The sequence below is a fragment of the Thalassospira sp. MBR-102 genome, assembly GCF_040549275.1.
In the GTDB taxonomy this organism is placed as follows: Bacteria; Pseudomonadota; Alphaproteobacteria; order Rhodospirillales; family Thalassospiraceae; genus Thalassospira; species Thalassospira xiamenensis.
Window position 1 is genome coordinate 1 of the sequence record NZ_JBEPTC010000011.1, and the last position, 113,425, is coordinate 113,425.

The window sequence follows — 113,425 nt, forward strand, 5'->3', positions numbered from 1 at the left end:
GATCAAACTCTCATGTTCAATCCAAGCTTGTCTCATAGACAAACTCTTAAAAACCGACGTCTGCACATTTTGGTGGTTACCACAAACCAATCTGGTCTAAACCAAACCGGTCCGTCGTCTCCAGGATGCACAGACTAAACGCCATAACGCTGCCCGCGCATCCCTTCCTACTGATCAACAATGTCAAAGAACTCTAGAGCCGTAGCCCTCTACCTTCCAGTCCGCGTCGCCGTCTCCTTGGCGCCGCACCCCGTCGGTGGAGGCGGGTTATAGGGCCCCTAACCAAACCTGTAAACACCTTTTTCGAGAAAAAATGCATTTCGACGTCTTTTTTATCGAAATCCATTAAATTCAATGACTTAGTATTTTACGCTTTACCAACCGTGGCAACAAGTCCACGGCGGGCTTCGGACTTTAAGTTGAATAATCGCAAATCCGTCTGGCAAAATACGGCGCAAGTCGGCCATTCAGACCGCAAGAAAAACCCGAAACCCGAATAATGATTCGCCGTCTGGTGCGCTTTTTATCCGGGTTCGACCAAATTACCCCCTGTCCCGATCCACTTTCTTGATACGGATCAGATGATCGATGGCAATTTTGATGCTTTATATATGGTGTTTGCGGTGCAATGATCGCTTGCAGGAAAACCGGACGGGACACGCAATATTGCCAATTGGTCTTTGAAAAGATGGACAAAAGGCAATATGTGAACCTTTCCTTTACATAATGACCTGATTATGGGGCGAGATAACAGTGCCTGAACGGCATTAGGGGACCGAAGGAAGATGATGAGACTGCGACATTCATTTATTTGTGCAGCCGCACTGGCAAGCCTTGCGCTTGCGGGGTGCTCCGGTTCGAACCTTGTTCCGAATACTTCGTCAAACAACGGGTCGGATAGCAAGGGTGGTGGTCAACCGATCCCGTCCTTTACCCAGTTCACCGACATTCCGATGCCGTCCAATTCCTCGCTGGATATGGATCGCAGCATCATTTTCGGGGCATCCGATGCGTGGCACGGGCGTCTTGTGATCAATGCCGGTGGCACACCCGCCCAGATGTATGATTTCTATGAACGTGAAATGCCCAATTTCGGCTGGAGCAAGGTCACCGTGGTCCGCGCCGATATATCGGTGATGGTTTATGACCGCGAAAGCCGCGTTGCAACGATCAAGCTGCAAGGCGGATCGTTTGCCGGATCAACGGTTGATATCACGGTATCGCCAAAAGGCTGATCACGGCACCGACGAAATCCGAATAGACCACACGAAAGGGCGCCGACGGCGCCCTTTCGTGTTACTGTATCATGCGATCAGATCAGCGGGTGCCAAACAGACGGTCACCGGCATCGCCAAGGCCCGGCACGATATAGGCCTTTTCATTCAGCTTCTCGTCAAGGCCCGCAGTATAGACCGGTACATTCGGATGCGCGTCATGGAAGACCTTGACCCCTTCGGGGGCCGCGACCAGCGCCATGAAGCGAATGTCTTCATCCTTCACGCCATATTTGTTCAGCGTATCAACTGCCGCCACCGCCGAATTCCCGGTTGCCAGCATCGGATCGACCAGAATGAAGGTCCGGCCTTCGACTTCGGGCAGCTTCACCAGATATTCGACCGGCATGTGGGTTTCGGGATCACGATACAGGCCAATATGGCCGATGCGCGCGGACGGCATCAGTTCGATCAGACCATCGGCCATACCAAGACCGGCACGCAGGATCGGCACGACGGCCAGTTTGCGGCCCTGGATCATCGGTGCCTTCATCGGGCAGATCGGGGTGACGATATCCTCATAACTGACCGGCAATTCGCGGGTGATCTCGTAGCCCATCAGCAGCGCAATTTCCTTCAGCAGCTGGCGGAAGGTCTTGGTCGAGGTATCAACCTTGCGCATATGCGTCAGTTTGTGCTGGATCAGCGGGTGATCGAGAATATGAAGATTGGGAAAATCGTTTTGCGTGGTCATGTTTCTGCCAACCATCCTGATGTGCAAAGCTGCCCGCGTGGCACGTCACGGCTTTGCTTTCCGAAAAACTCTGGCGTACCGCCTAAAGCCTTTGCCCTGTGAAGGCAAGTAGAATGCCGCAAAGATGGCGCAAAAACAAACCCGTTCATCAGAAAACAGAAAGGGCCGATGCAGCATCTGCACCGGCCCCGGTATCATATTGATCGACACTATATATATGTGTCAGTTGACTTCGCGGTCATTGGGCTCGGCCCGGACCGGGAAACCGTCAAGATTCTGGTCCTTCTTGACCGCACTTGCCTTGTCGCGCGCTTCCTTCATGGTCGTAAATCTGCCAACCCGGACATAATACCAGGTGGCATCCCCTTCGGGGCCACGGGCGACAACCGCGACCTCAAGGCCAAGCTTGCGCAATTCTTCGGCGCGCTGGCTGGCATTTTCATGCACCTTGAAGGCCCCCACCTGAACCGAGAACGGGGCGGCCGCCCCGGACGCGGTTGCTTTGGGCGCAGACGTCGCTGCCGGTTCGGTTTTCTTGGCAACCGTCGTGTTTTCCGCCGCGGCCGCCGGGGCTTCGGGGACTGCGGGTGCCGCCGATGCGGATGTGGATGTGGATGTGGTTTCTGATGACTTGGCTGCGGCATCATCGGATGATTTGATTTCCGGTGCCTGAAGCTTGCGCGGGGCATTCGCGCCCTGATCGGCCTGTTCCGCACGGGCCGCCGCCTTTTCGGCGTCGCTCATTTCCGGGGCGACCGGGGCATCATTTCCGTCGGTCGTACCTTCATTGGCCGCCTCACCGTTTTCTGCGGTATTGCCCGCATCCTCGCCCTCGATCACGGCACTGCGTTCGGCAATCAGATCCCCCACCGGATCATCGGTCACAGCCGGTGCCGCCGGGGTTGAGGATGACGTTTCAGTCCCCGACAGAGTACCGGCATCGGGCATTTCGGCTGTCGGTGCCGGGTTTGATGTCGGACTTTCGGGCAGGGTTGCCAGAATTTCGGCCTGCCCTGCCGGTTTTTCGTTGGCTGCCATCTGTTCGTCAGGGTCCATGAACAGCCCAGCGCCGACCAGCATGCCGACAAAGAACAAGACCAGACCGAGCATGCCGGCACCGGTTGCGAGACCCAGTAAGGTTTTGCGATCCATTTCTGCTATCCGCCCATTTTGTGACTGTCGATGACGCCCGCCGTCCTCACCATGGCCATTGCGGCCATAAATAAACGCCGGTAAGGGCGCGTCTTTCTGCGGTTCCGGTTTCGGGTCCGCATGCAGGTCGGTGCGGTTGTTTTCGTCTTCGCCAGCCATTTTCTGCCGGTCCTTTACGACTGATTATCTGTAAATATCGCGCGTATCCGTCATGGCGATTGACCCCCGCCACAGGCTACCCTGCTTCTTTTAGGGCACAGGCCGTTTATAAAACGCTAAAAACGCAGGCCCGGTCGCCCCCAAAATCGCGCGCCGATATGCAGATTGCAGATGTCATGAAACTTTGGCGATTTCAAAGCACGGATGTCGCAAAACCGGCCAGCAGGACAAAAAAAGGGAGGCTGGTATATAGCCCGGAATTGTCCCGCACAATTTCCGGATACCAGCCCCCTCGAGTGAGAGAGATCGACCTTCGGGGAGAGAGAGTCCCGAAGAACAGTGACCATCAGGTACGCCATGTCAGCCTGATGGCCCGTCGCAAACGACGTTGCCGTCTGCATTTGACAAACACAGTCATAGATCATCAGAAATCTAATTGCAAACGATTATCACACTCGTTCGCAAGTTTTTTTGTGTTTTTTCAATAGCCATCCGAAATTCACGGGATTCCCGGCCCGGATTTCGCGCCCGTCACGAATATATAGAATACTGTATACCGCGAAAAACATGGGGTTTGGGGCAATAGCGCTATTGTGTTTGCCGCCAAGCTCTGTTTGGATCAAACCAATTACCCCCCAAGAGGTAGACCGGGAACGAAGCACCAAAAGAACCATAAAAAACTGGCTCTGGAGTGTAATGAATGACGGGAGACAAAGCCGCGAAGACGGCTATTGCAGGGGGCGCTACGGGCCTCCTGACGTTACGACGCATCCTGCTTGTAACAGGTTTGCTTTTATCGGGTGCAGTCACATGGATGTTGCTGTGGACCGGTGACACCTATCGAAACTTTGCCGTTGATACGCTGAACAATTCGGTCGGCGGCACAGTCAATTTCTTTGTCCGTTCACGCGTGGCACAGGATTACGCAGACAAGGTCACACCGATTGTCAATGAATGGTCGCGCCTTGGCAGTCTGGTCAAAAGCTATCAGGATAACGATCAGGCCCGCATGAAGGCCGAACTTAACATCCTTTCCAATGCCAGCCAGGTCGTTCAGGGCGAACTGGTTCTGGTCGAAACCATCGCCTATGACACCGATTTCAACCAGCTTGCAACCTCGGATGCCAATCTGGGGGCCAGTGTCACCGATGATGCGGCGGTGATGGATTACCTTAAAACACGCGACAAGGCCGATGCCCGCAAACCGGTGACCTATATGTGGGCAACCCCAACCGGCAAACCGGTTTTCAGCACCATCGTTCCGGTTGGCGGTTTTCGTGCTGTCGGCTTTATGGAAGTCATCACCGATCCCCTGCCTACCCTTACAGGTATCGGCAAGGTGCTTGGCGGTAATTTCCGCATTCTTGGCGATGATGGCACCGTTCTGTTTGAAAGCCTTGAAGACGGTAAAACGACGGAAGGCGGCGAGGTCCTGCCCGGAGCCACCAGCACCGAGGCCCCTACCCCAGAAGATAAAGCAGAAGATACAAACGCAGCAGCCGTGACACCGGCCGACGGCACCCGGCGTGCCACGGTCGATATCGAAATCGGCAATGACCGTGGTGGGGTTTGGGCCACCGCCACGTTTGATCGCGATATTACCGACTTCTATTCCCAGACCGACGATCTTCGAACGCTCTCGATCGAAATTCTGGTCGCCGTCCTTCTGGTTGGCTGGATTGCGGGCTGGATATTGCTCAGAACCACGGTATTTCGCAATCTGCGCGCCTTTGCCGGGGCAATGACATCGATCTCAAACGGGGATACCAATGTCCGCCTGCCCCGGGTCGGGTCCGATGAAATCGGCGAAATGCGCAAGGCACTGGTTGGCCTGCGCGAAGCCGTGCGTCAGGCGATGATCCTGCAAAACATGGTCGAAAACACCCCGACCATGACCGCCCTGATCACGCCTGAAGGCGAACTGACATATCTGAATGCCAGTGCGCAAACCTATGTCGGTGGTGATGCGGCTTCGGTTTCGGGCGACTTCCTCAAGGTCGGTGCGGAATTCCAGAAACGGCTTTCCAACCCGGCCAACCTGCCCTTTACCGAAGTGGTCAAAACCGAACGCGATCACCTTGAACTTCTGGCAGCCCCCGTGCGCGACAAGGACAATGCCCTTGTGGGCACCATGCTGGCCTGGAACGTGGTGACCGAACGCGAAGAAAGCCGCATCGCGGTCAGCGAAATGATGGCCGAGGTCGCCCGGGTTGCGCAATCGGTCACCGAACAGTCCGAAGGGCTTCTTGGCCTTGCCCGTGATCTGACCAGCCAGTCGGAAAACACGGTCGATCAGTCAGGCAGCGCGCTTGACGTCTCACGCGAGGCGGCAAGCAACACCCAGAACGTCGCCACCGCGGTCGAGGAACTTTCATCCTCGATTGCCGAAATCAACCGTCAGGCATCCGAGGCCGCAAACGTGACCAACCGGGCACGCACCGAGGCAGAGGAAAGCCAGCGCAATATCGTATCGCTTGAAAAGGCAAGCTCGGAAATCGGATCGATCATTGATCTGATCAACGATATCGCGCATCGCACCAAGCTTCTGTCGCTTAATGCGACCATCGAAGCCGAGCGGGCGGGCGAACTGGGGCGTGGTTTTGCCGTTGTCGCAAACGAAGTCAAATCGCTTGCCGATCAGACCGCAAATGCCACCGGCCAGATCGGCGATCTGACCACCGCGATCCAGCAGGAAGTCCAGAAAGCCGCCCATTCCATCAGCACGGTGGGCGACGTTATTCATCAGGTCAACGACATCCAGTCGACGATCACCCATTCGGTGGATGAACAGCGACGCGCGACCAGCGAGATTTCGGAAAACGTACAGCGCATTGCATCAGGCGCCGGATCGATGGACCAGATGATCCGGTTCGTGAATGACGGTGCACAAAGCACGGGCCGCTCGGCCCATGACCTCAACACTGCCAGCCGCGAACTTTCCGACATGGCACGCAATCTTTCCGAACGCATGAAGGAATTCAGCGAACGGATGAAACTGACCTGATCGTACCTGCCTGAAACAGGCCACGACACAAAAAGGCGGCACATATCGCGTGCCGCCTTTTCATTTGCCACCATCAGACAATTGCATTCCCTTTGAATTCTTCCACCCGGCCAATGCCAGCAAAGATCATATTGCTTTGCATTTCTTCGACAAGCATCGCAAGGACATCAATCGCGCCCAGCTCTCCGCCGGCGGCCAAGCCATAAAGCGGCAATCGGCCAATCAGAACCGAACGGCTGCCCAGTGCCAGATATTTAAGAATATCGCTTCCACGACGAACGCCACTATCGGCCATAATTTCAAGCTTGCCACCGACTGCGGCTGCAATTTCCGGCAGGACCGTCGCCGGCGCAGGCGCAAGGTCAAAGTTCCGCCCGCCATGTGCGGACACCACAATACCATCGGCACCGATCTGGGCGGCGCGCTCGGCATCAACCGTCGACAATATGCCTTTAAGGATAAGCCGCCCCTGCCAGCGATCCCGAATTTCCGCAATGTCCCCCCAACTGAGCGTCTTTTCGATTTTGACATCGTCCGCCGCCGTTTGGCGGGTAATCGCAGTTCTGTATTCAGGTGGATAATGCGCATAGCTCGGCATGCCCGTCGTCATCAGATACCGCAACATGACCGAACATAACCAGCCCGGATGACGCAGCACATCGGAAATGCCACGCACGGTTGGGACAAAGGGAATGGCAAATCCGTTGCGCTGGTTATAGTCGCGCTTGGGCCCCTGCGGCGTATCAACCGTCACAATCAGGGTTTCCGCATTACAGCCCTGTGCCCGATCCAGCAAATTCCACGTCAAAGCCCGGTTCTGCCAGACATAAAGCTGAAGCCACAATTCCGCATCGGGCGCCCCTTTTCGAATGTCTTCGATCGTCATCACGGACTGGGTCGAAACACAGAAAGGTATGCCAAACGTTCCGGCAGCCCGGGCAAGCTTCGCCTCCCCGTCATGCGACACCAGACCGGCCAAAGCCGTCGGCGCAATGATCAGCGGGCAGGAATACTTGCGATCAAACAGCGAAACCGACAGGTCGACATTGTCATGCCCCGCCAGAACAGCCTGCTGCAATTTAATACGGTCAAGGGATTGGCGGATATCGGCCAAGGCCAGCTCGGCCTCGGTCCCGCGATCAATATATTCAAACAGCCCTTTGGGAAGCCGTTTGCGTGCTACCGCACGATAATCGTCGCCATTCAATAGCCCTGCTGCCATGCGCTCAACTCGTCAGAACCCAAAGGACAACCGCTTCTTCTGGGCCGCTTCGGGTCCAGACATGCTCTGCACTGGCGTCGTAATACATCGAATCGCCTTCATGAAGCTCCAGCGGTTCATAGATTTTGCTATGCACGATGACCGTTCCGCTCAGCACGGTCATGAAAATCTCGGCATCCGTCTTGGGCCAGACATCGTATTCCTCGACATCCCTGGCAACGACACGGGTTTTGATCGGCGTCATGCGCTTGTTTTTCAGATCAGAACACAGAAGCTTGTTATCGCAGCTTCCCGAAAGATGCGGTTTACCTTCGTTCGCACGTGTAACACTTCGACGTCCCAACAGGGATGGCTGTTCATCCGGATCAGCCAGAAGACTGATGACATCCATATCAAAGCCCCTCGCGATCCGCTGGATCGTCGAGATGGTCGGCGACAGTTCGCTACGTTCAATCTTTGAGAAAGCGGATGCCGAAATCCCCGAAGCCTTGCTGGCATCCTGTAATGTCCAGTTGCGCGCCTTGCGCAATTGATGCAATCGCGGACCAAACGCATCAGGCCGGTTACCCGAAGAACTCGTTTGTCGGCGGTTGGACTGGAAATCTTCCAGATCGACGTTCATGCCTTGATATTCCCCTTGTTCATAATCAATGCCCTTTCGTGTCAGAAGCAGCTGCCTGTTGAACAACCGAAGCCTGAACACCCCCTTCGCTTTTTACAGCATCAGTAGCATATACCATATCAGAAAATATGCCATATTTGACAAAAAATATACTATAGGAAATTTTTTATCGTATTTTATTGACTTCGATTGTATCGGATATATTCTGAATTCACCGGATGCATTTCGAACCTTGCGAAAACTTCTCGCCCAATCTTCGCAGCACAACCTTTCGCGATGCGTCCGGCACCAAACCGACTTTGCGGCCAATAAGAAACTCAACCAAACGCAAGTGTCTGAAAATTTATCAGGGAAATACCAGGCAGACATCAAAGCACCATTGCTCTGTGCGCTGCCCGGTATAAGGAGAAAATATGAACATCACTCGAAAGCTTCGGCATGTCACCCTCGCCGCCACCGTTGGCCTGAGTGCATTATTTTCTATATCTGCGCATGCTCAAACGATCGTCAAATTTGCCCATGTCGATGGCGAAGGCGACCTTCTTGATAACCCGTACTGGACCTTTACCGAGGTTTTTGACAACGTCCTTCAGACCCAGTCGGGCGGCCGTTTCAAGCTCGAAGTTTATCCAAACGGCCAGCTTGGGGACCTTGAATCCCTTGCCGAACAGAACTCCATCGGCCTTGTTGACATGGTTGGCGGTCTGAATGCCGGGCACCTTGCCGCATACTACCCGCCCGCCCAGATCCTCGAAATGCCCTACACCTTCCCGACCACCGAAGTCGCGCGCAAGGTGCTGAACGAAGGGCCATTTGGTAAAAAACTGTCCGACATGATTGCCGAAGGCAGCGGCGTGCGCGTGCTCAGCTATCTGACCGGCGCGTTCCGCAACTTCTCGAACTCGGTCCGCCCGATCCGCACCCCCGAAGACATGAAGGGTCTGAAAATCCGAACCCAGACCGTCCCGCTGCATATGGAAATGGTCAAGGCCCTTGGCGCATCCCCGACCCCGATTGCATGGGCCGAACTTTACAGCGCCTTGCAGACCGGCGTGGTCGACGGCCAGGAAAATGCGCCCTACACCATGCTTCTGACCAATCTGCAAGAAGTCCAAAAGTACTACACACTTGATCATCACCTGATCAACATGCCGCTCATCACCATTAATGATGACTTCTATCAAGGCCTGAATGCCGAGGATAAAGTCATCTTTGACACCGCGACGGCCAAGGCGACTTTCGCGATGCTCGGCATCATCGCCGCCAAGGAATCACAGGACCTCAAGGTCATTCGTGACGCTGGCGTCGAGATTTATCAGCCGACCCCGGCAGAATTCCAGAAATTCGTCGACGCCACCAAGGAACCGATTCGTGCCTTCATGGAAGAAAAGGTTGGTGCCCAGTTGATCGATGAACTCGAAGCTGCTGTCAAAGAAGCACAGAAATAAGATTACGGGCCCGGCTGGCTTCCGCCGGGCCTTTCTTTTCCTGCTTGTTCTGCGAATGCCATCTGGTCCATTCGCGTGACGTTCCGCGATCCGTGTCTCCCTTCCGAACACGATCCGAGAGAGGATTCTTCATGCTTCAGACCCTCGATAAACTCTCATCGACTGTCGCCCATACAACCTCGGTCCTGGCCCGATTGATGCTTGCATCCGTTGCGGTCATCCTGTTCGTACAGGTCGTTTTGCGATTTGGCTTCAACTTCTCCCTGCCGTGGCCCGAAGAAGCCGCACGCTTCCTGATGGTCTGGGTGGTGATGCTGGGCGGCAGCCTGCTTGTTCGTGATGAACAGCTCGTTTGTGTCGACTTCTTTGACAGCTTCTGGCCACGCCGCTGGCTGGGCTATCGCAATGCTTTCTTCCGTTTGCTGCTTGCTCTGCTGCTTGGCGTTCTTCTGGTCAAAGGCATTGATTCCGCCATCTTCGGTCTGCGACGCACATCTGCGGCACTGAACCTGTCATGGTTCTGGATCTATCTCTCGGTCCCGGTCGGCGCCGCCCTGATGCTGTTCCACATGGTCGTCCTTGCCATTCGCGACCTGTTCAGAGGCCCCGACACCGAACAGGAAGCCTCACTTCTGCGTGCCGAGCTCTAGGGGTTATTATGGATTACGCACTTCTTACCATGATCGGTCTGCTGCTGTTGCTGATGTTCCTTGGCAGCCCCGTGATCTTTGCGATTGGCTTTGCCGGCCTTTCCTATTTCTTCGTCAAGCCCGGCATGACCGACATGCTGCACATGTATTCCCACAAATTCTTCACCGGGATGGATGTGTTTATCTGGCTTTCGATCCCGCTATTTATCATTGCCGGTGAAATCATGACATCGGTGGGCATGACAGAACGGCTGGTGCAATTTTCCCGCCTTCTGGTCGGTCGCTGGCGCGGCGGGCTGGCCTATGTCAACGTTGTCGGGTCGATGATGTTTTCCGGCGTGTCCGGTTCGGCGCTGGCCGATATCTCCGCCCTTGGCCCTGTCGAAATCGACATGATGAAAAAGGACGGATACCGTGCGGACTTTGCCGCCGCTGTCACCGTCAGCTCAGCCATTCAGGGGCCGATCATTCCGCCCTCGATCCCGCTGATCATTTTCTCAAGCCTGACCAACACATCGGTTGCCGCTCTGTTCCTTGGCGGTGCCGTGCCCGGTGCGATGATGGGAATTGCGCAGATCATCGTGATCTATTTCATCGCACGCAAAAACAACTTTCCGGCAAACCCGATCAAGGCCCTGACGCTCGGCCTGGCATTCAGGATTTTCTACAACGCCTTCTGGGCGCTGTTCATGCCGCTGATCATTATCGGCGGGATCATTTCGGGCATCTTCACCGCAACAGAAGCAGCATCAATCGCCGTTGCCTACGCCATTCTGGTCGGCATCTGTGCCTATCGCACCCTGTCGCTCAAACAGATATGGGGCATTCTTGATCGTGCGGTCCGCACATCGGCGTCGGTTTATCTGATTGTCGGTTTTGCCAGCGTGATCAGTTGGATTCTGGCTACCGAACGTGTGCCGTCCGAACTGACCATGCTGGTTGAAACGCTTGATATGCAGCCCTGGATGCTGCTGCTGTGCCTGAACATTTTCTTCCTGATCAACGGTCTTTGGATCGGCGATTCCGTTCAGCTTCTTCTGTTTGCGCCGCTTTTCACCCCGATTGTGGCTGCCATGGGTGTCGACCCGGTACAATTCGGTGTCATCATGGTGGTTAACGTGATGATCGGGCTCATGACACCGCCTTACGGGCTGGGGCTTTACCTTGGCTCGGCCATAAGCGGCCAACCGCTTGCCGCGATTGTCCGCAAAAGCTTCCCGTTCCTGATTTCCAATATCGTCGTTCTGTTGATCGTAACCTACGTGCCTGCTGTCTCCCTGACACTGCCGCGCATGTTCGGTTTCCTGAACTGATCGCCACCACCCAAAAGACACGAGACTGAAATGACTCTTACAAAAAACCACATTACCGGCCTTTACACCGCGATTGTCACCCCGTTTAACAGCGACAAATCCATTGATCACAAGGCCCTTGCCGATCTCGTCACCTGGCAGCTTGCTGCTGGTGCAACCGGCATCGTTCCGATTGGCGGTACGGGTGAATATCCGGCCCTCTCGCGCGAAGAACGCAAGGACATCGTAAAAACCTGCGTCGATGCCGCCGGAACCGCCCCGGTCATTCCGGGCGTTCTTTCCACCGGCTTCCCCGACGCCGTCGAAGCTGGCAGGGACTTCGCAAAAGTCGGGGCTGCCGGGGTCATGACCGTGACCCCCTATTACGCGGCCGGTACCCAGGACGGCATGCGCAAATATTTTGCCAATTATCGCAACGAAGTTGGCGTCCCGGTTCTGCTTTATGAAATCCCCCGCCGCACAACCGTCTCAACCAAGGCCGAAACCATTCAGGCAATGGCCGAAGACGGTTCGATCATCGGCATGAAATGTTCAAACTATGACATGCCGGAATTCATCAAGACGATGAAACTGGCCGGTGATAAAATGGCTATTCTCAGCGGCGAAGAACCGCTGTTTGCCACCCATGTAACCCTTGGTGCCAAGGGCGGCGTTCTGGCGTCCGCAAACGTCTATCCGAAAATCTGGATCGAGATTTTCAACCTTGCGCGTAACGGCAAACTGCACGAGGCGCTTAACCTTCAGAAGCAGCTCGATAACGCCATCGATGCCATTTTCCGCGAAACCAACCCCGGCCCCTTGAAAAAATACATGGAAATGGCCGGACACCCGGTTGGTGGTGTGCGCCTGCCCCTTGAAGACCCGTCAGAAGTAACCATCAACGCGCTGAAATCCGCCTTTGATAGCGCTTCTCTTGCCAACGTAGCCTGATCTCTTCTTTCCAAGGACCTGCCATGATTAATCGTCTCCACCAAATCCTCGGCGATAAAGGTTTGATCACCGATCCACAGGATATGCACCCTTATCTGATAGATTGGCGTGATCGAAGGAAAGGCAAAGCCCTGTGCGTTGCCCTTCCAGCCAATGTCGAGGAGGTCTCCCGGACGATGAAAGTGGCGGCCGAGGAAGGACAGCCTGTATTCCCCCTCGGGGGGAATACAGGCCTCTGCTACGGCGGTGTCCCCGAAAGCCCCGCGGATGACAAACCGGGCATCGTCATCAGCCTGCAACGCATGAAGCAAATACGCGAATTTGACGAGGCGGCAAATATCGTCACCGTCGATGCCGGCATCATCCTTGCCGACCTTCATGAAAAGAGCAAACCCTACAAACGCCAGTTCCCGCTCTATCTCGGCAGCGAAGGCAGTGCGCAGATCGGTGGCCTGATCTCGACCAATGCCGGGGGTACCGGCGTTGTCAAATATGGCCCGATGCGCGATCTCGTCTGCGGGATCGAGGTTGTTCTGGCCGATGGCCGAATTCTAAGCGACCTCGAAGGGCTCAAGAAAAACAATACTGGCTATGACCTCAAACATCTGTTCATCGGGGCCGAGGGCACGCTTGGCATTGTTACCGGTGCGGCATTGCGCCTGCATCCGGAAAACACCAATGATGCGCATGCCTGGGTGTCAGTTGATTCTCCCGAAACCGCCGTCCGCCTGTTTACCGAATTTCAGGATAAATGCGGCCCCTATATCGAAGCCTTCGAACTCGTTTCCGGCACCGAAATTGACGCGGTTGTCCGCCACATTGACCGCATCCGCGTGCCTTTCGATACCGTTCCCGACTGGTCCTTGATGATCGAACTGACTGCAACCGATGCATCGGTCGATCTGAACGGCATCTTTGAAGAGGTTCTTGGCGAAAACCTTGAAAACGGATCGGTCCTTGATGCCTTCATCGCCAGCAACGCCCAGCAGGCCGAACAAATCTGGCATGTCCGCCATTCCGTGACCGAAGCCAACAAACTCGAAGGCATGGGACTTGTTCACGATGTTGCCGTTCGCGTCTCAAAAGTCCCGGCTTTCATCGCCAAAGCCAAGGAAGTCACCGCCGAAAAATTCCCAATGGCAACACCGCTTCTGGTCAACCATCTGGGCGATGGCAATGTGCATTACATCCTGATGTTCCCGCACGATTACTGGAACCAGCTTTCCGATCCCGAACAGGTCACACATGACGTCCAATGCTGCGTCCACGACATCGCAGCAAGCTTCGGCGGAACTTTCAGCGCCGAACACGGCGTTGGCCGAAAACTGACCGACGAACTAGAACGCCTCTGCGATCCGCTGCGCTACGAACTGATGATCGGCATCAAGAAAAGCCTCGATCCGGAAAACAGAATGAATCCCGGCGTTCTTTTCAGGAACCTGACCACAGGCTGCTAAATACCAGTCCGAAACAAAAAAAGGCGGCACATATCGCGTGCCGCCTTTCGCGTTTTCCATTGGTCGGCTGTTTAAGCCAGCGGTTCAGGATCAAGCAATATGAACGATCCGCGGCAACCGGGCAAAATGCTGTGCCGGACCCCGCGTGGGATCAGGTGAAAATCACCAGCCTTAAGGTGCATCGGCACCTGATCAAGCTCCAGCACCAGTTCACCCTCCAGCATCAGGATCGCTTCATCCCAATCCGAATGCATTTCCTCGGCAAGGCCGACGGCATCTGCCTTGAAAAGTTTCATCCGGACACAGCCAAAATCGGCAAGAACCCGGCCCTTCCATCCGTCGGAAAGCTGTGCTGCAACGGCGGCCAAATTCATATTCTATCCCTTTCCATTCGCAACAACCCCCATCGCAAATCATGCATATCGGGCGCATGGGCCTTATGAAGAAAGGCATTCACGCAATGACCCACGGCCTCATACCGCCCGCGATTTCGATGCGATTTCATACAGATCGCGCGAAATGTCCGGTTTCGCGAGGATACGGTCAAGCTCTGCCTTCATCAGGCCGGCCCGCGCCTCGTCATATTTCGCCCATTTGCCAAGCGGCGCGCAAAGCCGTGCCGCGACCTGCGGGTTGATATCGTCAAGCTCGATCAGGCGGTCGGTATAAAACGCATATCCACTGCCGTCCGCTGCGTGGAAGTGACGCGGGTTGGCCATGGCGAACGATCCGATAAGCGACCTGACCTTGTTCGGGTTGCGCATGGTGAATAACGGATGGCTCATAAGGTCCTTCACGCGCGACAGCGTATCATCGCGTGATGACATCGCCTGCAGGCCAAACCATTTATCCATCACCACAGTGTCTTTGCCAAAGCGTGCCTCGAAATCGGCAAGTGCTTCGGCCCGGCCCGGATGATCCAGATGGTTCAGCACCGAAAGGGCCGCCATCCGATCCGTCATGTTATCGGCGCTGCGATATTGCTCGGCTGCCAGATCGGCAAATTCGCCCTCTCCGCTTGCCACCAGATAGGCCAATGCGGTTGCGCGCAAGGCCCGCTGCCCGGCCGATTCCGCGTCCGGAGTAAAGGCCGCGTTTGACGCATTCTGATTATAGGCATTGCCAAATTCGGCCCGAAGGTCCGATCCGATCCGCTTGCGCAACGCATTGCGCACCTGATGGATCGCGTCCGGGTTGGCGGGTTTGCGCTGCTCCGAAAGGAACTCTTCCCCCGGCAGGACAAGCGCATCGGCGCGAAACGCCTTATCAAGATCGTCATTGATCAGGGTCGCACGCATCGCCGCCACAAATTCGGTCACATCGCCCAATGCCTCGTCCGCATCGCCGCCATTCTTTTCAAATTCGGCAATGGCCGAAAGCATCAGCGCGGTCGCATATTTCTGCCCCGCTTCCCAGCGATTGAACGCATCGCTGTCATGCCCCATCAGGAACACAAGCTCCTCATGCGGCTGTTCGGTCGCGATATTCACCGGGGCCGAAAAACCACGGTTGAACGACACCACCGGCACCTGATCGATATTATCAAACACGAATTCCTGTTCGGCCTCGGTCAGTTGCACGGTGCGCGAAACCAACTCCCGGCCATCCCGGCCCAGAAGGCCAATCGCAATCGGCATATGAAGTGCGACCTTGTCCGGCTGCCCCGGTGTCGGTGCGGTTTTCTGGGAAACCGTCAGGCGGAACTGCTTGGACTCCGCATCATGTTCACCCTGCCAGCTCAGGCTCGGCGTCCCCGCCTGCGAATACCAGATTTTAAGCTGCCCAAGGTCAACATCATTGGCATCTTCCATCGCCCTGGCAAAATCATCGCAGGTCACCGCCTGCCCGTCATGCCGATCGAAATAAAGGTCAATCCCCTTGCGATAGCCCTCTGCCCCCAACAGGGTATGCATCATGCGGATAAGCTCCGCGCCCTTTTCATAGACCGTCGCGGTATAGAAATTGTTGATTTCCATATAGCTGTCCGGGCGTACCGGGTGGGCCAACGGCCCGCCATCCTCGGGGAACTGGCGCGCACGAAGTTGGGCTACATCCTTGATGCGCTGCACCGGGCGGGACCGCTGATCGGCCGAAAATTCCTGATCGCGGAAAACCGTCAGGCCTTCTTTGAGGGACAACTGGAACCAGTCCCGGCACGTCACCCGGTTGCCCGACCAGTTGTGGAAATATTCATGCGCAACAATCGATTCGATCAATTCATAATCCGTATCGGTCGCGGTATCGGGCTTAGCCAGGATGTATTTGGCGTTAAACACATTCAGGCTCTTGTTTTCCATCGCCCCCATATTGAAATCAGAAACCGCGACGATATTAAACAGGTCCAGATCATATTCGAGGCCATAGACCTCCTCATCCCACTTCATCGACCGTTTCAGGCTGTCCATCGCATAATCGCAACGGTCTTCATTGCCATGTTCGACAAAAATCCGCAGCGCCACATCACGCCCCGACATGGTCTTGAAGCTGTCCTCGACACAGGCCAAATCGCCTGCCACGAGCGCAAAAAGGTAACTCGGCTTCGGGAACGGATCTTCCCACACCGCGTAATGCCGGTTGCCGTCAAGATCACCGCTATCAATCAGATTGCCGTTGGATAACAAAACCGGGCACGCCGCCTTGTCCGCGTTGATGGTGACTTTATAGGTCGCCATCACATCCGGGCGATCCGGGAAATAGGTAATGCGCCGGAACCCTTCCGCCTCGCACTGCGTACAGAACGCGCTTTGCGACACATAAAGCCCTTCAAGCCGCGTATTGGCCGCAGGCGATATCTGGGTTTCGATATCAACAACAAAGGTTTCGCCCGGTGCGCTAAAGCTGAGCCCCGATGGATCGACATTATATTCATCAACACCAAGCTTGCGATCATCAACCGAAACCGAAACCAGCTTCATGTCTTCGCCGTCAAGATGGACCATGTCGCCACCGCCGGTCCCACGCACAGGATTCGCATGCACGAACAGCCGCGATTTCACATTTGTAACATCCCGATCAAGCTCGAACACCAGTTCGACCTTCTCGACCAGAAAGGCCGGTGCGGTGTAATCTTCGCGGCGGATGACTTGCGGTTGATCAGACATCAGACAGTCCTTTTTCCCTTGGTCTGCGCGGCGTTTCCGGTGATTGTATAAAATCGCCAATGTTGCAGCGCGGCGCAGTTCTTCAAAACTGAATTTCGTTCATTGACCCAACAGATAAGGTAAATTTCACTTTCCGACAAATGCAGAGTTTACGAGCCGGATTTTAGTCGTCATAATCATCAGTGGTGGCGCGAGGGGGGCCGAAGTTTCACATTTCGTGGGGCGAGAGTGATCTTTGGTTTCCCTCACTCCTTTCTGCCAGCGCAGCAAGGACGCATCAGGGTCGCACCACACCAGACAAACAATGTCATCCCGGTTTATCGTCCCCTCACCTTAATATTATCGTGAGACGCCGTTAAAAGATAACGGGATGGAATAATCGCGACCTTTTAAGGGAAATGACTTCCGGGGAAATCGCCAATGGCTGACAGCTTCCAGATTCTGATCGCAGACGACCACCCGCTTGTGCGCGGTGCCCTCAAACAGGCCCTGTCATCAGAATTGGAAAACGTCACACTGTACGAGGCCGGAAGCCTGTCTGAAGCCATCGAACAGATCGAAGCCCATAGCGGCGATATCGACCTTGTCCTGCTGGACCTGCACATGCCCGGCATGAACGGCTTTACCGGCCTGTTCACCCTGCGCGCTTCCTATCCCGACATTCCGGTTTCCATCGTCTCGGCCAGTCAGGAACTGCCGGTTGTCAGACGTTCGATTGAATATGGCGCATCGGCCTTCGTTCCGAAATCCGCCCCCGTTGATCAGATCGGGACGGCCATCCGCACCGTTCTGAACGGTGATATGTGGATGCCCGACTGGGCGCGTGACGCGATTGAAAACGGCCCCGCTGATGACGAGGCCACCGGCCTTGCCGAAAAAATCGGCCAGCTGACGCCACAGCAATTGCGCGTGCTCAACATGCTGACCGAAGGCAAACTGAACAAGCAGATCGCCTACGAGCTTGACGTGACAGAGGCCACCGTAAAGGCCCATGTCTCCGCCATCCTGCGCAAACTTTCGGTCCATAGCCGCACACAGGCCGTCATCATGGCCCGTGAACTGCAATTGCAGGAACCGGCCATCGATGCCTGACGGGTCGCTGCGGCAATCTCCTGACCAATTATTTCTATTTCGCGTTGAATCTGGCTATGCTATTGAATAATCATTCATTATTCACCTCGTCGCCCGGTCGACAGACTGCGATAGCAAACAGAGCCACAAAATCATGCGCTTTCCTCTAAAATCACGTATTTCGTGTGCCGGTATCGCAGCCGTCATCCTGTGTGCCGCTGCCTCCCACGCCTCTGCTGAAACAGACTGGTCGGGCTTTTATGGCGGCCTGGCACTTGGTGGCGCATATAGTGCGGCAAAGCCGGACACCGACGTGCTGTATACCGGTTATTTCCAGGACAGTGCCTTGGGCAGTGACAGAAACCAACTCACCCCGATCCTCAATGAAACGATCGAGGGTTTTGACGTCACCGGCTCTGCCCTTTTCGGATACGACCATCAGGACCGTAATATGATTTACGGGGTGGAAGGCGATCTGACATTCATGCCGTTTTCTGAATCAGAAAGCCATGGCCGGACCCCGTATGATACATCTCCGGCCAACAGCTTCACGTCCCAAACCACCGTTGAATCGGATTTCACCTTTAGCATCCGCCCCAAAATCGGCTATGCGACCGGGGGATGGCAGGTCTATTTCGCGGCGGGTCCATCGATCAGCCGGTTCAAAACCACACATAAATTCACCGATACTTTTGGTACAGGCACAAATCATACATTTACCGATACGAAAACGGCATTCGGCGTGTCGGGCAGCATCGGGGCCGGGTACCTGATCGGCAATGGCTGGTCGCTTCGCGGGGACTATGTCCTGACCTATTTCCCGTCCATTGTAGACGGCGACAGAGACATTGGCCAAGGCGGTGCTGCCTCAGACCTTTCTTATGATGGCGACTTCCAGTCGCACAATGTCCGCTTTGCATTGATCAAGCGCTTCTGATCTTCTGACATATGTCTGGCTCAAAACGGCGTCCAATTCGGGCGCCGTTTTGCTTTACTAGCCACTTACATTCATCCCGGCGGAACATCACCCTGTCACAAGACGTTAAAGGCAGGTCACCCTCCTGCCGCCTGCATCATGCCCGGCAGAATTCCGCCCGGAGCGTATTGCATGACCGATCCGATCAAGGCATCCGACACCCCCGCCATTGAAACCGGTGCTGCGGATGCCCCTACCGAAATCGATGAAGCCGAACAAAGAATGTTAAGCGCGCGTGCACGCGCCTATCGCCGGGCGCGCACGGTATCGGTGATCGGCACCTTCGTCATTCTGGCCTTTGGCTGTTTTTACGTCGCCCAAAGCCTGATCCTGCCGGTGATACTGGCCTTCCTGCTGGCACTGGTGTTTTCCCCGGTCGTCCGCACACTGGCGCGCTATCGCATCCCGCAAAGCCTGACCGCGCTTGCGATTGTCCTGACCCTGACCGCATCGGTGCTTGCCGGGATTTATGGCCTGAGCGAACCGGTATCAAAGTGGATCGATGACGCCCCCAGAATCGAACGTCAGTTGCGCCTGCGTCTGGCCGATCTTGGCGGGCCGCTTGAAAAACTGCGCGATGTGCAAAAGCAGGTCGAAGAAGCCACCAACCAGAATGATCAGGCCGACACGCAAAAGGTCGTGGTCCAGGAACCCACCATGATCAGCCAGGCCGCCCGGGGCGCACCGGAAATTGTTGCCGGTATTGCGCTCATGCTCGTGCTGCTGCTGTTCATTCTCTCGTCGGGGGATATGGTCTATGAAAAAATGGTCCGTGCCCTGCCAACCTTTGGCGACCGGCGAAAGGGTCTACGCATCGCGCACGATATCGAACGCGAAGTCTCGCGCTATCTGCTGACCATATCGGCAATCAATATCGGGCTTGGCATCATCATCGGAAGCCTCCTTGCCATTGTTGGCATGCCCAATCCGGTTTTATGGGGCATTGTTGCGGCGATCCTGAATTTCGTGCCGCTTCTGGGGGCGGTTGTCGGCATCGGCATTGTCGGCATGGTCGCACTGGTTTCCATGCCGACCACAACCGCGGCCCTGCTGCCACCCGCGATCTATCTCGCCTGCACCGCCCTTGAAGGCCAGTTTCTCACCCCGGCCCTTGTCGGCAACCGGCTGCGCATCAATTCGGTCGCGATCATTCTCGCCATTGCGTTCTGGGGCTGGATATGGGGCTTCATCGGTGTGCTTGTCGCCGTCCCGCTTCTGATCGTCATGAGCGTCTTTGCCAAACATGTCGAAGGATTGGGGGGCTTGCGCGAAATGCTCGGCCCCAACAACAATAACGGCAACTGATTTCGACCCGATGGCAACCCGATTGCGAAACAACGCAAAAACTGCCAGTCTTCTGGCATGTCAGACGCATCAAACGAACCGTTTCACATCCTGTCTCATGACTGCACCGGGGTCGAGGCTATCATGGCCAGGACACGCCACAGCTTTGCCAGACACAGCCATGAACAGTTCGGCATCGGCTTCATGTTTGAGGGCGCACAAAAATCGCTTTCGGGGCGCGGGATGGTCGAAGCAGGGGCGGGCAACATCATCACGGTCAATCCGCGCGAAGTCCATGACGGCACCCCGATTGGCCAAAGCCCGCGAGGCTGGAACATGCTGTATTTCGATCCGGACCTGATCAGTTACGCCGCCCACGACATGTCCGATGGCAAATCAGGCGAATACGAATTCACCAACCCGGTCATGACATCCCCCGATGTCGCAAAATGCTTCGCCGCCCTTTTTAACGCCATCACTCAGGGCAACAGCCAGACCGCAGCCCTCCGGCGCGAAGAAATGCTGTTTCTTCTGCTCCATCACGCCATCATTGTACCCGGCATCAAACCGGGCCAATTCGACCCTGCCCGCAATCAGGCCTCCAACCGTGCCGATCAAAACATCGCGCGCGCCAAGGCCATGATTGATGATGCCCCGGACGAAAATCTCTCGCTTGCCGATCTCGCCAATGCCGCCGGGCTAAGCCGCTTTCAGACCGTCCGCCATTTCACCCGCGCAACGGGCCTCACTCCGCATGCCTATATCATCCAGCGCCGCCTTGACTTCGCCCGCCGCCTGATCACAACCGGCACCCCACTGGCCGAGGTCGCCGCCACCGCAGGCTTTGCCGATCAAAGCCACCTGAACCGGCATTTCATCCGCGCCTATGGCCTCTCGCCGGGGCGGTTCAAAAGGGCAGTTTCGTCGGGATCATAAACTCTGCGTGCTCTAAGACGCGTAACCGTGGCGCTCTTTCCAGCCGCCAAGAAGGTTGTTGACCGCATCCTCAATCTCCGGATTTTCATCCGCACGGCCGATATTGGCCGCCTCGCTGCTGACGAAACTATGATTGAACCGGTTTTCAACCCCAATAAACGCGGCAACCTTTGCAACTGTCGCCTCGGTCTCGCCAACCAGATCTTCCATCCGAACCGTCATGGAGCTTCCGGCCGGAAGCGACTTTTCAAGCGCCTCGGTCTTCAGCAGCATCGATGAAATCTGCTTGGCGGCCAATCCGACATCGCTTGGGAACCAGACCTGTTTGACATAGGAACTGACAACATCGGCCGGATTGCGGACCATATGGATGAATTTCATCTTGGGGAAAAGTTCATGCAGGAAATCGATATGCAATGCATTTGTCGGCGTATCATCGACCCAGCGCACCGGGCCGGATTTGGCATAAAGCGCAAAAAGAAACTCGCGGCACATCGCCAGAACTTCCACCCGCTCCAAATCCTTGCCAAGGAAGAACGGCTTCAAAAGACCATCGGTATCGACAATCCCGTCCTGATCCACATGGGCGACAAGCTGATTGAGAAATACTTTTACGCATTTCTCGAAATACTCGGCACCAAAAGCCTGTCCGATAGAATGAATGGCCCCGTTTGCCTGAGGATTTTCCCGTTGGACCAGCTCGAACGCCTGCTGAAAGCCCATACCCTTGTTTTTGCAAAGATCGGAGAGCTTCTGGTTAAGCGTGGCATCGCGAAACCCGAAACGGGTCATGGATGCGGCACGGCCAAAGAAATTGACGATAGCAAAATGGCGACGAATGATATCGGATTTATGGGAAAACACATCGGCAACATCGCGCAGGCCATTATATTCCGAAATCAGCTTGTTCTCGTGGCAGGCAAAGTAAAGCGAGTTATGCGTTCCCAGAATGCCGGCAAGAATGGATGTCCCGCTACGACCCGTTCCACCGATAAAAACCGGCGCATTGAATTTCACATCGTTTTGCGCATCCGACACGTTCACATTCTCCCCGAAATCACTGATCATCCTGAACTTTATGCCCTAAACTATTTCCTGCGACGACGCTTTGACAAGTCTCTTGCAATTCCGTTCAAGAATACCCGATCAAAACACGCTTAACTGCGCGGATCATGTCAAACCACAAAACGGAACCGCGCTATCATGATCAGCCCCGACTATCTCCTGACCTCGCTTGTTGTCGTCCTGCTGCCCGGCACGGGGGTGATCTATACCCTTGCCATCGGGCTTGGGCGCGGCATGCGTGCGAGCATCTGGGCAGCCTTTGGCTGCACGCTCGGCATCCTGCCCGCCATGTGCGCAAGCATCCTTGGCCTTGCGGCCCTGCTGCATACCAGTGCGCTTGCCTTTGAAATCCTGCGCTACCTTGGCGTGGCGTGGCTGCTTTACATGGCGTGGGGCATGTGGCGTGGCACGGGTGCGATGAAAGTCACCGCCAAATCCGATCCGATCCATGCCACCAAAATTATCCGCGACGGCATCCTGCTCAACGCGCTCAACCCGAAACTGTCCCTGTTCTTCCTGGCCTTCCTGCCGCAATTCGTCGCCCCGGATGCCGCCGGAACCACCGCCCAGATGACCCTCCTCGGCCTGACCTTCATGGCGATCACCTTCGCGGTGTTCATTATTTACGGCTTCTTCGCCAGCACCCTTCGCCGCCACGTCATCGAACGGCCAAGGATCATGAACTGGCTGGGGAAAAGCTTTGCAGGGGTGTTTGTTCTGTTGGGGGCAAAGCTCATGGTCGCAAACCGGTAGCATAGTAAGTAGTGAAAGCACGCCATTCTGTGATTCACTTGCGCCTTAAGCTTCTTCCAAGCAAGTGAGGAATAAGTTCGCAAGAACGGCAATTGTTTTGATGTCCGCAACTAGGTTTGCATGGAAAACAGCAGGCTCAGCTTCTTCCTCAAACGAGTGCATAATGCAGGGTACAAAATAGTGCATTTCTTCATACTGCTGCTTCAAGCGCACATGCAATTCTAAGTCGCCATTTCGAAGCGCTTCATTTGCTTGCTTAACAAGCTGATTATATTGTTCGGTATCCCGAACACAGTAAGGCGGAATGTACAAAGGGATTCGGTGTACTAACGCGTCACGCCACTCAGTAATGTGAGTAAACCAATCTCTAAATTCGACAATCTTGTCTCGAAATCTTTGTGGCAAGTCACGCCATAGATCACGACAATCTCTGGAGAGCTTTACTTCCCTCGTTCTAAATGTGCTACCATCTCGATGTTTTAAGTTACGCTCATTAATCCAAATCCAAGCTAAATTATCCAGACAACCGATGATATTGGAAATACTTGCTTGGATGTGGATAGTTGCTTCCTTGACATCACCCCTTGGGGGTATGTCGTCAATATCGGGAGGAAGCAATTCATAAACGCGGTCCACAGCATGATCTAGGGTTTCCAGCCGCCGACAAAGTCCATGATGAGCGTGTTCACGGGCCTCGCGAGTTGCAAACTCGTGCACAATAAAACGTTCTTTGCATGCATTTAGATGCTCTCTGGCTTCAACAAACCCTTCAATCAACTGATCAATATGCTCTTGCGTAAAATACATTTTAAAGACCACCCTACTCCATCACGTCCCACCTCAGCCAACAAAGAGCCGGTGTTACTATGACACGCAGAATAACATTGGACACAAACCCAATTTAGGTACTGTTGTGATCTAGTGAAAACTTATTCTGCCACATCGGTTGGGAGAACAATGCGAAAGCCTGAGCCCGTATCACATCCGCCGTTTCGGTGCTTCAGTAATTCGGACCACAGCATCGCGAATGTCGAAGCAATTTTGACAAGACGGGCTAAAGAGCACGACGGCGCCTTGTCCGGCAACAATGGTCGCCACCAATTCACCTGCCGATGACACAGGATGGTCGCACCAGTGGCGGTCAATGAACGCAAGGCAGGCGCATTTCGCGCCGTCGGTGACTGGCCTTCCGGCATTTCCAAACGCAGCCATCTATCCCGTCGCCAAGCCAAGCCAGATGATCCCCGGCTTCGCCTCACCCCGAACGGCTCGCCCTCACCCAAAGGGCACATCTCTCCCGTCATGATTCACACCAATTTTCCGCAAATTCTCCACGGGCTCATCACCCGGACGCAATACCGCCGTAATGACTTTTCCACGCGCCATTGATGCCCCTTTGGCGCTGTCGCCGTCTTCCTTTCTGCCTGTCAGGTCGCGGCCCTGTCATCGTCGTTACCAGCATCATCTTGCTCCTGTCTTTCCGGCCCGAATACGCAAAAACCCGCGAAAGCGAATCACGCTTTGCGGGTTTTGGGTCCGGGTGCATTTCCCCCGTTGACTTTTCTTTTATGCCACAAACAAAAGAACAAATCAAGAACAATTTTCAGGAAATTTGCAAAAAATCCTAATCCCTTGAAAAGATGTTATCTTTCAAAACCATATGCCCCTATTCCGCCGCATCGGAACTTTGCCGGGTCACTGCCCGCGTCATAAGCGCCCGCAATTTGGCCGGGCGCAGCGGCTTGTTCAGCAACGCGAATCGCTGTGCCTTGATCAGTTCCGCCGTCTCGGTACTGCGGTCCGCCGTGATCACCACACCGGGAATATCAAGCCCGCGTTGATCCCGCAGCCGGATCAGCACATCCAGCCCGGTCTCCCCGGAACTGAGGTGATAATCGGCCAGAATGATGTCGGGGACAAAACCGATGTTATCATTGTTATCATCCTCATCTCCAAGCAGGATTTTCTCGGCTTCCACGCCCGAGCGTGCGGTCGCCACCACACAATCCCAGTTTTCCAGCATGGCCCGCATGCCATCAAGGATATCGGGTTCGTTATCAAGGCACAGCACACGCAAACCGCCCAGTTCGCCGGCCATCCGGCGGCGCGGTTTGGGCAATGCGGTTTCGCCCATCTGGCCAATCGGCACATCGACCGAAAAAACCGTTCCCCGCCCCGGGCGCGAACGCACCGAAACCGTGTGATCAAGCGACCGGCCAAGCCGCTCGACAATCGCAAGACCAAGGCCAAGGCCCTTCACATCGGTGGTTTCCGGCCCCTCAAGGCGATGGAATTCGCGGAAGATGATTTTAAGCTTGTCCTCGGGGATGCCCGGCCCGCTATCCCAGACCTCGATCCTGATCTTGTCACCGCGCATCCGGCAACCGACCACCGCCCCGCCATGGCGGGTATAGCGCAGCGCGTTGGAGATGAAGTTTTGCAGGATACGGCGCAAAAGCCTGCTATCGCTTTTGACCCAGACATCACGCGGATGCACCGCAAAACGAAGCCCGGCCTTTTCGGCCACCGGCGTAAATTCGGTCTTAAGGGCATTGAGCACATCCGAAACCCGGAAATCGCGAATGGTGGGTTGCATGGCGCCCGCATCAAGCTTGCAGATATCCAAAAGCTCGTTAAGCAGTTCCTCAACACCCTTAAGCGACAGATCAACCTTGTTGACCAGATCATGGATATCGTCGCGAAGCTCCTTGCCCCCCAGTGCTACGGTAAACAGGCGCGCGGCATTTAACGGCTGCAACAAATCATGGCTGGCCGCGGCAAAGAACCGGGTCTTGGTATCGTTCGCCGTTTCGGCCTGCTCCTTGGCGACCGACAGCTCCGAGTTCAGTTCCTCAAGCGCGTGCGTGCGCTCCGTCACGCGCGCTTCCAGCCCCTCGTTGGCATCCTTAAGCGCCCGTTCGGCATTCCGCCGTTCGGTAATGTCGTGATAGATACAGAAATAGCCAAGCACCTCGCCGGTTTCGTCAAAGTGCGGGATATATGTCCCCTCGGCATAGCGGTCCTCGCGTTCACTGCGCTGATCCCGTTCGCTGCCATCACTCGCCCCCCAGCCTTCCTTGGGGGCGGGGAAATCGATCTCGAAACTCTGGCGGTAGCCTTCAAGCACCGCGCGGATCATCGGCTCCAGCCGGACATAGCGTTCCTCGCCCACCGCTTCGCGCACCGCCATGCCATGCGCCTCGATCCGGCGGATGCCAAACATCCGCTCATACGGGCGGTTGGTAAAACGCAGCCGCTGATTTTTGTCGGCATAGGCGATCATGACCGGGATGTTATCGGTATAAATACGAATATTGCGCTCGCTTTCGCGAAGCGCCTCCTCGGTCCGGACACGTGCGGTAATGTCGGCAATGGTCGCGACAAACCCGCCATCGGGCATCGGGTTGGTCCGCATTTCAAGCACCATGCCGTCCGTTCTCTTGCGCTCGTAAGTATGCGGAAGCCTGCGCATTTGCGGGGCGGCATTGCGGCCCAGAAGGATATCGATATCGACCGCACGCGCCCCATTGTCGCGGCAGATATCGACCAGTTCCGCAAGCGGCATCGTGACCTGAATATCGCTTGCGGTAATGCCCAAAAGATCGATAAAGCGATGGTTCCAGGTTGCCAGCCGCAAATTCTGGTCAAACACCCCGACCCCTTGCGAAATGTTTTCCAGCGTATTGAGCAAAAGATCCCGGTTGAATTTGATCGCCTCGGACGCTTCATCCAGAAGCTCCATCGCATCGCGCCGCGATACCGCCTTGTCGGGCAGCAAAAGCGCCATCACCACGCGCGATGACGCCGCCCCGACAGCGCCTGAAAGCAGATGTTCGGTAAAATTCGCCGCATCAAAATCGGCAATATCGGATCGTTTGCAATCATCGCCGCGCTGGCTAAGGTAGGTGCGAAACGCCCGCTCTGCCCAATGTTTGCCAAGGAACCGCGCGGCAAGGTCTTCAAGGTCGCCAATCGTCACGCGCCCCGGCCATGTATCGTTTCTGGCCTTGGTATCCTTGCGATAGATATCGACAAAAAGCTGGGCCTGGCGGCGCTGGGTCACGCCTTGCACGCCAATCGCCGATCCGACAAACATCAGAACGAAATTAACCCCAAGCGACCAGACAACCCCGTGCGTCAGATGGTCCTCGATCCCCACACCCAGCAACGCCTGCGGCCGCAGAATCCCGATGCCAAGCGGCCCGTCCGTCAGGATCGACATCGGCAAAAGCCCGCTTTGGATAAAGCTTGGCAGCAACAGGGTATAGCTCCACAGCACAAACCCGGAAATCAGGCCAAGCCGCACGCCCGTCCGGTTGATCGATTTAAGGTAAATCGCCGCCAGAACCGCCGGGCCGAACTGCGCCACCGCGGCAAAGGACAAAAGCCCGATATCAGCCAGCGCGTATTTTTCCGACAGGAACCGGTAAAAGCCATAGGCCAGAAACAGGATGGCAATGATTGCCGCACGCCGGATTTTCAGAAGAACCTGGCTGACATCGCCTGCGAACCGCCCCTGCAATTTCTGCGACCTCAGCAAAAGCGGCATGACCAGATCGTTACACACCATCGTCGATACCGCGACGCACGATACGATCACCATGCCGGTACTGGCCGAAAGCCCCCCGACAAAGGCAAACACCGCCAGCCAGTTTTCCCCGCCCAGCAACGGCAGCGTCAGAACAAACGTATCGGGATTGACCGCCGGGTCCCCCCCAAACAGCAGAATGCCCGCAATCGCAATCGGCACGACGAAAATATTGATCGCAATCAGATAGCCCGGAAACAGCCAGCGTGCGGATTTCAAATTCCGGCTGTCATCATTTTCAACGAATGTCACATGAAACTGACGCGGCAGACAGAAAATCGCAAACAGCGCCAACAGGGTCGAGATGAAGAAATGCGATGACAGCCACGCATCGGGCTTGAACATCTCGGTAATATCGGGATTGGCTGCGGCCCGGATGCGCATGTCGCCAAAGCCATCAAACAGCCCGTAAACCACAAACAGCCCGACGAACAAAAGCGCCACCAGCTTGACCATGCTTTCGAATGCCACCGCAAGGATCAGCCCGTCATGATGTTCCGACGCATGGATATAGCGCACCCCGAAAAGGATCGCGAAAACCGCCATCAGGATCGTGACGTAAAACGCGGTATCCTTGGAAAAATCGGTCGCACTGTGGCGCACGATCTGTTCGCCGACCTCGCCGATCAGAACATCAAACGACAGCGACACGGCCTTAAGCTGAAGCGCGATATAGGCCAGAACCCCGATCACGGCAATGATCGCCACAAGGGCGGCCAGGCTTTGGCTTTTGCCATAGCGCGAGCCAAGAAAATCGGCAATCGAGGTAATGTTCTGTTCGCGGCAAACGGTCGCGATTTTGGTCATGATACCAAAACCGACAATCATCATGATGATCGGGCCGATATAGATCGGCAAAAACGCCCAGCCGCGCGTCGCCGCCGTCCCGACCGAGCCGAAAAACGTCCAGCTCGTGCAATAGACCGCCATCGACAGCGCATAGATGCTGGGCTTCAGCCGCGACGCCCGCCATTTTTCGGCATATTTGTCGCCATAATGCGCAATCGCAAACAGAAGCCCGATATAGGCCATGGCAACAATGAAAATAAGTCCGCCCTGAAGCATCCGGCTTATGGCTCCGCGTATCGATCATGCCGCCAGATCAGGCGGTTGGTGTTTGGACTATACCACGACGCGCTTATGGACTAAAACGGCGCAAATCCAAACCCGACCAAAGACCAAGAACGATCAGGATTGTCATGTCTTCCGATTACGGCTTTTACGCAGGAATCCTGCGCTTTGTGGCAAAGAAAACCGAAACCGACGACCGCGAGATAAAGGTCATGATGGGCCATCTTTCCGGCATCGCCACCGCCATCGAACAGTCCGGACGCTTTGTTGTCGAACGCGCCAATTGCGAAAGTGCCGCCCGTGCCTTCGCCGGGGTCGCCAAGTTCCTTCAGGAACGCATCCTGCCCGAGGCCTTGGCAGCGGGCAATGAAGGTGCGGTAAATCAGCTCAAATGGGCGATTGAAACTTCGCTCGCACTGGGCTCGGAACTGGTCAAACGCATCGCGCTTGAAGAATATGAAGGCCAGGAAAAATTCACCTTCGACCTGCCCCTGCCCCCCCGGCGCGCCGACCATGCATTGAAAATGCTGCCGGACCGGACACCATTCACATAAAAAAAGCGGCACCCGAAGATGCCGCTTTTTCCTTATCCGGTCATATCACCGGGAAATTCTTATGCCTCTGCCCAGACATTGGCACGCTGCAGAAGGCCGGTTGCCTCGAACTCTTTGCCATACGGTGCGGCCTTTTTCACGAAATCCATATAGGACGCATAGATACGGCCGTTCAGTTCGTTCTGATCGGCGATTTCCTTGACCGCTGCCTTGACCTCGGTGGCAAGGGCTGCAATCACATCGTCGCTGAAATGACGGATTTCCGCCCCCTTGGCCAAGACGGCCTGATAGGACTGAATGTTGTGGAAGGTGAAATCTGCCAGTGTCTGTTCAAGATTGGCCTGCGCGGCGACGGCAAAGATTTCCTGAAGGTCCTCGGGCAACTCCGCGAATTTGTCCTTGTTGACAAACACTTCAATCCCCGTCCCCGGCTCGGCAAATGCCGGAGTGTAATAATATTTGCCAACCTGGGTCAGACCAAACGCATAATCGTTCCACGGGCCAACCCATTCGGCGGCATCAATCGCGCCGGACTGCATTGCCGGCAGGATTTCGGCTGCGGGCAACATCGTCACATTGGCACCCAGACGGCGCATCGCTTCGCCACCGATCCCGGCATAGCGCATCTTGATGCCCTTGATGTCCTCGACGGTGTTGATTTCCTTGTTGAACCAACCACCGGCCTGCAAACCGGTATTCCCGGCCGCGAACGGCTTGACGTTGAACTGAGCATAAAGCTCGTCCCAAAGTTCCTGCCCGCCGCCAAAACGCAGCCAGCCCGACAGTTCCCAGCCCATCAGACCGAACGGAATGGTCGAGAAGAAGTTTACACCCGCATCCTTGCCAGCCCAGTAATAAGGGGTGCCATGCGCCAGTTCGGCCACGCCCTGCTCGACCGCATCCATGCATTCGAATGCCGGAACAAGTTCGCCTGCGCCGTAAACGGTGATTTTAAGACGACCGCCCGACATTTTGGTCACGCGCTCGGCGAATTTTTCACCATTGGCACCAAGGCCCGGCGTGCCCTTCGGCCATGGCATGACCATGCGCCAGTGGATCTGTTCATCGGCTTTGGCAATTGAAGGTGCGGCACTGCTGGCGACAAAGGCACCTGCTGCCATGCTGGCACCCGTCAGGAACTGACGACGTTTCATTGTGGGGCTCCCAAATTCATATTGGCAATTTTTTGCGCAAATCTGCTTCTAAAATAGCATTCGTAACTTTGCAAGGGATTGAAGTTGCGGCTTTTGCTGTCTTTGACACGTCATATTCAAAGTTCCCAACATCCCGTAACGTCGATGACATCGCGCAAAGTTTGCTTGAACTTTGCCAGAAAACAAAAAAACGGGGCCGCCCGAAAGCAGCCCCGAATTTCCAGCATGTCGCTTTCCGGATTTCGCGGGACTTAGTATCCCCACACTTTCGCACGATGCAAAAGTCCGGTTGCCTCGAATTCCTTGCCATAGCGCGCCGCCTTCTTGACCAGAGCAAGATAGCTATCCGCGATCCTGCCGCTCAGGTCGTTCTTCGCAGCAATTTCCTGAACCGCAGCATTCGACTGTTCGGCCAGCGCCAGAATAACATCATCCGAGAACTGGCGCACTTCAACACCCTTGTCGATCAGCGGCTGGTAGGATTGCAGGTTGTTGAAGGTAAAATCAGCCAGTGTATTTTCGGCAATCGCCTGCGCTGCATAACGAATGATCGCCTGCATATCCTTGCCAAGCGCGTCGAACTTTTCCTTGGAAATAAAGATTTCAAGGCCCGGTCCGGGCTCATGGAATGCCGGGGTATAATAGAATTTGGCAACCTGATAGAGACCAAATGCAAGGTCATTCCAAGGACCGACCCATTCGGCGGCATCAATCGCACCGGACTGCATCGCAGGCAGGATTTCGCCCGGCGGCAACATGGTGATGTTGGCACCAAGGCGACGCATGGCTTCGCCACCAAGACCGGCATAACGGGCTTTCAGGCCCTTAAGGTCCTCAACCGAATTGATTTCCTTGTTGAACCAGCCTCCAGCCTGCATGCCCGAGTTACCGGCATAAAACGGCACAACGTTAAATTCGGCATAGGCTTCTTCCCAAAGCTCCTGCCCGCCGCCAAAGCGAAGCCAGGCGGAAAGCTCCCACGCGGTCAAACCAAACGGAATGGTCGAAAAGAAGTTCAGCGCCGGGTTCTTGCCCTGCCAGTAATAAGGGGTACCGTGCGCCATTTCGACCACGCCCTGTTCGACCGCATCCATGCATTCAAACGGCGGAACGATTTCACCGGCACCAAAAACCGAAATATTCAGGCGGCCATTGGACATTTCCTTGACCATGGCAGCGAACTTTTCGGCATTGGTGCCAAGGCCCGGCGTTCCTTTGGGCCACGGCATGACCATCCGCCAATTCAGGCTTTCCTGCGCGGATACGATGGCCGGTGCGGCAACCGTAGCCGCAACCGCAGCACCGGCACCAATACCGGCCCCTTTAAGGAACTGACGACGTTTCATTGTAACCCCCTAAACTCTTTTACTTTGGTGATTTTTTGCGCAATCACCAGCATGCGTTGGGGGATTTTGGCGAAAAGATCGCGCATATGCCACAATTTTTGCGCATGGCGATGCGGATTTTTTCGCCGACGCTACGGCAGCTTAGCTATTGCCAACATATCGATTGTAATTGGCAACGAATTCATCCGTTTCCCCCTTGCCCCCGGCGGTATTGTAATATTGCTTCCAATAGGCCGCGAGCCCCGCGATATCGCTGGCATCTGGCAACGGGGCACTGACCCGCATATATCGCACACGGCACATGGCAGCCGCATAGGCATTATTGGTTGCAAGCTGGGTGGCCTTGTCAGGCTGCGGCGCGAGATAGGCATCAATCTTGGCTTTCAGATCCGCGCGGTAATCCAGAAAATTGACATAGCAATCATTCAGAGTTGCCGGTTCCATCTGAAAAATACCGCGGGCCGGGCCGCCGCCAAGTTGTTCCACATAGGTCCCCAACCCGCTTTCCTGGGCGGCGGTCCCCATAAGCAGGTTTTCAGCGGCCTGCGACCACAGACCAAGGTTTTGCAAAACCGGTCGAATGATGGACAGGCGCAATTGGCTGGCATTGATGGGCATGATGTTTCCTTTGTGTGCATCGAAACTGAGTTGATCAGCCTGACGACGCACGAGGACCACATTCGTGATCACGGTCACATCCAACACCTCCTATACGTGTACAACACCCATCTATCCGTTTGATAAAAGGAACAAGTATCTGGCAGAGAACGGTATATCTTGATATCTGTCCAACGGACGGCAGACGTTCCTACCCTTAAGGATAGTTAACATCATAATATCTTTAACCAACCTAAGGTAATGCCCCGCCAAACAACCTTTAATGACAGACATCGACGAGGGACCCGCATGCATCAGGAAATTAAACGCCGTCTTGAATTCATTGATTTCAATGAAAAGAAGGCAGCCAACCTTAAAAAGGCGTGGCCGATAATCGAGAAAAACCTCGCCCCGATACTGGATGAATTTTATCGAAAAGTGATGGCGCGTGACGATTTGGCCAAAATCATTGGCGATCCGTCCGGTATCGAGCGTTTGAAAAATGCCCAACGCAAACACTGGGCAAAGCTGTTCGACGGTACATTTGACCAGGCATATTACGACGATGTCCGCCGGATCGGTAAAGCGCACGAAATCATCGGCCTAACCCCGGAAGCCTATGTTTCTGCCTACAACTTTATCATGGCCAAGCTTTGCGATATTCTTTTTGCCCATTTCCGCAAGGACTCATCGGTTTCGCAAATTGTAACCGCCGCGACCAATGCCATTCTGATCGATATGGAAATGGCGATAACGGTTTATTACGAAGAAACTCAAAAAACATACAGCAACCGACTGGCGAAAATGTCGGGTGAGTTCGAAGCAACCGTTTCAAAAGTTGTCGACGCACTGGCAAGTTCCGCAGAAGACATGTCGAGCGCCTCGGAAACACTGATCAGCAGCATGAGCCAAACCACCGAACAGGTGGAAAGTGCGAAATCCGCTGCCGAGATTTCGGCGGAAAACGCGTCAACCGTGGCAGGGTCTGCCGAGGAGCTCGATAGCTCGATCCGCGAAATTTCAAGCCAGATTTCACGCGCGTCAAGCGTCTCAAACGAAGTTGAAAGTTCCGTACAATCGACATCGGATGTTATTGCATCGCTGAATGTTTCCGCCGAAGAAATCGGCACAGTCGTTGACCTGATCGACAAGATCGCCAACCAAACCAACCTTCTGGCACTGAACGCAACCATCGAGGCAGCACGTGCAGGTGACGCGGGCAAGGGCTTTGCGGTTGTCGCAAGCGAGGTCAAAAACCTTGCCAATCAAACGGCCAAGGCCACCGGCGACATCACAGCCCAGATCAACAATGTCCAGCAAAACACCTCCGCCGCCGTGACGGCCATCCGCGAGGTTGCTGGTCAGATCAGTTCGATTGTTGATTCCATCACCGCCATTTCAGCCGCCGTTGAACAACAGGCCGCGGCAACCACGGAAATCAGCTCCAACATCACGGCTGTTTCATCGGCCAACAGCAACGTGAACAGCAATCTGGAATCAGTTAGCGGCACCGCGCATCGCACCGGTTCGGTCGCAGAAGAGGTTTATAAGGTTTCAAAGGTCTTAAAAGAGCATTCCCGTCAGCTTAAGACGGATGTGAATGCCTTTGTATCACGCCTGACCGAACCCAATTGATCCTGAGCCCCTAACGCCCCCGTGCTTCAGAGGGCGAAATGCCAAAGACCCGCTTGAACGCGGTTGCAAAGTTGGCAGGACTTGAATAACCGGCCATCCAGGCGGCCTGACCAATCGTCAGGCCGTCTTTTTCCATAGCATCACGCGCGGCAATCAGGCGACTTTCGCGGATGAAATCCTTGACCGTCGTGCCATAGGCATTTTTGAAAATACGTTGCAGGCTGGCAATGCTCATCCCGCACTTTTCCGCCAGGCCAGACAATGTCAGGTCATCAAAAATATGTTCCAGAACATAGTTGCGAATTTCCTGCGCCTTCTGATGCTGGTCAAGCGCATCCGGCTCGACACTTGCCTCCCCGACCTTAGGACCAAGTGCCCCAAGCGCCTCGGCGAAAATTTCCAACCCGCGGCTTTCGGCATAAAGATCACGAAATAGCGGATCATCGGTCGGTGGATAGAGCAACTGGTCCGCCAGTGCTATGGCACGACGTGACGGTTGCCACCTCCGAACAGAGATCCCGGCATGAATAAAATCATCAATTGCGACATGACGGCTATCAGTGTGATTGACCCGACTGGCAACCCAATCGAATTTCGCAGAAATCATCACTTTGCTGACATCGTCACCCTGTTTGAGTTGCCGATGCAACATAACCGGTTGCGATAGGGCCCAAATAAACCCCACTGGTTGATCCCGTGCATCCAGATCAAACGGAACATCATCGAATGCCCCGCAAACGCGCCCTCGCAACACAATCGCAACCGTGACGGCGGCTTTGACGGGAAACTTCACGTCCGCATCTTGCATGCTGACAGTATCGGTCGTGTGGATATTCAAAAATGACTGAAGGTTGTCGTTTGACAGTCGCCCGCTCATCACCGGACGACGTCGAATACCCTCGGCTACATTGCGCGGTAGCGCTGTTCCGAAATCTTCAAGCTGCTGACCGGTGATGGTTTCCCGCCGCGTCACATTGCGCCGTAAACGTTGCGGCGCATGCTGCCGATCAAACGCCATATGGGTGCCCTTCCAAGCCTGAATATCCCGTCAAAAGCAAAATTTGCGTTTTCGCAAACATCATTGGCGATCTCGCAAACGGTATTCCGATTGCTCGAACCATTGCGATAATAATATTCAAAATCATTCGCATTTGGCAATTTATTTGATAAGGAAATCAGCATGCCGCAGCCATCAAGACCGGTCTTGCTCGAAAAATACCGCCAACCGTTTCATGGCCTGTGCCGCGCAACCCTGCTTGCCGGCGTCGCCCTAACGGTACTTCCAGTAGCAGCCGTCGCACAAGAAACCAAAGCCAAAGACGAAACCGTTCTGGCACCAATCGAAGTCACAGCAAGCCAGGATAGCGGCCCAACTGCGGCGGGGAGTGTCACGGTTACGCAGGACGAACTTGATCGCATCAATCCGCAAACCATCAAGGATGTGTTTGCGAACGAACCATCGGTTCAGGTTGGCGGCCCGACCGCCATCGCGCAAAAGGTTTATGTGCAGGGCATCGAAAACACCAAGCTGAACGTTCAGGTAGACGGCACCCGGCAGGTTGATTCCACCTATCATCATATAGGCACCGCGATCATTGATCCGGGAATGCTGAAATCGGTAAAGGTTGAGTCCGGCATCGCCCCCGCCGATGCCGGACCAAATGCATTGGGCGGTTCAATGGCTTACGAAACCAAGGATGCCCGCGACATTCTCGACCCGAATGATCCGTTCGGCGGCTTTGCCAAAATCCAGTATAACAGCAATACCAAAGGCCTTACCGAATGGCTGACCTTGGCCGGTCAGCATGACGGCTTCGAAGCTCTTGCCTATATCCAGAACAGCAATCAGGGCAATTACAAGGACGGCGATGACAACGAAGTTGCTGGCACGGCAGATGGCAGCGAAAACGGACTTGGCAAAATAGCCTTCACCGGCACCGAAGGTTCACGGATTGAAGCATTTGCCAGCCATTTTGAAGACGAAGGTGTGCGCCCTGCCCGGCCAAACTTTGGAACCCTTACCAGCGGTGCCTCGCCGCAGTGGATTTCATACAAAGATACCTCGCTTGGCATCAGTTATGTCGATGAACAGCCAACCGATCTTCTGGCACCGGAACTAAGCCTCAATTACAGCAAAACCCATCTTGATGTTCCCAAACTGAACGGCAACACACACCTTGAGGCAGAAATTGAAACCCTGAACGGTAAGGCTGCCAATACTTTTGACGTCGGAATGGGCGGGATAACAACTGGCGTCGATTTCTATCATGATGAAGCAACCGGCGGCGGCGACACGGCACGCCCGGCTGGACGTGCCGGGCGATTTACCGAAGAAACAACCAATATCGGCGTCTTTTCACAGGCACGCCTTTCGCTGACCGATCGCTGGCGCGTCTCGTTCGGCGGGCGCGGCGATCAACAATGGTTCGAAGGCATTGACGGAACCGATTTCAGCGAATTCGGACTTAGCGGTAACGCCAATACCGAATATGACCTGACCGATGACCTGATGATCTATGGCGGATTGGGTACAAGCTTTGGTGGACTGCCACTGGGTGAGTCTGCGATTTACAACTACACCGGAATCTGGACCTATGACGGTTTCAAACCGTCCCGGTCGCATAACTACAAGGCGGGCGCACGCTATCAATTGGCGGAATGGGATTTCGATGGAAACCTGTTCTACAACAAGATCAACGGTTCCCATTCACTTGAATATACAACACGAAATACAACCAGCGATCTTGCAACACGTGGTGTCAATCTGTCCGCCACCTGGACATACGGCCCCGGCTTTGTCCGCGCTGCCTATACCCATACCGATGTAGAAAGAAATGGCAAAGTCCCGCTGAGCAACGATGCGTCCTATCAAGGCGTCATCGTCGGTGACATTGCAAACTTTGAAGTCGCCCACCGGTTTGATGACCTTGGCATTCAGGTCGGCTCAACATCTGAACTGGCCCTGTCGGACGACGATCCCGAAAAGAACGGCAATGCCAAGCTCGACACTTACTTTGTTGCCAACCTGTATGGTGAATGGACGCCAGAGACATTGTCGAATGCGGTAACCCTACGCGTCGATGCGCTGAATATTTTTGATCGTGACTATGTCGCCCGGACCACGCCGGGCTACGACAGCAGTGCAATTGAACCCTATCACGAGCCGGGTCGCACCTTCCTTGTTTCAGCAAAGGTGACGTTCTGATCAGACCATCTTCCAACAGATCCTCTATCCGCGATGGGTGGCATGCCGTGCCACCCATTTCGGCGTTTCTGACTTTCCTGCAATTCTTGCCTATTTCAACAGGACTTTCGCAATGACATTCAAACGCGTTTTAACGCTGGCCGCAGTCGCTTCAATGATCACCTATCAGGCTCATGCTGGCGAAACCATTACCCTGACCGATGTTTCCGGTCGCGAAGTCACGGTCGAAGTACCGGTCAAACATATGATCCTTGGCGAAGGGCGTTTTTTGCCAAGTCTTGGCATCCTTGATCCTGAAAATCCGGTCCGCTGGGTAGCCGGTATGATGGGGGAATTCAAAAAACTTGATCCGGCAACCTTTGCACAATACCAGGCAAAATTCCCCGAGATTGACGACATCCCGCTGGTCGGCCGCAGTGGCGAGGCAACATTCAGCGTCGAAAAGGCGATTACAGTTGAACCCGATGTCGCAATTTTCGGCATTGATGGTGGTCATGGTCCGGGATCAGACAGCCATGAAGTCCTGAGGCAATTTGGCGCAGCTCACATTCCGGTTGTCATGATCGATTTTCGCAGTGACCCATTTGGAAACACCCCAAAAAGCATTCGTATCCTTGGCAAATTGATGGGCAAGGAAGATCAGGCAGAGGCTTTCGTCAAATTCTATGAAGACAATCTGGCGAAGGTCAGAACAGGTCTGGAGGGTTTAACGCATAAACCCAAAGTCTTCCTCGAAAGCCGGGTTGGTCTGCATGGCACCTGCTGCGAGGCGATGGGCAACCAAATGATCGGAAGGTTTGTGGAGCTTGCCGGTGGCGAAAATATCCTTGCCGACCGGATTCCGGGCGTCATCAGCCAGATTTCAGTTGAACAACTGCTCGTCGATCAGCCCGATATTTATATCGCAACCGCAATTGGCGGGGCAACAATGACGGCCGAACAGAATGTCGGCCGCATCATACTTGGAACCTACGCCGATGCCGAAACATCACGCGCGTCTTTGGCCAAAAGCATGGAACGCACCGGCTTGCCCGAGCTCGACGCCATTAAAAACGGCAAAGTCTATTCCGCGTGGCACCACTTCTATAACACGCCCATGAATGTGACGCTGTTACAGGCCATGGCGAAATGGTTCCATCCCGATCATTTTGCCGATCTTGATCCAGACGCAACCCTTGCCGAATTCTTTGACCGGTTCCAACCGGTAGCACTGAATGGTGTTTACTGGATCGGCCTTGGTCGGCCATGACCGGCCCGAACATCCCCCAAGAAACCATCAGAGATCGATAAATCAATGTTCAAAACCACAGGATCGGTTCAGACCGGGCAGGCCAGTAAATACCTGCAACAACTCTGCAAGCACTTTGCCCACAAGGTAGAAGTCGATTTCACGCCCCATGAGGCCCATGTGAGCTTTCCGATGGGCCCATGCATCATTCTGGCCGATGACGTTACCCTGCGCTTTCAGGGACAGTCTGAGAAAGCCGAGGGGATTGAAACCATGAAGGGTGTTATTGTCTCGCATCTCGATAAATTCGCATGGCGCGAGCAGATCGAATATGTCTGGGAAGACAGTTCAGATTAAACCTGCCCACCCCATAAAACAAAGAAGCCAGCCTTTCGGAGCTGGCTTCTTTGTTTAGCGCAAGTCGTAGATCACAGGTATCGTCAGGGTCATCTCTGTGCGCGCCATATCTTCGGGGAATGGCGGGAAACGTTTAACCCGCTCGATCATATCCTGCGTCGCACGATCAAGAATAGACGAACCACTCGGGCTGGTCATTTCAAAGAAGGAAACAGTACCGTCACGCTGGATGACCAGCCGGACCATGTTCTGCCCCTCTATACCGCGACGTTTGGCACGATCCGGATATTCGCGATAACGCATCAACATCTGAACCACAGCTGCTTGATAGTCGGTAAAGGCCGCACTGCTCATTGCCGCACCTCCGCCACTTCCCGATGCGGAACTTGCGGCCTGGCTTTGGGTCGCTTCGCCGACCGTGCCTTCTGATTTTACTGAATCGACGGGGCCGCCGGATGGTTGCACGACCGGTTTGGCTTCAGCCTTTTCAACAGGTTTGGGGGACGTTGCCGGTTCCGGTGTTGCTTTGGGGGGCTCCGGCTTTCTGCGGACCGGCATGACATCGGCCAAAAGCGGACTGATTTCCGGTTCCGGCTCTGGTTCCGGTTCAACCGCTTCCTCAACCACCGGCTCAGGAACAGGTTCCGGCTCAACGATCGGTTCGGGATCGGGTTCAGGCACGGTTTCAACAACCGGTTCAGGATCGGGTTCGGGTTCCGGCTCAACAACCGGTTCTGGTTGGGTTTCGACTTCCTCGACGGGTTTTTCACCCTGCTTACTGTCTTCTGAATCAGCACTTTCTTCGGGTGTTTCGGCCTCGCCCTGGGTCGCCTGACCGCTGCCCAGCGAGATGCTGATACTTTGAACGGCCCCTGCCCCGCCCCAACCGGCAGGTTGCGGTTCAGGCATGGCAAGAACGATCCCACCGGCAAGAACAATACCGGTCAGCCCGGTCGCAATCAGGAAATCAATGCGTTTCGACATATTCTATCCGTCTTGGTCCTGATCTGCTTGCATCGCGGTCATCAGTTGCACCTTTTCGACGCCCAGTTCCTGCAACCGCTTCAAAAGGGCAACAACGCTGGCACCTTCTGTGGTGCGGTCAGCACGAATTTCGACTGGACGGCCGGCATAATCAGCCGGTAGCAACCCCGCAATATCCGCAAGGTCTCCCTGCCGGTCTTCAATCCCGACTTCGGCATTTTTGCCAAACCAAAGGACAATCGTATCTTCTGGCTGGCCTTCGGCCGTGCTGCTTGCGGGCGGATCCACGTCAAATGGGCCCAGCTTTTGCAGACTTCCGGCTATCATGAAGAAAATCAGCAGAAGAAAGACGATGTTGATCAAAGGCAACATCGGTTCCTGGGCTGGGCTGTCATCGGTGATCTGGATGCGGCGCTTCATTCGATCAGATCCACATCAGTCACACCGCCACGTCCCAGCGCATCCATCACAACAATAAGATGCTGCAAATCTGCACCATTGACGGGCCGCAGATGAACACTGGCACCGGCATGGTTACGCAAAATGGTCACGGCAAGATTGGAAACAGCCACGGCTTCACCATTCAGCGACAAACCACCATTGGCATCGACATTGACCGTTACCGGGCGAATATCGCTGCTGGCCCGTGCCTGACCGTCCGTAACAGTCACCGACATTTCAAACCCCTTCCAGTCAAGAAAACTGGAAGCCAGCATGAAAAAGATCAGCAGGATGAAGACAACATCAATCAGCGGCGTCAGGCCGATCATCGGCGAAGCACCACGACTTCGATCACGCAATTGCATAAGGCGTATTCCGACCTTGTTCGGGCTTATTCCGCAGCCTGGCGCAGTTCAGCGACGTTTGACGCGCGAAGCGCACCCTTCCGAGCCAACTCACCACGATTGATCACCATGGTGCAGACATCTTCCATCACGGCCGCAGCACGCGCGATAACGCCCTGCATCCACATATGGAACGCGGTTGCCGGGATCGCGACGACAAGCCCGATTGCCGTCGTCAGAAGTGCTAGCCAGATACCGCCCGAAAGGACAGAAGGATCAATACGGCTTCCGGCACCTTCCATCTTCTGGAAAGCTTCAATCATGCCCATAACGGTTCCAAGCAACCCCAAAAGTGGGCTCAAGACCGCAATTGCCGACATAATCCGCAAACCGCTGTTCAGGCCATCGATTTCCTTGCGTGCATGGGAAGCAATGATATCGGACGCCGCTTCACGGTTTTCCGGGTTAGCAACGGACAAGGTCATGCCAAACAGACCGATGCGAGCAGCCGGATGACGGCGGCGCGACAGAATCTGCGCGACCTGCTTATCATCACCATTGGAAAGATGACGTTCGACATCCTTGGCAAAACCATCCGCGAAAATTCCACGCCGGATAAAGCCGACCAGCTTGTAGAAGAATATCAGCATCCCAACCAATGCAAGCGCGGCTAGAACCCAACCGACAACACCGGCACGATCCACAAGATCAAAAACCGGCAAGCCACTGATGGCATCCGGAACGATTGTGCTTTCGGTGATGGCAGCTGCGTCATCCGCAATCGGCAAGCCGGTTTGCGGATCAAGGGTTACCGCCCCACCTTCTGTTTGCGTGATCGCACCGTTGGCGGCATCCGTGGTTACACCGTCAAGGCCAAGCGGAGTCTGCGCATCTGGCGATGCGGACATCGGATTTACGGGTTCAGGCATGTAACTCTTCCGATCCAAAATTCGATCAGCACCGGACGTCCTGCTCCGGTGCATTTGAAACTGATTTGCATTACTTACAAGAAATCACATTGCGATGCAATCGCAACAGCGAAAAGACGAGCATTTTTCGTGCATGGCCGCATTGCATCGCACGTAAAACAGCGCCCGTCGCAGGCGCTCAAACCAGATGGAATCGGTTTTTGAAAACAGAAAAGATCACGGAAAAGCAAAACCCCCGGAACATCTGGGTTCCGGGGGTTTTGAAATGGTGAGCCCGACAGGATTCGAACCTGTGGCCAACTGATTAAAAGTCAGTTGCTCTACCAACTGAGCTACGGGCCCTCAACGTTGGTGAGCGGCCTTTTAATGTGCTGATCGCAAAGGGTCAACCCCCCTTTTTCGATCAAACTGCATGACAGCCATTCAAATGGTAAAAAATATCAAAAACCGGCCCGTTTCCAATCCACCCCAAATTGACATTCGCATTGGCTGGAAAGCGGTATGACAGTGATCGCAATAAAAATCATAAAAAAGAAAAAGCCCCCGAAACCTATTGGGTTTCAGGGGCTTATTGGTGAGCCCGACAGGATTCGAACCTGTGGCCAACTGATTAAAAGTCAGTTGCTCTACCAACTGAGCTACGGGCCCTCAACGTTGGTGAAGCGCGTTTTAATGGGACTGGCGGCTGCGGTCAACACCTGTTTTCCATATTTTCCGGGTTTTTGCACTTTCAGCCCCCAAAACGCGAAAGCCGCCCTGATCAAGGACGGCTTTCGGTTGCATTATAGGGGTCAAGGCTCTTATTGCGCGTCAGCCGCGACCTGCATTTTTACAATATGGTCCGGGTCTGCAACCCGGCCATTGGCCCAAGGTGCACCCTTTTTCAGGCCATCGACATATTCCATACCCGATACGACCTGCCCCCATATGGTATATTGCCCATCAAGATGCGGCGCATCGGCAAAGACGATGAAGAACTGCGAATCAGCGCTGTTCGGGTTGGACGAACGTGCCATCGAAACCGTACCGCGCACATGATTCTCGTTCGAAAATTCCGCCGGAAGTTTCTGGCCCGAACCACCGGTACCGTCCCCTTTGGGGTCACCGCCCTGCGCCATGAAGCCTTCGATCACACGATGGAAAGTCAGACCATCATAGAAACCTTCACGAGTCAGTTCCTTGATACGCTCGACATGCTTGGGCGCCAGATCCGGACGCAGCTTGATCACAACGCGACCTGCTTCAAGATCCAGATACAGGGTGTTTTCCAGATCCTGCGATGCATCGGCCGACTGGGCCTGAGCACCGCCGCCGATACCACCGTTCGACATGGTCACTATTCCTAATACGAGTACAAAAAGAGATGCGAGACGAATAAGACGCATGGGTGCGCTATTCCTTTTCTTCGGCCAGCTTTTCGTGCAGTCGCTTCAGCACGTTTGCCGGCACAAATTCGGTAACATTACCGCCCAGACGGGCGATTTCCTTCACAAAGCGCGAAGACACGAATTGCTGTTTGTCGGATGCCATCAGAAAGACCGTCTCTACCTTTGGGGCAAGACGGGCATTCATTCCGGCCATCTGGAATTCATATTCAAAGTCAGACACAGCCCTCAGACCACGAATAATGATGCTCGACCCGTTTTCCTGGGCAAACTGCATCAGAAGTGAACCGAACGGCTTTACGATGGTGCGGGCAGCAACTTCGCCGCCCGCAGCCTTAAGAGCCTCTTCGACCAGAGCGCAACGTTCTTCGACCCCAAACATCGGGCCCTTTCCCGCATTGACCGCAACGCCGACAATAAGCTTGTCGACGATGCGGGTCGCGCGACGAATAATGTCCATATGCCCCTGAGTTACCGGGTCAAAAGTGCCCGGATAAATCCCGATACGCGAGGCGTTTGAAGACTGTTCGTTCATTGATCTTCCGTTTTATTCGTCGGTGTCGTCTGAACCGGTTTCCACTGCCTCGCTGCTATCCTCGGCAACGGTCGGTGCATCTTCGCCTGATGCGATTTCGGTGCCTTCTGCACCTTCTTCGCCTTCAAGCTCTTCTTCACCATTGTCACCCAGATTGGACAGACGTTCGACAGCAACAACCTGTTCGTCTTCGGCCGTACGGAACAGGGTAACACCCTGTGTCTTGCGCCCGGCAATGCGGATATCGTGTGTCGGCATACGAATGACCTTGCCACCATTGGTGACCATCATCAGTTCGTCGCCTTCCTCAATCACGAAGGATGCCGCGACATTGCCATTGCGTTCCGACATCTCGATATTGGCAAAGCCCTGCCCGCCACGACCGGTTACGCGGTATTCATAGGCAGACGTACGTTTGCCATAACCATTTTCGGTAACCGAAAGGATCAGCTGATCGCCTGCCAACAGTTCGTCGTAACGTTCCTGAGAAAGGATTTCCAACGGCAGACTATCATCAGCCGAGATTTCCTCGCGACGCAGCTTGCTTGCGATAGACAGATACTCGTCACGTTCTTCCATAGAGGCATGATTGCCAAACAGGACGGACATCGCAATGACCGCATCGTCGTCAGCCAGACGAATACCGCGTACACCGACCGAGTTACGGCCAGTAAAGACACGAACATCTGCAACACGGAAACGAATGCATTTACCCAGACGGGTCGTCAGCAGAATATCGTCATCGTCCGAGCAGGTCTGAACCGCAATCAGCTTGTCACCACGATCTTCTTCAAGTTTCATGGCGATCTTGCCGTTTGATTTCACATTCACGAAATCGGCAAGACTGTTACGGCGGACGTTACCCGTCGAAGTCGCAAACATCACGTGCAGGTTCGGCCATTCTTCCTCGTCGGGAAGCGGCAGAACCGTTGTGATATATTCGCCTTCTGAGAGCGGCAGCAGGTTCACAAGCGCCTTGCCACGCGATTGCGGCGTGCCCAGCGGCAGGCGCCAGACTTTCATCTTGTAGACCATCCCCTCGGAACTGAAGAACAGAACAGGGGTGTGGGTGTTGGCGACGAACAGTTTGGATACGAAATCCTCTTCGCGCGTTGCCATGCCCGAACGGCCTTTGCCGCCACGACGCTGTGCGCGATAGGTCGACAGCGGAACACGCTGGATATAGCCGGTGTGCGATACGGTCACGACCATATCTTCACGGGCAATCAGGTCTTCGATGTCATGTTCGAATTCGGCTTCAAGGATTTCACTGCGACGTTCATTGGCGAACTCGTTCCGCATTTCCGTCAGTTCATCCTTCAGGATGATCATCTTGCGTTCGCGTGAACCAAGGATATCAAGGAAATCTTTGATCTTCTCACCCAATTCGGTCAATTCGGACGCGATTTTATCACGTTCCAGACCGGTCAGGCGATGCAGACGCAGTTCAAGGATTGCGCGCGCCTGCGCTTCGGACAGGCGATAATTGCCATCGTCCGAACCAACCTGGTTCGGGTCGGCGATCAGCTCGATCAACGGAACAATATCGCCCGCCGGCCAGCTACGCTCCATCAGTTGTTCACGTGCAATCTGCGGGTCAGCCGCAGCACGGATCAAGCGGATGACTTCGTCGATATTGGCCACCGCAATGCCAAGGCCGACTACCAGATGGGCGCGCTCACGTGCCTTTTTCAGCAGGTGAATGGTCCGGCGCGTAATGACTTCTTCGCGGAATTCGACAAAGGCCTGAATGATTTCTTTCAGGTTCATCAATTCCGGCTTGCCACGATTAAGCGCCAGCATATTGACGCCAAACGAAGTCTGAAGCGCGGTAAAGCGGAACAACTGGTTCAGAACGACATCGGCAACCGCATCACGTTTGATTTCGATCACCATGCGAACGCCCGAACGGTCGGACTCGTCACGCAGATCGGAAATACCTTCGATCTTCTTGTCACGGACCAGTTCGGCGATCTTTTCCATCAGGGTTGCCTTGTTCACCTGGAAGGGAACTTCGGTAACAATGATGGCTTCACGGTTGGCACGGATTTCCTCGACATGGGTACGTGCTCGCATGACGACAGAACCGCGACCGGTTTTAAAGGCCGAATGAATGCCCGAACGGCCCAGAATCAATGCACCGGTCGGAAAATCCGGACCATGCACGAATTCCATCAGGCCTTCGACGGTAATGGCCGGATTATCGACATAGGCCATGCAGCCATCGATAACTTCGCCAAGGTTATGCGGCGGAATATTGGTGGCCATACCAACAGCAATACCACCTGCACCATTGACCAGCATGTTCGGAAAACGTGCTGGCAGAACCGACGGTTCCTTGGTGGTTTCGTCGTAGTTATCGCGGAAATCGATGGTTTCCTTATCGATATCATCGAGCAGATAATGGGCTGACTTGGCCATGCGGGCTTCGGTGTAACGCATGGCGGCGGCCTTGTCGCCGTCCATCGAGCCGAAGTTGCCCTGCCCGTCAATCAGTGGCAGGCGCATGGAGAATCCCTGCGCCATACGAACCATCGCGTCGTAAATCGCGCTGTCGCCATGCGGGTGGTATTTACCCATCACATCCCCGACCACACGGGCCGATTTACGGAATGGTTTGTTCCATTCAAAGCCGTTTTCATGCATCGCATAAAGGATGCGTCGATGCACGGGCTTCAAACCGTCGCGGACGTCGGGAAGCGCACGGCTGACGATCACGCTCATCGCGTAATCGAGGTAGCTGCGGCGCATTTCTTGTTCGATGGATACCGGGATAATATCGCGGCTATCTGGATTGGTCTCTTTGGTGGACAAAAGCCGTGACCTCTTAAACGCTTGATCAGAAATGCTTCAATCGGCGTGACATATGGACATATGCCTGACCAGTGAGCCGGAAAGTATCAGGTTTGTCCGGCACAAACAATATTGACAAATCTGCCTGTCCCGGCATTCGGCACAAACGGTGGAAATAATCGTAATTTACGCAAAAATGCCCACCCCGAAGAGTTATTTTTTGGTCCCGGGTGCGGTCATGATCGGGGTTACCGGGTCACATTCCATTTCGGCAACATCACCAGCCCTGACAGGCTTTCGTCCGAAACGCAGCTGGGAAACCGCAATCCCGGCCAAAATAACGCCGAGTGCAATCACGCTGGTCGGTTTGGGAACTTCGTGCAGAACAAGAAAACCGATCATTACGCCGACGGCAGGTACAAGGTAATTGTTAAACACCACAAAGCTCGCTCCAGCGCGCGCAATCAGATACAGGATCAGGAACATGGCAATGCCAGTCGGGAAAATCCCCAGATACAGGATCGAAAGCGCCCCGTCGGCGTCCCACCCCATATTCCAGGGCTGATCAACAAACAGCGCAAAGGGTGCAAGCATCACTGCAGCGAAAGTCAGGATCACCGCGGCTGATCCAACACGCGGCTGATCACGCAGATTGCGCGCCACCAGTGATGAAATCGCGTAGCACACGGCCGCGATCAAAACTGCCAGCTGAAAAACAAGCTGCCCGCCAAGCCCGGTTAGGGTTTCCGGCCCCACCAGAACAATCACGCCAATGGTGCCAAGCACCACACCAAGCGCCTTCCCCGTCGAAAGTTTTTCATCATTCGTAACGAAATGTGCCAGCGCCACCGTTGTCAGCGGCACGACAGACATCAGAATTGCCGCCAGCCCGGCATCGATTTCCGTTTCGCCATAGCTGATCAGGAAAAAGGGCACAGAATTCCCCAACAACGCAACAAAGAAGGTCGACCACCACGCGCGCCGTCCCTTGGGAAGGTCACTTTTGCGAATAGAGGCAAAGGCCCATAGCACCAGTGCGGCGACAGCCAATCGCCCGGCTGCGACCACCAGCGGCGAATAGGCATGCACACCAATCTTGATGAAGGTGAACGAGCTGCCCCACATCAGCGCCAGCAAAAACAGCAACGCAAATTCACGAATTCCCGGACGTGTCATCTTCCCAGCCTATTCTTGCCACAGTTTTTGGGCTTTATCGAACATCGAAAGCCAACTGACAGCGTTAGAGCCAGAAAACACGAGAATCAAGCGAATAGCTGAAAATCAGCCGCCCCATAATGCGGCCTGCAATCGGCACCACCTAAGAATAAAGCCCCATCTTGTCTAGCGTGAAATCGCCTGTCGGACTTTGACGCAGCACAACGCTTTTGCAGCGAAAAGATGAAAAAAGACAGTGGATACAACTTAATTGTTGCGAATGATTTTCAATCGCTTTATCTTGGGCGCAACAATATGAATGGGATGCGAGCAATGAAATATGTGGATCAGGAACTGACCATCGACGAAATGCTGGCCGATCCGATCGTCCAGACATTAATGCGCTATGATGGCATCTCGGCCAGTGACGTCCGTCACACGATTGATCAGGTTTTGCAAAATCGCCTGCCATCACCCCCTGTTCGCGCCCGAAGCAGCAGCGCCCCCCACCATAACTGGCGCATGACAGCGGCGTAAACAACACGACCTCAGGGATGGCTATCGTTCAATGACCAGTCATAATGATAGAAGCTGATGGGCAGGTCCTCGCCGTGAACGCTCAGCCATGTTGCAAGCTCCAATCCGGCATAACGCGCCAGATGATCGGAAAATGCCGCATCGCTTTTGCCAAAATCGGACCGATACCAGTCAAAAATCGAAGACAGTTCGATCTCTGATCCGTCTTCGGCCAATCTCACCGCCCGTTCATCCTGGATGAAAGCAAGAGCCGCCTTATCAAGCTGCTCTTCGATCCGGGTTCCGTCATAGGCCGTCGCTGCCAACGCCGGACAACCAATTGACGCACAATTAATGGCATAGTGAATACGCGCATCCTGCCAGATGGGCCGCAGGATACGATGTTCGATATCGTTCAGGCTCAAAGACCTGCCTTCGACGGTCAAAAGTTTTTTGTCCCAAGGGCCTGACGAAAATAATCCAAGCGAAAAAAGCCCCGGTGAAATGTCGATATCCCGAATGCTGTCAACCGGGTAATGATCCATGACCACCGCAACAGTCTGCGCATTGTAAAGATTGATCCAGAAGGCCATTTGCTGATCGCGGTTATATGTGTCAATTTTAACCGCCTGCATGGCATTAAGATAATCCGAGAGATGCGTAAGGCTTGAAGATTTGGCACCTGCATAATCAAATGCCGTGACGCCAGACGAAACCACCACCAGATGATGGTCAAGGATCGTCTGCCAGACAGAATGATCAATGATGGCGTCGTTCGAATCATCATGCGCCTGCCAATCGGGCCATAGATCAGCATCAGGTGCGGCAATTGCAGGTACCGACACTATCACCCAAAGCATGATCAAAACAGGCATAAGCAGATGTTTCAAACGGCTACTTCCCCTACACCATATCGATTGCGTTCCTGAATTCTATGATCGATCAGCAATTCAAGATCACATCAAACTGCCGTGATTGCAGTGATGCCAATCATATACACTTAACCATAAGTTGATATATAATGCCCCCATGACACAGGATGGTGCAATTCAGCTTATTCCTGGCAGTGGTGGGCAACTTGGGCAAGTCATTGCCACTCGTGCTCTTCCCGGTGCCGGGCAACAATCGGCAGGATCAGGTTCTGCTGAGGGGGGCTCTGTTACAACACCTTTAAGGCCCGCTGCCGTGTCAATCCGACCGATTGGCAATGCGAGCACCACAACACAGCTATCCGATCCGGTGCCAAACGCCCCCTCCACACCGGTTAACAGTGCAGCATCAATTGTTACGATTATTCAACAACTTGATCCTCGCGCCCTGCCCGGTGCGTCCGTACCCGACATCCGGGGCAGCACCGCGCAACAACGCGAAGTACGCGAAACAACACCGGAAAGTGCACGTCTGCCAACAAGCAATCCCGCCCTTTTGACGGACCGGGAACGCGACATTGTTCGGGAATTGCAGACGCGTGACGCCAACGTCAGGACCGAGGAAGAAAGCCATCAGACCCTTGCTGGTGCGAATGCCGGTATGATCAGTTACAGCTATACCGCCGGTCCCGACGGGCGGCTTTATGCCACGGGCGGCAAGGTCAGCATCCATCCGCTTCAGGGCCTTGACGGGATTGCAGCGATTGCCAATCAGGCCGCCATATCGCGGGCCGCCTCTATGCCCGGCACATCATCGGCCGATTTCAATGTTGCAAAGGGTGCGTCACGCAACATCAGTGCGATGATCGCAACACAGGCTATTGCGGCAGCCGAAAGCTATCGCATGACATTAGGGCTGAGCGCGGCACCAGCCAATATTGATATCACGGGCTGACCATCACCGTAGAAGCCACAAAAAAGGGGCCTGCATAACAAGCCCCTTTTGAACATGATCGACGCAAACCTAACCGGCATAGTGCCAGTAAATCGGGAAGCCCGGATCAAACACCGTGACTGGGCCCTCACCGGTTTCAATTCTGGCCGGGAAAGTTGCCGCCTCGCTGCGCTTTTCCAGCGTGATCTTGTCGGCATTCAGCGGCAAACCATAGAATTGCGGGCCATTGATGGATGCAAAGCCTTCAAGCTTGTCCAACGCCCCTTCTTCCTCGAACACATGTGCCAGAAGTTGGACAGTATTATTGGCGGTAAAGATACCGGCACAGCCGCATGCACTTTCCTTGCGGTCATCGGTATGCGGGGCCGAGTCAGTACCCAGGAAGAAACGGACATCACCGCTGGTTGCTGCCTTGCGGAGTGCGAGGCGATGTTTTTCACGCTTCGCCACCGGCAGGCAATAGAAATGCGGATGAATGCCGCCGACCAGAATGGCATTGCGGTTGATGATCAGGTGATGGGTCGTGATGGTCGCGCCAAGGTTCCTGTCATTGGCTTTGACATATTCGACACCGTCTTCGGTGGTGATATGCTCCATGATCACACGCAATTCCGGCAAACGCTTACGCAGCGGATCAAGAACGCGGTCGATGAACACGGCCTCGCGGTCGAAAATATCAATCTCAGGATCGGTGACTTCACCGTGCACGCAAAGCGGAATACCAAGACTTGCCATGCGCTCCAGCACCGGCATCGCCTTGTCGAAATCGCGCACACCACTTGCCGAATTGGTCGTTGCCCCGGCCGGATACAGCTTCAGTGCGGTAATCACACCAGACTTGTAGCCTTCCTCGACATCATCGGGATTGGTCCCTTCGGTCAGGTAAAGCGTCATCAATGGCGTAAAATCGTGCCCCTGCGGGATGACCGCGTTAATCCGGTCACGATAGGCAATCGCATCCTCGGTCTTGACCACCGGCGGCACAAGGTTCGGCATAATGATCGCGCGCGCAAAATGTTCGCTGGTTTCGCCAATAACCCCTTCAAGCATCGCGCCATCTCGCAGATGCAAATGCCAGTCATCGGGACGGCGAAGGGTAATGCGATTTGCTGAATTTGCGGACATGGGGGCGACCTCCTCGGAACCGGTACAAACGAATGGGCGCGAGCGCACAGGCTAACTAGCAGATCAGTCCCGGTTTTGGAATTGGAAAGCGGCCCGAAAGACAAAAGGCCAGGCATTTTTGCCTGACCTTTTCACATGGGGCGAGTGATGGGACTTGAACCCACGGCCCCCAGAGCCACAATCTTTAATCTCTACTATTCCGGCAGACATTAGACTTTACCAATATCAGGACAAACAACCCTTTAACCCTTGCATTTCCTAACCAAATTTCACAATCATCGGCGAAATAGTTCTTGGAGTTTTCAGGTATATTCTGCAAATGTTGCTACCTATCTGCTACCTGACAGCTCGGACACGCCCATGCCCTCCTTAAAAATTTCGCTCACAAATACGCTTTGCAAAGACACAACCCCATCCCCCGAAGGCGATCTAATTATTTGGGACACACAGGTTCCGGGGCTGTTTTTGAAGATAACAAAGACCGGAGGCAAAAGCTTCGGGCTGTTTTACCGGACCCAAACCGGCAAACAACGCAAACCGAAAATCGGAAATTTTGGACCATTCAAGGTCCCATCGGCGCGCAAGCAGGCCGAAGAATGGCTGGCCATTGTGCACCAAGGCGGCGACCCGTCACAGCAGCGGCAAGCAGCACGCATGCCCGAGCATAAAGCCACAGTCAGCGATCTGGCCGAGCGATACCTGGCCGATCACGTCGATGTAAAACGCAAGGAAGGCCAATCCCGCGAGAATGACCGGATATTGCTACAAAAGCATATCCTGCCCGCGATCGGCAAGATGGCCGTCGATGAAGTCGACTATGATCACATCTTTCGACTTCACCGCGACATGCAAGAAAAATACACCGTCAATGGAAACCGCGCCCTGTCGTGCATGAGCAAAATGTTTAACCTTGCCGAGCTATGGAAAATGCGCCCCGACGGGTCTAATCCCTGCAGGTTTGTGCAGGCCGATCCGGAAGAAGGCAGGGAAAGAGATTTGGCCGATTGGGAATGGGGCGCGCTGGCAAAGGCGCTTGACGAGTATGAACGATACCAGATCGGAAATGTTGCTATCTGCTGGCTGGTTCGATTGGTTATATTCACGGGCACACGCCGCAATGAAATTATGACCGCCAGACTGGACCAGATTGACCCGATTCGCCAAATCCTGACAATCGGGGATCACAAAACCGCTACTACACGGAAAAGCACCCGCCGAAAGAAAAAGGATATCATCCTTAACGATTACGCCATGCTGATCATCAAAGATCGGCTGGAACACCCCGACTGGAGGGATAACCCTTGGCTTATCCCGGGCAAACCCGGAACCAACCCGGACGGAACGATTTTGCACCGGCATATGATCAACCCTAAGAAAGCTTGGGGTAAGATCAAGGAAATGGCGCGCATAGAGGATTTGACAATCAGGGACCTGCGCCACGTTTTCGCGACCGCAGGCGTGGATCACAAAGTCGAAATCGAAATGATCCAGAAGCTTCTGGGCCACTCGAAAATTGATACTACGCTCCGCTATGCCCACCGGAAAATTGACGCGCAGCGACAGAACCAGCAGATCATTGCGGATGCGATCGCAGCAAGACTGTCCCATCCAAATAAGTAGAAGATCGCGGGCGGCAGCGATCCCATACTACCGCCCGAACAATGTCAAATTAGAGTTTTCTGAGCCCCGACCAAGGCCCCTCAGAGTTGGAAATCAATAGTTCCCCGACGTTCTTCGCCTCGCCTCCCTGAATGGTGTATTTGGTTTGCACTTCCAGCATGGCGAAATCACCGAAGATTTCCCGAATGGCAGGGACATCATTAATCGACAGAATAAATGTGCCGGCCAACCGGGAAAGACGAGCAGCCAGATCGACAAATCGCGATCGGGAGAACAAAGCCTTTCCATAGTCACCTTCACCGCCATAATAAGGCGGGTCGAGATAAACCAAAGCCCGCCCGCCATCGTATCGATCAATCACCTCGATAAAATCCAGATTTTCTATGATCACCGATGACAGGCGCTGTCGAATCCGCTCGATATTGCTTTCAATTTTCTCGATCGAGAAACGTGATCCACGCTCACGGTCTACCCCGAAATTCTGCCCGGACGGCTTGCCACCAAAGGCTTGATGTTGCAGGTAAAGAAACCGCACCGCACGCTCTATCTCGGTCATCAAATCCGGGCGTTGCTGCTTGAACCGCTCGAACTCTTCGCGCGATCCCAAAAGGAATCGGGCTTCATCTAGAACGGTTTTATGGTGACGACGCAATTGCCGGAACAGATTCGCGACATCACCATTAAAGTCGTTTATCACCTCGCATTTTACCGACCGTCGGCGCCGGAAAAATACCCCGCCCATCCCGATAAACGGCTCTAGATAAACGTCGTGATCGATCCCCTCGATCAAATCGACAATACGGTTAGCCAAACGACTTTTACCGCCGAGCCAAGGGGCTGGCGGTTCACAACGGATTACTTCTTTCATTTGTTAATGATTTACCTGTACTGTCCCGCCCGCCGTCGACGGCAGCGCGGGGCGGCTTGTCCGTGGGATGTTGACGCATCCCGGCTCGGGTCGGTGCAACGACCCGACCCCCGCACGTAACGAGGGTATCTATTGGGCGTGATTGGAAATAGGAAGCCTAGAACAGGCTTCCTTGTTTCGGTCGGTCATCAACCGGTCGCATCAGATCCGCGTCATTGTTCCGGACCGAACAACTCACCAATTGTACGGTTTTTGCCATAGCAATCATCATGCGCATCGATCAGATCAACGATATACCGGCCAACCTTTTTATCGGTAACCGGCGGATCAGGGATCGCCGGAACGGGTTTGCACGCGGTCAATTCCCCCGGCACCGTCGCCTCGATATATTCCGTTGTCCGGATCGGTTCCGGCGTCGTCCCGCAAGCGGTCAAAAAGCCCGCGCACAGCAGGCCCGACACAACCATCATTCGGCGCATCATTCACCCCCTCCATCAAAGTGCGATACCGGGCTTCCGCCCCGGATCGCCGGTCGCGTTCTTCTGATAACGCCCGCTCGATCCGGGCACTGGCCAACCGCAACCGATTGATCGTTTCCATGTTTTCGATACTGGCGTCGCGCCATCGCACCGACCGCATTTGCTCCGCCTCGATCCGCGCCTGCGCGCCATCAAGACGGATCGTTTGCACACCGATAATCGCGACAAGCAACGCCACCCCACCAGCAATCCACCAGATCATGCCGCCGCCCGTGATGGCGCCAGTGACTAGCTTGAAGATATTTCGCATCATCCACCCCCGACCATTTGCCTATACCAGCCCCATATGCGGTCAACATAGGTGATGGTTTCCTTTGAATGCCGCCCGGTTATGGCAGGCAGACATGCGATGATTTCCGGATAGAGCGACGGGCCACCACATGCGCGCTGCGCCGAAAGAAGATGCCCCAGACCGGCATTGTAACTGGCCAGTGCCAGGCTATGCCGATCCCACTCAGGCCGCTTTGCCGACCACTGCCCGCGAAGCCCCGCCATATAAAAAGCCGCAGCCCTGATCGAGAGCTGCGGCATAAAGGCCGACGCATTGGGCGGCAGATCGATCTGCCCGGAAACCTGTCGCCACGTCCCGGGCATAAATTGGCAAAGCCCCTGCGCACCGACCGGCGACACCGCATCCGGGCGCAATAGACTTTCCTGATAGCATTGCGCTTTCAGCAACCGCCAATCGACACCGGGCAAATAGCGACCGGCGTGCTGGCGAAAGTCATGGTCAAAGCGATCCGGAAACAATAAGCCCGACCAAGATGCAGACGGCCAGAATCCGGTAACCAAGATAACGAGACACAGCATTGTCATTCGCATTGGAAATCCACCCCTTGAAATCAAAATCAATGATCCGGTCGAGCCACTTAAGAACCCAGCGCACGATGACAAACGCGATCAGCGCCAGAACGAGTTGAACGACCGATGACGCCGCAATGGACGGCGCCACATATGCAATCTGATCCATGTCAGACCCCTTTCGAATTTCCTGATTTGATTGCGCCCAACAGAAAGGCTTGCAGCCCCTTTGGACCGAGCCACCCGATGAAGGTGCCGACCGCACAAGCGCCGGTTATGCTGAGATCGAAGTAATCGGCGATCCCCATTGAAATGGCGAAACAGAACCCCGCGGTGACCAGCTCCCACAGAAGCTCTCGCCCCCAAAAACGCCGAAACCCTTTCGCAACAAGGTTCCGATGCCAAAGAATGCGGGCGTAAATCGTTAGCCCCGCTACTGGCCACCAAAGCTTTAACGCCACGAGCCATTGCGGCTCAAACTCGTGCGGCGGCTTGTCCATGCCGGCACCCCCTACCATTCAGGCATAAAAAAAGCCGCCGATTGGCGACCTACTGAAACGGGCGTGTATTTGGCTGACTTACATAAACCAGCGGGCAATAAGCCAGGTCATGAACACATAGCTGCAGGCCGTAACAAATCCAGATAGCAGCTCGGCATAGGACGTCCAGCCATCAAGGAACTTTCCCCAAACGGGCAACCGGGACCGATACCGGTGACACCCGAAATAAATCGGCCCCATCAGGGGATTAAGAAGCAACAAACCGCGCATCGAAAGCCGCCACACACTTGCCCGCGCCGCTCCGGGCCACCATTGCGACCAGCCGGGTGCCTCGCCCAGCATCAGAAGCGCCGCCACAATGGGTGCGAACCACCAAGGAACAGAAAGCGCCGCACAGAAAATACCAGCGGACACCCCGGCCCAGATCAAAGCCCCCTCGGTGGATTTCCCCACCCCCAAGCCGCCGCCGCGCGGCATGCGATAGAGAATGGCGGACATTAGCACCGCCAACATGGTCAAAATCATTGGCTATTACTCCGTTACGGTTTCAGGAATAGCAGGACCCGCCGGATACCCGAGGGAACAATTGTATCCCTTGCAGGCATCCAGATCGGGCAGTGCATCAATCGCCGCATCATGCGCGGCCTGCTGGTCGAAACAGGCGGCAACCATCACGTTGACAGCTTCGCCCAACGCAATAATTTCCGCACTGGTCAGAAGCGGATAGGAATTGTCGCGGAACCGCCAATTGCGTCCGTCAGGCAGGCCACCCGCAAGAGCATTGAAGTAAACGGCCATCAGGAGCGACCGGCTTTCACTGTCGGTCTGGGCAATGTATGTCGTGCCACCAAGCTCGAACTCGACACCAGCATCCATGCGTTCAAATTTGCAATTCTTGGCCCGCTCTTTCAGCTTCGCCTTCGCTGCCTCAAGGCTGATCGGCTGCGTGGTGTATTGCAGCGTCGCCGTCATGGTTTCCGGTTCTTCCGGATCGCCATCGATCACGACAGCCGGATTACCGATAACCGTCTGCCATTCTTGATCGGTCTTGGTGCCCTGATCAATCACCAGCACGAAGTTCTCCCGCAAATCCTCGACCGATGCCAAGGCGGCATTGGAATAGGTTTTGCCGGTCTCGGCCCTAAGCCCCATCGGGCTGCTGGCCGTGCGGACCAAAGCCCACTGATCGTCACAAATCGCATAAAGCGCAGTCATGGTCTGTCTCCTGAATTATCGCGCACGCGCGAATTTGCCGGGGGTTTGCGCAAAGATTGCATTCGCATACAGAACCCCGTTGAGGTTTTCCGTGCCCTCGGTATTACGGATCGTGATGCCGTTCGAAACGAAGTCTTGAAAGCCACTACCGGGCGGTGTTTCCGTCGCACTGGAAGACCACGCCAATTGGATATCCACCGGGTTGCCGGGGTTCTGATCGGTAGTGCGTATATTCCAGTGATACGTACCTGCTGTGTTTTTGATTTCGGCAAAGCGTGGCAAGAAATCGAGCGGGATGAACTTGCCATTCGGGTTGCCGTTGCCGACATGTGCAGGGAAGGCCGAGAACTGTGCTACAGCCCGCCATAGGTAAACACGGTAGCGTGCGCCATTGGTCGGAAACTTGACGGTGGCACTCGCGGCATCGGAGCCGAACCACCCCACGCTCGTTTGCGCAGCCCCATCGGATGACAGGATCAGATATTTATCGGAACCAAGGGCGGCACGATGGAAAACACGAACAGGCCCACCATCCAAAGGCACAACCCATGCACGGTCAATCAAACCACCGGCAAGGTGTGTGAAGCTAGTCGGCGCACCGCCCGCATCTGAAATGACGTCCACGAAATCAAACCCGGCTTTCGGGCTGGCCCGCCAGAAGGTCGCAATGCGGTTGCCCGCATACTCGGCTGCGGCCCCGAATGTCGGCCCGGTTGGCGTCCATGTGACACCGTTTGAACCCTCGCTGATTTCCAACCCGGAAACGTCCGGTGCCCACGCCTTGCCATCGCCCAACAAGGTATCGCAGGCCCGCCAACTTGCGGTGCTGTCACGGTCCTTAACCGTCATCAGGGTTTTATGAACCAGCGGGTTCCACGGCAAGGGCGTAGTATCGCCGACCTTGCGGACGGTGACATAATCATCCGGGTTCAGAATGGCCGGGCATGGCATACCCGATGTGGATAACGTCCGAAAGCCATCCGGCACCGGATAGTCAAAGGCGAACTGACCGAAATTGACCTTTGCTTTGATCGCACCGCTTGCCGAACTGTCCTGCACAGACGCCCGCAATCCGTCAAGCCAGTCTGCCGGGATGGTAAAGGCCGGATCGGTACCAGCCACCGGATCACCGGAAATCCAGACCCCGTTTTTGGCAAACCAGCAATCCCCGGTTTCCCGGTCAATCGCAACCGAGACAACATCATCAACAGTCCACGACGGATACCCACTGTCGGTGCCCCATGGATTGGCAACAAGATTGCCATTAGAATGATAGTGGAAAAGCCCATTGGCAGCCCCATTAGCTTCGTTAACAGCCACAGAACGATGTGCGAAACCGATAGCTGGAACAATGGTGCTGGGTGAGAATGGTGCGCCAGTCTCGACCAGAACCTCCCAGTAGTATTTTCCAGCCGGGATTAGCATGGATGCGGCAATATGCCCTTCACCCGGATTATGCGCGGGCTGCCACGCTGTGTTACCTTCCGACAAAATCCTCCCGGCTGGCGTGGGCGCATCCAGCGGGTTGCCAACGGCGAAATTGTTCGTCGGGGTATCCGTGAACTGATTATCGTCCGTCAGGCCAACGGCTGTGAAATGGTTGCCATTGCCAGAAACGTCTTTTCCAAGGTCCAGCGCATCACCGAAATCGAGGTGGCAACCGTTGGCTCCATAAACAGCCGCACCAAGCCCCTTGCCGTAAAAGGCTTTAGGCACCCAATCCCCATCAGAATTGAAGTAGCCGAAATCGGAAGCGGATACGGCATCGACAGCATCACCCGTAATCGCGATAAACTCTGAGACATAGACGCTTTGGTTCGCATCAATCAGGGAACCGCTTGAATTCAAATTTGCGCCGATAGCCTGCCAGTATTGCGGGTCAAGAAGCCGCAATGCTACGCCATCATCCATCAGGTTCGACGCGAGAGTGAATGTGACCCCGTTCGCCGTGAAAGCTGCACGGTCAGCAAGTGCGGTTCCAGGCGTTACGTTCGCCTTGATCAGGTAGTGGCCCCAACCTGCCGGGTCACGATGCGATGGTGCAATTGATGCTGTATTGGTGGTGCCGCCATCACCCCGCCCGATGTTGTTTGACATGACCCATTGTGAAGCGGCAGGGGAAAGCCCTGCGGTGAGAAACGGCCCGACAGAACCGCCGACAGAAACAGTTTTGGCCCACACCGAAATTGCGATTTTATAGATCGGCGATGCGGTGCCGGGCGCGCGACGCAAATAGGCAGGTGTCGCCGATGAAGCATTAAACAGGCAGGCAAAATCAATCGGATCGCCGGGATCGCCACAGCCGATGGCAGGCGGCGGGTTGTCAAAAAGGATCGACATTGATCACGCCTCCGCCCGCTGGGTGATATGCACGTCAATCACGGCACCGGAAAATTCCATATGGATCAGGTTGACCGCGTTCGGCTCACTGCTGATCGCACCGTTGTTGATGCGGAATTCCGGGCCCCACGCAATCCCGTGATTGCCGATGGCATCCATTGTCAGTTCCAGCCGCGCCGATCCACCGGCAGGCATCGGGTCCGGGGGCGTGATCGTCAGGGCCTCGGTCGCGGTCAGGGTGAAGCGGTTGCCAAGGGCCGGATCGAACGACACATCACCGGCAGCAACCGTTGCCGCGACCGGCGTGGTCCAGAAACCAGCACCAAGGGTCGCCGATACAGTGCGACGCAAGGCATCGCTCGTGCCATCCGTGACCGCCTGCTGGATCGCCTTGCGCAACTGCTGAAGGTCTGCCTCGGTCGCCGGTAGCGGATTTTCAACCGTGCCGAGGTAATAGTTGATCGTGTTGACGATCTCGCGCATCGAATGTTCGATTGATTCCGCAGGCGGGATTGATCCTTCAATGCCGTTTTCAGGCTGCGGATTGACATAAGGACGGTCCGGATCAGAAAGATTACCATTCACTGGCGGCTGATACTGCATCACTCACCTTCATAAGCCATGGTCAAAAAAGATTGGGCCGGCATGTACCGACCCAAGAGACATTCCAAATCTTCGGCTCGCGATATTCGCGCAAGCGGGTCCTGCCCCAATGTCGAGACACCCACCCGGAACCACGTCACGCGCGGACCCAGCACCCGCATGCGCCACCACGCCCGCATATCAGCAGTCGCGCCGAGCATGTCATAACGAACGCTGTCATCGTTGCCAGATGTGTTCGCACCGCCCACCTGGCTTATGCCAACCATGAACGGACGATATTCGACAATTGCGGTCTGATATCCGAGGGTTTCGGCAAGCCCGATAAAGTACCCGGGCCGTTGCCCCCCACGCGCCCGATAGCGTGTCAGAACCGCCGCGCGACGATCCTCAATCGGCAAACCTGCCGTTTGAAAACAACAATCGGGCAGGCCGACCTGCGTTTCGTGATCTGCCAGCATTTCGATGGCGCGCGCAGGCTGGCTTTCAATGACCAAGCGGTCAGCGGCCAGATCAACTTCAACCCATGTCGAACACTTGGCACGCAGGAAATCCCGGCCAACCCCGTCATAATCACGAAACCCCTGCCACGCCGCACCGGGCGGCATGGCAGACGCAACAATGTCCACATAGGCGTCAAGCCGTTCATCAAGCATAATTGACCACCCCGAGGACCGGAATCTGCCCGATCGTATGTTCAACATCATCGGCTGGCACTGTAACCTTGTGGCGGCTTTCACCGGCAGCAACTGCAATTGCCTCGGTGATCCAGCTTCGGCTCAAGGTCACCCCCGGCTCACCCCGCCGATAAAGCATGTCGCCAAGTTCGGCGTTGATCGAGGACCGAACCGCTGGCGTATCGGGGTTAAGACCCGTTATTGTAATACCCAGCGCTTTGGGAATAGGTGCCACAACATACACATCGGCATTCAATGGACGCCGCGCATCAATGTAGGATTGCACCAGCGCCACATCCGCCGCAGTCGGAATGCCCCCATTGGATGCGCGCAAAACATCCATCATGAAGCGAACCGTGACCGTCCCCATGCCCATTTCGCGGCGCGTTACCCAAACACGGGTTACACCGGGGACTTCCTTCGCCCATTTCTCATAATCACTCTGACTGCCACCATGCGGCGGCTGGGCTATTTCGTCGAGAATTCGCCCACGATAGTGCTCGGCAATACCCGGGCGACCGTCCTTCTCCTTGTCCGCACCACCCGCGAAACCACCTGCCTCGACAATTGCGACCGGGTCGACACCATCAACCGGCGACGTCAGCGTAAGGCTTGTGCCAGCGGCAAGGTTTCCCGATGCGCCCGGGACAGAAGCCTTTACATTGGCGACCGCCTGACCGACTTCATCCAGAACCACACCGGCAATCACCTTGAACTCGACACCAGCCGAATCCCGAAGCACCTGATTGGCGTCAATACCCGCCCCGGCCACGCCAGAAAAAGCGATCGCACCGCTCGCACGCGAAGCCGGGATGCGCTTCACATCATATGTAAAGCCGTGACCGTCAAGATTGTCACCAACCGCCCATAGAACCATCGTCTGTGAGGCGGTATGATCAAGGTAACCATATGCACCATTTGCGAGCATGCCGTCGATATAGGGCATAACCGCAATCGGCCCCTGACCGAGCGTCACACCCTGCCCCAGTCGCGCCTCGTAATGTGCCCCGGACTGACCGCGCAGGGCTTCAAAGGTCGGAACATCAAACCCGGTCAACTTGCTCATGAATTTCGATCCATCCAATCCCAAAGGTCAGCAAAACGCCGCTCGAAAATCTGCCCGGCGGGCCGCTTTATGAGCGCATGACCTGAAATCACCCAACGCCCCGCCGCGCGATCGCGAACCGCGTCAAACGTCGCGGACTGCGCTACACCTAATTGCGTCAGCCATTGCAAGGCCTCCGTCCCGTATTCGCGCACACGCGCGACCGTTTCGCTTGTGATGATCTCGCGATCCAGAAGCCACAGGCGCGAGCCCATCCTGACCCCACCAACGGCGGGCCAAGCCTCCCCCCAAAAGCCCCGGCGATCAGACCCATCGGGCAAAGCATCATCCTCGCGCGCGCGCCGGTCCGTAAAAAGCGACGCGGTTACCGCCGTCTCCAATCCATGATCTGTCTGGAGCGACGGCATTTGACCGCCAATCAAGGACAGATCAAACCGGCGACGTTCCGCGTCATAGCGGAGCGCCATGTCGGTGTATAAATTCGACATTCTTACATCCCCTGATTTGGCGGGTCGGTAGGGCCGTTATTATCGTTTTCAGGGTGTTCATGGCCGTTATAGACTTCACGCATACCGGCAACGGTTCGCGTGTTGCCAGACCCCGCCTGATCGGTGATATCGCCGCCAACGGTAGCTTGACCGACCACCTCAAGGTTGCCGCCGATCTTTACATTGCCGGTGAATTCAACATCCGGGCAATTGACCAGCACCTTTGTCGCAATCAGCGCATCAAGGAAATCCGCCCCGTCAATGACGATTTTTTTGCCGCGTTTCAGTGTTATCCGCTGTCCCTGATCATCATAGATACTGACCTCACCCGGAATTACAGCCCCGGACTTCGCCCGATGGCGGCGGTCCATGGGCGGGATCGCAACCGCAAGGTTTCGTTCCAACTGAAACACAATGGTTTCAGCGCCGCGCCCATTGGCATCAACCGGAAGCGGAATATGGCTAAAACCATACCCCTCAAACACCACAACACCATCGAGCGTATCGCCTGAACGCCCCGCCAATTGCGCGGAAATTGCCCCGCCCTGACTGGTCGACTTGGCGTAACGAACCACTGCCCGGAAGATCATATTTTCCACGCGACGCGAGAGACGCTGAAACAAGCCATCTGACATTGCCCTACCCCCTTACAGCGCGACGAAGGGCCGCGTATTGCGCATCACCATCAGCCTTTGCAAAGATCGGCTTGGGCACCCACGCGGCGGGCGGCTCGACCGACAGGGAGGTGCGATAACCGCCCTTGTCTTCATCAAGCGTCAGCCCGACAGAAACGATCAGCATTTCCTCGGCGATCTTGTTTTTCTGATCTTCGACGGCAACCAGCAACCCGGGGCGCCAGATATCCCCGCCCGGGACCTGTTGCCAGCCCTCGCACTGATAGGTGATGGCGGTTGATTTACCGATCCGGCGTGCCATTTCCCAATTAACACGCTGGCGAAGCTGATCGGACGACCCTGCCCCATCGCTTGTCAGGACCTTGGGTCGATACCGACGAACCGCGTCATCGACCGCCGCGGCCTCGGACTGGGCGGCGGCAATACCAAAATCATCATCACTTGTTTGCCCCTGCGACCGCATGATCAGCTTCGAATGCCGATTGGCTTTGGTCAGTTTGGCCGACAGCTCGACAATATTGTTATCGCTTTGAAGCTGACCGGACCCCGTATATCGATAGCGAAGATCCGTTTGCGCTCTCGCGAACCCCGGACGACCAAGAACGATATCGCCGGAACCCACCGACCATGCCATCAGGCCTCGTTCCCGGCATATCCGGTCGATCACCTGCCCGACTTCCTCGCCTTGTTCGATCTTGATCCGGTCAAACCGATCACCGACATCGACCAACGCCGACACCGCGATACCAAATGGATTGCAAAGATCGACACAAGCCTCAAGCAGTGAAAGGTTATGATACTCCCCACCCGGCACGATCGCCGAACAATCGACCAGATCACCCGCCTTTGATCGCCCGCTCAGTCGCGTTCCTTCCTGATCGGGCACAGTCGAATTGTCGACTTCCTCAAGCCAACCCGTAAGCAATTCATGATCCCCAAACCGCGCCTTTACAGCCATATCTTCGCCGTGATCCGGCGTGAAGTCCGGGGTAGTCAAGGCAAAGGAATTGGCGATATCGCTGATCGAAAAATTGAACGAGCATTTCTGCCAGTCATCGTAAATCTTGCCATCCAGCTCGACTTCAGGTGCATCAATCATCAAGAACCTCAATCGGCGCCCAAGACGCGACCATATTCGGATGCGCAATACCGTTGCGCTTAACGATTTCAGGTGCACGGCGCGCATCACCATAAAGGCGATGGGCCGTCACAACCGACGCCTCGGTTAACCAAGGCATGTCGCTGATCGTCTTAGCCTTGCCCGCCCCGGCTTCGCGCGTGTAATCAACCACAGACGTTCGAACCGACGACAGGGCAGAAAACACACCGGCGTCACTTTCACCGGGGACATTACCGCCCGCCCGATCCATTTCCCGGTCGATGACATCAAGAAACTGGCCGGTTATTTCAGCCGCCTGATCATATGAAACGAACGTATAGTTCGGCAGAAGCTCCGCCGCTGCCGAAATCGCCGTTCGCCGGATCAACGCCCCAAGCGCCGTGCGATTGACCGCCTCGACCTGCCGGGTTGCGGTCGATACTGGAACATCGACACCCGCCGCTTCAAATGCAGACAGGGAAAGAAAACCGTTCACACCTTCCGCGGCGTCAGGAACCGAGGACGAAAGCAACGCAAAGCCAGAAGAAATACCACTCGCAATATCGACACCCCCCCCGGTCAGGGCGGTTAATCCGACCGCTCCGATCCCGTCGATCGCATCCGACATCGAAGCATCAACCCCGATCGCCGTAAAAAGCTGCCCACCGACCTGATCCGTCAGCGTGCCAATGACATCAGCCCCCGCTTCGCGGACAAATCCCGGCATGCCATCCGTGATATAACTGTTGACGAAGGCGGCACTCGCTGCAGATGACAACGCCGAGGATTGCACGCCGAGCTGATAGACATTGGAAACGCGCCCCGGTGTGAACCCACGCTCCGCATTCTCGCCAACTTCCTCAAAGACGATCGAGAAATTGGCAACACCTTCAGCCGCGAAACTGTTGGAAACGTCGTAGTCAGCGACCTTTACCCATCGCTCGGAAGTCAGGCCGCCGAACGGGTCCACAAAGGTTCCTGGCCCCTCTTTTTCAAGCGCGGCAATCAATTGATCGCGCGCGGCAAATCCATCAATGGTCAGAACAAAACAGTCGACATTGAATGTCCGGACCTTACGACCAAGGTCCTGTGTGTCTGCATCATCCCGGTTCGGACGTTCCACTGTGGGGCCACGACGCCCGGACGAACGACGCACCGAGCGGACAATCATGGGCGCACTGCGCCACAGCCCGTCCCGCACTTCATCCTCAAAAGCCATATTGTTAAATCCCCGGCAAACCGCGCGATACCTGGCTTAACTGATCCAGCGTATTTCCCGAAAGCGACCCGGCACCAAGCTGCGACACCGGAAGCAACCTTTCACCGGCCCGCAAATCACGCTGCCCGATAAGATATTCAAGGTATCGGCTTTGCTTTGACCCACTGCGCGATGTCCGCAACGCTTCCTGCATGTCCGCAATGAAATACGCCGCGAGCTTTTTCTCGCTAAGCCCCTCGATCATTTCGCGAAACCGCCAACGCGGTGCGACGCGGAACGATTTAGTTACCGTCCACAACAATGATATCGGCAACCGACTGTTTCGCTTCTGGCGAATAAACACCCCACGCTTGCCACTTTTCATCGTTGCGATGAAAGGCTGCTGTTTTGCGTAGGCTTTCGGATTCTTCTTAGAACGCCGCCCCTTCGGATAGGCCCCGGTAGACGCAATCATTTTGCGCACCTTGGCCTTTTTAAAACGCGATGTAACCTTGCCTTCTTTGGATTTGCGCGTGCGCGCCCCCGACCCCGGCAACCAAGCACCCTGCCCGGATTTACCAGTACGGGTACCGCCCTCTTCCTGATCCTCCATAAACCAGAATGGCGTCCCTATCTCGGCCCGGATGGAAGACTGTTTTTTGTTGCTGGCATTCACGAATAATGCGCGGCGACCACCACCCTTGGCCTTTAAGGAATTCTCGCGGATCGTAAAACGTCGATCCATCTTCGCAAGCACCTCGTCCCGCGCTTCGAATGTCACCCGGTTGATCGCCTTGGATAAGGCAAACGGAACCTGTTCCTTTTCAAGACGGGTCAAATTGGCGATGATCTGATCGACATTGTCGGCATAAGACATGGAAAGCATACATCACCCTTAAAACCCTCCGACATTGTTGACGATGACAAGTGGCACGACCACACCCGGACTTTCTTCATCGGCAAAAGTCAGGGAATGGCGCGTCACATGCGCACCCGGAAGGTCTTTCAATACGCGTTGATAAATCCCCGCCCAATCGGTGGGCGCATAAACCTTGTTCAAAAAAGGATGATCGGACGCCAGTATCACCTTGCCGCGATATCGGCTTGGCGAAACCTTGATCCCCCGTTCTTCCAGCGCGATTTTCACGTCATCGCGGTACTGCGCGAAAACGATCATTTCCGATACCGGCACCCCGCGCCCCATCGAATGACGCAATAGATACCTCAGACAATCCTCGGCCCGCATCCGCGCCAGGTCATCAAGCCGATCCTGTTCACTCATGCACGACATATCCGGCAGCGTCGCCGAATTGGCCCATACATATCGCGCCCCGGCCTCGCCATATGTCGCCCGCGCCTCACGCACGAGCGCAAGATCATAATGCCGTTCCGATCGCGGGATTGCCGATGGCGGCAAATTCTTGCGACTGGAAACCGGAACAATCCCCGGCATTTCATAATGACCATGCTTGCGCAAGGCTGGCAGCACCTCGGCGGTCACCCATTTCTTGAACCGTTTCGCCGCTTCCTTGCGGCTGGTCAGGATCAGGGAATAAAGACCGCTTTCGTTGATGATGGTCAGTTCCTGTTTTCCACCGGGGGTCGGAATAATAGTCCGACCCTTTTCATCATCATCCAATCTTTCAGCAGCTTTATGAGGGGACCTCATTTCCAACACCTGACAAACGTCAGCATGAACAAACCAGATTGCACCTTCAATATCGACAGTGCGAACCGACTGACCTTCAAAATCAAACGATACCGGCAGGGTCATGACTTTGCCCCTTCCAGCATCGCAACCGCGTCTTTGCGGATCGACCGAACCCATGCATAGACCTGCAAGCAATCAGCCTCGGTCAGCCCCTTGTTACCCGGCCCGACCCAATCTTCAAGAATATCGAACTTCTTTTCCAGCTCACCGGACGTAACAGCCGGGATCACCCGCAATTGATGCTCCCGCCAGATCGACAGGACATTATCCTCATCGCGGTCACCGACCGTTTTGAGGACTTCGAAAACTTCATCCAGTTCCGTAATGCCTTTCGGCGGATCGAATTTGACTGCTTTAGACATGATTTGATTGCCCTATGAAGTACCAAGTGGTATTTTTTGTATCACTTGGAACTTTTATGGTCAATTAAAAATCACATGGTACAAAAATGATCACTGGATCACAGATCAGAGCTGCACGGGCGCTCGTTAAATTCACCGCTCAGGACCTAGCCGAAAAGGCAGGTGTAGGCTTAATGACTGTCAGAAGGTCCGAGGCATCAGACAACGACACACCAAACATCAACAAGCCTAACCTGGTGGCAATCAAAAACACCCTCGAAGCCGCAGGCGTAATCTTTATCTCCGAGAACGGCGAAGGCCCCGGCGTCCGCCTCAAGAAGCAGTGAGGCGGTGCCGCTTTCGCGGCACCATATTACCTATCGCTTATTGACAGGCCCCTCACCATCCCTCACGCTATCGCCACCACAACCACAGCGTGAGAAATCCTTATGACGACACCTCCATATCATCAGATCAGAGCAATGGGCATTCCTTGGTATCGCAAGGAAGACTATCCCAAAATCCTCAAGATCATGTCAGACGGGAAGGTCCTTCCCCGCACTTGGGCCGAGTGGAGCAACAAGGCCGAGCAACTCCGAGAAAAGCTCGTCAAGGACGGGGTGATCGTCGAAACCGTTCTTCTCGACCCGGATGAGTTCCCCGGTTGGTGCAAAGCGCGGGGCCTGGACGTCAATAGCCAGGCACGCACAACCTTCGCCAACGAGGCCGTTGCCCGGAAACACGCGCCCACTCACTGATAACGTGGCATTAATCATTTGCATTAACTCCGAGTGAGAAATCCTTATGAACAATCCCTATCGCGATCAAGTCCTCGACATTGACTGCCCCGCTTGCAACAAGTCGCTCAAGAAAAAGATCGGAGAACTTGGCAACAAGAGTTCGATCCGCTGTCCCGCTTGCCGGAAGGACATCAAGCTTGGTGGCAAGCTCGGGGGACTGCTTAAGGAAGTCGACAAGATGTTTGGGAAATTCTCCGGCTAGTTCGTAGACCGGTGTAACCTGATCAATCATATCAAGCGTAAGCGTATGCGTCATACCCACATCTCCAAAATAAACCGCGCCGATGGTGCAAAATGAAAGAAAAGCACCATCGGCGCGGGAATGCTGGAATTACCCAGCACCCATACCCGCAAGACTTGGCCCTGTCCGCAGGCTGGTTTCCAAACCAATACCGGTCGATTTTGACTGCCGAACGCGGGCATTGGCAGCACCATCACCCACGATTTCGACGACGATCTTACCCTCTGGCGCTTGCTGCGATGCACGCGCGCCCGCCTGTGCCTGCGCATTCGCAACACGCTGCGGCATGTTTATGAAATCAGCACGAGGATCCGCGTTGGGCTGGAATTTCGGCCCGTTATCGAGCTTTGCCGATTCTTCCTCTGTCATCGCGCGAGGCTTGCTAACACCTAGCTTTTCAACCACCCAATCGGGCAGTACAGACATCATCGCCCGCACTTTTTCCGAAATGATGGCCGCAAGATCGAAGTCGGTCAGGTATTTGACCAGCCCGGTAAACCCGTCATAGAGCAATGAAAACGGATTGAACTCGGCCATATAGGCCATCACACCGTCGATGAACCCGGTTTTAAAAGCCGACCTTACGGCGTCGATCTTGCCGGTGAAGTAACTGACAATCCCATCCCAGTTATCGTAAATCACATAAGCCGCTGCGCCGATTGCAGCGACAGCGGCGATAATCGGATTGGCAAGCATCACAGCGCCAAGATTTACAATCGCCGCCCCTACCGACACCAGCGAAGCAATCAGCGGGCCTGCCATGATTGCCCCCAAGGCAATCAGAGCATTTTGCCACCCGCCGATGAAATCGATAAAACTCCCTCCCATCCGCATGATGTTTTCAATCTTGCGCATGAAGGATTCTAAAGCCTGACCGGCTGGGGTAGTTCCATCTTCAGCCGCCGTAAACCAACCGGTCATCGTTTTGGCGGCATCCGAGATTGCCGTACCCAAACGCTCCACAATCTGCGGGCGGATCGAGATTATGAATTCCTTCATCTTGGTAATCAACGGCGTCAAAACAGGCATTAAAGCGCCCATCAAGCCGTTACGCACTCCGGTAATCGATTTACCAAAGCTGTCCATTGCGTCGTTATAGGCTTCGGTATCCTTCGCCGCCTGATCGCTGATCATGCCAAGATCGGACATTTCATCGAACAATCGGTTCATTTCCTCTTGTGGCTGCTGCAATAGCAGCGACATTTTCGATCCACTTTCGCCAAACAGCTTCATCGCTGTTGACGTGCGCAGCGCCGGGTTCTCGATCTTGCGAAATGCAGCCTGCAGCTCGGGCAATAGATCGTTCAGATCACGCACATTGCCCTGATTGTCACGCAGCGGGATACCCAACGCCTCAAAGATCGGCTTCGCGCGCCCGATTCCGTTGGCGGCGTCCCCCACGTTCTTAGCCAGGTCACGGAAGCTTTTGCGCAATTCCTCGTTGGTCATGCCTGCGGCTTGGTTTGCCGCGTGCTGCCATTGCTGCAATCGTTCGGTCGAAATACCGACAGTGCGGCCAAACTTGGCAAGCACATCGGCCTCGCCCGCCCCACTATGCAGCCACGCCAGAACCCCGCCGCCGAACCCTATCCCGGCCAACCCCAGAAGCCCGACACCCACCCCCGAGATATGGCGCCCCAGACCGGCAAATGATGTGCCAAGGCGGCGGAAACCGTCGGTGATCTTGTGGAAGCCAAGGCTTCGCGTTACCGCAGAAGCCTTGGCACGAATGCCGGTCAGCATGGATTGAACCCGGCGCATCGGTCCTGAGACCGTTTCGCGCGCATTCAGGATCATGCTAACGACGAAATTCTTAGCCATCAGTCACACCGTTTAACGCGTCAAGCTGTCGCTGCGCGTCCTCGTTATAGGCATCAATACAAAGGAGAATGTCATCAATCGGCATGTCGCGAATTTCGGCTGGCTTCCAGCCGAAACGCGCGACAAACAGCTTGATCACTGATCGGAAGTCGTCCGGGAAGGCTTTAGGAAAAAACCGAAACATACCGCCATCGAACGGAAATAGTCATCGGCATCCATTTGCTCGAAGGCTTTTTCGGTGACCCGTTCATCACCAAAGACCAATCCGGCAATGAATTTGCGAGAACCAGCCATCACGGATTTACCACCATCAAGCTTTTCAAGAAGATCAAGGTCACGTCCTACGGGACGACGGAACTCGATATGCTCGATGGCTTCCTCGCGCTTTCCGCTACTATCCTCGACTTTAACAGCGACCGGGTACTCAAGCCGCAGGATTTTGCGACCGAATTTCCCATCTTCGACATAACCATCAAGGTCGATATCTTCTGGTTTGAAATCACCATCAAACATCACGAAACCACCCTTGCACTTGGCCCGACAAAACGGGCTGTGAGACTGTTATCCGACGCATCGTTGTCACCGGAACCCATTTCGGTTCCGAACTTCATAACAACCGTGCGATCGGCGCAATGCAGCTTGACCTCACTTTTCTTGACCGATGTAAGGTCCTTGTCAGATTGCCCTTCACCAAGGAAAACCTTCACCTCGATAAAGGCGGCACGTCCCTTTTCGGTCCAGCCGACCGAGCCGGAGCCGCCGCCTTCGATATTTTCGCGCTGCTTGCCGCCCAGATTATAGGTGGCAGTATCGGCGGTGTTATATGAAACACCGCCAACATCAAGGGACTGGACCCCTGCAACTGTCGTCATTGATCAATCCCCCGATCAGAAATCGCGAAAATCGAGTTCGAACTCGATCTTGGCAGCCAAAAGGTAAAGCGGGTTCGAAAGGTCCGGGCGATAGATCATGTTGAGCCGATAGGAGTTGGTCGGTGATTTGGACACTTCCAACCGCTCGGCAAATCCATCAACATCCTCGACCAGCCCCAGACCAACCATATAATCGTAATGGGCAATCAGAGAGGCCCGAACGGAGCGCGGCGTCACATACGGAATACCGTCATCGACTGGCGTACCGTCATCGACAAGAATCGGGCGCTGCATCCGAATACCATCAAGAACGCTAGCAAGCTCATCCCGAATCCGCCCAAGCTGCGCAACCGTGTTGACCAGCAAATACGCTTCGGAAAGGTCACCAAACTCATTGGTCTGATACATCGTGATCGGCATATTCAAGCGCACCTTGCCATCGCGACCTTCATCAGTGACCGTGACCCCTGCAAACATCAGGGTGTTTTTGTCGGTGTATTCCAACCGGCTTTTTTCCGGCGGCGCCATTTCGCCGACCAGTTCGACACCGGCAAGCGGACGAGCTGAGTGATTGAACAGTTTACCGGACATCTGGCCAAGATACCGGGCAGCACGCATCCACGCAGGCCCCGGTGCATCATAGGTGCCGATGGTGGAGACAAAGCGGTCATTGCGCGACGTTCCAAAAGTCAACAACTCACTAACCGTGCCTCGACGCGCCGTGAAGCCTTTGACATCATTTTCGACGCCTGCTTTTTGCTGCCCCTCAAACCACTCTGAAATGGCATCTAGCGTGCCGCCATCGGTCCAAGGGAAGCCAACATAGTTGACTTTCTGAGAACCGATCGCCGCGAGTGCGCCAGCAATATCCGGATTTCCCGAACCGTTTTGCAAAAACCCGGAGTTTGGCACCGCAATGGAAATACCTGCAGGAACCTTTTCACCGGACATGACGCCGCGCAATGCAACCTGAATGCGAATATCGTTTCCTATTTCACCCGCATTTTTTGCTTCGAAAGTTACGACACCAGCCGTCGCCGTCGCCGTAACCGGCAGATTCGGCAATGCAGTAATCGCAGCAGCCACGGACGCTGCTACATCAGCGGGCGTATCATCGGTAACCACCGGCACAAACACCCGCACACCCGCAACATAGACAGCCAAAGCACGGCTTTCGGTTGCGGCGCCGGTGAATGTCATCGCAACAGACGCTTTCACACCCGAAACCAGATCAGGAAGTGCAATGGCATAAAGCGTCATGGTCGTATTGTTCTGGCGATACGCCTCGACCATCAATGCCAGGTTCGCCCCCTTGCCGAACATCTCGCCAGCAGCGGCGCCAGTGCCCGGCACAAGCAATAGTTCGGCGTCATTTGCGGAACCAGAAGCCAAACTTTGACCGATCAGCAAGGCAACATGGTTTGAAACCAGCCCATTCACGCGCGAACCGCTGGTTTCAATGTATTTACCTGCGACCCGCGCGTTAATGGCGATTTCGTTAAAGCTCTCATTTGGAATAGCCATGACTTACCCTTTTTTCTCGGCCTTGGCGGCAACAGGGACCAGATCACCGAAAAGACCGCCCGGAACGCCACCCGCCGAAACAGGCGGCAGCAAACGGAGGATTTTGGGATTGCGAAGTTGCCGCTCGGTCAAATCGAACGAACCGTTAGGGAAATACTTCCCGGTTTCCGGGTTCATCACCCGCAACGGCTGGCCATTGACCTCGCTGGCCGGATTAACCTGCACTTTCATTATCGATCGCTCCTTGCTCGATATCGATGCCCTGCAATTCACCAGCATCGATTGAAATCACACGCGGGCGCAGTAATTCGCCCGACATGGTGATAATTTCGCCGACCAGCGGCCCGCCTTTGTCACTCATGAATTGTTTGATGGATATTGACGGCGGCTTCTTCCAAAGCTTGCGGAACGAACCGTCGGCAAACAGGGTGGTAATGATGGATTGGGTCTCTTGTTCGGCCGCAGCACACCAGTCCTCGGCAACCTGACAATGCACTTCAATGTTCAGATTGACCGATGCATTGAAGTTCCAGAACGACCCCGTCGGTTCCATGCTGTCGACCGGCGCATAGATCGAAATTGCGGGCAAGCCTTCAGCAGAAATTTCGCTGATCCGACCAATAACGATCTCAGGCCGATCCGGCTTGACTTCCAACCGATCCTTGACGGCCTGCATCAATGCCCATCGCGATAAGTATTCAGACATTGCGCACCTCGCCCGCCATCAGGCCAACCGTGATCCACCCCGTATCATCGGGATCAATCGCCGCAACCGTGTAGGTCGCCCCGGCAACGTCAACAAAATCGCCATGCTTTGTCTGGGGCGCCTCTTCCTTGCGAAACCCACCAGTAAACTCGAAAGCCTGAAACTCGGCCTCGCCGCCGCCATCTTCGGGCGCCGCGCCCTGCCGGAAATCAAACTTTTCGACGGTCGATGGTTCCCCGGTTTTATGGCGGATGACAGCGACCTGCCCCAGCACACGGGATACCGGTCGATTCAAAAGTCGGTCAAAATCGATCATTGAAAATTACCAAACAAAAAAGCACTCGCCCGAAGGCGAGTGCTTTGATCATTTAAACAGGACTAGATCAGTCCTGCTTTTTGGTTGCCTTTGTATACTGATCCCAAGCCTTGTCACGCTGTTTGCCCGTGACTTCAAGCCCTGTGATAGCTTCAAGCGCCTCGACCGACGGACGACCATCGGAAGTGAAATCCTCGTCCTTGAGACCTTCAATCGCTGTGACAATTTGATCAATCGTCGCAATAGCCGGGTCAGGGGTTGGGGCAACCGGCGCAATTGCATCCACCCCCTTTACCGCCAACCCCTTTTCGATCATTGATGCTGCCTCGGTTGAGTTCATATCAACCGGCACACCCGCCAAGTGGATGATACGCTCACCTGACTTTTTGTCCCGACCTTCAAGCGTTTTGGTCGGGATAACTGTCATTTTCTTCACAGCCATTTCACCCACCTTACAGCACCGTCGCACAGAGCGACGCGTTGACATTGCCCGGAACAATCAGCGGACGCGACTGGGTAAGCACCGATTCTACCGACGGGTTTTCTTCCGTGATCATTTTCGGGAAGATTTCCATTGGCTGATAACCGGCACCTTTGTCCAGAATAGCGCCGTGCGCCTTGGTGCCTTCGATTGCCTGACCCGTAATGACGATTTCGTTAGCCCCCAGATAGGGAACTTCGCTGCCAGAATCATCCTGATAGGTTTCGGCATACACATAGAATGTGAAGTCACCCATTTCACCGACACGGCGAACAGATTTAACCGATACCGGACCAAGCTCTGCAGTACTGGAGCTGCCACGACGGGTTTCCACAAGCTCTTTAATGCCAGCGTTCTTACGAACGACGTTCCAAACCGTCGGACTCAGGAACACATCAAGAGCGATGGCGCCGGACTTGAGCTGGATGTCTGCGGCCCAGTTTTCCAGATCGCCGACAATATCGGCACCTTCAACCGACCAAAGATCGGCAGGGATAAGCGCCTTGGTCAACAGCGGATCACGGTTATAGTCGACGGTCATGGAAGGATATTCAGGTCCTTCGACAACAACCTGCCCAGTCCGCAAGAGCTGCCACGCCATCCAAAGGCAACGACGCGTGATCTGATCACGATGCTCCATCAGAATTTCGCCAATGATTGCATCACGCCGAGCTGCTGGATCGAGAGACCCCGCGCCGATCGCTTCACCAGCCATACGTTTAATCAGCCGCTCGGGATCAACAACATCCATCGGCTTAAGCGTCGCCGGGGTGAAAGTCATTGTGCTATAACCTTCACGGATGCCCGCCTTGGCTTTTGCCGTGGGCAGGACAAACGGAGCCAGCTTCTTATTCTTGATTATTTTGTCCAGAGCAATTTCCGACTTGGTAGAAGTCACAGACCCCGGAAAATAGCGATCAAGAATGAAAACATCCGGCGCTTCAAACAGGCGAAGAAGGCCAAGCAACTCGGTAGTTGAATAGATATCCATTTCGGTTCCCCGATCAAACAGCAAACAGCGGGGTGCCATCAAGCGCCGCGCGAAGGGACGACTTGTCCCAACCGGCGCCAACTTCAAGCCCGCTATAATGATAAATTCCGGACTTGTAGACCGGACCCTCGGCATCCCCGCCAGTCGTGTCCATGGCGGCAACCAGAATACCGATCGGTTTTTCCGTTCCGTCTGCTGCCGCCGAAGCCGACAGATGCAGCTTCCCGGTCGCTGTACTGCGGCCCAGCAAAGCACCCCGCTTTAACACCTGGCCCGTCGCAATGATCTCTGGCTCCGTCATTGCCGGGTAATCACCGGCGATCAGGTTTTCAGGGATGTATGTATGGGTAGTCATTTCATCATCCTTTCGGTTTACGACCGGTCATTGCCGCAAAATTCGCGGCAAGATTCTCGGCCTTGCTTGGTTCACGGGGCGGTTCGCCTTCATCACCAATGACCGAGTTCGGCTCACCGGCCATCGCATCGGACAGAATGTCTGCCTTGGCGACCGGCGCTTTGGAGAGCATCGCCGTTGCCGCTTCGACCGAAAGGTCGGTATTGTAAGCAAGATGTTCCGCGAGATCCTTGCGACCATCCGCCTCTTTGCTGCTCAGAATTCCCGCAATTCGTTTGCGCTCATCCGAAGCACTCGCCGCAGACTGGGTCGCGTTAGCAACGTTCGCCTCGGTTGCGCCCGGATCAATCGCATCCGGACGGTTATCGTCGTTCGGTTTATCCATTTCAGAAGCACCTTTGCTTTGAATAGGGCCAATTACTGTCCGTCCGGACAGCGTTGCAATGAAGTCGGCCATTGCCGACTTACTGGACTGGACACCATCGACCAGCCCAATTTCGACCGCTTCTTCAGCGGCATAACTTTGCGCCTCGGTCGCAAGAACATCTTCAACCGAAAGATTGGATCGCCCCTTGACCACTTCTTGCGCGAACAATTGACGGGTTGCTTCTACTTCCGCCGCAACACGATCGCGAACATCGTCCGGCAAAGGTTGGAACGGATTTCCATCTGCTTTGTGCGCCCCTGCGGAAATTATCGTGACCTTAACCCCGTCGCCCTTGAGACGCTCGGAATAGTCCGCATGCATGGTGATGACGCCTATCGAGCCGACACCACCTGTCTTTGGAACTATCAACCGGGTTGCTTGCGCCCCCACCCAGTAGCCAGCGCTATAAGCCTTTTCGTCGGCCACTGCCCATACCGGCTTTTTTTCACGCGCGGCACGAATGGTTTCACCAAGCTCTAAAACGCCCGCAACTTCCCCGCCCGGACTGTCGATTTCGAGCATGATGCCTTTAACCGAACTGTCACCTACAGCCTGATCAACCTTGCGAGCAATCCCGTCATATCCCGTCATTCCACAATACGGGTGAAGGCCGAGCCGTTGAACCAGCGTGCCGCGAACCGGGACGATGGCAACACCATCAATCACTCGATAAAATTGATCAGTGTGGTCGGATCGCGCTTTGATGCTGGTAACACCCGCCATCAAATCGCTGACCGCATGAACGGCATCATTTTCGACGATAAAGCCATTGGACAAATTAGACCGTCCCATCAAATAGGCGGTCAAATCACGGGCGCATTCCGGCGTAACAAGAAGGGGGCGACCAATCAGTCGCCCCCAAAGGTTCGCAAAAATTGCAGACATCCTTATTTTCTCCGCATCTGGGCGCGCCGACCGATATCTTCCAGCCGAGAAACGTGCGCGCTTACAGTGTCGCCATTCTGATCTTCGACATATGTAACCTGCGATTGGTCCCCTCCGGGGTACGCAAGGCCACGTTCCTCGAATTCATCCCGCTCACGAGCCCGCTGATCCAAGATTTCGCGATAGTCCGCACCCTGTTCGGCGGCTTCGGTTTGCAATGTCGATAGGTTGTTTTCCATGCGGATTTGAGAAGCATTTGCCTCTTTAACCGGATCAACCCATCCACGACCGGGACCGATCCAGCTTCCACGACACCAAGCTGCCGGATTTTCCCAGAATGAAGGGGCGCCAGCAGGCAGATCAATCTTGCCCTTGCTGATATGTTCCTCCAGCCAAAGCGCAAAAATGGGCGTCGCAAAACCATTTGCGAAGTGACCGCGCCGTGTCGTGAGGAACTTCCAAGACTTCAGCATCGCTGCGCGGGCTGACGAATAGTTCGTTCCTGACCAATCGTTGGCAAACTCTTCATAAGACTGACCAAGCGCGGTCGCCGCATGCCGCAAGGCATTGGAAATGAAAACTTGAAAGGCCGCATTATCACGGTTGCCATGATTGAAATTGAAGCTTTCACCAGCGAACAGGCGATGAACCTTTGCCCCACCAAACAGGACCGGGTTGCTTTCAGCGAACTCAGCGCGCTCTCTCTGATAACGCGAAATCGCATCCTCATCTTCGGTCACTTCATCCATGATCGTCTTGTCGAACGGACTTTCGATGAATGCCGCAAAAATTGCGTTGATCAGCGCCGCCTCTTGCTCCGAACGCTCGTAGTCGTCCGCAACTTTCAACTTTTCGATAGCGGGGCCAAGCAAACCACGTCCCCGGGTTTGACCAGCCTGTTCCATTTCGAAGAAGTGCAGCACCCGGGCGCGCCCCCACTTGGTCCGCGCATTTACCCGAACCCAGTTTTGGTTTTTGATCGCCCAAGGGTCATTCGGATGCCGACTACGGAAGTGATAGGCAACAGGCGCACCAAATCCATTGATCTCGACACCGTTACGCAATTCTTCCGTGTTGAATTTACCAAACGGATTTGACAGTCGATCCGGGTCCACCACCTGAATGGCTGTTGAATAAGTGACTGGCCGCTTGGGTAGCCACTGCGCAAGTGCAACTGCGTCCCCTTCTCCCATCCGATGGCGAAAGCCCAGCCCTAGAATTCCGGCCAAGTTCAAACGACCGCCCGCATCAAGAGGACGGCGAGGGTCATTGGCATAGTTGTGAAAAGCATTTTCCGTCTGAGCAACCCATTCCTTGGCCCAATCTCGGTCCAACCCCAGCGACTGCAGGTCAGGGTTCCAGTTAAATCGAAAGTTCGCGCCAATCGCTTCATCGACTTGGCGCTGCACTGCGCCTGACAACCAACCGTTTCGATCAACCAGATCACGAACACGAGCCACCATACGGTCACGACCAGACGAGAACCGATCATCGGCAGCACGCAGTCGTGGAGACCATCCAGCAAGTGTCCCGCCAACTGATCCGAAACCACCGGATCGAGGCGCAACAAACGAAGATGCCGATTTCTTCATCGGCAAACCGTCCGCCCCAAGAATTGTGATCGGATTGCTCATCTTCGACCTACCAGATACCCGCGCGACACAATACCCAAGGCGATCTTCAGTTCATTGATACGACGATCGATCAGTTCTATTTGCTTGACGCGATCGCCAAACTGAACTGATCGACCATTATTTCCGACGCCGCTAATCCAATCGTCGGTCATGATTTGCGACCGACGGCCTAGAAGCTGATCAAGCTCGGATTTCATTTCTTCTTTTGTCGCCATTGATCAGCTCGCATATTTTAGCGCGCGACGCCTAGCCGGTGAAATGCCAGCAGGCCCAGATTTATTGATTGTCGCGGGCTGGGTTTGCAGGGGAGCAGGCGCGGGATTGGAATTGGTTTTGAGCAGCAAATCCTCAATATCCAACTGCCCAGTAACCGGCCTGATCTCGCGCTCTTGCAGCAATCTTTCCCAAGTCTCAGGCGGCATGTCGCGCCACCCCTTGGTGATTGCAGCGGCTTCACCATAAATTGCCGTGTCTAGAACCTCGTTGCGAACACCGTCCGACTTTACCCAGACGTATTCTGGCGGCGCACCGAGGGTTTTGGACCGCTTTGCAACGCGTTTTTCGGACGTGTATTGCTCAAACCATTCATCCTCAAAACCGCTGGCAAGCGCAACATACCCGCGCTGCAACGGGTCGGACTTTTCCAAGTTCCGATAAAGCGAGAGTTTAAATTTGCTGACACAAAGATTGTAAAAAGGCCGACCGCGACGCTTTTTCTTGCGCCCGCGACGGTCCCTTTCGTCTTTGATTTCCGCTATCAAAGGGGCGGTTTCACCCTTCCGACCACGAATAACCATTACCTTTGTGCGAGAGTGACTTTTGGCCCAATCAAACACGTCCTCGGTGTATGCGTTGCCATCAATCGCCATCATATCGACAGCTATTCTGTTGCCCGCAGCATTAGGCCAGGTCGACTTGATCAACTCATCAAGTCTTTTGCGCGTTTCCTCTTCGCCGATGAAGCCATCCACTTTGCCGTAATCGACCGTCGCCTTCTTCAGATCGGGTCCAAATGCCTGCAGGTGCCATTCGAGGCGATCACCTTGAACGTCGACCCCAAGCGTAAGAAGCGGGAAACCCCAAGGGATTATCCCACGGCGATGACCGGTGGCATCTGCGCGCTTTTTCAGTTCATCAAATGGCGGCGCTTCGCCTTGTACTTCATAAGGCAGACCAAGCGCATCATTGAAGAAAGTCTTTTCCGAATCTGGATCACCTGCCGACCTTATCCATTCCTCGGCGATGCGTTGCCAAGCCATCAAAGGAGCGTATGCGGACCAAAGATGAAAGCTTCGGTGCGACGCTTTCCTCTCAGGACGATCCGCCACCCATTTGCCACGCTTGACCATTTCCCGACGGTGGCGCTGTTCAATTACGCAACCTTCGCAAGGACAGATGAAGTGAGACTTCGCCGGGTTTTCAAAATCGACAACGAAGTTTTCCCATTCAAGTGAATGATAATTGCCACAGCCCGGACAAGGAACGTGGAATTTCTCCTGCGATCCTGCCCGATAGTTCCGAGTGATGCGGCACCCCGGCCAAACCAAAGCCGTCGAATTCTTGAAGATTTTCGCGTCTTCGAACGCCTGTGATCGAGAACTTGCTAAAACTTCCGGATCACCCGCGACCGGGTCGTTTTCCCACTTGGCAAGATCGTCCTGCACTTGTCTTTTCATAGAAATCATGGACAGGCTGGCAGAAGATGATGCGCCAGATACCTGAATACCACCACGCATATCGCGGCGCTCGATGTAATCCCATGAGCCTTCATTGCGACCGTAGGAAAACTCCTTCATGGCTGCGGGCATTTTCATGATCATTGGACGGAGTTTTGTCTTGGCCCAACGTGACGCGTTACCTTCTGTAGGGTGAACGTAAAGAAAGAACCCCGGGTCCTGTAGGGAAGTGCCAAGCATGAAAGCTTGCGCAACAATGGTTCCGCCGATCTGGGCGGATTTACGAAGCGTAACAATGCGGCAAGGATCTTCCGGTCCAAGGGCGCTTAGAATTTCAGAAAAGAACGGAAACAGATCGCCATTCCAAGGCCCGGGGAAAGGGCTGTCAGACCCAAACGAAATATTGTCCGCCGCCCACTTGTTCAAATCCACAGGCGGCGCAGGCACAAGGATGGTTGCCAAAGTATCGGCAATCAAATGATCAGGGTTTCGTAGTAGAATTGCCATCGCGTTTCCATTCAGACCGCGCTGGCGTCGTCCTCGCTGTCGATCGCTTCCTCGTCATAATCGGGAAGCTCGTTCTGCAGCTCGCGGCTATGCCGTGCCAACTTCTCGCGCGTGCCTCGAAACAGGTTCCTGAGTTTGTGTTTGAGTTCCTTGACCGAACCGCCAGTTTCCGCAGACAATTCCTCGGCCCAATGTGCTAGGTCCGCTTCAAACCCATCAATCATTGAACCCACATGTCGTGAAACCGTCGACCGGATCACATCGGACCTGACGTAAACGCCCTTCTTTTCACGGCGCTTTTCTTCCAAGTCCTCATTTTCATGCTGAATTTTCCGCAGACGTTCCTGCTTGTAGAGATCGTCTGTGGTGGGAGCCCGCAATACCGAAGTATTCTCAGTCGGCAACGGCGTTTCAACACTGCCGTCGACAGTGTTTAAGTCCGCGCGACCATTCGCTGCCCGCTGATCCAGATCGAGCGTCGCCTTTAGCTGCACCATCGCAGCCGCAACCACAATCTTTGCTGTCCGCCCTTCACCTTGGATGGCATCGCCAGTGATTTTGCTTTCGCTAATCAACTGAGACACCCGCGCCTTTGACACGCCGATCAATCTGGCAAACTCAGACTTTGAAACAACCTCGGAAGATGATGCCATTCCGCCACCAGATTTCGTCAGATACAGGTTCGATTAAGGATAGTTGCGGGTTCTTAACACCCGGAGTTAAGGCCGTTGTTAAGTTGTTAAGGCTCGTGAAAGTCAGGAAACGGAGCGAATACAAACGGTTCGCTTTACCCGTTAGGCGAAACATCCCGGGAAGGACCCGTGCATTTTTCCGGGCCTAGTCGTAAACGCGACGTACCCAATGCGCCCCGCAACACCCGCAATACATCCGATATCGGCGTGGCCCGACTTCATCGCCGAGACGGAGGGCCGAAAGGGTTGCGAGGCTGGCGTTGCCACATGACATACAACCAGCCTCGCCAGGTTCATCGCATTGTTCTTGCGGTTCGCTCTTCGGGTATTCTTCACGCATCTGACAAACTTTCGATTTCGATGCTGACGAGGACGGCGGTTCGCCGGTTGCCCCACACCGGCCACGCCCAAACCGGTAGTCGGCGCCCCGCCGTCCACGTCAACACCCAAAAAGAACGACCCGCACAGGCATTGCCCGGCGGGTCATAAGTTCTGGAAACAAGGGTGGAAAAAGATCGAGTTACATGACAACGCCTTTCGGTATCGATCACAGACAAGCAATCACCCCGACCGATTCTGAAATGCAAACGCCCCGCCTATTTCTAGGCAGGGCGCGCACAACAGCAATCGAGGCAAGAAAAAACGCCTGCCGGAATGTTCCGTACAGGCGCTTTTTTGTTCGGGGGTAGATTGTCAAATACATGCGCGTAAGTCAAGCCACTTTATCGCATGATAAACCATTCCCCGGCCCCATGATCATCCACGGCTCTTTTGGCGGCAATTCGCGGGTCAGGCGCCACTGCACCAAACCGCCCTGATTTTCCGCCGCCTCGCGAACCAATTCCTGCAGGTAATGAAGCGCCGCCCACCAAACCCGGTATTCCGACCGCGCAACACGGACGATATCGGGCAACTTTCCCACCCGCTTGACCCGGCAGCTCTCCCGCACAAGGTTTCGATTGGCATCCCGGGCGGGCTTGACCAAACCGGTAACGGGATCAATGTCCGCCTCAAAGCGCAATTCACCATCCGCAATCCAATCCGGGCGTAGGGCGCTTTCACCATAAGACCGGATCAGGCTTGCCCCCTCGGCGCTGACCTCCATCACCAAGCGCCACGCCTCGTAAACGACGGATGCATCGGGATGAATGTCATAGCCGGTCGCCCCGCCCCCGCCGCTGATCCGTTCGCCATAGCCCACCGTCGTCCGCTGCAATTGCGCCAGTATCGGAAATATGCCCCGGTCCTGACCGACCATCATGGCGACCTTTTCCCGCTCAAAGGCCCAGTTTACCAGCCTTTCAATGCCAATCGGCTTTATCAGATTTTCTCGGTCCATTGCTTGCCTGCCTTTTACCGTCCCAACGGCGTCCTGATTTCTGAAATTCTTTCGGGACAAATCGGGGTGTATTTGTTGTTTAATTTCAGTAGCTTATGTTTTCTGTCCTATATATCCCGTATTACCCATGTATATGTATTATGTGTATATACGCCCGCCCACACACATATATGCACGACGTGGGACTTTTGGGACAAATAGGACCAGCCTAGAAAACCCTTGGTTTTTCCGTCCCCCACACCCTTAAAAAGTAAGGACATGGCGGGACGAAAAACCAGACAGACCACGCCCGTCAAAGGTCATCAGGCGACAAATCAGAAACCCCCACGCCAGATTGCCCCTGATCTCCATCGTCAAGGTCGCCTTCATCCCAATCGATGTCCGTCCGGATCATTTCGGCAAACAACCGTCGGCTTTCATCAAGCGGCGGGAATTGATAGACATACTTGCGCTGCCCATGGTCAAACCTTCGCCTGCCCGCCGTAATGCCCGGGCATATGCGCAATAATCGCCTGCCAAACTGCTCCTCCGTCATCGGGAATTTTCGCCCGCGCTGCGTGACCCATTGCAGATAGTTGGCATAAACATCCGATTTCGGCAGATACGGCATCCAATGTTGCACCCCGTCACCCTGGAATGTCACATGCCCGCGCCGCAGGCACACAAGCCACCAGCTTTCCTCGACCGACAGGCTGGATAGTTTCTGATCGGCCAACGCCGCCGTTTTCGGAATATCCCAAAGGTTGACGCTATCAAGATCAAACGCCAGCAAATAGCCAAGCAACGCCTCGTACCCGCCATCCTCAAGCTGCTGGATCATTTCGCCAAAATACTGCCGGTTTTGCTGGCTGCGATTGGCCACATCAAACACCGCAAACCGGCGTTCATCATGCCCCGCCGGAACAACCCAATCGTTGTTGGATGTCACCAGCAAATGGACATAGTTCTTGACCCGGAAGGCATCGACGCCCTTTCGCTCGATCATATGATAATCGGATGTCACAAGCCCCTTTAACCGCCCCTCGGCGTGCTTGTCACCGGCCCAGAAACCTTCATCCGCCTGCAAGAGCAACGTCGATGCCAGGTGCGCGTTAAAGTTCCCGACCACATAACGCGGATCATCGACCAAGGCATAATGATCTTCGATCAACCGCCCCAAGGTTTGCCCGAACAACGTCTTGCCGCTGCCCTGCCCGCCGCGCAACACCACGGCAACCCCGGCCCGCTCGGTCGGCTTCTGGAACATATGCGCCGCCCATCCCATGATGAACCTAAAATGCGCCTCGTTCCCGCCCGCGATATTGGTGCGCACGTGATCAAGGAAGATGTCGCATTTCCTTTCACATTCATCGTAATCCGCAGGCAAACTGAAACCGCGCCAAAGGTTATAAACACCCCACGGCGTCGTGCTTCCCGGTGCAAAGGAAACCCCTCGATATTGCCGCCTTTGCGGGTCCTTGAACCAAAGCTTGGACCACGAGACCGACTTATCCTTGGAAACCCGCTGTTCTTGGTTGGCAAACCACGCATGAAAGGCATCAACCGACATCAGGTTGACACGATCTTCGACCGGGCATTCACCGCGCTTGAAGTTTTCTTCCAAAATCAGCGGCTTCCCCCCCATCATGACAAGCGCATAATGCTCGTTCATCGCATCGACGTCATACAAAACATCCTCGGGATCAAGCTTCGCACCATCAATGCCGACAATCTTCGCGCCATTGATAATCTGCTTCGCCGCCTCATAACTGGCATTGCGCTCTTGCGGTTCATTCGTTTGACCATCTGACATATCAGAACAACCTCTCCTGTTTTGGCTTGCGTTGATCGGCGGGCAATTCGCCAATCGGTTCGAATTCTTTTTCAAGTCCCGCAGCGATGCGCTTGTGGCGGTAAAATTCGGGCGGAATGTGTTCACTGCACCACCGACCATGATTGACCATGATGTGCGATCCGGCGCGTTTGCATCCGCGATGATCACATGGCTTAACGACAATGCGGCTTTTCATAGCAACCCCGCGTCAATTTCGATGGATAGAAGGTCGGAAAGCGCGGATGTAATCTGATCATGCGCCCAATCGTTGCCTTCGTCGGTCAACACCATTTCCGGGTCTAATTCACCCGCAACCGCGCGAATTTTTGTGACCGCCTCGACCAAGGACAGGGCCGCGCCAACCGAACACACACGGCGATGGTGATGTGGTTTGCGCGGATCAAATCCATCGACGCCGAACGTGCGATACCGGGCGATCATCAACCCCACATCAGGCGGCATCGGGAGCGCGGAAATTTTGACGTTGGGGGATGTGCGCAAGCAACCCAAAGCGCTGCGCACCATGTAATCGCGGACATAGGGAAACAGCATCGTCGCAACATCGGTTGCGCGACGATGGATTGCGGCACGTTCAGCACGGGAAAGACCGCGCACGGTGGCATTATCTGTTTTGATCTGGGGATTTTCAGGCGGATTCCGCCCGGAAACATCATCGGTCATGTCAAAGCCCTCTGGTCGGCGTTTCACAACACCACCAATGAGGCTTTGAAGGACCGCACTGGTGGCGGGAGGCTTCAAACCTGTCCAGAGGCAGGCGGGTTTATTCCCCCGAAGGGTCTTATATTCACCGCCCTCCCGCCCTAAGCGAGAAGATGCACCCAAATTTCGGGCACAAAAATAGCCGTAACTGACGTGACGGCTGACCGTCTGGAACAGGAGGTTTGAAGGCCCCCACAACGGATTTTTCCCGTTGATGGGACGCACCATACGCCCAGCTCGCCGGACAGTCAACCCGGCACTATTTTTATGCGCATTTGCTGTATTTTTTCCTTGACGATTATACAGCATGTGCGCATAATACCCCCATGAACAACGGAAGCGGAGGCCATGGACAGTAAATCGATCATCAAGGCGCTTGAGGCTGACGGATGGTTTCTTGTGAATGTCAAAGGCAGTCACCATCAGTTCAAACACCCAAGCAAACCCGGACGCACCACCGTCCTTCATCCGAAAAAGGACATAAGGATCGGGACGCTCCGAAGTATCGAGAAACAATCCGGGGTGAAGCTGCGATAAGCAGCTTCCCCCATCCATGACCCCGCATAATGCAAAGGCGACAGAACGATGAAACAGACCTATTGGGGTGTCATTTTCAAAGATGACGACACCGATTATTCGATTGTTTTCCCCGATTTCCCCGGCTGCGTGACGGGCGGAAAAGACATGCAGGAATTGCTCGAAATGGCGAACGAGGCTTTGACCTTTCACATCGACGGCATGCATGAAGACGGCGACGATATTCCGGTCCCGACCGCCTTCGAAGCCCTGCCGGCCAATCCGGAACCCGAATGCACCGAAATCTCGCGCATTCCGGTCACGGTTGCCGTCCCCGGCAAGAAACGCCGGATGAACCTGACCCTTGACGGCAATCTGATTGACCAGATCGAAGCCAAACACGGCAAACGCGCGGTTTCCGGTTTTCTGGAAGAAGCCGCAAGGCGTGCCCTTTGATATTTTCCGCAAGCGGCCTGTATGCCCCCGCATCTGGCCGCTTGCGGATTGAATGTTTGCACCCGGCATCAAATCAACACCCCCTGCACACCCGAAGGCATCACAAGACTTGATTGCGCTGTCGGCGTCACTTGAGCAGGCAAAAACAGGTCAAGGTTGCCCATTTTCGGCTTTGGCAGCGTATCCCAAAGGGTCGGGCCGGAATAATCGCGGACGAACCCGAACCAAGCGCAATCAAGCGCGCCATTACCAAGGCCAAGGCTATCGATGCGCCATGACAGCTCCAGCTTGTATTTGGGCCGGATACGCGCCTTGAACCCCTGCCGGTTGGCGGTTTGGTAATAGTTGGTTTTAAGCAACATCCAGACCTCTTCCATATGCAGGCGCATGGCATGCTCGATAAAAGCCTGCGCCAGCGTGAAGGGCGGGTTTGTAATGATTTTCGATGCGCGTGGGCGCGTGGTGGCAAGGAAATCAACCCCGCCCTCGCCGTAACCCCGATCAATCAGATCCGTGCAAATGACCTTGCAGCCATGAAATTCAAGCACCTTCGCCAACCGGCCATCGCCACACGCGCATTCCCAATATTTGCCCCCGGCAAGATGCGGCATGGCGCGCATAAGCGCCTCGGTCGCCTCGGGCGGCGTGGGATAGAACTGATTTTCGTCCGGGCGTTCCCAATCGACCTTGCCCGACTGACCGCCTTGCATCATGGCGCCCTTGTTGGTTTTGGATTTCTTCACCATCACGCCGCCCCCAAGATCATCGAGTTGAAATCTGTACCTGGCTTTGACATGGCCACACGACCCTTGCAGCCCTCTTGGGCCGCACGGCGGCAACCACGCTCAAGCTTGGCGCGCAGCATCGGCATGTCTTTGGTATCGCCATCACCAAGGAAAATCCTCTCGCGGCATTCCCGCGGCCAGATCATGCCCGGGCGCGCCATATCGGGCACAACGGCGGGCAAACGACGCCGCCCGTCATAAGGATGACGATCCCCCTTGGCATCCATCAGGCAGGCACCGACAAGGTTATCCAGCGAATAGGAACACCAGCCGGAATGCCCGGAAACCATCATGCCGGAATAGGTCGTTTCCAACCCCTCGCCGCCCACCATCACAAAGGCCGGTTTGCCAAGCCGCATGGCCGCTGTTGACGGATCGCCCATCACGCGCTTGGTATTCAGATCTCGGTCATCATCGGGCGCGGGAAGCTTCAACCGCCCCTTTGGCTGATCCAGATCGATGCAGGTGATATGACAGGCGGCAAACCGGTCATCGCGATATTGCATGACGGTCAGCAAGGCTGGACCTGTCCAGATCGCCTCGGGCTTTTTGGCATCCCGCGCACGATACCAGAATTCATAATCGGGCACGAACCGATGCACCGGGTTATGAAGGAACAATGCCCGATCAATCCCGCGATGTTGCGCAAGATAAACCTCGGCTGCGGTCCCTTCGATCCGAACGCCGCGTTGCCACATCCTTTGCCCGCGCCGACGGCGCTTTTCGGTTTCGGTTTCACGCGTCCCTTCATCCGCACGGCTGGCGATCTTGGGCTTGGGCGCGGCCTTGGGCTTTTCCGCCCGCCCGACATAATCGGTCAGATCAACACCCGCCTGCCACGCAAGCCCCTTGACCGCCTCGATAAAGGACTGGCCATAAACGCGCATCTGATAGCCGATAGCCGTTTCGTGGGCGCCACAGCCGAAACAGTTTCCGGTCAGGATATTGTCTTCAAGCGCAAAAGCATGAGTGCCTGGCACTTCTGCACAATAGACATCTTCGATCCGATCCGTTTCTTCGACCGAAACGACGGACCAGCGCATCCGAGGAAACGATTTGCTCGATGCCAGAAATCGGCCGCGAGCCTCGGCTCGCAAAATCATCACCGGATCAAGCGTATCCGGAACAAAGTGGATGCGATGCAATTCACTGTCCGAACCACCGTAACCTTCGCGCATTTGCGTCGTAATGCCGTAAGTCCCGATACCGAGCTTCTGAGCCGTATCACGAACCCATTCGAGTATCGACCGGTCCGCCGAATTCAGCATGACGGTACCGTCTTTGGCGACATGGCCATCTGTTGCCAAATACCCGGCGAGGAAACCCAGCAGATAGGCATCATCCCGCGAATCATCCGGCACGGATTTCATGTGCTGCCATTCGCGACCGCGATAAACACGCGCATACGGCATTCCATTGGATCGCCGCCCCTGCACGTTACCGCCCTGAAACCATTTCAAAAGGTCAAGCACCTTGCCGCCATGCAAGGTTACTTCCCCGTAACGCGAATACTGCAAGTAACCATCGCCAAAAACGATGCCATGCACAACACCGTCAGCATCCAAGGACCAGTCAGACCGAGGAGCAGGAAGAACAAATTTCAGACGGTGACCGGGCTTTAAATCACTCGTTGTAATCGCGGTATTACGGCCCCGAATGAACCAGCGGTGCCCCGCCGTGGCATACACCACCTTGGCGACACCATTGCGGCGCAAACTCACCCGCAAAAGCGGTTGCTTGCCATAAGATTTGAACTCGGCATCAACCCAGACACCGCCAACAGTCAGAACCTTTTGGGTCGTATCGACAAGCTCATCTATCCGCGAAGAACCCCCAAAGGTCATGACCTTTGTTTCTGCGGCGAAGCAATGTGCAAACCCTTTGTCAGGCCGAACAGTGAAGGATGGCGTGCGTTCGGAATGGAACGGGCAAAGCCCCTGATATTCACGCCCCGATTTGATCAGCTTGACGCCGGAATTAGCGACCAGATCAACCAGATCGGTGCGGGAAATGATGTCATCAAGAATGGATTGCGGGATGGGGGTGCGCTGGATCATGCCGCCACCCCGCAAAGTCTGGGTTGCGGCTCTAGGGCGACACTCATGCGATCCGCTGCCTCGCGCAAAAGGGCGGCGATGGACCGGATCAGGGCGCGTAATCCGGCACGTTCGGCATCAAACCCACCCAAAACCCCGGCGCGATGAAGCTGGGCGGCGTAACTTTCAAAATGCGGGCACCCTGCCCCGGCCCGGGCCGATGCGATATCGGCATCAACCGCGGCCTGCATATTGATCACATCGCCGCGCATCGGATTGGCGCATTGACGCAACCGGGAATAGGAAACCCCGCAAACTCCGGCCAAGGCCTCGCCACCGACGGCATGCATGGCCTTGGTGGTCGCATCGGCGAAACTGTTTTCGGATCGAACATATGGCATGGCTATCAAACCTTCCCGATTTGGGAGTTGAGCCCGATCCATCGGTTGAGATAAATCGAAACAACAACAGGGCAACAGACACGAAGCCAGTTACGAAGCAGCTTTGATGATCACGAAACCATAGAAGTCATTTGGCGTGACAGCCCCGCCAGTCGCCGCCCAAACACGATGGGCAGTCTCAACATTGGGCATCTGACTTCCATCGCACAAACGGGTAACCATCGAAGGACTAACCCCGATGCGCGCTGCAAATTCGATCTTTTTGGTTTTCGTGGCTTTAAGCCATTCACTGAGCTTCATAAGCCATAATTTGCAGATATCGACATAATAGGCAAGTGCAAAAGATGGCCGAATTTCCAATTGGCTGATTTCGGCATTCCATTTTTGCTGTTTCATGAAAAGACGAAATTGCGGATTTCTGCAAAAGTGGCGACAAATTTGGAGAAAGCAACATGCCAACCACCGAACGCGAAAAGCGCCTAAAAGCACTCAAGGACGCCACTGAAGCAGCACAGGACGAACGCGCCGAAATTGCCGAGAAGCTGGATCGCGGCGAAATAGAAGACCCTGAAGATCAAGAAGCACTCGAACACCACATCAGCAGGTTCTCCACCAACAACATCCGAACATTCAGAAAGAAACGCGGATGGTCGCAAGGCGAGCTGGCAGAGCGTGTAAACGGCACCACCAGCCAAATCTCTCGCCTTGAAAATGGCAACCTACAACTAACCATGAAGTGGCTAGAAAGCCTCGCAAACGCACTCGGATGCAAGCCATATCAACTGATCTCCAACATAAGAGAAACCGTTAAGGTCCCCGTCATCGGATGGGTCTCAGCGGGCGCCTTCACCAACTCAGAAACCGTTGCCATCGACGAGATAAGCCGGCACGACACAATAGAGTGCGCAGACGTAGACCCCAAAAGCTGCTTCGCCCTTCGCATCAACGGCGATTCCATGAACCTGATCGCGCCAGAAGGATCCACGATCATCGTGGATGTCAGCCGCAAAGACCCAGTGGACAAAAAGTTCTATGTAGTCGCCAACAATGGCGGGGAAGCCACCTTTAAACAGTTCAAGAACAACCCACCCCGCCTTGAACCCTGCTCAACAAACCCCACACACGAAACAATCTTCCCCCACGGGGAGATACTAATCGTTGGCCGGGTAGTTCGTGTAATCCACGACCTATAAAAGACCTAACAACCCACCACAAACCGATCCCGCCACCCTGGCGGGATTTTTTTTGCGTCGAAAACTGCACAATCAACACACCAAAATCCCATAGAGAGAACAACAAGCGCCCTTAGTTTTTCGATTTTAGCAAATAAATATCTTTACTTATTTTTTCGATTTCTGCAAAGTTGGCGCATTCCGAACAAGGAGAACGCGCCCATGTCTCTTTCAAACACCGCCGTTAATGCCCTTGCTTTTGATCAGGGCTCCGGCGATCTGATCGCCGATTTCGGCCACCCGCATTTCCCGGGCTGGATGCTGATCATGACGCTGCTGGTTCTGACCATCGCAGCGCAAAGCATGATGTCGCCCAACACCGCGATCATTCGCCCGCGCCCGTCACGCCCCGCCATCACCCGCCTTGTGCGGCGACCGGACGGGAGCCAGTGACATGCGCAGCTTTCACAAATGCCTTGAAAACTGGAAAGACCATATCGACGCATTCCTGCGTGCGATGTGGGACGACCCCGAACCACGGCACAAACCGGGAAAGGGTCATTGATATGTCATTGATGATCATGACCCAGCACGACGCAAAGCCGGTCATCACCGAGGCCATCAGCCACGGCGCCAACGGCTTTAGCGGCATCATCACCCTTCGCTTTGGCGACCTGTCGATCCAGATCGATGACCACACCGCCGAACAGATCGAAACCGGTCTGCAGGCCAGCCGCCAGAAACTCAAGGACGCCATCACAGCAAATAATAACCGGAGGACGGCAGCATGACCGCATCCGTGACCCAATTCCCGAAATCTCCGACCGTGATCCCAATCCGCCAGCAGATCGCCAATCTGGCCGTTATGCCCGCACCGGGATCGACCCTGATCTTTATCCGCGACGGCAAGATGGGCGCGGGCGAGGTCATCGTCGCCCTGCCGTCCGGGCAAATGATGGTGAAGGTCGAGGAAAAATCAAACCACCCGCAGGCCGGCAACAAAATCTGGATTTCGCGTCGCCAGGTCCGCACCCACGCAATTTTCCAGCCCATTTCCGAAGAAAAACCATGCGCTGCCCGCGACGTCCCTGCTGGCCAATCATGGGCTTTTCTCGACCATTGCCGCCTTTCCGAACTGGACCCTCAAAACCCGGACGACTTCCCACCGGCAGCGGCTTAATCAACCCCAGACCATAGGAGACGGTTCAATGTCGAACCACAACGGCGAACTCAAAAGCTTTGGCACCCTCATTCAATCGCTTGAGGAAGGCCAGCTTCACAGCGACCTGACCGATCAGATCACCGAAATTACCAAGGCCCTGCAGAACCACGTCATCAACCACGGCGGATCACCCAAAGCCGCACTTAGCCTGAAACTGAAATTCGGGCTTAAAGGCGGCGTGATCGAAGTCAGCGCCAATACCGACACCACCCTGCCGGTATCACCGCGCAGTCAGTCGATCCTTTGGCCGGATGAAAACGGCAACCTTTGCCGCCAGAACCCGCGCCAGCGCGACATGTTCAAGGACGTAAACGCGCCGGAATCCGAAACCCGCGCCGTTTAAGGCGCAAACACCCAACCCGAAGCAACGGAACATCACGATGACCACCGAAGCAAAAACATCTTTCCAGACTGAAACCGAGGCCGCGCACAAGCTGACCGCCAAATTCGGCGATCACAAGCTTGTTGAACTCAGCCATGACGGGATCAAGGTCCCGGTTATGATTCTGCCGGAAGGCCGCAACGCAAGCAGCATCACACGGTTTATCGACGAAGCCCGCGACCATCCGAAGCGCCGCGAAGGCACCAGCACGATGCAGAATCTTGACAGCTTTGTCGCCATGACAAACCGGTTCAAAAGCGACTACAGCGCTGTATTTGGCATCTGCAACGCCGAACAAGCCGACCTTTCACTGACCACTGTCTTTGACTACCACGACCCGGCAGAAGCGAAGGACGGCACACCGCGCTTCATGAAACACAAATGCACATACCGCTTCCCGGTTTCCGACGAATGGAAAGCATGGATGGCGATGGACGATGAATGGCTCAGCCAGAACGATTTCGCCGAGTTTCTGGAAGAGCACATTATTGACGTTGCCGCCCCACCCGCCTTTGACAGCAAGCCCGACCTGACCGAATTCGAAAAACACCTGCTTAACCTTGTCTCGACACTCGGCAGCAAATTTACCGGGCCGAGCGGGATTCTGGAACTTTCGCGGGGCTTGAGCATCCGGACGGAAGAAACCCTGCAGCATCGCCAAAGCCTCGCCACCGGCGAAATGGCCCTGACATTCAGCAACGAACACAAGAACACCGAAGGCGGCAAACTGGTGGTACCCGACCTATTGCTGATCAACATCCCGGTTTTCAAGAACGGCGCGAACTATCTGATCCCGGTTCGCCTACGGTTCCGCAAAGACGGACAAAAGCTGCTTTGGAAGTTTTTGCTTCACCGCACCGAACTGATCGTGAACCACGCCTTTGACGAAGGCTGCGCAAAGGTGAAGGCCGAAACCAACCTTCCACTTTTCATCGGCCAGTCCGAATAGGCCAGGTACGTATTTCCCGGCGGCAATTGCGCCGCCGGAAACCCCGAAAGGCACCCAAATGACCACGATTGTTTTAACCATGTCGGGCCGCAAAATCGACCTTCTGGCCCCCAAGACATCGGATATCTATTGGCCGGATGTCTGCTACGCCCTCTCAAACATCAACCGCTATACCGGGCACACCAAAATCCCGGTCGCGCAGCATTCCGTGATTGTCGCCGATCTGGTCAGCGCAGAGGCCGAGCCCTATGCCCTGATCCACGACGCCAAGGAATACATTACCGGCGACACCAGCACCCCGGAAAAGGACGCCGAGTACGAAGCGTTCTTTGCGCAATTCCCGATCCATGTCCGCAACGAGCTGCAGAACTTCCACAATGTCCGCATGGGCCGCGAGATCATCGAGGAAATGGTTGACGAGGCGATTCATACCGCCGCCGGTTTGCAATGGCCGGTCCCTGATCACATCGCCCGGGAAATCAAGCGCGCCGATCAGATCGCCTTGGCAACCGAAAGCCGCGACAACCTGCCCGAGCAGGTCGGCGACCCGAATATTCGCCCCCTGACCACCAAGGTCCAGCCGATGACCGCCGACGAAGCCCAGCACCTGTTTGCCAACCGCATTCAGGTAACCTTGCCGATCTTCATTCAGGACATGGCGGCATGAGCAACAACCACCCCCACATGCGCGGCGATGAAATCCTGCTTGTCGCCGAAATCGAAGCCGCAACCGCGCTGCGCAAGGCATTTGAAAGCCTCGACACCTATATCGAACGCTTTCCCGGTGCGCCCATCAACCGCGATGAATTTATCAGACGGGTCAGCCTTCGGGCCACCAATCAGGACGACGCGGCCTAGCCGCCTCGTTCCGCAGAACGGCGGGCAAGCCGGTTTCCCCACCGGCACCCAACCCGCCGTTCTCCGCGACGAGAAACCCGGAACAAGGACAGAACCATGCCCGATATTTTTGAACAGAATGCAGTTGCATATGAAGAAGCCAAACGCTCCCTTGCTGAACTGCAAGATCAAAGCATCGCGCTGGATTTTAAAATCCGCGCATGCCAGCGAATGATCAAGACAGATCCGGTTGCGGCACTTTTTGATCAGCTTGACGCCATTCATCAAATTACAACTGACAACCTCGACGATTTTTATTCTGGAGTTGAACTGTTCAACCTCTACGCAGATCAAATCGACTTGCGCGGCAAGGCCAGCGACCAAGCACGCTATATCTGTTTCATGAACGACCTTACGATCATAACCTGCGACCCGGATAGCATCCGCGATAGCGATATAGCAGGAATTAAAAACCGGATCGGCAAAACCCTAGACCGGCTGGCAAATGCGATCTGGCCGAGTGAATTGCTTTATGGCCATCGCATTCAGGATGCCAGTGATTACAAAGTCGCCTTTTACCCCGGCGCAATAAACGCCAACGACATGTTTCCGATCTGCGCAGCCCTCAAGGAAGAAGGGCGGAGCATCGACGCCGGAAGCCTCATTCCAGCGCGCCAAACCATGACCGAGGCAAGACGCCTCACAAACGCGATCAACCGGTCCCTCAGAGTATCCCCAGCAGACGCGAAAGAAATCATCGACGCCCTGCAGATCGACGAGGTGGCGGCATGAAACGCCCGCTCAAAGACAACACAATGAAGCGTATCTATCGCGGATTGCATAAATTCGTCTTTGACGCCAAGGAACCCTTTGTTGTCACGGTAAATCACGGCGGCGACCGATTCCGCGGGCAAGGTGTAAACGACCCGTTCATGACGGTCACCGCCGCACGGGACGGACACGGGCTGGTCGAAACAAAGATTGAACGTTATCGCGATTTCAAATGCGAAAACTGCGGCGAGGAAAATGGCGAAACTTGGTGGCCCACCTGTGAATGGTGCGGACATGAACACAGCGGCGCGATTGATAGCCACCTCACCACTGACATCGCCGCGCCTTTCATCCAAACTTACTATGGTCAAAAGCGCGAAGGCGAAACCCGTGGCGTCGATATGGGAGACGCTCTTCCAACGCAAACCACCGAGAATCGATTTGGGCTTGTTCAACCGTTCATCCAGCACATCCAGCATGCCAGCAAGATCAATGGAACGATGCCTGCAGACGAGCCGCTTCGAACGATAACGGCCACACCGAAGGGCGGCGGAATGGCGCTTGCTTGCGCGTCCCACTTGGTAAAACTGCGCGGGACCTGCAAGGACGGCCAACCAGTGACCGAGCCCACCCCAACGATCACAGCAGGCGGAAATCACGTTGGCGAGGTTCGCGCCTTCCTCATGAAATACTACGGAACCGCCGTCGGGCAGGACTGCAAGGAACCGCTTGATACCGTGACGGCAAATGACCGCTTCGGGCTGGTCATGATCAAGGGTGAGCTTTTCCAGATCATTGACATCGGGATGCGGATGCTATCGCCTCGGGAACTTTACGCCGCGCAAGGCTTCCCATCCGACTACAGGATCGGCGATCGCGACGGGTTCAAGTTTTCCAAAAGCCAGCAGGTCGCCAAATGCGGCAACTCGGTCTGCCCGCCCCTAGCAGCGGCATTGGTTCGCGCCAACGTCGAAAAAAGTACCATATTCGCGCCAATGGAGAGATCAGCATGAGCAACCTTCTATTCCTTTCCGCCAAACAGGTCGCCGACCGCTGGGCCGCTGTTGGCATTACCGGATCCGGCGACAAACCGATATCGGTCAAAACTTTTGCATGCTGGCGGTCGAATGGCGAAGGCCCGCAACAGGCTGTTGTCCGAGTCATGGGAAAAGTTCGATACAGCATTGAAGCGCTGCGGAAATACGAGAAGGAACAGTTCGGCCAAACTTGCGACGGCCCTGTTGACGCCCGCATGTCCGAAATGTCGACCGAGGAACTTCTGACAGCACGAAACCAGAAAACGGCGCAAAATCTGGAAAACAAGGCCGCATAACCAACCTAAATTTTGCTACCTATTTGCTACCTGAACCAAAAAGGGCTTAGAGGATGAACCTCTAAGCCCTTGAATTTTTGGGGCGAGTGATGGGACTTGAACCCACGGCCCCCAGAGCCACAATCTGGTGCTCTAACCACCTGAGCTACACCCGCCGTCGTGTGGCGCGGTTTTTATCGCCGGGAGCCCCGGACGTCAAGCGCATATTTTTACTTTTTTGCCCCGTTTTCCACCGAACTTCGCAAAGTCCCGCAAACCGGGCGACTGCGGGTTCTGTATCTGGTACTTATCATCACAACCAATCCGCCCGAACAGGCCCCCACCCGTTTGAACATCTTGCGCGATGGGGCAAGTGGGCTAATTAAATCAATTCAATATATTGAACACGCCCGCCATTCCGGGCGAAATTAACACGGCGCGCAGACGCAAAACGGCCATGCGCGCCACAAAAGAGAAAACAATACGGAGTATCGGAATGAAGTGGGGCGTCATCAGCACGGCAAAGATCGGCACGGAAAAGGTCATTCCGGCCATGCAGGAAAGCGACAAGCTTGAAATCCTTGCCATTGCCGGACGTGATCTGGAAAAAACGCGTGAAACCGCCCAAAGTCTGCGCATTCCGCGCGCCTATGGCTCCTATGAGGAACTGCTGGCCGATCCGTCAATCGAAGCAATCTACAATCCCCTGCCCAACCACTTGCATGTCGAATGGACAATCAAGGCGCTGGAAGCCGGAAAACACGTGCTGTGCGAAAAACCCATCGGGCTTGACACCGAAGACGCCAAACGCCTGATCGCGGCCCGCGATAAAAGCGGCAAACACGTGCTTGAGGCCTTTATGGTTCGTCATCATCCGCAATGGCAGGAAGCGCGTCGGCTCGTCGAAAGCGGTCAGATCGGCACGATCAGCACGGTGCAAAGCATCTTTACCTATTTCAATGCCGATCCGAACAATGTGCGCAACAAAAAGGATATCGGCGGTGGCGGTTTACTTGATATCGGCTGCTACTGCATTGTCGGCCCACGCTATATCACGGGCAAGGAACCGGTGCGTGTGGTTTCCCTGATGGACAAGGATCCGAAATTCGGTACTGACCGTCTGGTTTCAGGCATACTCGATTTCGGAAGCGGCGTTCAGGCAAGCTTTGTTTGTGGCACACAGTCGGCCGCAGTGCAGCGTGTTCATATCCTTGGCACTGAAGGCCGGATTGAAATCATCATGCCATTCAACCCGGTGCCGGAAAATCCGGCAGTGATCAGGGTCGGCACGCAAAAACAACCGGGTTTTGACGAAGCACGCGAAATCAAATTCCCGATTGGCAACCACTATACCCTGCAAGGCGAGAACGCGACGGCGATCTTTAACGATGAAAGCCCGGTCGATTACCCGATTGAAGACGGGATTGCCAATATGCAGATCTTGGATGCGCTGGCCCGCTCGGCCCGCACAGGGAGTTGGGAAATGGTCAATTCCTGATCACGGTTGACAGCGTCCCCAAAAAAACAGGCCGAAGGCTAAAGTTCTCGGCCTGTTTCCCTTAAATGCCTTGCTTTTCTACCTTGCAAACGCCTTCTTCATCCGCTCAATCGCCTCGGACATTTTGGCTTCTTCCTTGCAGAAGCAGAACCGCACAAAATTGCGAACGCCGCCATCCTTGCCCTGATAGAACGCCGAAACAGGGATCGCCACAACACCGGCTTCCTTGATCATGATCTGACAAAACTCGACATCGTCGCAGTCATAGCCCAGCGGACGGAAATCGCAGGTGATGAAATAAGTACCCTGGGAGTCCAGAACACCAAAGCCGATTTCCCTCAAACCCTTCATCAGGAAATCGCGTTTGGCCTGCATTTCAGCAGTAAAACCTTCGAAGTAATCATCACCTTTGTTAAGGCCGTAGGCCACACCATGCTGCAACCCTGGCGGCACGGTGAAAACAAGGAACTGGTGCGCCTTTTTGATCGGCTCCATCAATTTGGCACATGCTGTGATGTATCCGATCTTCCACCCCGTCAGTGAGAATGTCTTGCCTGCTGATCCGATGCGTACGGTGCGATCATGCATACCGGGAAAAGTCATCAGCGGTTTGTGTTTGCGCCCGTCAAAGACAAGATGTTCATAAACCTCGTCACACAGTGCGATCACATCATGCTTGATGCACAGATCAGCAATGAATTGCAGTTCATCATCGCCATAGACCTTTGAACAAGGGTTCTGCGGCGAGTTTATCAGGATCAGCTTGGTTTTTTCCGAGAAGGCCGCTGCAAGTTCTTCGCGTGGCAGATCCCAGCTTGGCGGTGTGACACGTACCAGTTTGGGGATACCGCCCGCAAGCTTCACCATCGGAAGGTAGCTGTCATAAAGGGGTTCGATCAGGATCACTTCATCGCCGGGCGCAACAAGACCAAGGATCACATCAGCCAGCGCCTCGGTCGCACCGACCGCGACAAGGACTTCTTTCTTCGGATCGACCTCGATATCATAGAAACGCTTGTTATGGTCGGCGACCGCCTGAAGCAACTCCGGAACACCTGCCAACGGCGGATATTGATTGGACAGTTCCATCGTCGCCTTGGCCGCAGCTTCGCGAATATCAGCCGGACCGTCAGTATCGGGCGCTCCCTGCCCCAGATTGATGGCATTATGTTTCTGGGCCAGTTCGTTCATCACTTCAAAAATCGTGATGCCGCCTGAAGCGAAAAGAGGATTGCCGATAAATTCGGTCATGAGGCGTCCTTCTCTGGGTTTCAGTACCGGTCGGTGGAAACCGGTTTTTATCTGTCTGGTGGCGCAAATTATAAATCAGACAGGCAGATTATATGATCCATGCCCTGCCGTCATGATACGTGTTTTATGTATTTTCTGTCGCACGACGCAGGCAGATCAGGCAAGCACGGATCGCGGAGAACCTCGTTGACCTCTGCCATCTCACAATGTTTGCATAAATTTTAAACATTCTGCCTAAAAGACAATCAGATGCGATCAAGAAAATCTTAAAAACTTCATGGGTTTTGCTGGGTTTTCACGCAGAGACTCCTTAGAATGACCGCGCGGGCCAAAACTGGCACGGCCCGTGCAATTAACGCGGCAAAGCAATGGAGCTTTCCGAGTTCTACGCAACTCTCGCAAAAAGCAGAGGGCGCTTAATGAAAAAGATTGAAGCCATCATCAAGCCATTCAAGCTTGACGAGGTTAAAGAGGCCCTTCAAGAGATTGGCCTCAAAGGGATTACCGTTACCGAAGCCAAAGGCTTCGGCCGACAGAAAGGCCATACGGAGCTGTATCGCGGCGCCGAATATGTTGTGGACTTTCTGCCGAAGGTAAAGTTGGAAATCGTCGTTGAGGACACGCTTGTCGAGCGTGCGATTGAGGCAATCCAGCAAGCCGCTCACACCGGTCGTATCGGTGACGGTAAAATCTTCGTTTCCTCGCTCGAGGACGCGATCCGCATTCGTACCGGTGAACGGGGCAACGACGCGATCTAATCGGTCCGTTACCTGACATTGAACATCGTACGATCACTAATTTTGAGTTTTAAAGGGTTGCATCATGTCTGACGCTGCTTCTGTACTTAAGCTTATCAAAGAAAAAGGCATCCAGTTTGTCGATCTGCGCTTTACCGATTCCAAAGGTAAATGGCAGCACACCGCGCAGGACATCTGCACAATCGACGAAGACGTTTTTGTTGACGGCATCATGTTCGACGGTTCGTCGATCGCTGGCTGGAAAGAAATCAACGAATCCGACATGATCCTTATGCCGGATCCGTCGACCGCTGTTGTTGACCCGTTCACCGCGCAGCCGACCCTGATCATCGTTTGCGACGTTATCGAACCGGCCACTGGCCAGGGTTACGAGCGTTGCCCGCGTTCGACCGCGAAACGCGCACTCGCATACATGAAATCGGCCGGTATCGGCGACACCGCATATTTCGGTGCAGAGCCGGAATTCTTCATGTTTGATGACGTTCGCTGGACCACCGCTGGCGAAGGCATGGGTTATCAGCTGGACTCCGAAGAAGGTCCGTACAACACCGGCACCGAATTCGAAGGCGGCAACCGCGGCCACCGTCCGGGCCCGAAGGGCGGCTATTTCCCGGTACAGCCGGTTGACTCGGCCAACGACATCCGCGCCGAAATGGTCAACTACATCAACGAAATGGGCGTGCGTTGCGAAAAGCACCACCACGAAGTTGCACCGTCGCAGCACGAACTGGGTATCGCTTTCGGCACCCTGATCGAACATGCCGACGCCGTTCAGGTTTACAAATACTGCATCCACATGGTTGCACATCAGTATGGCAAAACCGCAACCTTCATGCCGAAGCCGGTCTTTGGCGACAACGGCTCGGGCATGCACGTTCACCAGTCGATCTGGCACGAAGGCAAACCGCTGTTCGCAGGTAACGGCTATGCTGACCTGTCTGACACCGCTCTGTACTATATCGGCGGTATCATCAAACACGCCAAAGCACTGAACGCTTTCACCAACCCGACGACCAACTCTTACAAGCGTCTGGTCCCGGGCTTCGAAGCACCGGTTCTGCTGGCATACTCGGCTCGCAACCGTTCGGCTTCCTGCCGTATCCCCTACACCGCATCCCCGAAGGGCAAGCGCGTCGAGATTCGCTTCCCTGATCCGCTTGCCAACCCGTATCTCGCATTTACCGCAATGCTGATGGCTGGCCTTGACGGTATCGAGAACAAGATCCACCCGGGTGATGCAATGGACAAAAACCTCTATGACCTTCCGCCGGAAGAGCTCAAAGAAGTTCCGACCGTTTGCCGCTCGCTGCACGAAGCACTTGACAGCCTCGACGCAGACCGCGACTTCCTGAAAAAAGGCGATGTGATGAGCGACGACCTGATCGACGCTTACATCGCCCTGAAAATGGAAGAAGTTATCCGCTTCGAACAGTCGCCGCACCCGGTCGAATTCGACATGTACTACAGCGGCTGATCCTTTCACCAGAAAGGACACATCGAACACGAAACGCCCGGCCATGTGCCGGGCGTTTTTGTTTGACCGACCGCCAGTTTTTCCATTGGTAACCGTGTTTACACACAGGACCTGCTCACAAGACCGGAAAAACTGATGTCAGATCAGGCAGCAACGGCACAAGACCGAGCTAAGCATAAGGCCATCGCCGCAATCCGAAATCAATGGCGCAACGGGCATCGCCGGACCGCGCGAAAGCTTTGTAATCAGCTTCTGAAAAATAATCCTGACCTGCCAGATGCCTTGCACATCAGTGCACTGATGCATCATCAGGATGGTAACGCGCTTGATGCCATTCGCGATCTTGAAAAGGCGTGCAACAGCCATGCCCCGCAAACTGTCTATTATACCGATTTATCCGCCATTCTGGCAGCGTCCGGCTACCTGGTACAGGCAAAAACCGTTCTTATACAGGCGCTCAAACGCAAGCCACTTGATCCAAAGCTGCTGCTGCAAATGGGCATTTTGCTGACCGGCAACAACGAAGCACGACAAGCTGTATCCTTTTTGAAACGCGCGATTGCACTTGCACCGTCTGAATGGCTTGCATGGAATGCAATGGGTGCTGCCAGTCTCACCCATGATGATCTTGAAACAGCGATCCGGCATTTCCGAACCGCTGGAAGGCATGCACACGAAGCCGGTCATATAGACGGCTATTTGGATACACGGATCAGCGAAGGCGAATGCCTTAAAGAATTGGGACAAATCGACGCGGCTCGTACGATCTTCGAAGACGTCCTTTCCAAACACTCTGGCCACATACGCGCATGGCATTGCCTGACACTGATTGGCAGGGTTGCGATGGATCACCCATCGCGAAAGGTTATGATCAACAAAGCCAGATCACAGTCATTCAAGGGTCTGCCCGCCGGGCAAAAGGAATTGTTGCTGTTCAGTCTTGCCAAAACCCATATGGAAAATGGCGAAGTAGAAGCCGGGATGGAAACACTGAGCGAGGCCAACCGTATCAAGCGCCAGAACATTCAGTATTGCACGCAAACCATTGAAAACGTTTTTGACATCACAAAGAGAGCCTTTCCGGCTGAACGATTTTCCAACGTGCGAAAACCGGCTGAAAAAAGCGACCAACCGCAGCATGTTTTCATTGTCGGCATGCCTCGATCGGGCACGACACTGGTCGAACAAATTCTGGCATCGCATCCGGAAATATTTGGCGCAGGCGAACTCGACACGCTCGGCCATCATCAGGATGCCATGATCGAACATCAGGTCAAACACGGTCAATTGCTGGACGAGGTCCTTAAATTCAGCGACGCATTCATTCAGACAATCGGCACCGTCTATCGCAACGAGGCACTAGAAAGGACAAAGGCCGTATCCGGAACGACGGATATTAGCAATTTCAAACGTATCATCGACAAAATGCCAGCCAACTTTACCCGGGCCGGGTTGATCGTCCTGATGCATACAGACAGCCGCATCATTCATTGCCGCCGCGATGCAATGGACACCTGCTTTTCCTGTTATAGCCGCCGTTTCGGCAGTGCGCAGAATTTCAGCTACGATCAGGAAGAACTGGGGGCCTTTTACAACAGCTATCTGAAATTCATGGATCACTGGCGAAGTATCCTGCCGGCACATCGTTTTATCGAAGTGAACTACGAAGACATCATCAATGATCTTGAAGGTCAGGCCCGTCGCCTTGTCGCATTCACCGGGTTGCCCTGGAATGAAGCCTGTTTGACCTTTCATAAAACCAAACGCCAGATCCGAACCCACAGCACATTACAGGTCCGAAAACCGATATATCGTGACAGCATGGGCGCATGGCAGCCCTATGCGAAATATCTGGGCCCGCTTATGAACAAGCTGGGCATTTGCGAAAATGCAGATGTCGGCCAACAAAGGAAAAAGGCGGGATGATCACATCACCCCACCCAAATTCCACTTGAGCAAACCAATCAGACCTAGACAGTATCATCCCTGTGCAAATCGGGTTCAAGCTCTGGCCGATAGAGACAGGCCCGCCCCTTGCCGGCTTCTTTGGCCTCATACATGGCCTTGTCAGCACGGCGCAATTGCTCGGTCATGTCGCAATAGCCTGCGTCGAAAACGGTAAAGCCAATCGATGCACCAATATCACAACGATTCCCTTCCCACATATAGGGTTTGGAAATCTCGGCAATAATGTCATCGGCCAGTGCTGCCATTTCCTTTTCATCACCTTTATTAATGAAAAACAGGGTAAATTCATCACCGCCCAGACGCGCAACTTCCTCCGCCCGACGGGCAACACGCTTGAGCCGCTTTGCCGTTTCAACCAGAACCCAATCGCCAGCACCATGCCCCAATGTATCGTTCACGGTCTTGAAGCCATCAAGATCAAGCAGGAAGATTGACGCTGGCGTATCCGTACCGCGCAAGACAGTTTCACATTGTGAAAGCTTCTGCATGTAACGCGCACGGTTTGCCAGGCCGGTCAGTTCGTCGTTATTTGCCTTGTTCTGCAGCTCACGTGCGGCAAGCTTCTGCTTGGTGATATCACTTATCCACCAGAGCACAGATTCCTGCCCCTCAAATGTCAGCGGCTCCATGGATGCCTTCAACCAGCGTGCATCTGAATCTGCCGGACGGCGAATGCGTAATTCCACATCCTGCAATTCGCCAAGCATATCCATATCCTGAAGACTTTTTTCTCGGTATCGCTCCGAAAGAAGCACGGTGTCCGTTGGCACCGTTCCATCACTATCAAGAGACAGAAGAGTCTCGAACATCTTGTTATAAAACTGGAATTCCCCGCCATCCCGGTTGGAAATACCAACGCCGATTGGTGCCTTTTCCAAAAGCCCTGTCAGACGTTGTGCTGCCGCGGCGACTTCGGCCTGTGCCTGTTTTAGCGATGTCACATCAATCAACGAGCCAATCGTACCGGCAATTGCGCCACTTGGCCCCTTCAGGCTGGCGGCGGCAAACAATGCGGATTTTTCGACACCGTCCATTTCGAAATCAATTTCATGACGCACATTGCCTTCTGATTTCAGCAACGGCGCCTCGTAATCGAAAATGCGGCTAACAAGCGGTGCCGGGGCCACATCGGCGAATTTGCCGCCAATCACCTTTTTGGGATCCTGCCCCAGCAACTCGGCAAAAGCATCATTACAACGGTTGATCACACCATCCAGATTCTTGAGGTAAACCGGGATAGGCAACACATCGATCAGATGCTGGATGAAAATCTTGTGATCGGCCAATGCCTTGGCAAGTTCTTCTGCCTTGCCAGCCTCGCGAAAGACCAGTGCGGTCACACCTTCGGGACCTTCGGCCTTACGCCACGTAACCTTTCTGCCATTCATTTGAAAGGCTGGCAAATCGGCCTTGGCATCCTTTCCAGAAATGAGGCTAAGCGCTTCGCGTGCCGCACCGACACTGTCGCCAGACGAAAATTCTGCATTTTTGGCAAGAAAAGCAAGGAACTGCTTGATTTCGGTTCCTTCTCGCAAGGCCGACTTCGATGCGTTAAAAAGGTTAACCGCAACCAAATTGGCATGGGCGATTTTCAAATCGGACGAACCGATGAATATAATGCCGTCACGCGATAGTGCTGCTGTGGCGACAATGTCTGGAGCAATTGACAATACACGCACGCGCCGCTTTGCGACGCACTCCCTTTCCCGTGTTATCTATAATGCCCCAAAACCATCGGATTTTATTACCAAGGCCGCTTAGCAGGCCTTTTTCAAAGCTCTTATTCCATACGTAAGTATATGACAAGCTTAGTCTTGCGACCATAGCCAATGCGTCACGATTTTTTATCGCCGACCGGCAGGTCAATATATCCCCGATCAATGCAATGTTCGAGTTCACGCGCAGCCGCAAGCATTTCCTGATAGCTCTCACGAAGAAGTTTAAGCTTCGCCAGTTCTTCGGCCGTCGGATGATTGTCGTTGCGATCTGCACTGAGTTTGAAGGCATATTTCAGATAGTCGGCACGCAACTTGGCAACATTGATAATAAGCGGCAAAGCCGTATCGACGCTCATATCAGGGATCGCAGGACTGATGACTTCATGGTTCACTTCACGCAAAACATGCTCCATAGCCATCATGAAACGGCTTTTGCTGCGTCCGGCATCCTGCGTCATGATTTACCCTCCTTGGCGATAACGGTCTGGAATGACATACATTATCTCCTGTTAAGGTAAAAACTCCTATAACAGTTTTACACCCCTGCACTTGATGTTTTTCAACCTTTAACTGCCTTATGTGATCACGGCTTGCGCGAACCGGTCAGGCAGGCTAGACGATGAAGCATGCAATTCTCGAGACAAGGAACCCGATCATGGAAGCACGCGTAAAGTGGCTTGAAAATCTGACCTTCACCGGCACCAGCGGCTCTGGCCACGGCGTTGTCATGGATGGCAACCGTGACACCGGCTTTGGTCCGAGCCCGATGGAGATGCTGCTTCTCGGTCTGGCAGGATGCTCGTCGATTGATGTCGTGCATATCCTTCAGAAAGGCCGCGAGAAAATCATTGATGTCCAAGCCGATGTCAAAGCCGAGCGTGCGGAAACCGACCCCAAGGTCTTCACGAAAATCCACCTGCATTTCAAGGCCAAGGGTGAAAACCTGAACGAAGCCAAACTGGCCCGTGCGGTTGAACTTTCAGCCGAGAAATATTGCTCGGCCTCAATCATGCTGTCGAAGGCGGCCGAAATCACGCATAGCTGGGAAATCATGGAATAAGCCAGCTTTCGGGCGTGTTCTGCCACCGATTTCAAAGCGGTCCGTTACGGGCCGCTTTTTTGTTGGTCGCGTCATAATGCAGCCTGAGTTAGAGTTTATCGGACAAGCCACCACACCGAAACGAAACGGGGAAGCATTCCATGTCCGCAAACGGCCTTTTGCGTTCGACACTTGTCGCTATGACCATTCCGGCGACGATTGCACTGTCGGGATGCATTTTCGAAGACCCGCAACATGATCCGTCCGGCCTTGCCATTGGTGCCCCCGCCGAGAACCAATCATTTGACGATTATGTCCAGAAAACCCGCGAACAGCTTCGCACGGCACTTAAAGCAAAGCGCTTTGACAAGGAAGCTGCGCCATTTGGCCAATACGATCTTGACCAGGTGGTCGCGATGCGTGCCCCTTTCGCATCCGGTCCGAACAAAGCGGCTTGCGATGCGGCGGGCAATGACACGGCACATGGCAAAGATGTCGGTTTCCTGATGGTACATGGCCTGACAGACAGTCCGTTTCTGATGACCGATGTGCGCGATACGTTGCAATCCAAATTCCCATGCGCGACCTTCCATGGCCTGCTTCTTCCGGGGCATGGCACCGTCCCAGGTGATTTGGTTGACGTCAGTTACGAGGACTGGATCAAAACAGTGCGTTATGGCATGGACGGGTTCGCAAACGGCACCGACCATGTCATCACCATTGGCTATTCGATGGGGGCGGCCCTGATCGGGCGCGAATTTGATGCCCGTCGCCGCGATCCACGGATGACGGCAATGGTTTTACTATCGCCGGGCTTTGCTGCCAAAAGCGATCAGGCATGGCTGACACCCTATGCCCGTTATGTCCAAAGCTGGGTTGGCAAAGGTGAAAACAGCGATGCTGCCAAATATGGTTCGATGGCAATGAATGCCGCGGCGGAATTTCATCTGCTGACTGAACCCTATCGCGATGGCACCATGGATACGTTCAATATCCCCGTCTTCATGGTGGCCAGTTCCGATGACCACACGGTTGATCCCTTACTGGCGGCCGACTTCTTCTGCAACAAGGTCACAAATGATAACAAGCGCCTGATCTGGTATCAGGGCGAAGAACACCTGATTGACGAACATCCTTTGTGCGAGGGTGTCGACATTGTCAAATCTGCGGCTCCGGACTGGCGGACGCTTAATCATGCCCATACTGCCATTACCATGCATCCCGATAACCAGCATTACGGTATGGATGGCATTATCCGTCGATGCGACCATTACGACGAGCAAAGTGCCAACAGTAAATGCCAGACCAGCAGTGATGCGGTTTATGGTGAATTGAATCTGTCGGATTCCGCGTCCCCGGGGAGTCTGCGGCGCGGAACCTTTAACCCCGACTTTGTCAGTATGCTCGACAAAATGACCCATTTCATCGAAGTGTCACTGGAAGTCCCGGGAAAGACCGCAAATTGATGAACAGTTTGCACAACTGATCATCGCCTGCCGCCATAAGAAGCACGCACAGACATGACCTTTGCCATTGATCGATTTACCGGACGAAGCGGCCTGACATTTCGTTATGCCTTGCATTCGCCTGAAAATGCCGTTGGTCATGTCCTGATCCTTCAGGGGCGCGGCGAGTTCATCGAACGCTACGGCGAAACGGCACATGAACTTGCCGAACGCGGGCTTGGCTGTGTCACTTTCGATTTCCGCGGACAGGGCGGATCAACCCGCGAAGTCACCGAAAGCCATATGGGTTATGTCCGCGATATCGCCCATTATATCGAAGATACGCATGATGTGCTTTCGCACCTGGCCGATCATTACAATATCCACTGTGATCTGCTTCTGACCCACTCGACTGGCGGGCTGGTGGGCATGCACATGCTGCTTGAAAAACCGTCCCTGTTTGAAAGCAGCGTCATGATCGCCCCATTTTTCGGGCTTGGTGGGCCGGACTGGATCGCACTTGCCGCGCAGTTTTTGTCAGCCGGACTGTGCCGATATGGTTTCGACAAGCAATTCCTGCCAGGACAAAAGCTGCTGTCACCATTGCAACCCTTTGGCGATGATAATCTGCTGACGTCGGATAGGGCGCGCTACGAACGCAACGTCACCTGCCTGCAAGATAACCCTGATCTGGTGGTTGGTGGCGTTTCGGCGGGATGGCTTGATGCCTGTTTCAGGGCACAGGCGGAATTATCCCAGCGTATTGTACCGGATAATAATTTTGTGACCTCGCCCCTGCCCCCGATTACGATGATTCTGTCAGGAAACGATCAGGTGGTCAGCAACCGCACCACACAGGAACTGTTTGGCGATCATCCATCGGTTGCAATGGTCGAAATCCCCGAAGCCCGCCATGAAGTCCTTCAGGAACGCGATGTTTTCCGAAACCTTTTCTGGCAGGCATTTGACCAGCATCTGGCAACCAATCATACCGACTTGCCCCTGCCTCGTTTCTAATAGGCGCGTCTTCCTTCTCAAACCGACTGCAACATTCCCTTGTCAAACCGTTCACGCCGGAACCGGCTGGGCGACATGCCGCGATGACGGGCAAATTGCCGATTGAAATGCGACAGGTTCTGAAACCCGGATTCCTCCGCCACCCGATAAATCGGCAAATCGGACGACAGCAGCAACGACACCGCCCGCCCCAACCGCAATCCCATTAGATAATCCTGAATGCTTGACCCTGTATGACGTTTGAAAAAACGGCGCAGGGTCCGCTCGCTCATGCCGGTCTGCTCGGCAATTTCAGCACTTCCGGTTTGTTCGACATAGTGCGAATGCAAAATATCCAGAACCCGACCAAGCCGGGTTGCCTCATGATAATCGGGCACCGTCGCGTCAAACCGTTCGGACGCAAGCGGTATCCGTTCCTGCGCATCCAGCAAAATCCGCAATACTTCTATCAGCAACAATAACCGGTCGGCCGGATCGCCTATATCAAACCGGTGTGTGAAGGCCGCAACCTTTCGTGCTGATAGGGTATCGAACTTCACACCCCGCCGTGCATCTGTCAGGACAGGTCGCATCCGCGCAAATTCCGGCATGGTTTCACAAACATTATTGATCCAATCGGCCGTAAACCAGAACACAAAGGCCTGATGTGGCCGTTCACCCGGCTTTGCCTGCAAATCAAGATCATAGGCTCCCATATCGATTTTCCCGGATGCTGGCGGGGCCGCATTGTGCGAATGCCATGTATGGGGCAGGTTCGGGCCCAGCAAGACCAGATCATCGTCACCGTAAGAACCGATATGATCCCCGACATAACGCTGTCCCTTGCTTCCAAGCGTCAGGGTCAGTTCGTATTCCGGATGAAAATGCCACTCGAACGGGATCGCACGCAGGTTCCGATGCAAGCCACGCCAAGACCGATCCGGTGCAATTTTCACATGTTCGAACAGCAGTTTCATTCAAATACCCGCTTATACGGCTATCAAAATCGATTACTTTGGCCGAATAGTATCATGTTATGTCCGCCCTGTCAGTGGGCGCGACCATCGCGGCCCTCTAGAATGGTTCCAACATCATGAACCATGCGGGAGGAAAAATCATGAGCATGCTGGCAAACGCAACTACGGCGACAATGGCCCCGACCGGCCCGAATGCAAACCGGCCGGGCAATGCCTCGGTCAAGGAAGTCACCGGCACGCAATTGCGTGATCTTGAAAAAACGCTGCCGCTGCGTGTGCTGTCGGATGCAGACTCCAAACACTGGCAGACCTATGGCTATGTTGTTGTAAAAAATGCCATCCCGCAGGAACAGATCAAGGCCACTGTCGATTTCCTTTGGGAATTTCAGGAAATGGATCCGAATGATCCAGCAAGCTGGGCCCGGCCGCAAATGCGCGACCATGCCATGACCGAACTGAACAATTCCGGCATGGTCGAAGCCTATCATCATCAATCAATGTGGGATAACCGTCAGACGCCGCGGATTTATGACGCGTTTGTCGATATCTGGGATCGGACCGATCTTTGGGTATCGATTGATCGCGCCAACCTTAATACGCCCAATGTCGGCACGCGTGCCTTTGATGGTTTCATTCATTGGGACGCCGATACCAGTCAGGTCCCGCTGCCGATCAATGTGCAGGGCGTTTTATCGTTGGTCGATACCAATGATGATATGGGTGGGTTCCAGTGCGTACCGGACCTGTTTGCCAATTTCGCCGAATGGCTTGCCACCGCGCCAAAGTACCGTGACCCGTTCCGGCCGGACATCGCCAATATTCCGTATGAACCCAAACGCATCCCGATGCAGGCGGGCGATCTTCTGATTTTCAATAGCCTGCTTGCACATGGCATTCGCGCCAACCGGTCCAACCAGACCCGCGTTGCGCAATATATATCCATGGCCCCGGCAACGCCCGAGGAACAGGAACTTGTTGATTGGCGGACCAAAAGCTGGTCGGAACGCCTGCCGGCATGCGGTCACGCCTTCCCGGGTGACCCGCGCAATTGGGAACAGACGCGCTATGAACGCGCAAAGCTGACACCGCTCGGTGAAAAGCTTCTGGGTAAAGTTGCCTGGTAACAGAACAAAAAACGCCCCGGATTTCTGGGGCGTTTTGTATTAGTTCGCATCAAGCTTTGCGATCAGTATGGCTTTCGTGTCCGCATCCACAAAGGCCGCCTCAAGGGCGGTACGCGTTATACCACGAAGCTCATTCTCGCTAAAACCAAACACATCTTTAGCGCGCTGATACTCCTCGGCCAATGTTGTGTGGAAGAACGGCGGATCATCTGATCCCAACGTCACCTTAACCCCGGAATCATAAAGCCTGCGCAAAGGGTGGGATTCGTAATCCGGATATACAGACAGGGCAATATTCGATCCGGGGCACACTTCCAGAACAATGCCGCGTTTCACCAGTTCTTCGACCAGTTTCGGGTCTTCGATGGATCGCACACCATGCCCTATTCGGGTCACCGGCAATTTGTCGATTGCATCCCACACACTTTGCGGACCTTCAACTTCACCGGCATGCGTTGTACATCCAAGCCCGGCATCGGCGGCAATTTTATAGGCCGGGTAAAACGCTTCCTGCGAAAACATGCTTTCATTCCCGCCCATGCCAAACCCGACAATATAGGGATGACCACACGCAACCGTATCAGTCGCCACATCAACCGCCTTTTCCGGGCCGATATGGCGAACGCAGGTCATGATGATCCGTCCGATAATTCCGGTTTCCTTCCCGGCACGGTCAATCCCCTCGGCAACACCATTCAGATGATCATCAAAGGAAATGCCACATTCCAGTGCATGTGACGGCGAACAGAAAATCTCGACATAAAGCGCCCCCGCTTTGGCCTGTTCGCACAGATACCAATGCGTCAGATCGGCATAATCCTTACCGGTACGGATTGCCGCACTCGCCCTGTCAAAACTGCCCAGAAATTCGGGGAAGTTTGACCAGATATACCGATCCTGATCATCATAAATCCCGTCCGGAAGTCTAATACCGTTGCGGGCGGCGAATTTGCGCACCAATGCAGGGGTCAACGCACCTTCCATATGCAGATGCAATTCGGCCTTGGGAATATGCTGTGTCATTTCTGGCGCTCCGGATTTTCTTATTTTCTTTCCTGATCCAGTTCTAGCGCCAACAAGGCCCTAGGTCACGCAACAACCGTTTTCCGTCGCAGCATTTTTATCGAAGCCAAAAGCGCGCCACCAACAATCAAAAGGCACCCCGCGATCACGGTCGGGCTTGCTTCGGCTTTGCCAAAACCGATCAGCAGGATCGTGCTGAGTAACGGTGCACCATAAGACGCGACACCCAGAACCTGAATATCGCCATGCTTGGTGCCATAATCCCAGACAAAGAAAGCAACCCCGACCGGGCCAAGCCCAAGCCCGATAATCGCAAGCCATTGCCCGGCATCCGGCATGACCCAGATTTCAGTCACGCCGTGTGTTATGAAACCCAATAACGCCGCACCGGCACAAAATCCGCAAACGGCTTCAACAGGAACATCGCGATAGCGCCGGTTCAAAACCGAATATCCCGACCACAGGATAGAGCAAACCATTGCCGCGCCATAGCCAAGGCCATAGGCCGGATCAAAATCAAACCCATGCCCTTTGGTCACCAGAACCGCAGCCCCGCAAAGTCCCAGAACCGCACCGGCAATGTGATACCAGCGCAATCGTTCGCCGGGCAGAAGTGCAGAAAACAGGACAATAAAAAGTGGCCACAGATAGGCAATCAGACTGGCATCAACCGCGGGCGCATTGGCCAAGGCTACGAAATAGAAAAAGTGATACCCAAACAACCCGCCAACTCCAAGCACCCAGGCACCAACCGGTTGCCTCAATGCCTGAAATGCCGCCAACCCGCCGCGCGCGATCCAGATAAAGCTGAAAATGGCCGCAACGGAGAAACAAAGACTGACCAGTTGAAAAGGCGGGATGGCACTGACTTCTGTTGTAAATAACGCCAGCAAGGCCCAAAGCACAATGGCAATACCACCAATCATGGTGGCCTTTGTACGGTGATCAAGCAAAGTCATGAAACCATCCCGAAGTTCAACTAATCGCATCGGTGATCAAAGCAGGTCGGGATGAAAACGTCTTTGCCGAAACTCCGGATTTCATTAGAATGAGATAAACCCGGAGGCCTTTAAGGTCGGCGGCGAAGCACGATCGGCGCATGTCCGAACCGCCGGGAAAAGGCGCGGGAAAACGCACTTTGATCGGTAAAACCGACCTCGCGCGCAATATCGCCAAGCGGCATTTTATTTTGCGGATCATTCAGCATTGCGTAGGCACGCTGTAATCGTTGTTCGCCAAGCCAGCGCATCGGCGTTGTACCCAGATGCTTTTGAAACGCCGCAAATAACGCGCTTTCCGATTGCGCGGTAATCTTCGCCATTTCAGTAACCCCGACCGGTTCGGAAAGGCGCAGTTCAATCCAGGCAAGCAGGCGCTGCAATCGCATCGGGATCATGCTGCCTGCGTCGGCTTTGTCAGTTTGCGTGGCTGCTGAATGGCACAGAACTTCGCCTAAAGTTTTGCAAACAAACGCGTCATCGGCAAAGGTGTTTTCGCACACAGCAATTCCCGCCACATGACGCAATGACAAATTTTCAGATTGCAGGCTCCCCTGCCCATCCGGCGAAAATCGCCGTATGCGCGATATCAAACGCTTTTGCTCAAGTCCTTGCAAAAGACCTGTCAAATGCCCGGCATAGCCAGCCCCGACTTCAAGATAGGGTGACGCGCCCGCCTGATACCAAAACCGTTCAAGCCCGGTTTGCGCCGCAAGATCGATATCGACATCAAGCACAAGAAAACGGTTCATCCCCAACGCCCGATAGGCATGGGTATCGCCCGCCGGAACAAACGCCAGCCTGCGGCCCGAAACACAGCCACCGCGCCCCTCGACCTCAAGCTCGAGCATGCCAAGATCAGCAATGATGATCTGGTGGAAATCGTCGTGGCTGTGGCTGGCGGCTTCAGACCGATACTGGCGAAAACTTGTTTGCATTTCTGTTCCTGTTCAAGAGCCACAGGATATGCGATTGCCGCAGTTCCGCAAAGCCCCTCGACAGCCGATACCGGCACAAACAAAATCAGCAAGACGTTTATTAAAAACGCCTTGCTGATTGGTCGCCCGGGAGGAAGGCCAAAACCTTATGAAAACAGTTCCCTGTTTTCTTCAACGATCTGTGGCAAACGTTCCATGGTTCCCGAAAGATGCTGCCGCATTTCCGAACTGGCCAAATTACCATCACCGGACTGGATCGCGGCAATTACCGCCTTGTGACCTTCAAGCACCGAAAGCATTTTACCCGCACGCGGCAGATCAAGCATCCGAACGCGCGCCAGATGACCACTGCGTGCCGTCACCTGCACATGCAGGTTGGATTGATTGACCCCATTGAAAAGAGCCGCATGGAACGTCTCATCCAACTGCTTGAACAGATCAATCTGTTCGATATCACCCGCAAGGGCTTCCTGCATTTTGATGATGCCCTTGGCTTTGACAATGGCAGCAGTTTCCCCCATTTCCGCCAATTGCCGTACCACCTCGCATTCCGCAGCAACACGCAGAAAATGCTCCTCGCGGATACGGGCAACATCAATCTTGGTCACCACGGTTCGCGACTGGGGATAGGATGCAACCAACCCATCCTGTTCCAGACGCATGATGGCTTCACGCACCGGTGACTGGCTGACTTTGAAACTGTCCGCCAGTTCTGCCCGAACCAGTGTTGTTTCAGGCGGAAGGACAAGCGAAATGATCCGGCTTCTCAGTTCCTCATAAACAAGTGCCGAAGCAGGAACATGCGCATTGGCTTTCATCGCGCTATCATAAACAGGCATGAGACCGCCCATGAATGTATTCATTTTCACTCAACTCCCGGCAATTGCGCATGTGCCTGCATCCCTTGGTCCCTTCATTACATCAATGCGTTGGGCAATAACAACGTCAAGCTTGGCACTGCCGCCATCAGAACGAAAAATACCACCATCGCAATGAAGAACGGG

Annotated in this window: 119 protein-coding genes and 3 tRNA genes (1 of these 122 cut by a window edge); 44 read left to right on the forward strand and 78 right to left on the reverse strand. The window is 54.6% G+C overall.

From position 1 onward, the window contains the following. Positions 1-785 precede the first annotated feature (785 nt). Positions 786-1,235 (forward strand): hypothetical protein, encoded by a 450-nt coding sequence (locus tag ABIE64_RS16815; protein WP_233421754.1) that lies wholly within the window; start codon positions 786-788, stop codon positions 1,233-1,235. A gap of 82 nt (positions 1,236-1,317) precedes the next feature. Here ABIE64_RS16815 and upp read toward each other — a convergent pair whose 3' ends face one another. Together upp and ABIE64_RS16825 are read right to left on the reverse strand one after the other, a co-directional pair. Next, positions 1,318-1,968, reverse strand: a complete 651-nt coding sequence (gene upp / locus ABIE64_RS16820) for a uracil phosphoribosyltransferase (protein ID WP_007092206.1) — start codon at positions 1,966-1,968, stop codon at positions 1,318-1,320. 222 nt (positions 1,969-2,190) lie between these two features. Beyond that, positions 2,191-3,279 (reverse strand): SPOR domain-containing protein, encoded by a 1,089-nt coding sequence (locus ABIE64_RS16825; protein WP_354378027.1) that lies wholly within the window; start codon positions 3,277-3,279, stop codon positions 2,191-2,193. A gap of 700 nt (positions 3,280-3,979) precedes the next feature. Between ABIE64_RS16825 and ABIE64_RS16830 the strand changes: the two genes are divergently transcribed. Beyond that, entirely contained in the window at positions 3,980-6,283 is a 2,304-nt protein-coding gene (locus ABIE64_RS16830) for a methyl-accepting chemotaxis protein (protein WP_354378028.1), read from the forward strand. 73 nt (positions 6,284-6,356) lie between these two features. Here ABIE64_RS16830 and ABIE64_RS16835 read toward each other — a convergent pair whose 3' ends face one another. Beyond that, positions 6,357-7,505 (reverse strand): alpha-hydroxy acid oxidase, encoded by a 1,149-nt coding sequence (locus tag ABIE64_RS16835; RefSeq protein WP_354378029.1) that lies wholly within the window; start codon positions 7,503-7,505, stop codon positions 6,357-6,359. A 4-nt stretch (positions 7,506-7,509) separates the two neighbouring features. Next, positions 7,510-8,127 (reverse strand): helix-turn-helix domain-containing protein, encoded by a 618-nt coding sequence (locus ABIE64_RS16840; protein ID WP_065702207.1) that lies wholly within the window; start codon positions 8,125-8,127, stop codon positions 7,510-7,512. Positions 8,128-8,540: 413 nt separating this feature from the next. On the opposite strand from ABIE64_RS16840, the gene ABIE64_RS16845 reads away from it, so the two are divergent. The 5 genes from ABIE64_RS16845 to ABIE64_RS16865 all read left to right on the forward strand — a co-directional run bounded on the left by ABIE64_RS16845 (position 8,541) and on the right by ABIE64_RS16865 (position 13,925). Further along, on the forward strand, positions 8,541-9,575 hold the full coding sequence (locus tag ABIE64_RS16845) for a TRAP transporter substrate-binding protein (protein WP_063094936.1): 1,035 nt from the start codon (positions 8,541-8,543) through the stop codon (positions 9,573-9,575). 131 nt (positions 9,576-9,706) lie between these two features. After that, on the forward strand, positions 9,707-10,225 hold the full coding sequence (locus tag ABIE64_RS16850; protein ID WP_063094938.1) for a TRAP transporter small permease: 519 nt from the start codon (positions 9,707-9,709) through the stop codon (positions 10,223-10,225). Positions 10,226-10,233: 8 nt separating this feature from the next. Next, positions 10,234-11,538, forward strand: coding sequence for a TRAP transporter large permease (locus ABIE64_RS16855; RefSeq protein WP_063094941.1), 1,305 nt, complete (start codon positions 10,234-10,236; stop codon positions 11,536-11,538). Positions 11,539-11,568: 30 nt separating this feature from the next. Continuing rightward, positions 11,569-12,468 carry a 4-hydroxy-tetrahydrodipicolinate synthase gene (dapA, locus tag ABIE64_RS16860; protein ID WP_354378030.1) on the forward strand — a complete coding sequence of 300 codons (900 nt, stop codon included), beginning with the start codon at positions 11,569-11,571 and terminating at the stop codon, positions 12,466-12,468. Between the two features lie 23 nt (positions 12,469-12,491). Next, positions 12,492-13,925: an FAD-binding oxidoreductase gene (locus tag ABIE64_RS16865; RefSeq protein ID WP_354378031.1), complete on the forward strand. Its 1,434-nt coding sequence runs from the start codon at positions 12,492-12,494 to the stop codon at positions 13,923-13,925. A gap of 71 nt (positions 13,926-13,996) precedes the next feature. Here the strand turns inward: ABIE64_RS16865 and ABIE64_RS16870 are convergent, their stop codons facing one another. Both ABIE64_RS16870 and pepN read right to left on the reverse strand, forming a co-directional pair. After that, positions 13,997-14,299: a cupin domain-containing protein gene (locus tag ABIE64_RS16870; protein WP_085644269.1), complete on the reverse strand. Its 303-nt coding sequence runs from the start codon at positions 14,297-14,299 to the stop codon at positions 13,997-13,999. A 99-nt stretch (positions 14,300-14,398) separates the two neighbouring features. Continuing rightward, positions 14,399-17,026, reverse strand: coding sequence for an aminopeptidase N (gene pepN, locus ABIE64_RS16875; protein ID WP_354378032.1), 2,628 nt, complete (start codon positions 17,024-17,026; stop codon positions 14,399-14,401). 420 nt (positions 17,027-17,446) lie between these two features. On the opposite strand from pepN, the gene ABIE64_RS16880 reads away from it, so the two are divergent. From ABIE64_RS16880 to ABIE64_RS16895, 4 genes are all read left to right on the forward strand, one after another. Continuing rightward, a complete protein-coding gene (locus tag ABIE64_RS16880; protein WP_007092201.1) occupies positions 17,447-18,118 on the forward strand; it encodes a response regulator in 672 nt (223 codons plus the stop codon). Between the two features lie 133 nt (positions 18,119-18,251). Next, positions 18,252-19,034, forward strand: a complete 783-nt coding sequence (locus tag ABIE64_RS16885; RefSeq protein WP_354378033.1) for an outer membrane protein — start codon at positions 18,252-18,254, stop codon at positions 19,032-19,034. Between the two features lie 171 nt (positions 19,035-19,205). Then, complete coding sequence (locus tag ABIE64_RS16890) at positions 19,206-20,378, forward strand: AI-2E family transporter (RefSeq protein ID WP_354378034.1); 1,173 nt, start codon at positions 19,206-19,208, stop codon at positions 20,376-20,378. A gap of 57 nt (positions 20,379-20,435) precedes the next feature. Then, the gene (locus ABIE64_RS16895) at positions 20,436-21,293 is read left to right on the forward strand and encodes an AraC family transcriptional regulator (RefSeq protein WP_063094957.1); all 858 of its coding nucleotides are present in this window, start codon (positions 20,436-20,438) and stop codon (positions 21,291-21,293) included. Between the two features lie 12 nt (positions 21,294-21,305). Here the strand turns inward: ABIE64_RS16895 and ABIE64_RS16900 are convergent, their stop codons facing one another. Continuing rightward, positions 21,306-22,331, reverse strand: a complete 1,026-nt coding sequence (locus ABIE64_RS16900; protein ID WP_158526676.1) for a sulfotransferase family protein — start codon at positions 22,329-22,331, stop codon at positions 21,306-21,308. Between the two features lie 165 nt (positions 22,332-22,496). Here ABIE64_RS16900 and ABIE64_RS16905 point away from each other — a divergent pair, with 165 nt between their 5' ends. Further along, positions 22,497-23,111, forward strand: a complete 615-nt coding sequence (locus ABIE64_RS16905) for a LysE family translocator (protein ID WP_354378035.1) — start codon at positions 22,497-22,499, stop codon at positions 23,109-23,111. A 45-nt stretch (positions 23,112-23,156) separates the two neighbouring features. Here ABIE64_RS16905 and ABIE64_RS16910 read toward each other — a convergent pair whose 3' ends face one another. Next, positions 23,157-23,918 (reverse strand): hypothetical protein, encoded by a 762-nt coding sequence (locus ABIE64_RS16910; RefSeq protein ID WP_007092196.1) that lies wholly within the window; start codon positions 23,916-23,918, stop codon positions 23,157-23,159. 327 nt (positions 23,919-24,245) lie between these two features. Here ABIE64_RS16910 and ABIE64_RS16915 point away from each other — a divergent pair, with 327 nt between their 5' ends. Next, entirely contained in the window at positions 24,246-24,500 is a 255-nt protein-coding gene (locus ABIE64_RS16915) for a hypothetical protein (RefSeq protein ID WP_354378036.1), read from the forward strand. A 277-nt stretch (positions 24,501-24,777) separates the two neighbouring features. Here the strand turns inward: ABIE64_RS16915 and ABIE64_RS16920 are convergent, their stop codons facing one another. Next, positions 24,778-28,764: a hybrid sensor histidine kinase/response regulator gene (locus tag ABIE64_RS16920; protein WP_354378037.1), complete on the reverse strand. Its 3,987-nt coding sequence runs from the start codon at positions 28,762-28,764 to the stop codon at positions 24,778-24,780. Positions 28,765-28,898: 134 nt separating this feature from the next. On the opposite strand from ABIE64_RS16920, the gene ABIE64_RS16925 reads away from it, so the two are divergent. After that, on the forward strand, positions 28,899-29,324 hold the full coding sequence (locus tag ABIE64_RS16925) for a hypothetical protein (protein WP_354378038.1): 426 nt from the start codon (positions 28,899-28,901) through the stop codon (positions 29,322-29,324). A 59-nt stretch (positions 29,325-29,383) separates the two neighbouring features. Here ABIE64_RS16925 and ABIE64_RS16930 read toward each other — a convergent pair whose 3' ends face one another. The 3 genes from ABIE64_RS16930 to ABIE64_RS16940 all read right to left on the reverse strand — a co-directional run bounded on the left by ABIE64_RS16930 (position 29,384) and on the right by ABIE64_RS16940 (position 32,520). Further along, entirely contained in the window at positions 29,384-30,478 is a 1,095-nt protein-coding gene (locus ABIE64_RS16930) for a TRAP transporter substrate-binding protein (RefSeq protein ID WP_354378039.1), read from the reverse strand. 251 nt (positions 30,479-30,729) lie between these two features. Continuing rightward, positions 30,730-31,824 carry a TRAP transporter substrate-binding protein gene (locus ABIE64_RS16935; RefSeq protein ID WP_037989637.1) on the reverse strand — a complete coding sequence of 365 codons (1,095 nt, stop codon included), beginning with the start codon at positions 31,822-31,824 and terminating at the stop codon, positions 30,730-30,732. Positions 31,825-31,965: 141 nt separating this feature from the next. After that, the gene (locus ABIE64_RS16940) at positions 31,966-32,520 is read right to left on the reverse strand and encodes a hypothetical protein (protein WP_230729542.1); all 555 of its coding nucleotides are present in this window, start codon (positions 32,518-32,520) and stop codon (positions 31,966-31,968) included. A 210-nt stretch (positions 32,521-32,730) separates the two neighbouring features. On the opposite strand from ABIE64_RS16940, the gene ABIE64_RS16945 reads away from it, so the two are divergent. Beyond that, a complete protein-coding gene (locus ABIE64_RS16945; protein WP_037989635.1) occupies positions 32,731-34,056 on the forward strand; it encodes a globin-coupled sensor protein in 1,326 nt (441 codons plus the stop codon). Between the two features lie 10 nt (positions 34,057-34,066). Here ABIE64_RS16945 and ABIE64_RS16950 read toward each other — a convergent pair whose 3' ends face one another. Then, positions 34,067-35,074, reverse strand: coding sequence for a helix-turn-helix transcriptional regulator (locus ABIE64_RS16950; RefSeq protein ID WP_354378040.1), 1,008 nt, complete (start codon positions 35,072-35,074; stop codon positions 34,067-34,069). A gap of 162 nt (positions 35,075-35,236) precedes the next feature. Here ABIE64_RS16950 and ABIE64_RS16955 point away from each other — a divergent pair, with 162 nt between their 5' ends. From ABIE64_RS16955 to ABIE64_RS16965, 3 genes are all read left to right on the forward strand, one after another. Continuing rightward, a complete protein-coding gene (locus ABIE64_RS16955) occupies positions 35,237-37,261 on the forward strand; it encodes a TonB-dependent receptor plug domain-containing protein (protein WP_354378041.1) in 2,025 nt (674 codons plus the stop codon). A 112-nt stretch (positions 37,262-37,373) separates the two neighbouring features. Further along, a complete protein-coding gene (locus ABIE64_RS16960; RefSeq protein WP_354378042.1) occupies positions 37,374-38,510 on the forward strand; it encodes an ABC transporter substrate-binding protein in 1,137 nt (378 codons plus the stop codon). A gap of 45 nt (positions 38,511-38,555) precedes the next feature. Continuing rightward, the gene (locus tag ABIE64_RS16965; protein WP_354378043.1) at positions 38,556-38,846 is read left to right on the forward strand and encodes a DUF2218 domain-containing protein; all 291 of its coding nucleotides are present in this window, start codon (positions 38,556-38,558) and stop codon (positions 38,844-38,846) included. A 54-nt stretch (positions 38,847-38,900) separates the two neighbouring features. Here ABIE64_RS16965 and ABIE64_RS16970 read toward each other — a convergent pair whose 3' ends face one another. From ABIE64_RS16970 to ABIE64_RS17015, 10 genes are all read right to left on the reverse strand, one after another. Continuing rightward, the gene (locus ABIE64_RS16970; protein ID WP_354378044.1) at positions 38,901-39,830 is read right to left on the reverse strand and encodes an energy transducer TonB; all 930 of its coding nucleotides are present in this window, start codon (positions 39,828-39,830) and stop codon (positions 38,901-38,903) included. A gap of 3 nt (positions 39,831-39,833) precedes the next feature. Further along, the gene (locus ABIE64_RS16975; RefSeq protein WP_114095728.1) at positions 39,834-40,250 is read right to left on the reverse strand and encodes an ExbD/TolR family protein; all 417 of its coding nucleotides are present in this window, start codon (positions 40,248-40,250) and stop codon (positions 39,834-39,836) included. Continuing rightward, entirely contained in the window at positions 40,247-40,636 is a 390-nt protein-coding gene (locus ABIE64_RS16980; protein ID WP_063095394.1) for an ExbD/TolR family protein, read from the reverse strand. The genes ABIE64_RS16975 and ABIE64_RS16980 overlap by 4 nt, the downstream gene beginning before the upstream one ends. Positions 40,637-40,662: 26 nt before the next feature. After that, positions 40,663-41,544 (reverse strand): MotA/TolQ/ExbB proton channel family protein, encoded by an 882-nt coding sequence (locus ABIE64_RS16985; RefSeq protein ID WP_354378045.1) that lies wholly within the window; start codon positions 41,542-41,544, stop codon positions 40,663-40,665. 266 nt (positions 41,545-41,810) lie between these two features. Further along, positions 41,811-41,886: transfer RNA gene (locus ABIE64_RS16990), tRNA-Lys, on the reverse strand. A 230-nt stretch (positions 41,887-42,116) separates the two neighbouring features. After that, positions 42,117-42,192 (reverse strand) — tRNA-Lys (locus ABIE64_RS16995). Positions 42,193-42,344: 152 nt separating this feature from the next. Beyond that, positions 42,345-42,875 carry a peptidylprolyl isomerase gene (locus tag ABIE64_RS17000; RefSeq protein ID WP_007091877.1) on the reverse strand — a complete coding sequence of 177 codons (531 nt, stop codon included), beginning with the start codon at positions 42,873-42,875 and terminating at the stop codon, positions 42,345-42,347. Positions 42,876-42,936: 61 nt separating this feature from the next. Beyond that, positions 42,937-43,464 (reverse strand): pantetheine-phosphate adenylyltransferase, encoded by a 528-nt coding sequence (gene coaD, locus ABIE64_RS17005; protein ID WP_007091878.1) that lies wholly within the window; start codon positions 43,462-43,464, stop codon positions 42,937-42,939. Positions 43,465-43,476: 12 nt separating this feature from the next. Then, positions 43,477-46,278, reverse strand: coding sequence for a DNA gyrase subunit A (gyrA, locus tag ABIE64_RS17010; protein WP_354378046.1), 2,802 nt, complete (start codon positions 46,276-46,278; stop codon positions 43,477-43,479). 192 nt (positions 46,279-46,470) lie between these two features. After that, a complete protein-coding gene (locus ABIE64_RS17015) occupies positions 46,471-47,433 on the reverse strand; it encodes a DMT family transporter (RefSeq protein WP_071241247.1) in 963 nt (320 codons plus the stop codon). A 312-nt stretch (positions 47,434-47,745) separates the two neighbouring features. Between ABIE64_RS17015 and ABIE64_RS17020 the strand changes: the two genes are divergently transcribed. Then, a complete protein-coding gene (locus ABIE64_RS17020; protein WP_175484514.1) occupies positions 47,746-47,949 on the forward strand; it encodes a hypothetical protein in 204 nt (67 codons plus the stop codon). A gap of 11 nt (positions 47,950-47,960) precedes the next feature. Here ABIE64_RS17020 and ABIE64_RS17025 read toward each other — a convergent pair whose 3' ends face one another. After that, positions 47,961-48,818 (reverse strand): DUF547 domain-containing protein, encoded by an 858-nt coding sequence (locus ABIE64_RS17025; protein ID WP_354378047.1) that lies wholly within the window; start codon positions 48,816-48,818, stop codon positions 47,961-47,963. A 295-nt stretch (positions 48,819-49,113) separates the two neighbouring features. Between ABIE64_RS17025 and ABIE64_RS17030 the strand changes: the two genes are divergently transcribed. Next, positions 49,114-49,752, forward strand: a complete 639-nt coding sequence (locus ABIE64_RS17030; protein ID WP_071241245.1) for a putative metalloprotease CJM1_0395 family protein — start codon at positions 49,114-49,116, stop codon at positions 49,750-49,752. A 69-nt stretch (positions 49,753-49,821) separates the two neighbouring features. On the opposite strand, the gene pyrC is transcribed toward ABIE64_RS17030, so the two are convergent. After that, positions 49,822-50,877 (reverse strand): dihydroorotase, encoded by a 1,056-nt coding sequence (gene pyrC, locus ABIE64_RS17035; protein ID WP_354378048.1) that lies wholly within the window; start codon positions 50,875-50,877, stop codon positions 49,822-49,824. Between the two features lie 360 nt (positions 50,878-51,237). On the opposite strand from pyrC, the gene ABIE64_RS17040 reads away from it, so the two are divergent. Next, positions 51,238-52,497, forward strand: a complete 1,260-nt coding sequence (locus tag ABIE64_RS17040) for a site-specific integrase (protein WP_354378049.1) — start codon at positions 51,238-51,240, stop codon at positions 52,495-52,497. 49 nt (positions 52,498-52,546) lie between these two features. On the opposite strand, the gene ABIE64_RS17045 is transcribed toward ABIE64_RS17040, so the two are convergent. The 18 genes from ABIE64_RS17045 to ABIE64_RS17130 all read right to left on the reverse strand — a co-directional run bounded on the left by ABIE64_RS17045 (position 52,547) and on the right by ABIE64_RS17130 (position 66,596). Then, positions 52,547-53,365 (reverse strand): DNA adenine methylase, encoded by an 819-nt coding sequence (locus ABIE64_RS17045; RefSeq protein ID WP_354378050.1) that lies wholly within the window; start codon positions 53,363-53,365, stop codon positions 52,547-52,549. A 327-nt stretch (positions 53,366-53,692) separates the two neighbouring features. Then, a complete protein-coding gene (locus ABIE64_RS17050) occupies positions 53,693-54,157 on the reverse strand; it encodes a hypothetical protein (RefSeq protein ID WP_354378051.1) in 465 nt (154 codons plus the stop codon). Then, positions 54,154-54,654 carry a transglycosylase SLT domain-containing protein gene (locus ABIE64_RS17055; RefSeq protein ID WP_354378052.1) on the reverse strand — a complete coding sequence of 167 codons (501 nt, stop codon included), beginning with the start codon at positions 54,652-54,654 and terminating at the stop codon, positions 54,154-54,156. The genes ABIE64_RS17050 and ABIE64_RS17055 overlap by 4 nt, the downstream gene beginning before the upstream one ends. Then, a complete protein-coding gene (locus tag ABIE64_RS17060) occupies positions 54,635-54,874 on the reverse strand; it encodes a hypothetical protein (protein WP_354378053.1) in 240 nt (79 codons plus the stop codon). Before ABIE64_RS17060 ends, ABIE64_RS17055 begins: the two co-directional genes overlap by 20 nt. A 1-nt stretch (position 54,875) precedes the next feature. Further along, positions 54,876-55,205, reverse strand: a complete 330-nt coding sequence (locus tag ABIE64_RS17065; protein ID WP_196871194.1) for a phage holin family protein — start codon at positions 55,203-55,205, stop codon at positions 54,876-54,878. A gap of 78 nt (positions 55,206-55,283) precedes the next feature. Further along, a complete protein-coding gene (locus ABIE64_RS17070; protein ID WP_354378054.1) occupies positions 55,284-55,730 on the reverse strand; it encodes a hypothetical protein in 447 nt (148 codons plus the stop codon). Positions 55,731-55,736: 6 nt separating this feature from the next. Further along, positions 55,737-56,420: a DUF4376 domain-containing protein gene (locus ABIE64_RS17075; RefSeq protein ID WP_354378055.1), complete on the reverse strand. Its 684-nt coding sequence runs from the start codon at positions 56,418-56,420 to the stop codon at positions 55,737-55,739. Between the two features lie 15 nt (positions 56,421-56,435). Continuing rightward, complete coding sequence (locus tag ABIE64_RS17080) at positions 56,436-58,760, reverse strand: DUF7483 domain-containing protein (protein ID WP_354378056.1); 2,325 nt, start codon at positions 58,758-58,760, stop codon at positions 56,436-56,438. A 3-nt stretch (positions 58,761-58,763) separates the two neighbouring features. Then, complete coding sequence (locus tag ABIE64_RS17085) at positions 58,764-59,363, reverse strand: hypothetical protein (RefSeq protein WP_354378057.1); 600 nt, start codon at positions 59,361-59,363, stop codon at positions 58,764-58,766. Beyond that, positions 59,363-60,016, reverse strand: a complete 654-nt coding sequence (locus ABIE64_RS17090) for a putative phage tail protein (RefSeq protein ID WP_354378058.1) — start codon at positions 60,014-60,016, stop codon at positions 59,363-59,365. Before ABIE64_RS17090 ends, ABIE64_RS17085 begins: the two co-directional genes overlap by 1 nt. Then, positions 60,009-61,103, reverse strand: coding sequence for a baseplate J/gp47 family protein (locus tag ABIE64_RS17095; RefSeq protein ID WP_354378059.1), 1,095 nt, complete (start codon positions 61,101-61,103; stop codon positions 60,009-60,011). The genes ABIE64_RS17090 and ABIE64_RS17095 overlap by 8 nt, the downstream gene beginning before the upstream one ends. Further along, a complete protein-coding gene (locus ABIE64_RS17100) occupies positions 61,100-61,591 on the reverse strand; it encodes a phage GP46 family protein (protein ID WP_354378060.1) in 492 nt (163 codons plus the stop codon). The genes ABIE64_RS17095 and ABIE64_RS17100 overlap by 4 nt, the downstream gene beginning before the upstream one ends. A gap of 2 nt (positions 61,592-61,593) precedes the next feature. Beyond that, complete coding sequence (locus ABIE64_RS17105) at positions 61,594-62,226, reverse strand: hypothetical protein (protein ID WP_354378061.1); 633 nt, start codon at positions 62,224-62,226, stop codon at positions 61,594-61,596. A 4-nt stretch (positions 62,227-62,230) separates the two neighbouring features. Then, positions 62,231-63,325, reverse strand: coding sequence for a phage baseplate assembly protein (locus tag ABIE64_RS17110; RefSeq protein WP_354378062.1), 1,095 nt, complete (start codon positions 63,323-63,325; stop codon positions 62,231-62,233). Next, complete coding sequence (locus tag ABIE64_RS17115; RefSeq protein ID WP_354378063.1) at positions 63,318-64,544, reverse strand: DNA circularization N-terminal domain-containing protein; 1,227 nt, start codon at positions 64,542-64,544, stop codon at positions 63,318-63,320. The genes ABIE64_RS17110 and ABIE64_RS17115 overlap by 8 nt, the downstream gene beginning before the upstream one ends. A gap of 4 nt (positions 64,545-64,548) precedes the next feature. Next, positions 64,549-65,409, reverse strand: a complete 861-nt coding sequence (locus tag ABIE64_RS17120) for a phage tail protein (RefSeq protein WP_354378064.1) — start codon at positions 65,407-65,409, stop codon at positions 64,549-64,551. Between the two features lie 9 nt (positions 65,410-65,418). After that, on the reverse strand, positions 65,419-66,297 hold the full coding sequence (locus tag ABIE64_RS17125; protein WP_354378065.1) for a BRO-N domain-containing protein: 879 nt from the start codon (positions 66,295-66,297) through the stop codon (positions 65,419-65,421). After that, positions 66,294-66,596, reverse strand: coding sequence for a hypothetical protein (locus tag ABIE64_RS17130; protein ID WP_354378066.1), 303 nt, complete (start codon positions 66,594-66,596; stop codon positions 66,294-66,296). Before ABIE64_RS17130 ends, ABIE64_RS17125 begins: the two co-directional genes overlap by 4 nt. A gap of 86 nt (positions 66,597-66,682) precedes the next feature. Here ABIE64_RS17130 and ABIE64_RS17135 point away from each other — a divergent pair, with 86 nt between their 5' ends. Continuing rightward, the gene (locus ABIE64_RS17135; RefSeq protein WP_354378067.1) at positions 66,683-66,922 is read left to right on the forward strand and encodes a helix-turn-helix domain-containing protein; all 240 of its coding nucleotides are present in this window, start codon (positions 66,683-66,685) and stop codon (positions 66,920-66,922) included. A gap of 135 nt (positions 66,923-67,057) precedes the next feature. Then, complete coding sequence (locus ABIE64_RS17140; protein WP_354378068.1) at positions 67,058-67,333, forward strand: hypothetical protein; 276 nt, start codon at positions 67,058-67,060, stop codon at positions 67,331-67,333. Between the two features lie 10 nt (positions 67,334-67,343). Here the strand turns inward: ABIE64_RS17140 and ABIE64_RS17145 are convergent, their stop codons facing one another. The 21 genes from ABIE64_RS17145 to ABIE64_RS17245 all read right to left on the reverse strand — a co-directional run bounded on the left by ABIE64_RS17145 (position 67,344) and on the right by ABIE64_RS17245 (position 84,336). Then, a complete protein-coding gene (locus ABIE64_RS17145) occupies positions 67,344-67,631 on the reverse strand; it encodes a hypothetical protein (RefSeq protein ID WP_354378069.1) in 288 nt (95 codons plus the stop codon). Positions 67,632-67,706: 75 nt separating this feature from the next. Then, complete coding sequence (locus ABIE64_RS17150; RefSeq protein WP_354378070.1) at positions 67,707-69,437, reverse strand: phage tail tape measure protein; 1,731 nt, start codon at positions 69,435-69,437, stop codon at positions 67,707-67,709. Beyond that, the gene (locus tag ABIE64_RS17155) at positions 69,430-69,576 is read right to left on the reverse strand and encodes a hypothetical protein (protein WP_354378072.1); all 147 of its coding nucleotides are present in this window, start codon (positions 69,574-69,576) and stop codon (positions 69,430-69,432) included. The genes ABIE64_RS17150 and ABIE64_RS17155 overlap by 8 nt, the downstream gene beginning before the upstream one ends. Then, complete coding sequence (locus ABIE64_RS17160) at positions 69,573-69,950, reverse strand: phage tail assembly protein (RefSeq protein WP_196871176.1); 378 nt, start codon at positions 69,948-69,950, stop codon at positions 69,573-69,575. Before ABIE64_RS17160 ends, ABIE64_RS17155 begins: the two co-directional genes overlap by 4 nt. Continuing rightward, the gene (locus ABIE64_RS17165) at positions 69,950-70,309 is read right to left on the reverse strand and encodes a phage tail tube protein (RefSeq protein WP_354378073.1); all 360 of its coding nucleotides are present in this window, start codon (positions 70,307-70,309) and stop codon (positions 69,950-69,952) included. The genes ABIE64_RS17160 and ABIE64_RS17165 overlap by 1 nt, the downstream gene beginning before the upstream one ends. Before the next feature lie 15 nt (positions 70,310-70,324). After that, the gene (locus ABIE64_RS17170) at positions 70,325-71,833 is read right to left on the reverse strand and encodes a phage tail sheath subtilisin-like domain-containing protein (RefSeq protein ID WP_354378074.1); all 1,509 of its coding nucleotides are present in this window, start codon (positions 71,831-71,833) and stop codon (positions 70,325-70,327) included. A gap of 3 nt (positions 71,834-71,836) precedes the next feature. Continuing rightward, on the reverse strand, positions 71,837-72,064 hold the full coding sequence (locus ABIE64_RS17175; RefSeq protein ID WP_196871173.1) for a hypothetical protein: 228 nt from the start codon (positions 72,062-72,064) through the stop codon (positions 71,837-71,839). Continuing rightward, positions 72,048-72,539, reverse strand: a complete 492-nt coding sequence (locus ABIE64_RS17180; protein WP_196871172.1) for a hypothetical protein — start codon at positions 72,537-72,539, stop codon at positions 72,048-72,050. The genes ABIE64_RS17175 and ABIE64_RS17180 overlap by 17 nt, the downstream gene beginning before the upstream one ends. Continuing rightward, a complete protein-coding gene (locus tag ABIE64_RS17185; RefSeq protein ID WP_354378075.1) occupies positions 72,532-72,855 on the reverse strand; it encodes a head-tail joining protein in 324 nt (107 codons plus the stop codon). The genes ABIE64_RS17180 and ABIE64_RS17185 overlap by 8 nt, the downstream gene beginning before the upstream one ends. Positions 72,856-72,922: 67 nt before the next feature. After that, a complete protein-coding gene (locus ABIE64_RS17190; protein WP_354378076.1) occupies positions 72,923-73,297 on the reverse strand; it encodes a hypothetical protein in 375 nt (124 codons plus the stop codon). A gap of 10 nt (positions 73,298-73,307) precedes the next feature. Further along, entirely contained in the window at positions 73,308-74,327 is a 1,020-nt protein-coding gene (locus ABIE64_RS17195; RefSeq protein WP_354378077.1) for a major capsid protein, read from the reverse strand. Between the two features lie 13 nt (positions 74,328-74,340). Continuing rightward, on the reverse strand, positions 74,341-74,682 hold the full coding sequence (locus ABIE64_RS17200; protein WP_354378078.1) for a head decoration protein: 342 nt from the start codon (positions 74,680-74,682) through the stop codon (positions 74,341-74,343). Positions 74,683-74,686: 4 nt separating this feature from the next. Further along, positions 74,687-75,994, reverse strand: coding sequence for a S49 family peptidase (locus tag ABIE64_RS17205; protein WP_354378079.1), 1,308 nt, complete (start codon positions 75,992-75,994; stop codon positions 74,687-74,689). A 2-nt stretch (positions 75,995-75,996) separates the two neighbouring features. Beyond that, positions 75,997-77,628, reverse strand: a complete 1,632-nt coding sequence (locus ABIE64_RS17210; protein ID WP_354378080.1) for a phage portal protein — start codon at positions 77,626-77,628, stop codon at positions 75,997-75,999. Next, positions 77,625-77,843 carry a hypothetical protein gene (locus ABIE64_RS17215; protein WP_354378081.1) on the reverse strand — a complete coding sequence of 73 codons (219 nt, stop codon included), beginning with the start codon at positions 77,841-77,843 and terminating at the stop codon, positions 77,625-77,627. The genes ABIE64_RS17210 and ABIE64_RS17215 overlap by 4 nt, the downstream gene beginning before the upstream one ends. Positions 77,844-77,846: 3 nt before the next feature. Continuing rightward, a complete protein-coding gene (locus ABIE64_RS17220; protein ID WP_354378082.1) occupies positions 77,847-79,811 on the reverse strand; it encodes a phage terminase large subunit family protein in 1,965 nt (654 codons plus the stop codon). Between the two features lie 11 nt (positions 79,812-79,822). Beyond that, the gene (locus ABIE64_RS17225) at positions 79,823-80,464 is read right to left on the reverse strand and encodes a hypothetical protein (protein WP_354378083.1); all 642 of its coding nucleotides are present in this window, start codon (positions 80,462-80,464) and stop codon (positions 79,823-79,825) included. Positions 80,465-81,215: 751 nt separating this feature from the next. Next, entirely contained in the window at positions 81,216-81,842 is a 627-nt protein-coding gene (locus ABIE64_RS17230; RefSeq protein ID WP_354378084.1) for a hypothetical protein, read from the reverse strand. Positions 81,843-82,134: 292 nt separating this feature from the next. Further along, the gene (locus ABIE64_RS17235) at positions 82,135-83,634 is read right to left on the reverse strand and encodes a DUF5906 domain-containing protein (protein WP_354378085.1); all 1,500 of its coding nucleotides are present in this window, start codon (positions 83,632-83,634) and stop codon (positions 82,135-82,137) included. A 1-nt stretch (position 83,635) separates the two neighbouring features. Continuing rightward, on the reverse strand, positions 83,636-83,851 hold the full coding sequence (locus tag ABIE64_RS17240; RefSeq protein WP_196871161.1) for a hypothetical protein: 216 nt from the start codon (positions 83,849-83,851) through the stop codon (positions 83,636-83,638). Beyond that, positions 83,848-84,336: a hypothetical protein gene (locus ABIE64_RS17245; RefSeq protein WP_196871160.1), complete on the reverse strand. Its 489-nt coding sequence runs from the start codon at positions 84,334-84,336 to the stop codon at positions 83,848-83,850. Before ABIE64_RS17245 ends, ABIE64_RS17240 begins: the two co-directional genes overlap by 4 nt. Positions 84,337-84,723: 387 nt before the next feature. Between ABIE64_RS17245 and ABIE64_RS17250 the strand changes: the two genes are divergently transcribed. Together ABIE64_RS17250 and ABIE64_RS17255 are read left to right on the forward strand one after the other, a co-directional pair. Beyond that, positions 84,724-84,912: a type II toxin-antitoxin system HicA family toxin gene (locus ABIE64_RS17250; RefSeq protein ID WP_196871159.1), complete on the forward strand. Its 189-nt coding sequence runs from the start codon at positions 84,724-84,726 to the stop codon at positions 84,910-84,912. A gap of 48 nt (positions 84,913-84,960) precedes the next feature. Beyond that, a complete protein-coding gene (locus ABIE64_RS17255; RefSeq protein ID WP_196871158.1) occupies positions 84,961-85,347 on the forward strand; it encodes a type II toxin-antitoxin system HicB family antitoxin in 387 nt (128 codons plus the stop codon). Positions 85,348-85,415: 68 nt separating this feature from the next. On the opposite strand, the gene ABIE64_RS17260 is transcribed toward ABIE64_RS17255, so the two are convergent. The 4 genes from ABIE64_RS17260 to ABIE64_RS17275 all read right to left on the reverse strand — a co-directional run bounded on the left by ABIE64_RS17260 (position 85,416) and on the right by ABIE64_RS17275 (position 88,965). Beyond that, positions 85,416-86,093 (reverse strand): hypothetical protein, encoded by a 678-nt coding sequence (locus ABIE64_RS17260; RefSeq protein WP_196871157.1) that lies wholly within the window; start codon positions 86,091-86,093, stop codon positions 85,416-85,418. After that, complete coding sequence (locus ABIE64_RS17265) at positions 86,093-88,189, reverse strand: CHC2 zinc finger domain-containing protein (protein ID WP_354378086.1); 2,097 nt, start codon at positions 88,187-88,189, stop codon at positions 86,093-86,095. Before ABIE64_RS17265 ends, ABIE64_RS17260 begins: the two co-directional genes overlap by 1 nt. After that, positions 88,186-88,569, reverse strand: coding sequence for a hypothetical protein (locus ABIE64_RS17270; protein WP_354378087.1), 384 nt, complete (start codon positions 88,567-88,569; stop codon positions 88,186-88,188). The genes ABIE64_RS17265 and ABIE64_RS17270 overlap by 4 nt, the downstream gene beginning before the upstream one ends. Before the next feature lie 90 nt (positions 88,570-88,659). Continuing rightward, positions 88,660-88,965, reverse strand: coding sequence for a helix-turn-helix transcriptional regulator (locus ABIE64_RS17275; RefSeq protein ID WP_354378088.1), 306 nt, complete (start codon positions 88,963-88,965; stop codon positions 88,660-88,662). A gap of 56 nt (positions 88,966-89,021) precedes the next feature. On the opposite strand from ABIE64_RS17275, the gene ABIE64_RS17280 reads away from it, so the two are divergent. The 11 genes from ABIE64_RS17280 (at position 89,022) to ABIE64_RS17330 (ending at position 95,235) form a co-directional block, all read left to right on the forward strand. Further along, the gene (locus ABIE64_RS17280) at positions 89,022-89,762 is read left to right on the forward strand and encodes a LexA family protein (RefSeq protein ID WP_354378089.1); all 741 of its coding nucleotides are present in this window, start codon (positions 89,022-89,024) and stop codon (positions 89,760-89,762) included. A gap of 201 nt (positions 89,763-89,963) precedes the next feature. Continuing rightward, positions 89,964-90,194, forward strand: coding sequence for a hypothetical protein (locus ABIE64_RS17285; RefSeq protein WP_354378090.1), 231 nt, complete (start codon positions 89,964-89,966; stop codon positions 90,192-90,194). 113 nt (positions 90,195-90,307) lie between these two features. Next, positions 90,308-90,532: a hypothetical protein gene (locus tag ABIE64_RS17290; RefSeq protein WP_196871146.1), complete on the forward strand. Its 225-nt coding sequence runs from the start codon at positions 90,308-90,310 to the stop codon at positions 90,530-90,532. Further along, complete coding sequence (locus ABIE64_RS17295; protein WP_354378091.1) at positions 90,529-90,921, forward strand: hypothetical protein; 393 nt, start codon at positions 90,529-90,531, stop codon at positions 90,919-90,921. Before ABIE64_RS17290 ends, ABIE64_RS17295 begins: the two co-directional genes overlap by 4 nt. 28 nt (positions 90,922-90,949) lie before the next feature. Beyond that, positions 90,950-91,306 carry a YfdP family phage-associated protein gene (locus ABIE64_RS17300; RefSeq protein WP_230729360.1) on the forward strand — a complete coding sequence of 119 codons (357 nt, stop codon included), beginning with the start codon at positions 90,950-90,952 and terminating at the stop codon, positions 91,304-91,306. Positions 91,307-91,343: 37 nt separating this feature from the next. After that, positions 91,344-92,294: a DUF2303 family protein gene (locus ABIE64_RS17305; protein WP_354378092.1), complete on the forward strand. Its 951-nt coding sequence runs from the start codon at positions 91,344-91,346 to the stop codon at positions 92,292-92,294. A 58-nt stretch (positions 92,295-92,352) separates the two neighbouring features. Then, complete coding sequence (locus ABIE64_RS17310) at positions 92,353-92,961, forward strand: hypothetical protein (protein ID WP_354378093.1); 609 nt, start codon at positions 92,353-92,355, stop codon at positions 92,959-92,961. Beyond that, positions 92,958-93,152, forward strand: coding sequence for a hypothetical protein (locus ABIE64_RS17315; RefSeq protein WP_354378094.1), 195 nt, complete (start codon positions 92,958-92,960; stop codon positions 93,150-93,152). The genes ABIE64_RS17310 and ABIE64_RS17315 overlap by 4 nt, the downstream gene beginning before the upstream one ends. A gap of 96 nt (positions 93,153-93,248) precedes the next feature. Continuing rightward, positions 93,249-93,923: a hypothetical protein gene (locus tag ABIE64_RS17320; protein WP_354378095.1), complete on the forward strand. Its 675-nt coding sequence runs from the start codon at positions 93,249-93,251 to the stop codon at positions 93,921-93,923. Next, positions 93,920-94,915, forward strand: a complete 996-nt coding sequence (locus ABIE64_RS17325) for a DNA cytosine methyltransferase (RefSeq protein ID WP_354378096.1) — start codon at positions 93,920-93,922, stop codon at positions 94,913-94,915. Before ABIE64_RS17320 ends, ABIE64_RS17325 begins: the two co-directional genes overlap by 4 nt. After that, on the forward strand, positions 94,912-95,235 hold the full coding sequence (locus ABIE64_RS17330) for a hypothetical protein (RefSeq protein WP_354378097.1): 324 nt from the start codon (positions 94,912-94,914) through the stop codon (positions 95,233-95,235). The genes ABIE64_RS17325 and ABIE64_RS17330 overlap by 4 nt, the downstream gene beginning before the upstream one ends. Before the next feature lie 78 nt (positions 95,236-95,313). Here the strand turns inward: ABIE64_RS17330 and ABIE64_RS17335 are convergent. Further along, positions 95,314-95,390: transfer RNA gene (locus ABIE64_RS17335), tRNA-His, on the reverse strand. 320 nt (positions 95,391-95,710) lie between these two features. Here ABIE64_RS17335 and ABIE64_RS17340 point away from each other — a divergent pair. After that, positions 95,711-96,712 (forward strand): Gfo/Idh/MocA family protein, encoded by a 1,002-nt coding sequence (locus ABIE64_RS17340; RefSeq protein WP_071241242.1) that lies wholly within the window; start codon positions 95,711-95,713, stop codon positions 96,710-96,712. Positions 96,713-96,790: 78 nt separating this feature from the next. On the opposite strand, the gene ABIE64_RS17345 is transcribed toward ABIE64_RS17340, so the two are convergent. Then, entirely contained in the window at positions 96,791-97,963 is a 1,173-nt protein-coding gene (locus ABIE64_RS17345) for an aminotransferase (RefSeq protein WP_071241241.1), read from the reverse strand. A 419-nt stretch (positions 97,964-98,382) separates the two neighbouring features. Between ABIE64_RS17345 and ABIE64_RS17350 the strand changes: the two genes are divergently transcribed. From ABIE64_RS17350 to ABIE64_RS17360, 3 genes are all read left to right on the forward strand, one after another. Beyond that, positions 98,383-98,721, forward strand: coding sequence for a P-II family nitrogen regulator (locus ABIE64_RS17350; RefSeq protein ID WP_007091888.1), 339 nt, complete (start codon positions 98,383-98,385; stop codon positions 98,719-98,721). Positions 98,722-98,785: 64 nt separating this feature from the next. Continuing rightward, positions 98,786-100,195, forward strand: a complete 1,410-nt coding sequence (gene glnA / locus ABIE64_RS17355; RefSeq protein ID WP_007091889.1) for a type I glutamate--ammonia ligase — start codon at positions 98,786-98,788, stop codon at positions 100,193-100,195. Between the two features lie 135 nt (positions 100,196-100,330). Then, positions 100,331-102,121 carry a tetratricopeptide repeat-containing sulfotransferase family protein gene (locus ABIE64_RS17360; RefSeq protein WP_354378098.1) on the forward strand — a complete coding sequence of 597 codons (1,791 nt, stop codon included), beginning with the start codon at positions 100,331-100,333 and terminating at the stop codon, positions 102,119-102,121. A gap of 44 nt (positions 102,122-102,165) precedes the next feature. Here ABIE64_RS17360 and ABIE64_RS17365 read toward each other — a convergent pair whose 3' ends face one another. Next, on the reverse strand, positions 102,166-103,842 hold the full coding sequence (locus tag ABIE64_RS17365; protein WP_071241239.1) for a sensor domain-containing protein: 1,677 nt from the start codon (positions 103,840-103,842) through the stop codon (positions 102,166-102,168). Positions 103,843-103,997: 155 nt separating this feature from the next. Next, the gene (locus ABIE64_RS17370; protein ID WP_007091891.1) at positions 103,998-104,339 is read right to left on the reverse strand and encodes a hypothetical protein; all 342 of its coding nucleotides are present in this window, start codon (positions 104,337-104,339) and stop codon (positions 103,998-104,000) included. Between the two features lie 197 nt (positions 104,340-104,536). Between ABIE64_RS17370 and ABIE64_RS17375 the strand changes: the two genes are divergently transcribed. The 3 genes from ABIE64_RS17375 (at position 104,537) to ABIE64_RS17385 (ending at position 107,382) form a co-directional block, all read left to right on the forward strand. Then, positions 104,537-104,941 carry an OsmC family protein gene (locus tag ABIE64_RS17375; protein ID WP_007091892.1) on the forward strand — a complete coding sequence of 135 codons (405 nt, stop codon included), beginning with the start codon at positions 104,537-104,539 and terminating at the stop codon, positions 104,939-104,941. Positions 104,942-105,081: 140 nt separating this feature from the next. Next, the gene (locus tag ABIE64_RS17380; protein ID WP_354378099.1) at positions 105,082-106,386 is read left to right on the forward strand and encodes an alpha/beta hydrolase; all 1,305 of its coding nucleotides are present in this window, start codon (positions 105,082-105,084) and stop codon (positions 106,384-106,386) included. A gap of 54 nt (positions 106,387-106,440) precedes the next feature. Continuing rightward, positions 106,441-107,382: an alpha/beta fold hydrolase gene (locus ABIE64_RS17385; RefSeq protein WP_114094049.1), complete on the forward strand. Its 942-nt coding sequence runs from the start codon at positions 106,441-106,443 to the stop codon at positions 107,380-107,382. Between the two features lie 17 nt (positions 107,383-107,399). Here ABIE64_RS17385 and ABIE64_RS17390 read toward each other — a convergent pair whose 3' ends face one another. Continuing rightward, entirely contained in the window at positions 107,400-108,338 is a 939-nt protein-coding gene (locus ABIE64_RS17390) for a helix-turn-helix domain-containing protein (RefSeq protein WP_354378100.1), read from the reverse strand. 140 nt (positions 108,339-108,478) lie between these two features. Here ABIE64_RS17390 and ABIE64_RS17395 point away from each other — a divergent pair, with 140 nt between their 5' ends. After that, the gene (locus tag ABIE64_RS17395) at positions 108,479-109,462 is read left to right on the forward strand and encodes a phytanoyl-CoA dioxygenase family protein (RefSeq protein ID WP_354378101.1); all 984 of its coding nucleotides are present in this window, start codon (positions 108,479-108,481) and stop codon (positions 109,460-109,462) included. Positions 109,463-109,501: 39 nt separating this feature from the next. On the opposite strand, the gene ABIE64_RS17400 is transcribed toward ABIE64_RS17395, so the two are convergent. From ABIE64_RS17400 to ABIE64_RS17420, 5 genes are all read right to left on the reverse strand, one after another. After that, a complete protein-coding gene (locus ABIE64_RS17400) occupies positions 109,502-110,485 on the reverse strand; it encodes an adenosine deaminase (protein ID WP_354378102.1) in 984 nt (327 codons plus the stop codon). A 65-nt stretch (positions 110,486-110,550) separates the two neighbouring features. Beyond that, entirely contained in the window at positions 110,551-111,444 is an 894-nt protein-coding gene (gene yddG / locus ABIE64_RS17405) for an aromatic amino acid exporter YddG (RefSeq protein ID WP_063095840.1), read from the reverse strand. 110 nt (positions 111,445-111,554) lie between these two features. After that, positions 111,555-112,421 carry an AraC family transcriptional regulator gene (locus ABIE64_RS17410; RefSeq protein WP_354378103.1) on the reverse strand — a complete coding sequence of 289 codons (867 nt, stop codon included), beginning with the start codon at positions 112,419-112,421 and terminating at the stop codon, positions 111,555-111,557. A 146-nt stretch (positions 112,422-112,567) separates the two neighbouring features. After that, positions 112,568-113,284, reverse strand: a complete 717-nt coding sequence (locus tag ABIE64_RS17415; protein ID WP_071241234.1) for a GntR family transcriptional regulator — start codon at positions 113,282-113,284, stop codon at positions 112,568-112,570. A 53-nt stretch (positions 113,285-113,337) separates the two neighbouring features. After that, positions 113,338-113,425 carry the end of a TRAP transporter large permease gene (locus ABIE64_RS17420; RefSeq protein WP_063095836.1) on the reverse strand. The gene runs 1,193 nt beyond the window's last position, so the window shows 88 of its 1,281 coding nt (coding positions 1,194-1,281); its start codon lies beyond the right edge, outside the window; its stop codon occupies positions 113,338-113,340.

Excerpts from the sequence above, each read along its gene's own strand:
- ABIE64_RS17400 (WP_354378102.1), bottom strand. The coding sequence starts at position 110,485 with ATGACACAGCATATTCCCAAGGCCGAATTGCATCTGCATATGGAAGGT.
- ABIE64_RS16955 (WP_354378041.1), top strand. The coding sequence starts at position 35,237 with ATGCCGCAGCCATCAAGACCGGTCTTGCTCGAAAAATACCGCCAACCG.
- ABIE64_RS17115 (WP_354378063.1), bottom strand. The coding sequence starts at position 64,544 with ATGGCTTTTGAGGATGAAGTGCGGGACGGGCTGTGGCGCAGTGCGCCC.
- ABIE64_RS17370 (WP_007091891.1), bottom strand. The coding sequence starts at position 104,339 with ATGACGCAGGATGCCGGACGCAGCAAAAGCCGTTTCATGATGGCTATG.
- ABIE64_RS17390 (WP_354378100.1), bottom strand. The coding sequence starts at position 108,338 with ATGAAACTGCTGTTCGAACATGTGAAAATTGCACCGGATCGGTCTTGG.
- ABIE64_RS17160 (WP_196871176.1), bottom strand. The coding sequence starts at position 69,950 with ATGTTTGATGGTGATTTCAAACCAGAAGATATCGACCTTGATGGTTAT.
- ABIE64_RS16865 (WP_354378031.1), top strand. The coding sequence starts at position 12,492 with ATGATTAATCGTCTCCACCAAATCCTCGGCGATAAAGGTTTGATCACC.
- ABIE64_RS16830 (WP_354378028.1), top strand. The coding sequence starts at position 3,980 with ATGACGGGAGACAAAGCCGCGAAGACGGCTATTGCAGGGGGCGCTACG.
- ABIE64_RS16960 (WP_354378042.1), top strand. The coding sequence starts at position 37,374 with ATGACATTCAAACGCGTTTTAACGCTGGCCGCAGTCGCTTCAATGATC.
- ABIE64_RS17340 (WP_071241242.1), top strand. The coding sequence starts at position 95,711 with ATGAAGTGGGGCGTCATCAGCACGGCAAAGATCGGCACGGAAAAGGTC.
- ABIE64_RS17215 (WP_354378081.1), bottom strand. The coding sequence starts at position 77,843 with ATGGCGACAAAAGAAGAAATGAAATCCGAGCTTGATCAGCTTCTAGGC.
- ABIE64_RS16950 (WP_354378040.1), bottom strand. The coding sequence starts at position 35,074 with ATGGCGTTTGATCGGCAGCATGCGCCGCAACGTTTACGGCGCAATGTG.
- ABIE64_RS17195 (WP_354378077.1), bottom strand. The coding sequence starts at position 74,327 with ATGGATATCTATTCAACTACCGAGTTGCTTGGCCTTCTTCGCCTGTTT.
- ABIE64_RS16930 (WP_354378039.1), bottom strand. The coding sequence starts at position 30,478 with ATGAAACGTCGTCAGTTCCTGACGGGTGCCAGCATGGCAGCAGGTGCC.
- ABIE64_RS17050 (WP_354378051.1), bottom strand. The coding sequence starts at position 54,157 with ATGATGCGAAATATCTTCAAGCTAGTCACTGGCGCCATCACGGGCGGC.
- ABIE64_RS17225 (WP_354378083.1), bottom strand. The coding sequence starts at position 80,464 with ATGGCATCATCTTCCGAGGTTGTTTCAAAGTCTGAGTTTGCCAGATTG.
- ABIE64_RS17410 (WP_354378103.1), bottom strand. The coding sequence starts at position 112,421 with ATGCAAACAAGTTTTCGCCAGTATCGGTCTGAAGCCGCCAGCCACAGC.
- ABIE64_RS16885 (WP_354378033.1), top strand. The coding sequence starts at position 18,252 with ATGCGCTTTCCTCTAAAATCACGTATTTCGTGTGCCGGTATCGCAGCC.
- ABIE64_RS17230 (WP_354378084.1), bottom strand. The coding sequence starts at position 81,842 with ATGGACCGAGAAAATCTGATAAAGCCGATTGGCATTGAAAGGCTGGTA.
- ABIE64_RS17150 (WP_354378070.1), bottom strand. The coding sequence starts at position 69,437 with ATGGCTAAGAATTTCGTCGTTAGCATGATCCTGAATGCGCGCGAAACG.
- ABIE64_RS17210 (WP_354378080.1), bottom strand. The coding sequence starts at position 77,628 with ATGAGCAATCCGATCACAATTCTTGGGGCGGACGGTTTGCCGATGAAG.
- ABIE64_RS17360 (WP_354378098.1), top strand. The coding sequence starts at position 100,331 with ATGTCAGATCAGGCAGCAACGGCACAAGACCGAGCTAAGCATAAGGCC.
- ABIE64_RS17295 (WP_354378091.1), top strand. The coding sequence starts at position 90,529 with ATGACCGCATCCGTGACCCAATTCCCGAAATCTCCGACCGTGATCCCA.
- ABIE64_RS17135 (WP_354378067.1), top strand. The coding sequence starts at position 66,683 with ATGATCACTGGATCACAGATCAGAGCTGCACGGGCGCTCGTTAAATTC.
- ABIE64_RS16980 (WP_063095394.1), bottom strand. The coding sequence starts at position 40,636 with ATGCAATTGCGTGATCGAAGTCGTGGTGCTTCGCCGATGATCGGCCTG.
- ABIE64_RS17070 (WP_354378054.1), bottom strand. The coding sequence starts at position 55,730 with ATGATTTTGACCATGTTGGCGGTGCTAATGTCCGCCATTCTCTATCGC.
- ABIE64_RS17105 (WP_354378061.1), bottom strand. The coding sequence starts at position 62,226 with ATGTCAGATGGCTTGTTTCAGCGTCTCTCGCGTCGCGTGGAAAATATG.
- ABIE64_RS17310 (WP_354378093.1), top strand. The coding sequence starts at position 92,353 with ATGACCACGATTGTTTTAACCATGTCGGGCCGCAAAATCGACCTTCTG.
- ABIE64_RS16840 (WP_065702207.1), bottom strand. The coding sequence starts at position 8,127 with ATGAACGTCGATCTGGAAGATTTCCAGTCCAACCGCCGACAAACGAGT.
- ABIE64_RS17075 (WP_354378055.1), bottom strand. The coding sequence starts at position 56,420 with ATGACTGCGCTTTATGCGATTTGTGACGATCAGTGGGCTTTGGTCCGC.
- ABIE64_RS16870 (WP_085644269.1), bottom strand. The coding sequence starts at position 14,299 with ATGAATTTGGCCGCCGTTGCAGCACAGCTTTCCGACGGATGGAAGGGC.
- coaD (WP_007091878.1), bottom strand. The coding sequence starts at position 43,464 with ATGAACGAACAGTCTTCAAACGCCTCGCGTATCGGGATTTATCCGGGC.
- ABIE64_RS16890 (WP_354378034.1), top strand. The coding sequence starts at position 19,206 with ATGACCGATCCGATCAAGGCATCCGACACCCCCGCCATTGAAACCGGT.
- ABIE64_RS16835 (WP_354378029.1), bottom strand. The coding sequence starts at position 7,505 with ATGGCAGCAGGGCTATTGAATGGCGACGATTATCGTGCGGTAGCACGC.
- ABIE64_RS16925 (WP_354378038.1), top strand. The coding sequence starts at position 28,899 with ATGTCTTCCGATTACGGCTTTTACGCAGGAATCCTGCGCTTTGTGGCA.
- ABIE64_RS17145 (WP_354378069.1), bottom strand. The coding sequence starts at position 67,631 with ATGACGCATACGCTTACGCTTGATATGATTGATCAGGTTACACCGGTC.
- ABIE64_RS17045 (WP_354378050.1), bottom strand. The coding sequence starts at position 53,365 with ATGAAAGAAGTAATCCGTTGTGAACCGCCAGCCCCTTGGCTCGGCGGT.
- ABIE64_RS16970 (WP_354378044.1), bottom strand. The coding sequence starts at position 39,830 with ATGTCGAAACGCATTGATTTCCTGATTGCGACCGGGCTGACCGGTATT.
- ABIE64_RS17065 (WP_196871194.1), bottom strand. The coding sequence starts at position 55,205 with ATGGACAAGCCGCCGCACGAGTTTGAGCCGCAATGGCTCGTGGCGTTA.
- yddG (WP_063095840.1), bottom strand. The coding sequence starts at position 111,444 with ATGACTTTGCTTGATCACCGTACAAAGGCCACCATGATTGGTGGTATT.
- ABIE64_RS17255 (WP_196871158.1), top strand. The coding sequence starts at position 84,961 with ATGAAACAGACCTATTGGGGTGTCATTTTCAAAGATGACGACACCGAT.
- ABIE64_RS17020 (WP_175484514.1), top strand. The coding sequence starts at position 47,746 with ATGAAATATGTGGATCAGGAACTGACCATCGACGAAATGCTGGCCGAT.
- ABIE64_RS16905 (WP_354378035.1), top strand. The coding sequence starts at position 22,497 with ATGATCAGCCCCGACTATCTCCTGACCTCGCTTGTTGTCGTCCTGCTG.
- ABIE64_RS17265 (WP_354378086.1), bottom strand. The coding sequence starts at position 88,189 with ATGATCCAGCGCACCCCCATCCCGCAATCCATTCTTGATGACATCATT.
- pepN (WP_354378032.1), bottom strand. The coding sequence starts at position 17,026 with ATGTCTGATCAACCGCAAGTCATCCGCCGCGAAGATTACACCGCACCG.
- ABIE64_RS17260 (WP_196871157.1), bottom strand. The coding sequence starts at position 86,093 with ATGGTGAAGAAATCCAAAACCAACAAGGGCGCCATGATGCAAGGCGGT.
- pyrC (WP_354378048.1), bottom strand. The coding sequence starts at position 50,877 with ATGTCCGCAAATTCAGCAAATCGCATTACCCTTCGCCGTCCCGATGAC.
- ABIE64_RS17185 (WP_354378075.1), bottom strand. The coding sequence starts at position 72,855 with ATGATCGATTTTGACCGACTTTTGAATCGACCGGTATCCCGTGTGCTG.
- ABIE64_RS17345 (WP_071241241.1), bottom strand. The coding sequence starts at position 97,963 with ATGACCGAATTTATCGGCAATCCTCTTTTCGCTTCAGGCGGCATCACG.
- ABIE64_RS17300 (WP_230729360.1), top strand. The coding sequence starts at position 90,950 with ATGTCGAACCACAACGGCGAACTCAAAAGCTTTGGCACCCTCATTCAA.
- ABIE64_RS17060 (WP_354378053.1), bottom strand. The coding sequence starts at position 54,874 with ATGGATCAGATTGCATATGTGGCGCCGTCCATTGCGGCGTCATCGGTC.
- ABIE64_RS17110 (WP_354378062.1), bottom strand. The coding sequence starts at position 63,325 with ATGATTGATGCACCTGAAGTCGAGCTGGATGGCAAGATTTACGATGAC.
- ABIE64_RS17100 (WP_354378060.1), bottom strand. The coding sequence starts at position 61,591 with ATGTCGAATTTATACACCGACATGGCGCTCCGCTATGACGCGGAACGT.
- ABIE64_RS17240 (WP_196871161.1), bottom strand. The coding sequence starts at position 83,851 with ATGAAAAGCCGCATTGTCGTTAAGCCATGTGATCATCGCGGATGCAAA.
- ABIE64_RS17285 (WP_354378090.1), top strand. The coding sequence starts at position 89,964 with ATGTCTCTTTCAAACACCGCCGTTAATGCCCTTGCTTTTGATCAGGGC.
- ABIE64_RS17040 (WP_354378049.1), top strand. The coding sequence starts at position 51,238 with ATGCCCTCCTTAAAAATTTCGCTCACAAATACGCTTTGCAAAGACACA.
- glnA (WP_007091889.1), top strand. The coding sequence starts at position 98,786 with ATGTCTGACGCTGCTTCTGTACTTAAGCTTATCAAAGAAAAAGGCATC.
- ABIE64_RS16910 (WP_007092196.1), bottom strand. The coding sequence starts at position 23,918 with ATGTATTTTACGCAAGAGCATATTGATCAGTTGATTGAAGGGTTTGTT.
- ABIE64_RS17250 (WP_196871159.1), top strand. The coding sequence starts at position 84,724 with ATGGACAGTAAATCGATCATCAAGGCGCTTGAGGCTGACGGATGGTTT.
- ABIE64_RS17090 (WP_354378058.1), bottom strand. The coding sequence starts at position 60,016 with ATGCTTGATGAACGGCTTGACGCCTATGTGGACATTGTTGCGTCTGCC.
- ABIE64_RS17220 (WP_354378082.1), bottom strand. The coding sequence starts at position 79,811 with ATGGCAATTCTACTACGAAACCCTGATCATTTGATTGCCGATACTTTG.
- ABIE64_RS17180 (WP_196871172.1), bottom strand. The coding sequence starts at position 72,539 with ATGTCTGAATACTTATCGCGATGGGCATTGATGCAGGCCGTCAAGGAT.
- ABIE64_RS16850 (WP_063094938.1), top strand. The coding sequence starts at position 9,707 with ATGCTTCAGACCCTCGATAAACTCTCATCGACTGTCGCCCATACAACC.
- ABIE64_RS17385 (WP_114094049.1), top strand. The coding sequence starts at position 106,441 with ATGACCTTTGCCATTGATCGATTTACCGGACGAAGCGGCCTGACATTT.
- ABIE64_RS17380 (WP_354378099.1), top strand. The coding sequence starts at position 105,082 with ATGTCCGCAAACGGCCTTTTGCGTTCGACACTTGTCGCTATGACCATT.
- ABIE64_RS16985 (WP_354378045.1), bottom strand. The coding sequence starts at position 41,544 with ATGCCTGAACCCGTAAATCCGATGTCCGCATCGCCAGATGCGCAGACT.
- ABIE64_RS17170 (WP_354378074.1), bottom strand. The coding sequence starts at position 71,833 with ATGGCTATTCCAAATGAGAGCTTTAACGAAATCGCCATTAACGCGCGG.
- ABIE64_RS17095 (WP_354378059.1), bottom strand. The coding sequence starts at position 61,103 with ATGAGCAAGTTGACCGGGTTTGATGTTCCGACCTTTGAAGCCCTGCGC.
- ABIE64_RS17315 (WP_354378094.1), top strand. The coding sequence starts at position 92,958 with ATGAGCAACAACCACCCCCACATGCGCGGCGATGAAATCCTGCTTGTC.
- ABIE64_RS16945 (WP_037989635.1), top strand. The coding sequence starts at position 32,731 with ATGCATCAGGAAATTAAACGCCGTCTTGAATTCATTGATTTCAATGAA.
- ABIE64_RS17140 (WP_354378068.1), top strand. The coding sequence starts at position 67,058 with ATGGGCATTCCTTGGTATCGCAAGGAAGACTATCCCAAAATCCTCAAG.
- ABIE64_RS17130 (WP_354378066.1), bottom strand. The coding sequence starts at position 66,596 with ATGTCTAAAGCAGTCAAATTCGATCCGCCGAAAGGCATTACGGAACTG.
- ABIE64_RS17120 (WP_354378064.1), bottom strand. The coding sequence starts at position 65,409 with ATGCTTTCCATGTCTTATGCCGACAATGTCGATCAGATCATCGCCAAT.
- ABIE64_RS17085 (WP_354378057.1), bottom strand. The coding sequence starts at position 59,363 with ATGCAGTATCAGCCGCCAGTGAATGGTAATCTTTCTGATCCGGACCGT.
- ABIE64_RS17205 (WP_354378079.1), bottom strand. The coding sequence starts at position 75,994 with ATGTCTGCAATTTTTGCGAACCTTTGGGGGCGACTGATTGGTCGCCCC.
- ABIE64_RS17395 (WP_354378101.1), top strand. The coding sequence starts at position 108,479 with ATGAGCATGCTGGCAAACGCAACTACGGCGACAATGGCCCCGACCGGC.
- ABIE64_RS17015 (WP_071241247.1), bottom strand. The coding sequence starts at position 47,433 with ATGACACGTCCGGGAATTCGTGAATTTGCGTTGCTGTTTTTGCTGGCG.
- ABIE64_RS16825 (WP_354378027.1), bottom strand. The coding sequence starts at position 3,279 with ATGGCTGGCGAAGACGAAAACAACCGCACCGACCTGCATGCGGACCCG.
- ABIE64_RS16920 (WP_354378037.1), bottom strand. The coding sequence starts at position 28,764 with ATGCTTCAGGGCGGACTTATTTTCATTGTTGCCATGGCCTATATCGGG.
- ABIE64_RS17190 (WP_354378076.1), bottom strand. The coding sequence starts at position 73,297 with ATGGCTGTGAAGAAAATGACAGTTATCCCGACCAAAACGCTTGAAGGT.
- ABIE64_RS17325 (WP_354378096.1), top strand. The coding sequence starts at position 93,920 with ATGAAACGCCCGCTCAAAGACAACACAATGAAGCGTATCTATCGCGGA.
- ABIE64_RS17000 (WP_007091877.1), bottom strand. The coding sequence starts at position 42,875 with ATGTCGAACGGTGGTATCGGCGGCGGTGCTCAGGCCCAGTCGGCCGAT.
- ABIE64_RS17305 (WP_354378092.1), top strand. The coding sequence starts at position 91,344 with ATGACCACCGAAGCAAAAACATCTTTCCAGACTGAAACCGAGGCCGCG.
- upp (WP_007092206.1), bottom strand. The coding sequence starts at position 1,968 with ATGACCACGCAAAACGATTTTCCCAATCTTCATATTCTCGATCACCCG.
- ABIE64_RS17175 (WP_196871173.1), bottom strand. The coding sequence starts at position 72,064 with ATGAAAGTGCAGGTTAATCCGGCCAGCGAGGTCAATGGCCAGCCGTTG.
- ABIE64_RS17080 (WP_354378056.1), bottom strand. The coding sequence starts at position 58,760 with ATGTCGATCCTTTTTGACAACCCGCCGCCTGCCATCGGCTGTGGCGAT.
- ABIE64_RS16975 (WP_114095728.1), bottom strand. The coding sequence starts at position 40,250 with ATGAAGCGCCGCATCCAGATCACCGATGACAGCCCAGCCCAGGAACCG.
- ABIE64_RS17125 (WP_354378065.1), bottom strand. The coding sequence starts at position 66,297 with ATGACCCTGCCGGTATCGTTTGATTTTGAAGGTCAGTCGGTTCGCACT.
- ABIE64_RS17320 (WP_354378095.1), top strand. The coding sequence starts at position 93,249 with ATGCCCGATATTTTTGAACAGAATGCAGTTGCATATGAAGAAGCCAAA.
- ABIE64_RS16845 (WP_063094936.1), top strand. The coding sequence starts at position 8,541 with ATGAACATCACTCGAAAGCTTCGGCATGTCACCCTCGCCGCCACCGTT.
- ABIE64_RS17270 (WP_354378087.1), bottom strand. The coding sequence starts at position 88,569 with ATGCCATATGTTCGATCCGAAAACAGTTTCGCCGATGCGACCACCAAG.
- ABIE64_RS17350 (WP_007091888.1), top strand. The coding sequence starts at position 98,383 with ATGAAAAAGATTGAAGCCATCATCAAGCCATTCAAGCTTGACGAGGTT.
- ABIE64_RS16855 (WP_063094941.1), top strand. The coding sequence starts at position 10,234 with ATGGATTACGCACTTCTTACCATGATCGGTCTGCTGCTGTTGCTGATG.
- ABIE64_RS17245 (WP_196871160.1), bottom strand. The coding sequence starts at position 84,336 with ATGACCGATGATGTTTCCGGGCGGAATCCGCCTGAAAATCCCCAGATC.
- ABIE64_RS16880 (WP_007092201.1), top strand. The coding sequence starts at position 17,447 with ATGGCTGACAGCTTCCAGATTCTGATCGCAGACGACCACCCGCTTGTG.
- ABIE64_RS17290 (WP_196871146.1), top strand. The coding sequence starts at position 90,308 with ATGTCATTGATGATCATGACCCAGCACGACGCAAAGCCGGTCATCACC.
- ABIE64_RS17330 (WP_354378097.1), top strand. The coding sequence starts at position 94,912 with ATGAGCAACCTTCTATTCCTTTCCGCCAAACAGGTCGCCGACCGCTGG.
- ABIE64_RS17280 (WP_354378089.1), top strand. The coding sequence starts at position 89,022 with ATGCCAACCACCGAACGCGAAAAGCGCCTAAAAGCACTCAAGGACGCC.
- ABIE64_RS17165 (WP_354378073.1), bottom strand. The coding sequence starts at position 70,309 with ATGACGACAGTTGCAGGGGTCCAGTCCCTTGATGTTGGCGGTGTTTCA.
- ABIE64_RS17375 (WP_007091892.1), top strand. The coding sequence starts at position 104,537 with ATGGAAGCACGCGTAAAGTGGCTTGAAAATCTGACCTTCACCGGCACC.
- ABIE64_RS16935 (WP_037989637.1), bottom strand. The coding sequence starts at position 31,824 with ATGAAACGTCGTCAGTTCCTTAAAGGGGCCGGTATTGGTGCCGGTGCT.
- ABIE64_RS16815 (WP_233421754.1), top strand. The coding sequence starts at position 786 with ATGATGAGACTGCGACATTCATTTATTTGTGCAGCCGCACTGGCAAGC.
- ABIE64_RS17200 (WP_354378078.1), bottom strand. The coding sequence starts at position 74,682 with ATGACTACCCATACATACATCCCTGAAAACCTGATCGCCGGTGATTAC.
- ABIE64_RS17415 (WP_071241234.1), bottom strand. The coding sequence starts at position 113,284 with ATGAATACATTCATGGGCGGTCTCATGCCTGTTTATGATAGCGCGATG.
- dapA (WP_354378030.1), top strand. The coding sequence starts at position 11,569 with ATGACTCTTACAAAAAACCACATTACCGGCCTTTACACCGCGATTGTC.
- ABIE64_RS17235 (WP_354378085.1), bottom strand. The coding sequence starts at position 83,634 with ATGTCAGATGGTCAAACGAATGAACCGCAAGAGCGCAATGCCAGTTAT.
- ABIE64_RS16965 (WP_354378043.1), top strand. The coding sequence starts at position 38,556 with ATGTTCAAAACCACAGGATCGGTTCAGACCGGGCAGGCCAGTAAATAC.
- ABIE64_RS16895 (WP_063094957.1), top strand. The coding sequence starts at position 20,436 with ATGTCAGACGCATCAAACGAACCGTTTCACATCCTGTCTCATGACTGC.
- ABIE64_RS17275 (WP_354378088.1), bottom strand. The coding sequence starts at position 88,965 with ATGAAACAGCAAAAATGGAATGCCGAAATCAGCCAATTGGAAATTCGG.